Annotated in this window: 88 protein-coding genes, 3 tRNA genes and 1 pseudogene (1 of these 92 cut by a window edge); 33 read left to right on the plus strand and 59 right to left on the minus strand. The window is 71.5% G+C overall.

The window, feature by feature from the left end:
• Window positions 1-681 carry the start of a cystathionine beta-synthase gene (locus Pta02_RS05310; RefSeq protein WP_203873518.1) on the minus strand. The gene continues 690 nt to the left of window position 1, outside the view, so 681 of the gene's 1,371 nt are visible here — the first part of the coding sequence; it begins with the start codon at window positions 679-681; its stop codon lies beyond the left edge, outside the window.
• A 170-nt stretch (window positions 682-851) separates the two neighbouring features.
• On the opposite strand from Pta02_RS05310, the gene Pta02_RS05315 reads away from it, so the two are divergent.
• From Pta02_RS05315 to Pta02_RS05325, 3 genes are all read left to right on the plus strand, one after another.
• The gene (locus tag Pta02_RS05315) at window positions 852-1,826 is read left to right on the plus strand and encodes an SGNH/GDSL hydrolase family protein (protein WP_239129620.1); all 975 of its coding nucleotides are present in this window, start codon (window positions 852-854) and stop codon (window positions 1,824-1,826) included.
• A 52-nt stretch (window positions 1,827-1,878) separates the two neighbouring features.
• Entirely contained in the window at window positions 1,879-3,228 is a 1,350-nt protein-coding gene (locus Pta02_RS05320) for an outer membrane protein assembly factor BamB family protein (RefSeq protein ID WP_203873519.1), read from the plus strand.
• 186 nt (window positions 3,229-3,414) lie between these two features.
• Entirely contained in the window at window positions 3,415-4,635 is a 1,221-nt protein-coding gene (locus Pta02_RS05325) for an acetyl-CoA C-acetyltransferase (protein ID WP_203873520.1), read from the plus strand.
• Between the two features lie 5 nt (window positions 4,636-4,640).
• Here Pta02_RS05325 and Pta02_RS05330 read toward each other — a convergent pair whose 3' ends face one another.
• From Pta02_RS05330 to mfd, 17 genes are all read right to left on the minus strand, one after another.
• Window positions 4,641-5,051 carry a PPOX class F420-dependent oxidoreductase gene (locus Pta02_RS05330; RefSeq protein WP_203873521.1) on the minus strand — a complete coding sequence of 137 codons (411 nt, stop codon included), beginning with the start codon at window positions 5,049-5,051 and terminating at the stop codon, window positions 4,641-4,643.
• 76 nt (window positions 5,052-5,127) lie between these two features.
• On the minus strand, window positions 5,128-5,352 hold the full coding sequence (locus tag Pta02_RS05335) for a DUF4287 domain-containing protein (protein WP_203873612.1): 225 nt from the start codon (window positions 5,350-5,352) through the stop codon (window positions 5,128-5,130).
• A 186-nt stretch (window positions 5,353-5,538) separates the two neighbouring features.
• The gene (locus tag Pta02_RS05340; RefSeq protein ID WP_203873522.1) at window positions 5,539-6,327 is read right to left on the minus strand and encodes a Bax inhibitor-1/YccA family protein; all 789 of its coding nucleotides are present in this window, start codon (window positions 6,325-6,327) and stop codon (window positions 5,539-5,541) included.
• A 179-nt stretch (window positions 6,328-6,506) separates the two neighbouring features.
• Complete coding sequence (locus Pta02_RS05345) at window positions 6,507-6,797, minus strand: glutaredoxin domain-containing protein (protein ID WP_203873523.1); 291 nt, start codon at window positions 6,795-6,797, stop codon at window positions 6,507-6,509.
• Between the two features lie 263 nt (window positions 6,798-7,060).
• Window positions 7,061-7,133: transfer RNA gene (locus tag Pta02_RS05350), tRNA-Leu, on the minus strand.
• 44 nt (window positions 7,134-7,177) lie between these two features.
• A complete protein-coding gene (def, locus tag Pta02_RS05355) occupies window positions 7,178-7,729 on the minus strand; it encodes a peptide deformylase (RefSeq protein ID WP_203873524.1) in 552 nt (183 codons plus the stop codon).
• Entirely contained in the window at window positions 7,729-8,220 is a 492-nt protein-coding gene (locus Pta02_RS05360; protein WP_203873525.1) for a glycine cleavage system transcriptional repressor, read from the minus strand. Before Pta02_RS05360 ends, def begins: the two co-directional genes overlap by 1 nt.
• A 108-nt stretch (window positions 8,221-8,328) precedes the next feature.
• Window positions 8,329-9,645 carry an NAD(P)/FAD-dependent oxidoreductase gene (locus Pta02_RS05365; RefSeq protein ID WP_203873526.1) on the minus strand — a complete coding sequence of 439 codons (1,317 nt, stop codon included), beginning with the start codon at window positions 9,643-9,645 and terminating at the stop codon, window positions 8,329-8,331.
• 172 nt (window positions 9,646-9,817) lie between these two features.
• On the minus strand, window positions 9,818-10,615 hold the full coding sequence (locus Pta02_RS05370; RefSeq protein WP_203873527.1) for a uracil-DNA glycosylase: 798 nt from the start codon (window positions 10,613-10,615) through the stop codon (window positions 9,818-9,820).
• Window positions 10,616-10,813: 198 nt separating this feature from the next.
• Window positions 10,814-12,142 (minus strand): hypothetical protein, encoded by a 1,329-nt coding sequence (locus tag Pta02_RS05375; protein WP_203873528.1) that lies wholly within the window; start codon window positions 12,140-12,142, stop codon window positions 10,814-10,816.
• A 205-nt stretch (window positions 12,143-12,347) separates the two neighbouring features.
• A complete protein-coding gene (locus tag Pta02_RS05380; RefSeq protein WP_203873529.1) occupies window positions 12,348-13,307 on the minus strand; it encodes a Ppx/GppA phosphatase family protein in 960 nt (319 codons plus the stop codon).
• On the minus strand, window positions 13,304-13,870 hold the full coding sequence (locus Pta02_RS05385; RefSeq protein ID WP_203873530.1) for a DUF501 domain-containing protein: 567 nt from the start codon (window positions 13,868-13,870) through the stop codon (window positions 13,304-13,306). Before Pta02_RS05385 ends, Pta02_RS05380 begins: the two co-directional genes overlap by 4 nt.
• 53 nt (window positions 13,871-13,923) lie before the next feature.
• Window positions 13,924-14,328, minus strand: coding sequence for an FtsB family cell division protein (locus Pta02_RS05390; protein ID WP_203873531.1), 405 nt, complete (start codon window positions 14,326-14,328; stop codon window positions 13,924-13,926).
• Window positions 14,329-14,422: 94 nt separating this feature from the next.
• A complete protein-coding gene (eno, locus tag Pta02_RS05395; RefSeq protein ID WP_203873532.1) occupies window positions 14,423-15,700 on the minus strand; it encodes a phosphopyruvate hydratase in 1,278 nt (425 codons plus the stop codon).
• A 66-nt stretch (window positions 15,701-15,766) separates the two neighbouring features.
• Window positions 15,767-16,735 carry a nucleoside triphosphate pyrophosphohydrolase gene (locus Pta02_RS05400; protein ID WP_203873533.1) on the minus strand — a complete coding sequence of 323 codons (969 nt, stop codon included), beginning with the start codon at window positions 16,733-16,735 and terminating at the stop codon, window positions 15,767-15,769.
• A 7-nt stretch (window positions 16,736-16,742) separates the two neighbouring features.
• Window positions 16,743-17,375: a SurA N-terminal domain-containing protein gene (locus Pta02_RS05405; protein ID WP_203873534.1), complete on the minus strand. Its 633-nt coding sequence runs from the start codon at window positions 17,373-17,375 to the stop codon at window positions 16,743-16,745.
• Between the two features lie 28 nt (window positions 17,376-17,403).
• A complete protein-coding gene (mfd, locus tag Pta02_RS05410; RefSeq protein WP_203873535.1) occupies window positions 17,404-20,973 on the minus strand; it encodes a transcription-repair coupling factor in 3,570 nt (1,189 codons plus the stop codon).
• 153 nt (window positions 20,974-21,126) lie between these two features.
• On the opposite strand from mfd, the gene Pta02_RS05415 reads away from it, so the two are divergent.
• The 3 genes from Pta02_RS05415 to Pta02_RS05425 all read left to right on the plus strand — a co-directional run bounded on the left by Pta02_RS05415 (window position 21,127) and on the right by Pta02_RS05425 (window position 24,151).
• Window positions 21,127-21,846, plus strand: coding sequence for a class I SAM-dependent methyltransferase (locus Pta02_RS05415; protein WP_203873536.1), 720 nt, complete (start codon window positions 21,127-21,129; stop codon window positions 21,844-21,846).
• Between the two features lie 78 nt (window positions 21,847-21,924).
• Window positions 21,925-23,154 carry an adenylyl-sulfate kinase gene (gene cysC, locus Pta02_RS05420; RefSeq protein WP_203873613.1) on the plus strand — a complete coding sequence of 410 codons (1,230 nt, stop codon included), beginning with the start codon at window positions 21,925-21,927 and terminating at the stop codon, window positions 23,152-23,154.
• Between the two features lie 40 nt (window positions 23,155-23,194).
• Window positions 23,195-24,151 carry a sulfite exporter TauE/SafE family protein gene (locus tag Pta02_RS05425; protein ID WP_203873537.1) on the plus strand — a complete coding sequence of 319 codons (957 nt, stop codon included), beginning with the start codon at window positions 23,195-23,197 and terminating at the stop codon, window positions 24,149-24,151.
• On the opposite strand, the gene Pta02_RS05430 is transcribed toward Pta02_RS05425, so the two are convergent.
• The gene (locus Pta02_RS05430; RefSeq protein WP_239129624.1) at window positions 24,035-25,117 is read right to left on the minus strand and encodes a glycoside hydrolase family 26 protein; all 1,083 of its coding nucleotides are present in this window, start codon (window positions 25,115-25,117) and stop codon (window positions 24,035-24,037) included. The genes Pta02_RS05425 and Pta02_RS05430 overlap by 117 nt on opposite strands.
• A 343-nt stretch (window positions 25,118-25,460) precedes the next feature.
• Here Pta02_RS05430 and Pta02_RS05435 point away from each other — a divergent pair, with 343 nt between their 5' ends.
• From Pta02_RS05435 to Pta02_RS05460, 6 genes are read left to right on the plus strand one after another with little or no spacing between them, the layout of a single operon-like run.
• A complete protein-coding gene (locus Pta02_RS05435; protein WP_203873538.1) occupies window positions 25,461-27,188 on the plus strand; it encodes a Wzz/FepE/Etk N-terminal domain-containing protein in 1,728 nt (575 codons plus the stop codon).
• Entirely contained in the window at window positions 27,185-28,531 is a 1,347-nt protein-coding gene (locus tag Pta02_RS05440; protein WP_239129626.1) for a hypothetical protein, read from the plus strand. The genes Pta02_RS05435 and Pta02_RS05440 overlap by 4 nt, the downstream gene beginning before the upstream one ends.
• Complete coding sequence (locus Pta02_RS41830) at window positions 28,461-29,384, plus strand: hypothetical protein (protein ID WP_203873539.1); 924 nt, start codon at window positions 28,461-28,463, stop codon at window positions 29,382-29,384. The genes Pta02_RS05440 and Pta02_RS41830 overlap by 71 nt, the downstream gene beginning before the upstream one ends.
• Window positions 29,381-30,241, plus strand: coding sequence for a sulfotransferase family protein (locus Pta02_RS05450; RefSeq protein WP_239129695.1), 861 nt, complete (start codon window positions 29,381-29,383; stop codon window positions 30,239-30,241). Before Pta02_RS41830 ends, Pta02_RS05450 begins: the two co-directional genes overlap by 4 nt.
• Window positions 30,242-30,279: 38 nt before the next feature.
• Entirely contained in the window at window positions 30,280-31,665 is a 1,386-nt protein-coding gene (locus tag Pta02_RS05455) for a lipopolysaccharide biosynthesis protein (protein ID WP_239129630.1), read from the plus strand.
• Complete coding sequence (locus tag Pta02_RS05460; RefSeq protein ID WP_203873541.1) at window positions 31,662-32,564, plus strand: sulfotransferase; 903 nt, start codon at window positions 31,662-31,664, stop codon at window positions 32,562-32,564. Before Pta02_RS05455 ends, Pta02_RS05460 begins: the two co-directional genes overlap by 4 nt.
• A gap of 34 nt (window positions 32,565-32,598) precedes the next feature.
• Here Pta02_RS05460 and Pta02_RS05465 read toward each other — a convergent pair whose 3' ends face one another.
• The 12 genes from Pta02_RS05465 to Pta02_RS05520 all read right to left on the minus strand — a co-directional run bounded on the left by Pta02_RS05465 (window position 32,599) and on the right by Pta02_RS05520 (window position 44,664).
• Window positions 32,599-33,558, minus strand: a complete 960-nt coding sequence (locus Pta02_RS05465) for a WecB/TagA/CpsF family glycosyltransferase (RefSeq protein WP_239129632.1) — start codon at window positions 33,556-33,558, stop codon at window positions 32,599-32,601.
• Entirely contained in the window at window positions 33,558-34,499 is a 942-nt protein-coding gene (locus Pta02_RS05470; protein WP_239129636.1) for a glycosyltransferase, read from the minus strand. The genes Pta02_RS05465 and Pta02_RS05470 overlap by 1 nt, the downstream gene beginning before the upstream one ends.
• Complete coding sequence (locus tag Pta02_RS05475) at window positions 34,496-35,491, minus strand: sulfotransferase (protein WP_239129639.1); 996 nt, start codon at window positions 35,489-35,491, stop codon at window positions 34,496-34,498. The genes Pta02_RS05470 and Pta02_RS05475 overlap by 4 nt, the downstream gene beginning before the upstream one ends.
• Before the next feature lie 374 nt (window positions 35,492-35,865).
• Window positions 35,866-37,128: a sulfate adenylyltransferase subunit CysN gene (gene cysN / locus Pta02_RS05480; protein ID WP_203873543.1), complete on the minus strand. Its 1,263-nt coding sequence runs from the start codon at window positions 37,126-37,128 to the stop codon at window positions 35,866-35,868.
• Entirely contained in the window at window positions 37,128-38,042 is a 915-nt protein-coding gene (cysD, locus tag Pta02_RS05485) for a sulfate adenylyltransferase subunit CysD (protein WP_203873544.1), read from the minus strand. The genes cysN and cysD overlap by 1 nt, the downstream gene beginning before the upstream one ends.
• Before the next feature lie 37 nt (window positions 38,043-38,079).
• Complete coding sequence (locus Pta02_RS05490) at window positions 38,080-38,847, minus strand: 3'(2'),5'-bisphosphate nucleotidase CysQ (RefSeq protein WP_203873545.1); 768 nt, start codon at window positions 38,845-38,847, stop codon at window positions 38,080-38,082.
• On the minus strand, window positions 38,847-40,283 hold the full coding sequence (locus Pta02_RS05495; protein WP_203873618.1) for a sugar transferase: 1,437 nt from the start codon (window positions 40,281-40,283) through the stop codon (window positions 38,847-38,849). The genes Pta02_RS05490 and Pta02_RS05495 overlap by 1 nt, the downstream gene beginning before the upstream one ends.
• A gap of 232 nt (window positions 40,284-40,515) precedes the next feature.
• Window positions 40,516-41,121 carry an aminoacyl-tRNA hydrolase gene (gene pth / locus Pta02_RS05500; RefSeq protein WP_203873546.1) on the minus strand — a complete coding sequence of 202 codons (606 nt, stop codon included), beginning with the start codon at window positions 41,119-41,121 and terminating at the stop codon, window positions 40,516-40,518.
• A 93-nt stretch (window positions 41,122-41,214) separates the two neighbouring features.
• On the minus strand, window positions 41,215-41,838 hold the full coding sequence (locus tag Pta02_RS05505; RefSeq protein WP_203873547.1) for a 50S ribosomal protein L25/general stress protein Ctc: 624 nt from the start codon (window positions 41,836-41,838) through the stop codon (window positions 41,215-41,217).
• 160 nt (window positions 41,839-41,998) lie between these two features.
• Window positions 41,999-42,976 carry a ribose-phosphate diphosphokinase gene (locus Pta02_RS05510; RefSeq protein ID WP_203873548.1) on the minus strand — a complete coding sequence of 326 codons (978 nt, stop codon included), beginning with the start codon at window positions 42,974-42,976 and terminating at the stop codon, window positions 41,999-42,001.
• The gene (gene glmU / locus Pta02_RS05515) at window positions 42,973-44,427 is read right to left on the minus strand and encodes a bifunctional UDP-N-acetylglucosamine diphosphorylase/glucosamine-1-phosphate N-acetyltransferase GlmU (protein WP_203873549.1); all 1,455 of its coding nucleotides are present in this window, start codon (window positions 44,425-44,427) and stop codon (window positions 42,973-42,975) included. The genes Pta02_RS05510 and glmU overlap by 4 nt, the downstream gene beginning before the upstream one ends.
• Before the next feature lie 165 nt (window positions 44,428-44,592).
• Window positions 44,593-44,664 (minus strand) — tRNA-Gln (locus Pta02_RS05520).
• Window positions 44,665-45,096: 432 nt separating this feature from the next.
• Here Pta02_RS05520 and Pta02_RS05525 point away from each other — a divergent pair.
• The 4 genes from Pta02_RS05525 to Pta02_RS05540 all read left to right on the plus strand — a co-directional run bounded on the left by Pta02_RS05525 (window position 45,097) and on the right by Pta02_RS05540 (window position 50,215).
• Complete coding sequence (locus Pta02_RS05525; protein ID WP_203873550.1) at window positions 45,097-46,044, plus strand: acyl-CoA desaturase; 948 nt, start codon at window positions 45,097-45,099, stop codon at window positions 46,042-46,044.
• 154 nt (window positions 46,045-46,198) lie between these two features.
• Window positions 46,199-47,218, plus strand: a complete 1,020-nt coding sequence (locus tag Pta02_RS42255; protein WP_239129643.1) for a TetR family transcriptional regulator — start codon at window positions 46,199-46,201, stop codon at window positions 47,216-47,218.
• 62 nt (window positions 47,219-47,280) lie between these two features.
• Complete coding sequence (locus Pta02_RS05535; RefSeq protein WP_203873551.1) at window positions 47,281-49,344, plus strand: RNA degradosome polyphosphate kinase; 2,064 nt, start codon at window positions 47,281-47,283, stop codon at window positions 49,342-49,344.
• Window positions 49,337-50,215: an NUDIX hydrolase gene (locus Pta02_RS05540; protein WP_203873552.1), complete on the plus strand. Its 879-nt coding sequence runs from the start codon at window positions 49,337-49,339 to the stop codon at window positions 50,213-50,215. The genes Pta02_RS05535 and Pta02_RS05540 overlap by 8 nt, the downstream gene beginning before the upstream one ends.
• A gap of 79 nt (window positions 50,216-50,294) precedes the next feature.
• Here Pta02_RS05540 and Pta02_RS05545 read toward each other — a convergent pair whose 3' ends face one another.
• On the minus strand, window positions 50,295-51,767 hold the full coding sequence (locus Pta02_RS05545) for a CYTH and CHAD domain-containing protein (protein ID WP_239129696.1): 1,473 nt from the start codon (window positions 51,765-51,767) through the stop codon (window positions 50,295-50,297).
• A 51-nt stretch (window positions 51,768-51,818) separates the two neighbouring features.
• Window positions 51,819-52,613 (minus strand): trans-aconitate 2-methyltransferase, encoded by a 795-nt coding sequence (locus tag Pta02_RS05550; protein ID WP_239129644.1) that lies wholly within the window; start codon window positions 52,611-52,613, stop codon window positions 51,819-51,821.
• Between the two features lie 57 nt (window positions 52,614-52,670).
• Between Pta02_RS05550 and Pta02_RS05555 the strand changes: the two genes are divergently transcribed.
• Window positions 52,671-53,201 carry a MarR family winged helix-turn-helix transcriptional regulator gene (locus Pta02_RS05555; protein WP_203873554.1) on the plus strand — a complete coding sequence of 177 codons (531 nt, stop codon included), beginning with the start codon at window positions 52,671-52,673 and terminating at the stop codon, window positions 53,199-53,201.
• Window positions 53,202-53,331: 130 nt separating this feature from the next.
• Here the strand turns inward: Pta02_RS05555 and Pta02_RS05560 are convergent, their stop codons facing one another.
• From Pta02_RS05560 to rsmA, 3 genes are all read right to left on the minus strand, one after another.
• Window positions 53,332-55,143, minus strand: a complete 1,812-nt coding sequence (locus Pta02_RS05560; protein ID WP_203873555.1) for an ABC-F family ATP-binding cassette domain-containing protein — start codon at window positions 55,141-55,143, stop codon at window positions 53,332-53,334.
• A 167-nt stretch (window positions 55,144-55,310) separates the two neighbouring features.
• Entirely contained in the window at window positions 55,311-56,213 is a 903-nt protein-coding gene (locus Pta02_RS05565; RefSeq protein ID WP_203873621.1) for a 4-(cytidine 5'-diphospho)-2-C-methyl-D-erythritol kinase, read from the minus strand.
• Window positions 56,214-56,320: 107 nt separating this feature from the next.
• Window positions 56,321-57,166 (minus strand): 16S rRNA (adenine(1518)-N(6)/adenine(1519)-N(6))-dimethyltransferase RsmA, encoded by an 846-nt coding sequence (gene rsmA, locus Pta02_RS05570; protein WP_203873556.1) that lies wholly within the window; start codon window positions 57,164-57,166, stop codon window positions 56,321-56,323.
• A 178-nt stretch (window positions 57,167-57,344) separates the two neighbouring features.
• Between rsmA and Pta02_RS05575 the strand changes: the two genes are divergently transcribed.
• Together Pta02_RS05575 and Pta02_RS05580 are read left to right on the plus strand one after the other, a co-directional pair.
• Window positions 57,345-59,204, plus strand: a complete 1,860-nt coding sequence (locus Pta02_RS05575) for a serine/threonine-protein kinase (protein WP_203873557.1) — start codon at window positions 57,345-57,347, stop codon at window positions 59,202-59,204.
• Window positions 59,201-60,598, plus strand: coding sequence for an FG-GAP repeat protein (locus Pta02_RS05580; RefSeq protein WP_203873558.1), 1,398 nt, complete (start codon window positions 59,201-59,203; stop codon window positions 60,596-60,598). Before Pta02_RS05575 ends, Pta02_RS05580 begins: the two co-directional genes overlap by 4 nt.
• Before the next feature lie 167 nt (window positions 60,599-60,765).
• Here Pta02_RS05580 and Pta02_RS05585 read toward each other — a convergent pair whose 3' ends face one another.
• From Pta02_RS05585 to Pta02_RS05595, 3 genes are all read right to left on the minus strand, one after another.
• Window positions 60,766-61,611: a TatD family hydrolase gene (locus tag Pta02_RS05585; RefSeq protein ID WP_203873622.1), complete on the minus strand. Its 846-nt coding sequence runs from the start codon at window positions 61,609-61,611 to the stop codon at window positions 60,766-60,768.
• A 231-nt stretch (window positions 61,612-61,842) separates the two neighbouring features.
• Window positions 61,843-63,636 carry a methionine--tRNA ligase gene (gene metG, locus Pta02_RS05590; RefSeq protein WP_203873559.1) on the minus strand — a complete coding sequence of 598 codons (1,794 nt, stop codon included), beginning with the start codon at window positions 63,634-63,636 and terminating at the stop codon, window positions 61,843-61,845.
• Between the two features lie 65 nt (window positions 63,637-63,701).
• A complete protein-coding gene (locus Pta02_RS05595) occupies window positions 63,702-65,003 on the minus strand; it encodes a glycosyltransferase (protein ID WP_203873560.1) in 1,302 nt (433 codons plus the stop codon).
• Window positions 65,004-65,105: 102 nt separating this feature from the next.
• Between Pta02_RS05595 and Pta02_RS05600 the strand changes: the two genes are divergently transcribed.
• The gene (locus Pta02_RS05600) at window positions 65,106-66,662 is read left to right on the plus strand and encodes a hypothetical protein (protein ID WP_203873561.1); all 1,557 of its coding nucleotides are present in this window, start codon (window positions 65,106-65,108) and stop codon (window positions 66,660-66,662) included.
• Here the strand turns inward: Pta02_RS05600 and Pta02_RS05605 are convergent.
• Both Pta02_RS05605 and rsmI read right to left on the minus strand, forming a co-directional pair.
• On the minus strand, window positions 66,610-68,172 hold the full coding sequence (locus tag Pta02_RS05605) for a dolichyl-phosphate-mannose--protein mannosyltransferase (protein WP_203873562.1): 1,563 nt from the start codon (window positions 68,170-68,172) through the stop codon (window positions 66,610-66,612). The two genes, Pta02_RS05600 and Pta02_RS05605, sit on opposite strands and share 53 nt — an antisense overlap.
• Window positions 68,173-68,193: 21 nt before the next feature.
• Window positions 68,194-69,042: a 16S rRNA (cytidine(1402)-2'-O)-methyltransferase gene (gene rsmI / locus Pta02_RS05610; RefSeq protein WP_239129645.1), complete on the minus strand. Its 849-nt coding sequence runs from the start codon at window positions 69,040-69,042 to the stop codon at window positions 68,194-68,196.
• 274 nt (window positions 69,043-69,316) lie between these two features.
• Here rsmI and Pta02_RS05615 point away from each other — a divergent pair, with 274 nt between their 5' ends.
• The 3 genes from Pta02_RS05615 to Pta02_RS05625 all read left to right on the plus strand — a co-directional run bounded on the left by Pta02_RS05615 (window position 69,317) and on the right by Pta02_RS05625 (window position 73,706).
• A complete protein-coding gene (locus Pta02_RS05615; protein ID WP_203873623.1) occupies window positions 69,317-70,837 on the plus strand; it encodes a dolichyl-phosphate-mannose--protein mannosyltransferase in 1,521 nt (506 codons plus the stop codon).
• Window positions 70,838-70,947: 110 nt separating this feature from the next.
• Entirely contained in the window at window positions 70,948-72,162 is a 1,215-nt protein-coding gene (locus tag Pta02_RS05620; RefSeq protein ID WP_203873564.1) for a hypothetical protein, read from the plus strand.
• 221 nt (window positions 72,163-72,383) lie between these two features.
• Window positions 72,384-73,706, plus strand: a complete 1,323-nt coding sequence (locus Pta02_RS05625) for an AI-2E family transporter (protein ID WP_203873565.1) — start codon at window positions 72,384-72,386, stop codon at window positions 73,704-73,706.
• Between the two features lie 99 nt (window positions 73,707-73,805).
• On the opposite strand, the gene Pta02_RS05630 is transcribed toward Pta02_RS05625, so the two are convergent.
• Together Pta02_RS05630 and Pta02_RS05635 are read right to left on the minus strand one after the other, a co-directional pair.
• Window positions 73,806-74,228 (minus strand): nitroreductase/quinone reductase family protein, encoded by a 423-nt coding sequence (locus tag Pta02_RS05630; protein WP_203873566.1) that lies wholly within the window; start codon window positions 74,226-74,228, stop codon window positions 73,806-73,808.
• Window positions 74,228-74,881: an NAD(P)-dependent oxidoreductase gene (locus Pta02_RS05635; protein WP_203873567.1), complete on the minus strand. Its 654-nt coding sequence runs from the start codon at window positions 74,879-74,881 to the stop codon at window positions 74,228-74,230. The genes Pta02_RS05630 and Pta02_RS05635 overlap by 1 nt, the downstream gene beginning before the upstream one ends.
• Before the next feature lie 113 nt (window positions 74,882-74,994).
• Between Pta02_RS05635 and Pta02_RS05640 the strand changes: the two genes are divergently transcribed.
• Complete coding sequence (locus Pta02_RS05640) at window positions 74,995-75,354, plus strand: winged helix-turn-helix transcriptional regulator (protein ID WP_239129646.1); 360 nt, start codon at window positions 74,995-74,997, stop codon at window positions 75,352-75,354.
• On the opposite strand, the gene Pta02_RS05645 is transcribed toward Pta02_RS05640, so the two are convergent.
• Window positions 75,347-75,925, minus strand: coding sequence for a dienelactone hydrolase family protein (locus Pta02_RS05645; RefSeq protein ID WP_203873568.1), 579 nt, complete (start codon window positions 75,923-75,925; stop codon window positions 75,347-75,349). The genes Pta02_RS05640 and Pta02_RS05645 overlap by 8 nt on opposite strands.
• A gap of 100 nt (window positions 75,926-76,025) precedes the next feature.
• On the opposite strand from Pta02_RS05645, the gene Pta02_RS41835 reads away from it, so the two are divergent.
• Window positions 76,026-76,154: a hypothetical protein gene (locus tag Pta02_RS41835; RefSeq protein ID WP_275423557.1), complete on the plus strand. Its 129-nt coding sequence runs from the start codon at window positions 76,026-76,028 to the stop codon at window positions 76,152-76,154.
• 38 nt (window positions 76,155-76,192) lie between these two features.
• On the opposite strand, the gene Pta02_RS42445 is transcribed toward Pta02_RS41835, so the two are convergent.
• From Pta02_RS42445 to Pta02_RS05665, 4 genes are all read right to left on the minus strand, one after another.
• Window positions 76,193-76,708: a DoxX family protein gene (locus Pta02_RS42445; protein ID WP_239129655.1), complete on the minus strand. Its 516-nt coding sequence runs from the start codon at window positions 76,706-76,708 to the stop codon at window positions 76,193-76,195.
• A gap of 155 nt (window positions 76,709-76,863) precedes the next feature.
• Complete coding sequence (locus Pta02_RS05655; protein WP_307837449.1) at window positions 76,864-77,484, minus strand: GNAT family N-acetyltransferase; 621 nt, start codon at window positions 77,482-77,484, stop codon at window positions 76,864-76,866.
• A 44-nt stretch (window positions 77,485-77,528) separates the two neighbouring features.
• Window positions 77,529-78,041 (minus strand): pyridoxamine 5'-phosphate oxidase family protein, encoded by a 513-nt coding sequence (locus Pta02_RS05660; protein ID WP_239129656.1) that lies wholly within the window; start codon window positions 78,039-78,041, stop codon window positions 77,529-77,531.
• Between the two features lie 2 nt (window positions 78,042-78,043).
• Window positions 78,044-79,165: a serine hydrolase domain-containing protein gene (locus Pta02_RS05665; RefSeq protein WP_203873571.1), complete on the minus strand. Its 1,122-nt coding sequence runs from the start codon at window positions 79,163-79,165 to the stop codon at window positions 78,044-78,046.
• A gap of 433 nt (window positions 79,166-79,598) precedes the next feature.
• Here Pta02_RS05665 and Pta02_RS05670 point away from each other — a divergent pair, with 433 nt between their 5' ends.
• A complete protein-coding gene (locus tag Pta02_RS05670; RefSeq protein WP_203873572.1) occupies window positions 79,599-80,567 on the plus strand; it encodes an ankyrin repeat domain-containing protein in 969 nt (322 codons plus the stop codon).
• Between the two features lie 96 nt (window positions 80,568-80,663).
• Here the strand turns inward: Pta02_RS05670 and Pta02_RS05675 are convergent, their stop codons facing one another.
• Window positions 80,664-80,951 carry a DUF4287 domain-containing protein gene (locus tag Pta02_RS05675; protein ID WP_203873573.1) on the minus strand — a complete coding sequence of 96 codons (288 nt, stop codon included), beginning with the start codon at window positions 80,949-80,951 and terminating at the stop codon, window positions 80,664-80,666.
• A 237-nt stretch (window positions 80,952-81,188) separates the two neighbouring features.
• Between Pta02_RS05675 and Pta02_RS41050 the strand changes: the two are divergent.
• A pseudogene (locus tag Pta02_RS41050) lies at window positions 81,189-81,362 on the plus strand (helix-turn-helix domain-containing protein); the annotation flags it as partial.
• A 305-nt stretch (window positions 81,363-81,667) separates the two neighbouring features.
• Here the strand turns inward: Pta02_RS41050 and Pta02_RS05685 are convergent.
• The 8 genes from Pta02_RS05685 to galU all read right to left on the minus strand — a co-directional run bounded on the left by Pta02_RS05685 (window position 81,668) and on the right by galU (window position 88,243).
• A complete protein-coding gene (locus Pta02_RS05685; protein ID WP_203873574.1) occupies window positions 81,668-82,921 on the minus strand; it encodes a 5'-nucleotidase C-terminal domain-containing protein in 1,254 nt (417 codons plus the stop codon).
• A gap of 577 nt (window positions 82,922-83,498) precedes the next feature.
• Window positions 83,499-83,575, minus strand: a tRNA-Ala gene (locus tag Pta02_RS05690).
• A 56-nt stretch (window positions 83,576-83,631) separates the two neighbouring features.
• Entirely contained in the window at window positions 83,632-84,276 is a 645-nt protein-coding gene (gene sepX, locus Pta02_RS05695) for a divisome protein SepX/GlpR (protein ID WP_203873575.1), read from the minus strand.
• 124 nt (window positions 84,277-84,400) lie between these two features.
• Window positions 84,401-85,054 carry a GNAT family N-acetyltransferase gene (locus Pta02_RS05700; RefSeq protein WP_203873626.1) on the minus strand — a complete coding sequence of 218 codons (654 nt, stop codon included), beginning with the start codon at window positions 85,052-85,054 and terminating at the stop codon, window positions 84,401-84,403.
• Between the two features lie 37 nt (window positions 85,055-85,091).
• Window positions 85,092-85,565 (minus strand): MogA/MoaB family molybdenum cofactor biosynthesis protein, encoded by a 474-nt coding sequence (locus Pta02_RS05705; RefSeq protein WP_203873576.1) that lies wholly within the window; start codon window positions 85,563-85,565, stop codon window positions 85,092-85,094.
• Between the two features lie 109 nt (window positions 85,566-85,674).
• Window positions 85,675-86,103, minus strand: a complete 429-nt coding sequence (gene moaC, locus Pta02_RS05710; RefSeq protein ID WP_239129697.1) for a cyclic pyranopterin monophosphate synthase MoaC — start codon at window positions 86,101-86,103, stop codon at window positions 85,675-85,677.
• Window positions 86,104-86,141: 38 nt separating this feature from the next.
• Complete coding sequence (gene glp / locus Pta02_RS05715; RefSeq protein WP_203873627.1) at window positions 86,142-87,329, minus strand: molybdotransferase-like divisome protein Glp; 1,188 nt, start codon at window positions 87,327-87,329, stop codon at window positions 86,142-86,144.
• A 14-nt stretch (window positions 87,330-87,343) separates the two neighbouring features.
• Window positions 87,344-88,243 (minus strand): UTP--glucose-1-phosphate uridylyltransferase GalU, encoded by a 900-nt coding sequence (gene galU, locus Pta02_RS05720; RefSeq protein ID WP_203873578.1) that lies wholly within the window; start codon window positions 88,241-88,243, stop codon window positions 87,344-87,346.
• A 25-nt stretch (window positions 88,244-88,268) separates the two neighbouring features.
• On the opposite strand from galU, the gene Pta02_RS05725 reads away from it, so the two are divergent.
• The 3 genes from Pta02_RS05725 (at window position 88,269) to Pta02_RS05735 (ending at window position 90,834) form a co-directional block, all read left to right on the plus strand.
• On the plus strand, window positions 88,269-88,856 hold the full coding sequence (locus Pta02_RS05725; RefSeq protein WP_239129662.1) for a 5-formyltetrahydrofolate cyclo-ligase: 588 nt from the start codon (window positions 88,269-88,271) through the stop codon (window positions 88,854-88,856).
• A gap of 35 nt (window positions 88,857-88,891) precedes the next feature.
• Window positions 88,892-90,400, plus strand: coding sequence for a potassium/proton antiporter (locus tag Pta02_RS05730; RefSeq protein WP_203873580.1), 1,509 nt, complete (start codon window positions 88,892-88,894; stop codon window positions 90,398-90,400).
• 134 nt (window positions 90,401-90,534) lie between these two features.
• A complete protein-coding gene (locus Pta02_RS05735) occupies window positions 90,535-90,834 on the plus strand; it encodes an FmdB family zinc ribbon protein (protein ID WP_203873581.1) in 300 nt (99 codons plus the stop codon).
• A 9-nt stretch (window positions 90,835-90,843) separates the two neighbouring features.
• On the opposite strand, the gene Pta02_RS05740 is transcribed toward Pta02_RS05735, so the two are convergent.
• On the minus strand, window positions 90,844-92,841 hold the full coding sequence (locus tag Pta02_RS05740; protein ID WP_203873582.1) for an MFS transporter: 1,998 nt from the start codon (window positions 92,839-92,841) through the stop codon (window positions 90,844-90,846).
• Window positions 92,842-92,970: 129 nt separating this feature from the next.
• On the opposite strand from Pta02_RS05740, the gene Pta02_RS05745 reads away from it, so the two are divergent.
• From Pta02_RS05745 to mscL, 3 genes are all read left to right on the plus strand, one after another.
• On the plus strand, window positions 92,971-93,780 hold the full coding sequence (locus Pta02_RS05745) for an S-methyl-5'-thioadenosine phosphorylase (RefSeq protein WP_203873583.1): 810 nt from the start codon (window positions 92,971-92,973) through the stop codon (window positions 93,778-93,780).
• Window positions 93,781-94,440: 660 nt separating this feature from the next.
• Entirely contained in the window at window positions 94,441-95,040 is a 600-nt protein-coding gene (locus tag Pta02_RS05750) for an RcpC/CpaB family pilus assembly protein (protein ID WP_239129667.1), read from the plus strand.
• Between the two features lie 83 nt (window positions 95,041-95,123).
• Complete coding sequence (gene mscL / locus Pta02_RS05755) at window positions 95,124-95,549, plus strand: large conductance mechanosensitive channel protein MscL (protein ID WP_203873584.1); 426 nt, start codon at window positions 95,124-95,126, stop codon at window positions 95,547-95,549.
• Window positions 95,550-95,742: 193 nt separating this feature from the next.
• Here mscL and Pta02_RS05760 read toward each other — a convergent pair whose 3' ends face one another.
• Window positions 95,743-96,876, minus strand: coding sequence for a M15 family metallopeptidase (locus Pta02_RS05760; protein WP_239129680.1), 1,134 nt, complete (start codon window positions 96,874-96,876; stop codon window positions 95,743-95,745).
• Between the last annotated feature and the right edge of the window lie 1,104 nt (window positions 96,877-97,980).

Raw genomic sequence — 97,980 nt, forward strand, 5'->3', positions numbered from 1 at the left:
GCCGACGCCCTCCACCAGGTACGGCCGGCCGGTCCCGCCGGAGTAGACCGAGCCCTCCGGATCGGCGCCGATGATCTTCACCCGGCCGCCGGAGACCTCCTTGAGATAGCGTCCGGCGCCGCTGATCGTGCCGCCGGTGCCGACGCCCGCGACGAAGTGGGTGATCCGCCCCTCGGTCTGCTCCCAGATCTCCGGACCGGTGGAGTAATAGTGGCTCTCCGGGTTATTGGGATTGGAATACTGGTCGGGCTTCCAGGCGTTCGGCGTCTCCCTGGCCAGACGGTCGGAGACCGAATAGTAGGAGTTCGGATGGTCGGGGGAGACGGCGGTGGGGCAGACCACGACCTCGGCGCCGTAGGCCCGCAGTACCGCGATCTTGTCCTGGGCGACCTTGTCCGGCACGACGAACAGGCACCTGTACCCGCGCTGCTGGGCCACGATGGCCAGCCCGACGCCGGTGTTGCCGGAGGTCGGCTCCACGATCGTGCCGCCCGGGCGCAGTTCGCCCGACTTCTCCGCCGCGTCGATCATCCGGACCGCGATGCGGTCCTTCACCGAGCCGCCGGGATTGAAGTACTCGACCTTGGCGAGCACCTGGGCGGGGGCCCCCGCCGTCACCTTGTGCAGTCTGACGAGCGGGGTGTTGCCCATCAGATCCACGAGCGAGTCATATACGCGCACGCGACGATCACCTCGAATTACCAAAGCTGGGTCAGCTTGTCGTGTTCAAAGCCACGGTCTCCCGAAGGTCGCCGGGACGCGGCTGGTTCTGTAGAACAAACGCTACCGCCGAGCCGCAGTGACGAAGATGATCCGGTGAATCCCCGACGAACCGAGAAAGGTGACACGACGTGATCTGGACACCCGGGGTGGCCCGGACCGCGAGGCGCATCGCGGCCGCCGCGGCCGTGGGAGGCGGCGGGATAACCATGCTCGGCGTGGCGACCTACGGGCTCCTGTACGCCGAGGGCATGATGGCCCGCCGGACGATCGGGCGCCCGCACGGCATGGAGGGGCCGCCCTCCGACGGTGTCTACGGTGACTTCGAGGGCGAGCCGATCAGGCTGGCCATGCTCGGCGACTCGACCTCCGTGGGGCTGGGCATGGCCGACCCCGCCGACACCCCGGGCGTGCTCATCGCGTGCGGCCTGGCCGCCGTGGCCGAGCGCCCGGTACGGCTCACCGTGACCGGCGTGTCGGGGGCGTCCTCGGCCGAGCTCGGCGACCAGGTGGACAAGGCGCTCAAGGCCCGGCCGGATGTCGCGGTCGTCTTCGTGGGCAGCAACGACATCACCACCCAGACGCCCCCCGCGCAGGCCGTACGGCACCTGCAGAAGGCCGTGCGGCGGTTGCGGGAGGGCGGGACGGAGGTGGTCGTGGGCACCTGCCCGGATCTCGGCTCCGTCCGGCCGATCGCGCAGCCGCTGCGCTGGGTGACCCGCCGCTGGAGCCGGCAGCTGGCCGCCGCGCAGACCGTCGGGGTCATCGAGGCGGGCGGGCGGACGGTGGCGTTCGCGGACCTGCTGGGGCCCGAATTCGAGACGAACCCGGGCGAGATGTTCGGACCCGACCGTTACCACCCATCTCGCCAAGGCTACCTACAGGCCGCTTACGCGGTGCTACCGTCTGTTTGCACCGCGTTGGAGTTGTGGCCCCAGCCGCAGCCCGTGCGCGGTGAATCGATCTACATTGCGGCGGCCAGAGCCGCGGAGGAGCCCGGCGCCGAGGTGTCCGCGACCCGCGTCGCCGGTCGAGCAACGGGGCCCCACGGACGGTGGGTGACGCTGCTCCGCCGGCGGACCGGGGCGCTGCCTCACGACGTCTGAGTTCGATCACACTCCGCGGCGACGCCGTCACGCCTCGCCTCATTGGAGTGCAATGCCTGCGATCCGGCCCCACGCGAAACCGGCCCTGGTGCTCGCCGGAGCCCTGGCCCTGGCCGGCTGCTCCGGCAGCGAAGCGGCCACCCAGGAGTACCCCGCCTGGCACAACACCGACGTGAGCACGGTCAGCCGCACCGTCACCGGGGGCGGCGTCGCCATGGCGACGTCCATGAAGCCCGACGGGACGCTGGAGGCCGTGGCCCTCGACCTCGCCTCCGGCAAGAAGCTGTGGGCCGCCCCCACGACCATGGTCGGCCGCCTGCCCGGGATGGGGGTGCCCGCCCCGGCGATCGTCGAGACCGGCGGCGGCCGGGCCGTCGCGGCCTCCGTCGACCCGTTCGGCAAGGGCCGCTGGCACGGCAGGCTCGTCGTCAGGGACGCCAGGACCGGCGCCCGCAAGTGGACCCGCCCGGTCCACTCCACCTTCGGGCCGCAGCAGTGCGGGGCGTTCGTCTGCATGTCCGAGCACACCGCCCTCTCGGCCGCCCGCGTCGTCGTGCTCGACCCGGCCACCGGCGGGGTCCGGTGGAAGATCCCGGGCGTCGCGGAGGTGCAGTGGTCCGACGCCTCGCGCGTGGTGTTCCTGCGGCTGGCCCGCAACCCCGTCCTGGAGGCCTACGACCTGAAGACCGGTAAGCTCGTCTGGCAGCAGCGGGTCGAGCGCGCCCTCGGCGCCGGGGTGGACATGTCGGGCGGCTGGGCCTTCGGCGCCACCGGCGAGGACCTCATCGGCTACGTCGCGCCGTACACCAACCCCAGGACGAAGAAGGTCTCCGCCTTCGGGATGTTCTCCGTCAAGCTCTCCGACGGCACCGTCAACTGGATGCGCCCCTCGGTGGTGCGCGTCTACCCCAGCGGCAGCCCCGGCTACGCCCCGGTGGTCCGCCCGGTCGACCGGCAGGGCCGCTACGGCGGGTTCGCCCGCCTCGACCCCGGGACCGGCCGCGTCATCGGCCAGATCCCCGCGAGCCAGGTCCCGGCCTCCGGATGGTGGCTGGCCTTCCCCTCCCGGATGGAGGAGATCGGCTTCCTGCGGCACGGCGGCTCCGGGACCACCTTCGACCTGGTCACCGGCCGGGAACTGCCGATCGAGGAGGAGCGGGGCTGGTCCTTCTGCGTCACCGACCCCAAGCCGCTCACGCTCAAGGGGCAGAGTCCCGGCTTCTACTCGGTGGCCTCGCTGTGCGAGTTCGACCTCGCCAAGGGCAGGCGGGTGTCCGGCCACACCACCCCGCCCGGATGGTTCACCGGCAGTCACGGCGGCTGGCGGATCTGGCGTGACGAGAAGGGCGGGCTGCACGGCGTCAACGACGCCACGATCACCTCCCCCGGCATGTACGGCTAGCGGGGCCGCGCTTGTGCCACGGTCCCGCCGTACGGTGGGACCTTTTGGCATTCCGTAACAAAGTTCTGTTTCTTCCACCCCCGGGTCGTGGCTTCGGACCTACCGCGCGGTAATCTCCGCAAAGGAGCGATTAACGAAACCCGCGAGCCGCGGCGCGTCAGCGTCGCCGTGATCACAGGAGACCACATGCCCGAGGCAGTCATCGTCGCGACCGCGCGCTCGCCCATCGGACGCGCCTTCAAGGGGTCGCTCAAGGACATCCGTCCGGACGACCTGACCGTACAGATGATCAAGGCCGCGCTGGCCAAGGTCCCCCAGCTCGACCCCGCCACCGTCGACGACCTGATGCTGGGCTGCGGCCTGCCGGGCGGCGAGCAGGGCTTCAACATGGCGCGCGTGGTGTCCACCCTCCTCGGCCTGGACAGCGTGCCGGGCACCACCGTCACCCGTTACTGCTCGTCCTCGCTGCAGACCACCCGGATGGCCTTCCACGCCATCAAGGCCGGTGAGGGCGACGTCTTCATCTCGGCGGGCGTGGAAGTCGTCTCCCGCTTCGTCAAGGGCAACTCCGACTCCCTGCCCGAGACGCAGAACCCGCTCTTCGACGCCGCGCACGCCCGCTCCAAGCAGGCGGCCGAGGGCGGCCAGGGCGCCTGGCGCGACCCCCGCGAGGACGGCGAGCTGCCCGACGTCTACATCGCGATGGGCCAGACCGCGGAGAACCTCGCCGGGATCAAGGGCGTCTCCCGACAGGAGCAGGACGAGTTCGGCGTCCGCTCCCAGAACCTCGCCGAGAAGGCCATCGCCAACGGCTTCTGGGAGAAGGACATCACCCCGGTGACCCTGCCGGACGGCAGCGTGGTCAGCAAGGACGACGGTCCCCGCGCCGGCACCACCTACGAGGCGGTCTCCCAGCTCAAGCCGGTCTTCCGCCCCGACGGCACGGTCACCGCGGGCAACTGCTGCCCGCTGAACGACGGCGCCGCCGCGGTCATCGTGATGAGCGACACCAAGGCCGCGGAACTGGGCATCACCCCGCTGGCCCGGATCGTCTCCACCGGCGTCACCGGCCTGTCCCCCGAGATCATGGGCCTGGGCCCGGTCGAGGCCAGCAAGCAGGCCCTGGCCCGGGCGGGCATGTCCATCGGCGACGTGGACCTCGTCGAGATCAACGAGGCCTTCGCCGCCCAGGTCATCCCGTCCTACAAGGACCTGGGCATCGACGTCGACCGGCTCAACGTCAACGGCGGCGCCATCGCGGTGGGCCACCCGTTCGGCATGACCGGCGCCCGGATCACCTCCACGCTGATCAACAGCCTCCGCTTCCACGACAAGTCGATCGGCTTGGAGACCATGTGCGTGGGCGGCGGCCAGGGCATGGCCATGGTCCTGGAGCGCCTGGGCTAGCCTCCTCAGCCGTGGACGTCGGGACCGGCCCGGGTGATGTCGAAGCGCACGATCACCCGCCGGTCCCGTTCCATGGCCGCCCGGTAGTCGTCCCAGTCGGGATGCTCGCCGGAGATGTCGCGGTAGTAGCTCACCAGGAGGTCCATCGCCTCCGGAAGCGGGATGATCTCCGCCGTCCCCTCGATCTGGATCCAGCCGCCGAAGAAGGCGTCCGTGGTCACGCAGAGGGCCACCCGGGAGTCCCTGCGCAGGTTGCGGACCTTCGCCGCGGTCTCCCTGGTGCTGATGATCGCCCGTCCCCCGGCGTCGAGACCCACGGTCACCGGGGAGAGTTGGGGCCGCCCGTCGGCGTGCCAGGTCAGCATGACCGCTCGGTGGTTGTCGCGAATGAAGGCGCGCGCCTTGTCGAGATCCATGATCCCATCATCTCCGGACGTACGAAGGCCCGCACCCCCGGATGGCGGCGCGGGCTCTCGGACGGAGAGGGGGTGTCTAGAAGTGGTGGCGGCGCCGCCGTTCGTGCTCGTGCACGATAGCCGCGGCGTAGCCGTGGGTCAGCCCGTGCTCGTCCGCGAGCCAGTTGGCACGCTCGTCGCAGCGGAGGAACGACGGGCCGTTGTCGATGGCTTGAAACCACTCTGGGAGGGCGCGTCCCGTGATGTCCGGGACTCTTGCGATCAGCTTGCTATGCGTCTCCGGTGAGTGGTTCAACGACATGGGCACCTCCACGGATAGGCTCCTTTGCTCGACAGTGCATCACGGACTCGCAGATAGCAAGACCCGACAGTCATGTTCTGGTGACACTTCGTCGATCTTCAGTTGCTTTTCGTTCACCGTCGTCCCGACACGTCCCAAGAAAAAACCCCGCCGGGGCCGACCCGGCGGGGTGCTTTCTTGCGACGATCAGTCGTCGCCCGAGAAGTAGCTCAGCAGGCGCAGGATCTCCAGGTAGATCCAGACCAGCGTCACGGTCAGGCCGAAGGCCATCAGCCAGGAGTACTTCGCCGGCGCGCCGGCCTTCACGCCCCGCTCGACCTCGTCGAAGTCCAGGAGCAGGAAGAAGCAGCCGAGCAGGATCGCGGCGATGCTGACCAGGTAGCCGATCGGGCCGGCCTCACGCAGGCCGAAGCCTCCGGGGATGAAGATGCTCGCGATCCAGTTGACGAGCAGTGCGGCCATCAGGCCGAGCGCCGCCGCGACCACGAACTTGGTGAACTTCGGCGTCACCCGGACGATCCGCAGGGAGTAGACCGTCAGCATCGCGCCGAAGGCCAGAGCGGTGCCGAGCACGGCCTGGATGACGATGCCCGGGTAGAAGTCCTCCATGATGTGGCTGATCACGCCGACGGCGACGCCGTAGGCGACCGAGTAGCCGAGGATGAGCGCCGGGTTCGGGCTCTGCTTGAAGCTGATGACCAGAGCCAGGACCAGGCCGACGAGCATGCCGGCGATCGCCGCGCCCCAGCCGAGGTTCAGCTGCCAGGCCACGGCGGCCGAGACCACCAGCGTGCCCAGGGTCATGAAGCCGCGCACGACCACGTCGTCGATCGTCATGGTCCGCTGCGCGGGCGGTGCGTACGACGGAGCGTCGTACATCCCCTGCAGATGCTCGGGGCTCGGGGTCGGCTGTCCCCAGGACTGCTGTCCCTTGGCCGGGGACATCCGGTTGAATACGGGGTTCTTACTTTCCATCGCTGCCTCCACGCTGCGACCTACGCGATCAGGGTATTAGATCGGTCGCCGTACGGCCGTATCGTGCTCATATCTATATTTTTGTACTCGGGGCTTCCGGACGGCTGCCGCCGTCTCTTCCAACGCACGGCCCGTGCCGTGAGTTCCCGTCTTCCCCGCTGATCTCATCCCGTCCCGCGTCACGGCGCTCCGGGCCCGGAACGGGGCAGCAGATGGGGCGCGTGCTCCTCGACCGCCTCCAGCAACCGGCGCCTCGACGGGTTCACCATCGCCCTTCCGGCCACGGTCACCGTCGGCACCGTCTCGTTCCCGTCCGCGACCGAGCGGACGAACTCCGCCGCCCGGCGGTCCTTCCAGATGTTCACCGAGCTGTAGGGCAGACGTGCCAGACGCAGGTTGACGAACAGCTTCATGCAGTAGGTGCACAGCGGCCGCCAGTAGACCACTATGCCTTCCCGGTCCCCGCTCATGGGATCTCCCTGTTCTCCACCTGCCTGACAGAACGGTAGACCGCCTCGCGGAGTTCCTCCACCACGGCGACCATTTCGCCCGATGCGCAGCGGAGGCCCGGGAAAGGACCGTCACAGTTGGGTAACCACCGTTTTCCCGGACCCGCACCCACCCCGGAGAGCCGGGGGCGTCCGGGAGGCGGATCGGCGCGGCCGGGCCAGAAAAGCCGGTCCGCCTTCATATCACCGCTGGTCAGAGCGGATTTCCGGTGGAGAGACATGAGTGCCCCCGGCGGGACTCGAACCCGCACTACGACCCTTTTAAGGGGTATGCCTCTGCCATTGGGCTACGGGGGCGCCGCAATCATACGTAACGGAACACTCGTGCGTAACTAGTCATGTCACCTGTCGCAGCGTTCCCGAGCCCCTTGGTGGACAGATCGGGTGCCGGTGACGTGGTCCAGGAAGAGTACGCCGTCGAGGTGGTCGAGCTGGTGCTGGATGCAGCGGGCCTCGAAGGCGTCGGCGTGGAGGGTGACGGGGGCGCCGCTGCCGGGATGCTCCCCGCGGACGGTGATCCGGGTCGCACGGGAGACGTCGCCGGTGATGCCGGGGACGGACAGGCAGCCCTCCCTCGCCCGCTCCCAGCGGGAGGCCGAGACCAGGCGGGGGTTGGCCATCACGAACTCCCCCGCGCACGAACGGGTACGGGGGTGCCGGGAGACGTCGACGGACAGCAGCCGCCAGCCCAGGCCGATCTGGGGCGCGGTCAAGCCCATGCAGCGGTGGGACCGGCGCATGGTGGCGAGCAGGTCGGCCGCGGCGGCGACGACGCCCGGGTCGGCGGGGTCGACGGGGAGCGCCCGGGTGGTGAGCACGGGGTGCGGGGCGCCGATCAGCTGGCGGGAGACGCCGCTGGCCAGCACGCCGAGCAGCTGGGCCGTACCGAACATCAGAGCACCTCCGCCTCGGCCGGGCGGAAGGTGATCTCGCAGCCGAGACCGGCGCCCGCGGCGGCCAGGCGGCGCATCACCTCGGCCACGTCCGCCTCCGGGGGCAGCCGCACGTCGGCGATCATGACGTACAGCGAGCCGCACAGGCGGGTGGTCATGCCGGTGATGACGCCGCCGGCGGCGGTCAGCGCCCCGCTGACGGCCGAGACGATGCCGGGCCGGTCGGGGCCGTGCACGGTGAGGACGTAGCCGAGCCCCGGCTGCTCGCACCCGTGGCCGCGACCGGCCTCGGCCGCGGTGACGGTCATGCCGGGGAAGGCCGAGGCGGGCGGGACCCGCCCGGAGACCAGCAGCATCATCGCGACGTGCCCGCCCAGGAGCGTCATCGCCGAGTCCTCGATGTTCGCCCCGTAACGGGTGAACACCGAGGTCACCTCGGCGACCACCCCCGGCCTGGCGGCTCCCAGCACGGTGATCGCGGACAAGCCCATCCCGCGGCCCCCTTCCGGCTCCGGCCGGGGGCTCAAGGGGGCGGGCGCGAGATCAGCCGCCAACCCCGGGGAGACCCCGGCGACTCCCTACCGTCGGGTGCCCGGGACTCAGGACGCGGCCGCGGCGCGGAACTCCGCGCGGGGCTCCTCGATCTCTCCGAGTGAGACGGTCTCCCGCTTGAAGAACAGCGCCAGGGTCCAGTCCGCCATGACGCGGACCTTGCGGTTCACGGTGGGCACCCGCGACAGATGGTAGGTGCGGTGCATGAACCATGCAGGCAATCCGCGAAGCTTGACGCCGTAGACGTTCGCCACGCCCTTGTGCAGGCCCAGTCCGGCAACCGATCCGACGTACTTGTGGCGGTAATCGACCAGTTCCTGCCCGCGGAGGTGACGGGTGATGTTGTCGGCGAGCACCTTGGCCTGGCGGACCGCGTGCTGGGCGTTGGGCGCGCAGTACTGGCCCGGGTTGGTCACGTCGGGCACCCCGGCGACGTCGCCGGCGGCGAAGGCGTCCTTGACGCCGACCACGGTCAGGCGCGTGCTCGTCTTGATCCGGCCGCGCTCGTCCAGCGGGAGGTCACCGGCGTTCACGACCGGGCTGGCCTTCACTCCGGCGGTCCACACGATGGTGGCCGACTGGAACTCCTCGCCGTCGGAGAGCTTGACGTGGCCGCCCACGCAGGACTCCAGGCGGGTGTTCATCTTGACCTCGATGCCGCGCTCGCGCAGCTGCTCGGCGGTCCACCTACCCATCTCCGGGCCGACCTCGGGCAGGATGCGATCGGTGGCCTCCACCAGCACCCAGCGCATGTCCTCGCGCCTGATGTTGCGGTAGTAGCGGACCGCGTCGATCGCCATGTCCTCCAGCTCGGCCAGCGCCTCGATGCCCGCGAAGCCGCCGCCGACCACGACGAACGTCAGCGCCCTGCGGCGCAGCTCCTCGTCGTCGTCGGTCTCGGCCCGGTCGAGCAGGCCGAGCACCCGGTTGCGCAGCGCGATCGCCTCGCCGACCGTCTTGAAGCCGATGGCCGCGTCGGCCAGGCCGGGGATCGGCAGGGTCCGGGAGACCGAGCCGGCGGCCATCACCACGAGGTCGTACTCGATCTCGTGGGGGGTGCCGACGTTCGGCTCGAAGTGCACGGTCTTGGACGCGTGGTTGACCTTGGTGACCTTGCCGTTGAGGATCGTCGCCTTCTTGAGGACCCGCCGCAGCGGGACCACCACGTGGCGCGGCGAGAGGTTGCCCGCCGCGGCTTCGGGAAGGAAGGGCTGGTAGGTCATGTGGGATTCGGGAGTGAGGACGGTGATTCGCACGCTGCCGTCGCGCAGCTCCCTGCGGAGCGTGCGCTGGAGTCGCAGCACCGTGTAGAGGCCGACGTAGCCCCCACCGACGACCACGATGTGCTTGGAGTTGCGGTTCACTTCGGCGCCACCTTAGGTCCGAGACTTTGTGAAAGCTTTCACAAGCATACGTCCCCGCCTCCGGCTCGCGCCAGGCGCCCCCCTGATAAGTACGTCACTTTTTTCCAGAAAAAGCAGAACCTCGTCATATTTCAGAGGAAACTTCGGGAAAAATTCCTTTTTGTGATGGAGTTCACATTTCGCGGATCATGTTTGCCCTGGTGAAGACGTCGTCGAGCATTTCGGCGGTCACCCGGCCGGTGAAGGTGTTCTGCTGGCTGGGGTGGTAGCAGCCGAGAAGATGTGCGGGACTTTCGCCTCTGGTGATCTCGACCTCGGCGCCGTGCCCGAAGGCGGGGCGGGGACGGGGCAGCACGTATCCGGCCTCCCTCAGCGCGGGCCACACGGCCTGCCAGGCGAAGCCGCCCAGCGCCACCACCACCCGCAGGCCGTCGGCCACCATCGCGATCTCCCGGGCCAGCCAGGGGAAGCAGGCCGCCCGCTCCTCGGGCGCCGGCTTGTTGTCGGGCGGCGCGCACCTGACCGCGGCCGCCATCCGCGCGCCGACGAGGCGCTGGCCGTCCCCCGCGTGGACGCCGGTCTCCTGTACGGCGAAGCCGGTCCGGTACAGCGAGGCGAACAGCCAGTCCCCGCTGCGGTCGCCGGTGAAGATCCGCCCCGTGCGGTTGCCGCCGTGCGCGGCCGGGGCCAGCCCCACGATGAGGACCTGCGGCTTGTCGTCTCCCCAGCCGGCGATCGGCCTGCCCCAGTAGGTCTCCTGCGCGAACGCCCGGCGCTTGACCGTGGCGACCTCCTCGCGCCACGCCACCAGGCGGGGACAGGCCCGGCAGACCGACTGCCGGGCGGTGAGCTCGGCGAGCGCGGGGCTCGCGGCGGCGAGCTCGGCCACCTGCGCGGGGTCGTGCGCGACGGGCGTGTCCGGCCGGGCGGGGTCGTCGGGCCAGCCGGACCCGGGAGGAACGAAGGTCATGTCCCCGATCGTGCCACCCCGCCGCCCCGGGACCCGCGCCGCCTCGCACCGATGCGCCGAACGGGGCGGGGCGGGGGCGGGGCGGGGGCGGGGCGGGGGCGGAGAAGCGAGAGGCGGCGCCCGCACGGAGCGGGCACCGCCTGTCACTTCAGATCGGACCGGGGATCAGGTGATCCCGGCCTCGGGCCGGAACGGGGATCAGGCGTTCTCCGCCTTCTTCTCCTCCTCCTTGGGCGCGGGGGCCGGGCAGGAGTAGTCCCAGGTGACCGTCTTGGCGTCCGAACCCGGGTGGACGACGCTCACGGTGAACGCGCCCTTGGACTTGACGAACAGCTCGCTCACCGAGAACGTGCCGCCACCGGGGCCGACGCGCTTGATGACCGTGGTGGGGGCCTCGCCCGCGAGGGCGTAGCGGTACACCAGCTTGGTCTCGCCGGAGACCTTGATGGTGCCGGTCACCTTGGCCGAGGGCTTGCCGACGACGCCGCCGCAGGTGCTGTTGTCCTGCTCGACGTTGAGGGAGACCTCAGCGGTCACGGGGGCCTTGCAGAACACCTTGCCCCAGACGGTGCCGGTGGTCGGCCCGTTGTAGATCTCCAGGGCGCGGGAGGCCTTGCCGGTCTCCGTGGCCTGCCAGGAGTCGGTCACGGTGGTGGAACCCTTGACGTGGACGGTCTCCCAGGAGCCGGCCACGCCGTTGCGGATCCAGCGGTACTTCACGTGGTCACGACCGTGCGAGAGGCTGATCGTGCCGCTGAAGGTGCGGGTGACCGGGCAGCTGCCCACGTAGGTGTCGGGCTCGCCGACCGAGGCGCTCACCTTCGGCGACCAGTCCTTGCACCAGATCTTGAAGCCGACCTTGTCGGACGCGGTGCGGACCGGGTCCACGATCTCCAGGACCGCCCAGCCGCGCAGGCTCCTGTCCGGTCGGATCACGTGGACGACCTTGCGGGAGTCGTACACCTTGACCGCGTCGCGCTCGACGACGTGACCGTTGACGACCCAGCGGTAGTGCACCCAGCGCGGGCTGGAGGCGGTGATGCGGCCGATCAGGGCGGCCTCACACTTGCCCTCGTCCACCCACGCCTGCGCGCCGATCACCGGGCGGACGACGTGCTTGCCGCCGTCGTCGCCACAGGAGACCTTGAAGTAGCCCTTCTTGGAGGTCACCGGGCGCGGCGACAGGACCTGCAGGGCCTGCCAGCCCTTGACGTCACTCTTGAAGGTGCTCGACTCCTTCACCGTGACGCTCTTGACGCCCTTGCCCACGACGAAGGTCTTGACCTTGCTCTTGGACCCGTCCCCGTGCAGCCAGCGGTAGGCGACCGTGGTCTTGGACTTGACGGCCTTCACCTTGATGCTCGCGGAGAAGGTGACCCGTACCGGGCACTCCCCCTTGTGCTTGGCGGGCGAGGCCTTGGGGGTGCCCGCCGAGACGGCGGGCTTGGGGGATCCGCTGGCCGCGGCTGCGGGCGAGGCCAGCAGACCCGTCGCCATGGTCGCCAGCATGGCCGCGCCGGCTCCCATCGCAGCTAATCTGCGTGCTAATCCGGACTTCATGAGGGGGTGTGCTCCGTTTCGTTGGGAAGCGATAAGCGCTCCGGAGACGGTTGCCGCCCCGACAACAGCTGTGCCGGGCCCCACGGCAAAGCCTCACTAAAGCGTCTTTACCTAATCACAAAACGGAAGGATCTCTCAATACTCCCTTGAGGGGGGCTTTGTCCAGATCCAGTTACACCCGGGCCACGGACCACGCGATCCCGTCGAGGATGTCGCGTTCGCTGACGACGACGTCGGCGAAGCCGTACCTGTCGAGGATCCGGTCCAGGATGAGCGCCCCGGCCCCGATGACGTCGACCCGCCCGGGATGCATGACGGGGATCGCCGCCCTTTCCGCCTGGGCCGTCTCCAGCAGACGGCGGGAAACGGCGTGCACCTCGTTTACCGGAATTCGCGAGTGATGAATTTTATGCGGATCATATTCGTCCAGCTCAAGTGCTATTCCGGCGACCGTCGTCACCGATCCCGCGAGCCCGACCAGGGTCAGCGCCCGCTCCACCGGAACCTCCTGCGCGACCCGGTCGAGCGCGTCGTCGATGTCGGCGGTCATCGCCTCGACGGCCCCGGCGGACGGCGGGTCGCCCGCCCCGCGCAGGTGCCGCTCGGTCAGCCGGACGCAGCCGATGTCCACCGAGATCGCCGCGTCCACGTGGGTGGAGCCGACCACGAACTCGGTGGAGCCGCCGCCGATGTCCACCACGAGGTACGGCGGGCGGGTGCCGTCGGGGGTGGGCAGGCCCGTCTCCGGCGACAGGCGCACCAGGCCGCGCGTGGCCCCGGTGAACGACAGCTCGGCCTCCTCGGCGCCGGTGACCACCTCGGGCCCGACGCCGAAGATCTCCCGGACGCCGTCGACGAAGTCCTGGCGGTTGGCGGCGTCCCTGGTGGCGCTGGTGGCCACCACGCGGACCGCGGAGGCCCCGTGCCGGTCGATCAGCTTGGCGTACTCGCGCATCGCGGTGAAGGTGCGCTCCAGGGCCTCGGGGGCCAGCCTGCCGGTCTCGTCCACCCCCTGGCCGAGCCGGACGATCTCCATGCGCCGTTCGACGTCGTGCAGGGAGTCGTGCGAGATGTCCGCCACCAGCAGGCGGACGGAGTTGGTCCCGCAGTCGATCGCGGCGACGCGCTTCACCGGTCGTCCTCCTCTGAGGTGGTCGTGTCGTTCGCTCCGGCCCCGGCTGCGACCCCGGAGGGGTCGTCCACCAGGCAGCACGGGCCGTCGGCCCACCACTCGCCGAGCAGGTCGAGCGCCTCACGGCCGAAGGGGTTGACACCGGGCACCGCGAGCTCGTGCCCGACCAGGGCGTGCAGGCACTTGACCCGCTCCGGCATGCCCCCCGCGCTCTGCATGCCCCGGGGCAGCGGCTCCAGGCCGTCCTCGGCCGCCGCCTTGTCGCGGCGCGCGACGTAGTCCTCGTGCGCGGCCCGATAGGCCGCGGCCAGCTCGGGGTCGGCGTCGAGCCCGGCGCGCATCTCCCGCATCAGTCCCGAGGTCTCCAGGGTGCCGATGGCGGAGTTGGCCTTGGGGCAGGTCAGGTAGAACAGCGTGGGGAACGGCGTGCCGTCGGGCAGCCGCGGCGCGGTCTCCACCACGTCGGGCAGCCCGCACGGGCAGCGGTGCGCCACCGCCCGCAGTCCTCGGGGCGTGCGGCCGAGCTGCAGCTCCACCGCCGCCACGTCGCGGTCATCCACCATCTGCGGCATCCTCCGGCACCTCTTCGCGAAAACGGCGTCCAGGCTATCGGTCGTCAGCCTCCGCCCGCTTTCCTGCCCTTCCCGGTGTCGGCGGCCTCAACCGACTCCCAGAGCGTCTGGTACCAGGGCGGCTTGACGGCGACCGGCTTCTGCGGGGCCGCGTCCTCGCCCTGGGCGGGGGTGTCGTCCATGACGACGTAGCACTTCTGGCCGGGCTCGCAGTAGAACAGCCGCTCCCTGGCCTGCCGCTTGATGTAGGCGGGGTCCTGCAGCTGCCCGCGCCGCTCGTCCAGCTCCTTGATCTTCGCCAGGAGCTCGGCGCGCTGCTCGGTGAGCTCGGTGATGCTGCGGCGCTGCGCGATGTACTCCCTGACGGGGTAGGCCAGGCTCATCGCGATGGCGCACACCACGACCGCCAGCACCGCCGCCCGACCCGTCAACTGCGGCCGTCTGCCCACACACCCTCCCGCTCTCGCGTTCCGCCCTGCGGCGCTCCCGCCGTACGGCCGGCGCCCGCGGGTGAGCGCGGGCGCGGGCCGTACGGTGCGAAAACTACCGCCGGAAGCGCGGGAACGCGGCGCGACCCGCGTAACGGGCGGCGTCGTCGAGCATTTCCTCGATTCGCAGCAGCTGGTTGTACTTGGCCACCCGGTCGGACCTGGCCGGGGCGCCGGTCTTGATCTGACCGCAGTTGGTGGCCACCGCGAGGTCGGCGATGGTGGTGTCCTCGGTCTCGCCGGAGCGGTGGCTCATCATGCAGCGGTAGCCGTTGCGGTGGGCCAGGTCCACGGCGTCGAAGGTCTCGGTCAGGGTGCCGATCTGGTTGACCTTGACCAGCAGCGCGTTGGCCGTGCCCTCGGCGACGCCGCGGGCCAGGCGCTCGGGGTTGGTCACGAACAGGTCGTCGCCGACGAGCTGGACCTTGTCGCCGAGGGCCCGGGTGATGGCGTTCCAGCCCTCCCAGTCCTCCTCGTTCAGCGGGTCCTCGATGGAGACCAGCGGGTAGTTGGCGACCAGGTCCTCGTAGAAGGCGATCAGCTCGGCCGAGGAGTGGCCCTTGCCGTCGATGGTGTAGACGCCGTCCTTGTGGAACTCGGAGGCGGCCACGTCCAGGGCCAGCGCGACGTCCTCGCCCGGCGTGTAGCCGGCCTTCTCGATGGCGACCAGGATCAGGTCCAGCGCGTCGCGGTTGGAGGGCAGGCTGGGCGCGAAGCCGCCCTCGTCGCCCAGGCCGGTGGCGTAGCCCTTCTCCTTCAGCACGGACTTGAGCGCGTGGTAGACCTCGGTGCCCGTCCGCACGGCCTCGCGGAAGCTCTCGGCCCCGATCGGCGCGATCATGAACTCCTGGATGTCCACGTTGGTGTCGGCGTGCGCGCCGCCGTTGAGGATGTTCATCATCGGCACCGGCAGCACGTGCGCGTTCGGCCCGCCGAGGTAACGGAACAGCGGCAGCTCGGCGCTCTGCGCGGCGGCCTTGGCCACCGCCAGGGAGACGCCCAGGATGGCGTTGGCGCCCAGGCGTGCCTTGTTCGGCGTGCCGTCCAGGTCGATCATGACCTGGTCGATGCTGCGCTGCTCGGCGGCGTCGAATCCCAGGATCTCGTCGGCGATCTCGTCGGTCACGCCGAGGACGGCCTTCTCCACGCCCTTGCCGGCGTACCGCTCGTCGCCGTCGCGCAGTTCGACGGCCTCGAACTGGCCCGTGGAGGCCCCGCTCGGCACCGCGGCGCGGCCCTCGCTGCCGTCGTCCAGAAGGATGTCGACCTCGACCGTCGGGTTGCCCCGGGAGTCAAGGATCTCGCGGGCGGTGACGCCCTCGATGGAAGCCACGAAGCGCTCCTAAAGTCGCAGGACAGTTTGCCGCAAAAGCCTATCGAGACCTACTTCTCAGTACGGCTACCGCCCGGGTCCGGCGTTTCCCGGCGCGGCGTCCGGGGCGTGGGCGCGGATCCGGTCGCGGTAGGCGCGGGCGGCGGCGCGCAGCTCGGCCTCGGGGTCGAGCCCCTCGGCGTGCGCCTGCCGTACCAGCTCGAACAGACGGCCGCCCAGGCCCTCGGCCGGGGGCTCGACGGGGACGCCAACCCGCTCGGCGCGGCGCAGCAGCTGGGCGGCCAGGGAGAGCGCGGGCTGGCCCATCGGCACGCCGTCCACGACGGAGCCCGCGTCGCCGCCGTTCTTGGCCGCGCGCTCGGCGGCCTTGATGGTCTCCCAGTTGTCGCTGACCTCTTCGGCGCCGCTGACCGCGACGGCCGCGAACACGTGCGGGTGGCGGCGGACCAGCTTGTCCACGATGCCCCCGGCCACGTCGTCGACGTCGAAGCCGCCCTCGGCGCGGTCCTGGGCGACGCGGGCGTGGAAGACCACCTGCAGCAGCAGGTCGCCCAGCTCCTCGCGCAGCGCGCCGTGGTCGCCCTCCTCGATGCTCTCCAGCACCTCGTAGGCCTCTTCGATGAGGTACGGCGCCAGCGACTCGTGCGTCTGCTCGCCGTCCCACGGGCACGAGGTGCGCAGGCGGTCCATCACCGCCACGAGGTCGAGCAGCCGCGCCCCCGGCAGGTCGTAGGAGCCGGGCACGATCTCGATCACCGGCGGGTCCTCCAGGGACACCGCGGCGTGGCCGATCGCGCGCATCAGCGCCTCGTCGGCCTCCAGCCACACCACCGTCCCGGCCTGGGCCTGGCGGACCAGGGAGGCCGGGTCCGGCTGCACGACCTCGACGTCGACACCGGCCTCGGCCAGGTAGGGCAGGTGCGGGTGGTCCGCCGAGGCGGTGCGCACCGGGCCCTCCGACAGGGCCTGCCAGGCGCGGTGGCTGAGCAGGCCCGGGGCGACCCTGGGCGAGGTGGTGACGACGATCAGCGGCATGCCGGGGTCACTGGGCGCCGGCGGGACCGGACAGGGCGCCGAAGCGATTGTTCTCGATGAAGAAGTCGGAGCCGTCCTGGGCCTGCGGCTGCGGGTTGTTCTCGCCGTAGCGCGGGTTGCGGGTGACCGGGACGGCCTTGGCCTCCTCGCTCAGCTTCTGCGCCGCCGCCTGCTGGGAGGCCTCGTCCTGGCCGGCGCCCAGCTTGGCCATCAGCTTCTGCTCGACCAGGGAGGCGCGCACCAGCCTGTCCAGGTCGGAGGGGGGCACGCCGATGGAGACGGCGAGCTGCTCGCGGGTGCTGCCCTGGCGCTGCTGCAGGACCTGGGCGAGGAACGACTCGACCTCCGCCTGGGTCACCGTGACGCCGTTTCGGGCACCGAGCTGGTCGAACTGGCTGATGACGATCAGGTTCGCCAGGATCGCCTGCGGGATCGACCCCCGGATCTGCAGCTGCTGGCGGGAGACGCCCGCCGTGGTGATGGCCTTCTCGTACTCCTTGACGTCGGCGTTCAGCTCGCTGGTGCTGATCCGCTGGTCACCGACGATGGCGGCGGCACCGGCCTGCGACGGCGAGCAGGCGGTCAGCGCGGCACCGGCGGCCACGACCGCCAGGATGACGCGCACTCGAGTCGACTTCACATGCGATCCCTTCACGACAAACGCCGTATCACTTTACCGGCACGGCTTGGAGGAACATCGCCTCGACCAGGTCGCCGCACCATTTGAGCAGGTCGAGATCGCGCAACGGCTGCCCGCCGAGCGGCTTGGTCTTGGGCACGGGCACCAGCAGTATGTCGGCTGCCTGCTTCAGCAGCGCCTTCGGGTAGAGCCGCTGGAGCCTGACCTGCTGGGAGTCCCTCAGGCTGACCGGGGCGAACCTGATGTTCTGGCCCTGCAGGGTGACGTCGGTGAGCCCGGCCTTCCTCGCCCTGATCCGGAAGCGGGCGACCGCCAGCAGGTTCTCCACCTCCTGGGGCGGCCGGCCGTACCGGTCGGTGAGCTCCTCGCGCACGGCCGCGATGTCGTCGTCGGTGCAGATCGCCGCGATGCGCTTGTAGGCCTCCAGGCGCAGCCGCTCGGAGGTCACGTAGTCGTGCGGGATGTGCGCGTTGATCGGCAGCTCGACCTTGACGTCGGGGCGCTCCTCCTGCTCGGCGCCGCCGGTCAGCTTGGCCTTCTGCTCCTGTACGGCCTCCGCCATCATCCGCACGTACAGGTCGAAGCCGACGCCCGCGATGAAGCCCGACTGCTCGGCGCCCAGGATGTTGCCCGCGCCGCGGATCTCCAGGTCCTTCATCGCGACGTACATGCCCGCGCCCATCTCGGTGTGCTGGGAGATGGTGGCCAGGCGCTCGTGCGCGGTCTCGGTGAGCGGCTTCTCCGGCGGGTACAGGAAGTAGGCGTAGCCCCGCTCGCGGCCCCGGCCGACGCGCCCGCGCAGCTGGTGCAGCTGCGACAGGCCGTAGTTGTCGGCCCGGTCCACGATCAGCGTGTTGGCGTTGGGCACGTCGAGGCCGGACTCGACGATCGTGGTGGAGACCAGCACGTCGAAGTCGCGCTCCCAGAACCCCACCATGATCTTCTCGAGCTGCTGCTCGTTCATCTGCCCGTGGGCGACGGCGACGCGGGCTTCGGGGACCAGCTCGCGGATGCGGGCGGCGACCTTGTTGATGCTCGCCACCCGGTTGTGCACGAAGAAGATCTGGCCGTCGCGCATCAGCTCGCGGCGGACGGCGGCGGCGATCTGCTTCTCGTCGTACGGCCCGACGAAGGTGAGGATCGGGTGGCGCTCCTCCGGCGGGGTCAGGATCGTCGACATCTCGCGGATGCCGGTCAGGCCCATCTCCAGCGTGCGCGGGATCGGCGTGGCGGACATGGCCAGCACGTCGACCTGGGTGCGCAGGTGCTTCATGGCCTCCTTGTGCTCGACGCCGAAGCGCTGCTCCTCGTCGATGATGATCAGGCCGAGGTTCTTGAAGCGGATCTCCGGGGAGAGCAGCCGGTGGGTGCCGATCACCACGTCCACCGCGCCGTCGCGCAGTCCCTCCATCGTCGCCTTGACCTCGGCGTCGGTCTGGAAGCGCGACATGGGCCGCACGTTCAGCGGGAAGCCGGAGAAGCGCTCGGTGAAGGTGGACAGGTGCTGCTGGACCAGCAGCGTGGTCGGCACCAGCACCGCCACCTGCTTGCCGTCCTGCACGGCCTTGAACGCCGCGCGCACCGCGATCTCGGTCTTGCCGTAGCCGACGTCGCCGCAGATCAGCCGGTCCATCGGGACGGGGCGCTCCATGTCGCGCTTGACCTCGTCGATGGCCTCCAGCTGGTCGCCGGTCTCGGCGTAGGGGAAGGCGTCCTCCATCTCGCGCTGCCACGGCGTGTCGGTCCCGAAGGCGTGCCCCGGCGAGGCCATCCGCGCGCTGTAGAGGCGGATGAGCTCCCCGGCGATCTCCTTGACCGCCTTCTTGGCCCGGGTCTTGGCCTTGGCCCAGTCGGCGCCGCCCATCCGGTTGAGGGTGGGCGACTCGCCGCCGACGTAGCGGGTGACCTCGTCGAGCTGGTCGGTCGGCACGTAGAGCCGGTCGCCCTTGGCGTACTCGATCACGAGGTACTCGCGGGTCGCGCCCTGCACGGTCCGCTGCACCATCTCGACGTAGCGGCCCACGCCGTGCTGCTCGTGCACCACGTGGTCGCCGACCTTGAGCTGGAGCGGGTCCACCATGTTGCGGCGGCGGCTGGGCAGCCGCCGCATGTCCTTGGTGGAGGCCTTCTGCCCGACCAGGTCCAGGTGGGTCAGCACGGCCAGGCCCGGGCTCACGAAGCCGTGGTCGACCAGGCCCGTGGTGACGTGCACGACCTTGGGGTCCGGCGCCCGGTCGAGGTCCGCGGTGAGGCGCGCGGGCAGGTCGACGCCCTTGAGCAGCTCGACCATCCGCTCGGCGGGGCCGTGGCCCTCGCTGAGCAGCACGACGACCTTGTCGTCCAGCCAGCCCTTGATGTCGCCCAGCGCCCGCTGGGTGTCGCCCCGGTAGGCCTCCGCCTCCCGGGCGTCCAGGACCAGCGCCCCGCCCGGACGGCCGCCGTCCGGGTCGTCGCCGGCCGGACCGCCGCCGCTCAGGTCGCTCCCGGCGAAGGGGGCGATGGACCACCACGGCTGCCCGAGCTCGCGCGCGTGGTCGCGCACCTCCTCCAGCGAGCGGAACGCCGCCGCCCCCAGGTCGATCGGCGCCTCCCCGCCGGCCGCGGCGTTGATCCAGGAGGCCTCCAGGAACTCCTGGCTGGTGCGCACGAGCTCGTCGGCCCGGCTGCGGATGCGCTCGGGGTCGCAGACGAAGATCGCCGACTGCACCGGCAGGTGGTCGATCAGCAGGTCCATCTCCCCGGCGAGCACCGGGGCGAACGCCTCCATGCCCTCCACCGGCACGCCCTCGGCCAGCTGGTCCAGGATCTCGGCCAGCGCCGGGTGGTCGGCGGCCAGCGCCGCCGCCCTGGCCCTGACCTCCCCGGTCAGCAGCAGCTCGCGGCAGGGCGCGGCGAACAGCCCGTCCTCGGCGACCTCCAGCGAGCGCTGGTCGGCCACCTTGAACCAGCGGATCTCCTCGACCGTGTCGCCCCAGAACTCCAGGCGCAGCGGGTGCTCCTCGGTCGGCGGGAAGACGTCGAGCAGCCCGCCGCGCACCGCCACCTCACCGCGCTTCTCCACCATGTCCACGCGGTGGTAGCCGTTCTCCACGAGCCTGTGGACGACGGCGTCCAGATCGGCGTCGTCGCCCGCGCGCAGCCGGATCGGCGCCAGGTCGCCCAGGCCCCGCACGATCGGCTGGAGCACCGCGCGGATCGGGGTGACGACCACCCGCAGCGGGCCGGCCGCCGCGTCGCCCGCGACCGGGTGGGCCAGGCGGCGCAGTACGGCCAGGCGCTGGCCGACGGTGTCGCTGCGCGGCGACAGGCGCTCGTGCGGCAGGGTCTCCCAGGCGGGGAAGACGGCGACCGCGCTCTCCCCGAGCAGGCTGGACAGCGCCGCCGTCAGGTCCTCGGCCTCGCGTCCGGTGGCGGTCACCGCCAGCACGGTCCGCCCGGCCGGTCCCCCGTCCCTGGCCAGCGCGGCGACGGCGAAGGGCCGCAGCGCCGCGGGCGCGATGAGCGAGACGTCGGAGACGTCTCCCCCGCGCACGTCCGCCAGGACGGAGGCCAGCTTCGGCTCGCCCACGACAAGGTCAAGCAGTCCGGAAAGGCTCATCAGAATTCGCCCACAGCCCCACGACGGCAACACGACAGGCCCCCGGCCGGCACAGGACGGGGGTCACCGGTCCAGGGTACTTCGCCCGCGCCGCCGATCCGCAGGAACCGAGCCACCTGAGAGATTTGTAACGGATCGACTACTGTTGGTGATATGACTGACGTGCAGTCGACTGCGACACGAAGCGACCTGTTCACCCGGCGGATCCGGGAGCACCGGACCGACAGGCCGGGCCGCCGGCTCGACGTCCTGATCGCCGGGTGCGGCCTGCCCGACCCCCTCGACCTCGACCGGGCGCGGGTCCGCGTCGTCGGGATCGACGAGGACATCCCGGCCGTGCGGTCCGCCATGGCCTCCCGCACGGACCTCGACTCGTGGGCGCTGGGCGACCTGCGGACGGTGCCCGTGCCGCCGCGGGCCTTCGACATCGTGTACGTGCCGTTCCTGCTGGAGCGCATCCGGCATCCCGAGCTCGTGCTCGACCGGCTGCTGGCCGGGCTGCGGCCGGGCGGCCTGGCCATGCTGCGGATACGCGACCGGGCCTCGGCGTACGGCATGTGCGTCCGGATGACCCCCTCCCCGCTGCGCCGGCTGCTGTGGCGCAGGCTCGTCCCCGCGGGCACGGTCGGCCCGCTGCCCGCGGTGTACGGCGAGGCCACCTCGCGGGAGGGCGTCCACTCCTTCTGCCTGGCCCGGGGGCTGATCGTCACCGACGAGGTGCTGGAGTCGAGCGGCCCGGCGGCGAGCGGGCCGCTGGGGCGGGTGGCGTGCTCGGCGGTGCAGACCGCCTCCGCCGGCCGCTTCCCGGCCTCCCACGACACGATCGGCATGATCGTCCGCAAGCCGCACAACCATTTCGCGCGGCTGATCTGACGAGGCAGGTTTGATGTGGGACAACTTGAATGGCTACAGTGGTGATATCCGACTAATTCGATCGGAATTGTGGAGCAGATGACGGCGCCCTTCGAGTGGACCCCCGACGCCCGTGAACTCGCCGACCTGGAGCTGCTGCTCTCCGGCGCCTACCGGCCGCTGACCGGCTTCATGAGCGCGGACGACGCGCACGCGGTCGAGGAGCACGGCAGCATGGGCGACGGCACGCCCTGGCCCGCGCCCGTCACGCTCGCGCTTCCCGGCGACCACCCCGCCGCCCCCGGCGACCGGATCACGCTGCGCGATCCCGAGGGCGCCCCGCTGGCCGTCCTGACCGTCACCGAGCGCGCCCACGGCCTGGTCGCGGGCCCGGTCGAGGCGCTGGGCACCCCCGAGCACGGACCGTTCGCCCGGCTCCGGCGCAGCCCCGCGGAGATCCGCGGGGAGCTGGCCGGCCGGGAGACCCTGGCCGTCACCATGCGCGGGCCGCTGGACGACCTGAACGAGATCACGGCCACCGCCGAGGAGCTGGAGGCGACGATCCTGCTGCTCCCGCTGGCGTTCGGCGAGGGCGGGCCCGCCGTGGTCCGCGCCGCGCTGAAGGCCCGCGACAAGCTCGGCGGGGACACCCGTGTGGCGGTGGTCCCCCTCGCCCCCCGCGACGACCACGCCGTCGACCTGGAACTGCGCGAGCGCGTGGCCGAGGCGTACGGCGCGACCGAGCACCTGGCCGGTCCCGAACCCGTCACGCTCCCCGGGCCCCCGCACCGGCGCGGCCTGGTCGTCTTCTTCACCGGCCTGTCCGGCTCCGGCAAGTCGACCGTCGCCAGGGGGCTGCGGGACGCGCTGCTGGAGCGCGGCAGCCGTACGGTCACCTACCTCGACGGCGACGTCGTGCGCCACCTGCTCTCGGCGGGACTGGGCTTCTCCCGGGAGGACCGCGACCTCAACATCCGGCGGATCGGCTTCGTCGCGGCCGAGGCGGCCCGGCACGGCGGGCTGGCGATCTGCGCGCCCATCGCGCCGTTCGCCTCCACCCGCGAGGAGGTCAGGGCGATGGTCGAGGCCGTGGGGGCCGACTTCCTGCTGGTCCACGTGGCCACCCCGCTGGCCGAGTGCGAGCGCCGCGACCGCAAGGGGCTCTACGCCAAGGCCCGCGCCGGGTCGATCCCGGAGTTCACGGGCATCTCCTCCCCCTACGAGGAGCCCGAGGACGCGGACCTGACCGTCGACACCACCGGCGTCTCCGTCGAGCGGGCCGTCGAGACAGTGCTGGACCCACTCATTCAGGGAGGCTGGGTGCGTTGAGGACGAACTCCACCAGCGGACGGGAAGCGGTGAGCGGCTGATGGATCTCGATCTCCCCCTGATCGGCGGGTCGTTCCTCGTCGCGATCATCGTCGGGCTGACCGGCATGGGCGGCGGCGCCCTGATGACGCCGATGATGATGCTGTTCTTCAACGTGCCGCCGCTGGCGGCGGTCTCCAGCGACCTGGTCGCCTCGGCGGTGATGAAGCCGGTGGGCGGGTTCGTCCACATGCGGCGGGGAACGGTCAACCTGCGGCTGGTCGGCTGGCTGTGCGCGGGCTCGGTGCCCGCCGCGTTCTGCGGGGTGCTGCTGATCCGGGCGTTCGGTGAGGGCGAGCAGGTCCAGCAGGCCGTCAAGTACGCCCTGGGCGTGGCCCTGCTGCTGGCCGTCGTGGGCCTGGTCGCCAAGGCCTATCTCGCCGGGCGCGAGGGGCCCGCCTCGGCGGAGGTCGGCGAGATCGCCGTGCGCCCGATCCCGACCGTACTGATCGGTATAGTCGGCGGCGTCGTCGTGGGCATCTCCTCGGTGGGCTCGGGCTCCCTGATGATCGTGGCCCTGCTCATGCTCTATCCCGCGCTGAAGGCCAACCAGCTCGTCGGCACCGACCTGGTCCAGGCGGTCCCGCTGGTCACCTCGGCCGCCCTCGGGCACCTGCTGTTCGGCGACTTCCAGCTCGACGTCACCGCCTCGCTGCTGGTGGGGGCGATCCCCGGCGTCTACATCGGGGCGCGCATCTCCTCGCGGGCGCACGGCGACGTCATCCGCGCGCTGCTGGCGGTGGTGCTGCTGGCCTCGTCCCTCAAGCTGCTGGGCGTGGGCAACGTGGCGCTGCTGTGGATCCTGGCCGGCGCGGTGCTCGCCGGGGCGGTCGTGTTCCGGTCACTCGCGCGGAACCGCCGTAGAGCGCAGGTAGGGGTCGTGGGCGAGGGCGCGGAAGGCGGCCGTGGCACCGGGAGTGGTGTCGAACCGGGTGTCCCCTCGCGGGGCGCGCGGTGAGTCGAAGTAGACCAGCGCCTTGATCTGCGGATAGCGGCGCATCTGCCGGCGGACCGAGGCGAAGAAGGACTCCTTGAACCGGCGCTGGTCGTAGCGCTCGAAGGCGCCCCACTCGGCGAGCATGAGCGGCTTGCCGGGGAAGCGCCACTGCATCCAGCGGTAGAACCCGGGCCACTGGGCGAAGTCGTCGCGGGTCTTGTTGATCAGCTGCTCGAAGGTCTGGACCCGGTCGTCGGCGTAGGGGTCCATGGCGACCCAGTCGACCACGTCGTCACCCGGGTACAGCTGCTCGAACCAGGGCTTGGCGGCCCAGTTGGGCGCCCCCATGTAGGTCATCACGGTGACCGCGTTCCTGACGCCCTTCTCCCGCAGGCGCAGCACCACGTGGCGGTACATCTGCGCGTAGTCCCGGGCGGTCATGCCCGAGGCCGGGTCCTCCCGCACGTCGTTCTCCGGCTCGTGGTGCACGGTCAGGAAGAACCGCTCGGGGAAGGTCCTGCGGATGTGCGCGGCCAGCCGGTCGATCCGCCGGTCCAGCGCCCCCCGGGCGATCTGGGCCCAGGTGTGGTCGAAGGACGGCTTCCAGTTGACCAGCAGGAGCCTGCGGCCGTCGGGGTCGCGGGCGATCGCCCGCTCCTCGCGCGTCGGGAAGAGCTCGGCTCCCCGGTGGTAGAGGTGCATGATGTCGGCCCGGCGCCCCATGCGCGCCTCGGCCCTGCGCAGCCCCGCCCCGGGCCGCCGGCCCGAGAACACCTCCGGCGTCATCCCCCACCAGGCCCCGCAGGAGGGGATGAGCCTGGCGCTGACCTCGCAGCCGGGAGTGGAGGAGTCCAGCCCCAGCAGACCGCTCGCCGGGGTGTGGTGCGTCGCGTCCCGCGCGACGCCCGAGGCCTGGGTGCACGCGCCCAGTCCCAGCATCAGGACGACACAGGAACCGGCGATTCCCGACATCTTCAGCGCTGACATTAAATCGGCATTTGTCCGATACAACAGTGCCTCACACATGATCCACTTGCGCGTTTCCTGACTTTCCGCGAACCACACCCTCCCATCTACCGGACCTGCCGTGCCGCATACTTTGCCGCTCCGTTCCGGAGGGACGGGGTGGCGGGGAGGAAATAACGGATAAACCATCGTTATCTCGCCGTGATTGCCGTGTCTGGCGTGAAGAAATCTTGCGTATTCGATCGGGAAAATGGCAACCCGGCCTATAGTTCCTAGGGTTTCCAGAGCCGTCGCCCCTGCTCCACGGGGCCGGCCCGAGTCGTCCTCACCGCCCGAGGCCCGCCCGAGAGGGACCCGTGTATCCATGAGCCTGTCGCCGGACCCGTCGCCGGACACCGCCGTCCGCCGCTCCGGCGGAGATCTGGCGGATTACGCGGCCCTGCTCCGCCGCCGCTGGCCGATCTTCCTGCTCTGCCTGCTGGCGGGCACCGGCGGGGGCGTCGCCCTGCTGAGCTCCACCCCGCCCTCCTACACCGCCTCCGCCCACGTCCTGGTCACCGCGACCGGCGTCCAGGAGCCGACCAACCAGGTGACCGGCCGGCAGCGCGAGGCGCTCAACCTCGACACCGAGGCGCAGATCGCCCAGTCCGCGGTGGTCGCCAGGAAGGCCGAGAAGGCCCTCAAGGGCGACCTCGACCCCGTCGACGTCAACGTGCCGCCCAACACCTCGGTCCTGGAGATCTCCTACACCGCCGCCGACCCCAACAGCGCCGCGGCGGGGGCCAGCGCCTACGCCCAGGCCTACCTCGCCCACCGCCGGGAGGCCGCCGCCCAGGCGCTGGGCGTCCAGCTGGAGAGCTTCCACGACAAGCTCAAGCAGCTCGACAAGGGCATGACCGAGGTCGTGGCCGAGCTCCCCGGGCTGGCCAGGGGCGGCGCGGAGCGCACCATCGCCCTGCAGCGGCGCAGCGTGCTCAGCCGCCAGATCTACAACCTCACCGTCAAGTACGACGAGCTCAGGACCGTCGCGGTCACCCCCGGCTCGGTGATCAGCGAGGCGGTCGCCCCGGACGCCCCCAGCGCCCCGAGCCCTCCCCTGTACGTCGGAAGCGGCTTCATGCTGGGCCTGCTGTCCGGGGTCGCCCTGGCCTGGCTCCGCGACCGTCTCGACCCCGGGATCCGCACGGTCCCCGACGTCATGCGCCTGACCGGGCTCGACGTCGTCAGCGGCGAGCGGGTGCGCGACCTGTCCGGTACGGCGGGCGCGGTGGTGCTGGTCCCGCTGCCCGGCGCCTCCGCCCGCGAGGTCAGGCGGGCTCTGCGCGAGCTGCGCGGCGGGCGCGTGCCGGTGGTCGGCGCGGTCGTCACCGCCCGCGACAAGCGCCCCGGCAGGCGCCCCCGCGGGGACGGCCACCGGCCCGACCCGGCCCCGGCCGCACCCGGCCGGTCCGCCGACGCCCGGGTGGCCGCGGCGATCGAAAGCGCCGTGGCCTCGAACACCGCGACGCCGGACCCCGTGGCCTCGAACACCGTGACGCCGAGCCTTGTGGCCTCGAACGCCGCGACGCCGAATCCTGTGACGCCGGCCGCCGTGACATCGAATCCCGCGACCCCGAACGCCGTGACCTCCGGCCCTTCGCGCGCCGTCGGCTCCGGTCCGGCCACCGGCCCCTCACCGGCCCCGGGCCGCCGCACATCCCCCAAGCCCGCGCCCCCCGGCCACCCCGTGCTCCCCGACTCCCCGGTCATCGGCCACCCGGCGCTCTCCGGACCCGTACCGGCCGCCGGCCGCAGCACCTCGCCCGATCCCGCATCCGCCGCCGGGCGCTCCACACCCCCCGGCCCCGCGCCGGCCACCGGCCGTCACACGTCCCCGGATCCCGCACCCGCCCGGCGCTCCGCCTCTCCGGAGGCCGGGGCCCCCACCACGGAGATCTCCGTCGACGACGTCCGGGCCGCCATGCGCAGGACCGGGCTGCCCTCCGCCGGGCTGGCCGTACCCTCCGCCCAGAGTGAGCCCGCGGAGGGTTCGCCGGAGACCACCCCGCTGGTGCAGTTCCCGGTGGTCGGCAAGAAGGTCTTCCCGCAGTGAGGCTCCCGAGCCGGGCGGCCTGGCCGATCGCCGCGTTCCTGGTGGGCTACCCCGTGTGGTGGCTGCTGGGCTTCGGCGGGCTGGCGGTGGTCCTCCTGGCTCCGCCGATGGCGGTCATCCTGTGGCGCCGGCGGCCGATCAGGGTGCCGCGCGGCTTCGGGTTGTGGCTGCTGCTGCTGGCCGGATACCTCGTCAGCGCCGGCATGCTCGGCGAGATGCCGCCGGGCACCTACGGCGAGTTCGGCGCGGGCCGGATCATCGGCTACCTCATGCGCCTGTGCCTCTACGTCTCCCTGACGATCATGGTGCTCTACCTCGGCAACCTGAGCGCCGGGGAGCTCCCGCAGCTCGCGCTGGTGCGCATGCTCGGCGTGCTGTTCGTCACGACCGTCGCCGGCGGCCTGCTCGGCGTGTTCGCCCCGCACGTGGAGTTCACCTCCCCGGTGGAGCGGCTGCTGCCCGACTGGATCGGCGGCAACTCCTTCGTCCAGAACCTCATCCACCCCACCGCCGCCCAGATGCAGAAGGTCCTCGGCCACGCCTCCCCGCGCCCCGAGGCCCCCTTCGAGTGGGCCAACGCCTGGGGCAGCAACCTGTCGGTGCTGCTGATCTGGTTCGTGGTCGGCTGGTGGGTGTACGGCGGGCCGCGCAGGCGCCCGGCCGTGGTCCCGATGCTCGCGCTGGCCGCCGTCCCGGCGGTCTACTCGCTCAACCGCGGCCTGTGGATCGGCCTGGGCGTCGCGGCCGCCTACCTGGTGCTCCGCCTGAACGCGCGCAGCCGCGTCATGGTCTGCTCGGCCGTCGCCGCCGGGGCGCTCGCCTTCTTCCTCAGCCCCCTGCAGCCGCTGGTCGCCAAGCGCCTGGACAACCCGCACAGCAACGACATCCGCTCCTTCACCGTGTCGGCCACCGTCGCCGCCGCGGGCACCTCGCCCTTCATCGGCTACGGCAACACGCGCAACGCGACGGGCAACCACAAGACGATCACCACCGGCAAGAGCGACTGGTGCGAAACCTGCGGTCACCCGCCACTGGGCAGCGACGGCCAGCTCTGGCACCTGATGATCACTCAGGGGTTCGTCGGCGCCGGGCTCTACGTCGCGTTCTTCGCCGGCGCGGTCCGCCGCCACTGGAGCGACCGTTCGCCGATCGGCATGGCCGGCGTCCTGGTGATGATCCTCACGCTTCTCTACATGTTCGTCTACGACGGGCTGGTCACACCGCTCAGCCTCTATCTGATCTCATTCGCGCTGCTCTGGAGGAACACGCAGGATGAACGACGCACGAGTCCGTCTGCGCTACCTTCGCCAGACGATCAGTCTGTTGTTCCCCGGTCCGGGTGAGTCCCGCCCCTACAGCCTGCTCCCGCACCCGCTGCTGCCCCGCAGGCTCGCCCCGCGGGCGTGGTGGCACCCCTGCGGGAAGGTCATGGTCCCCTCCGGGCGGGACACCGTCGAGACCTATCTGAGCGAGGCTCTGGGCGTCCCGATCCGCGCGGTGCTGCACGTCCGCCCGGCCCGGCGGGTCAACCGCAAGCCCATCCTGGAGGCGCACGGCCCCGACGGCCTGGTCGCGTTCGCGAAGATCGGCGACACCGCCCGCACCCGCGAGCTCGTCGCCAACGAGGCGCGCACGCTCGACATGCTCGCCGGTGCGCCGCTGAAGACGGTCGTGCCGCCGGTCGTGCTGCACCACGGTTCCTGGCACGGCCTGTCGGTCCTCGCGCTGTCCCCGCTCCCGGTGCCCGACCGGGCCCGGCTCCGCGGCCGGCGCGGCGCGGTCCCGGCGGACCTGCTCACCGAGGCGATCCGCGAGATCAGCGCCGTCTCCGGAGATCGGTTCGCCTGGCACGGCGACCTGTGCCCGTGGAACATCGCGCGCGGTCCCGACGGGCGGCTGCTGGTGTGGGACTGGGAGCGGTTCGCCGTCGGGGTCCCGCTCGGCTTCGACGCCCTGCACCACTTCTTCCAGCGGGCCCTGCGCCGGATGAAGCCCGCCGTCGCGGCCCGGGCGTGCCTGGCGCAGGCGCTGCCGATCCTCGCCCCCTTCGGCCTGTCCGCCGCCGAGGCGCGGCTCACCGCGGTCCACTACCTGATCGTGCTGGCCGAGCGGCACGCCGCCGACGGCCACGAGCCGCTCGGCCCGCCCGCCCAGTGGCTCAGCCCCGTCGTCGACGGCCAGGAGGTCTTAACGTGACGCCCCCCGCACTGAAACGTTCCGCCCATGCCGTGTCGCTGACCGCGGGCCGCCTCACCGCGGGGGGCCGGATGCTGCCCTCCTTCCTGATCGTCGGGGCGCAGCGCTCGGGCACGACCTCGCTCTACCGGGCGCTCGCGCAGCACCCGCTGACGCTCAAGCCCGTCCTGCGCAAGGGCGTGCACTACTTCGACATGGCCTACCACCGCGGCATCTCCTGGTACCGCGCCCACTTCCCGCTGACGGCCTCGGTCTCCCGGCTGTCACGGCGGCACGGCCGGCGGCCGCTGGCCTTCGAGTCGGCGCCCTACTACCTGTTCCACCCGCTGGCCGCCGCCCGGATCGCCGAGGACCTGCCGGGGGTGAAGCTGATCGTGCTGGTACGCGACCCGGTCGAGCGCGCCTTCTCCGCCCACGCCCACGAGCTGGCCCGCGGGTTCGAGACCGAGCCCTCCTTCGCCAGGGCCGTCGAGCTGGAGGAGGAGCGGCTGGCCGGGGCGGTGCGCGAGCTGGCCCGCTCCCCCCGGGCCGCCAGCCATTCCCACCGCCACCACGCCTACCTGGCCAGGGGCCGCTATGCCGAACAGCTCTCCCGGGTGGAGCGGCTGATCGGCCGCGACCGTGTCCTCGTCGTGGACAGCGGGAGGTTCTTCTCCCGCCCCGAGGCCGTCTACGACCGCGTACTGGAGTTCCTCGGCCTGCCGCACATCGGTGACCCGGTGTTCGAGCGCCACAACGCCCGCCCCCGGCCCGCGCCCATGCCCTCCTCCCTCCGCCGGGAGCTGAGCGAGCACTTCGAGCAGTCCGACACCCTGCTGACGCCATGGCTCGGCGCGGTCCCCTCCTGGCGACACTGATCCCGCACCCAAGCCCCGTGCCGGCGCCCTCCCCATCCGTGCGACGCCCGCCCGGCGGGCTGGTCAGGCATGGGCTGGCGGGGCTGGCCGGGGCCGCGGTCTCCGGCGGCGCTCAGTTCCTCACCGTCGTGCTGCTCACCCGGTCCACCGGCCCGGAGACCGCGGGCACGTTCTTCACGGCGACCGCGCTGTGCCTGATGACCGCCGGGATCCTCCGGCTGGACACCGGCAACGCGCTGGTGCACTTCCTCTCCCGCCGGGCCGGTTCCCCGCAGACCGCCGCCTACCTGCGCGCCGCGCTCGTCCCGGTCCTCCTCCTCTCGGTGGTCGTCTCGATCACCATGGCCGTCATCGCGACCGCCGGAGGCCTCGTCCCGGCGGGCGCGTCCGGCGCCGTCCTCGTGACCGCCCTCGCGCTCCCCGTCGTCGTGTGCTCCGACATCCTGATCGCGGCGACCAGAGGGCTCGGCACGATGCGGCTCACGGCGCTCCTGGACGGCGCCCTGCGGCCGCTGGGCCAGCTGGTCCTCCTCGCCCTGGTGCTCTCGGCCGTCCCCGCAGACGTCTCCGCCTCCCCCGGTCCGGCCGCTCTGCTGGCGGCGTGGGCGCTGCCGTACCTGCCGGTTCTGCTGCCGGCCGCGTTCTGGCTGCGCCGCCGCTCCTCCGCCGAGCCTCCATCGGTACGGCGCGGCGCCGCCCGCGAGCTGTGGCGGCACATCTGGCCGAGGTCGGCGGCGGCGGCCGTACAGGCGGTGTTCCAGCGGCTGGACATCGTGATCGTCGCGGCGCTCGCCGGGCCCGCGGAGGCGGCCGTCTACACCGCCGCCACCCGCTTCAAGGTCGTGGGCCAGCTCGCCGGGCAGGGTCTGGCGCAGGCGGCGCAGCCGCGGCTGGTCCGCGCGTTGTCCGGAGGCGACCTGTCCCGGGCCCGCCGGCTCTACCAGACCACCACGGCCTGGCTGGTCCTGCTGACCTGGCCGATCTGGGCGGGCTACGCCGCGCTCGCGCCGTGGCTGCTCGGTCTGTTCGGCCACGGCGGGCGTGGCGGGGACTACACCGCGGGTGTCCCGGTCGCGCTCGTGCTGGCCGCCACCATGATGGTCGCCACCGCCTGCGGCATGGCCGATGTGGCCCTGACCGCCGCCGGGCACACCCGGGCCGGTCTGGTGAACCTGCTCACCGCCGTGGCCGTGACCGTGGCGCTGGACGTGGCGCTGATCCCCTCGCTCGGCACGCTCGGCGCGGCCCTCGGCTGGTCGGGGGGCGTGCTGACCAAGAACCTGCTGCCGCTGTGGCGGCTGCACCGCCGGTACGGCCTGCGCCCCTTCGGCCGCCACACCCTTCCCGCGTGCACGCCCTGGCGGCGGCACGGCGATGACGGCCCCGGCGCGGCCCTCCCCCTCGCGTTCAGGAGGTCTCGATGACGCCCGTACTGGTGACCGGCCTGCCCAGGAGCGGCACGAGCTGGGCCGGGAAGATGCTCGCGGCGAGCGGCGAGCTGGTCTACGTCAACGAGCCGCTCAACCCCTCGCACCGGCCCGGCCGCTCCCCCGGCGTGCTCGACGCCGAGGTCACCCACCGTTTCCAGTACATCAGCGCCGACGACGACGCGACCTGGCTGCGGGCCTTCACCGACACCGTGGCGCTGCGCTATCGCTTCCTGGCCGAGCTGCGCCGCAACCGCGCGCCGTACGATCTGGCCCGGATGGTCCGCTACGGCACCGCGTTCACCTTCGGGCGGCTGACCGGCCGCCGGGCGCTGCTCGACGACCCGTTCGCGCTGCTGTCGGCGGGCTGGTTCGCCGGGCGGCTGGGCTGCCGGGTGATCGTCATGGTCCGCGACCCGGTGGCGTTCGCCGGCAGCTGGCAGCGGCTCGGCTGGACGGTGTACTTCCACGAGCTGCTGGAGCAGCCCCTGCTGGTCCGCGACCATCCCCGGGTGGAGGAGCTGCGCCCCCTGGTGGGCTCCCAGGACCGCCTGGCCAAGGCCGCCGCGCTCTGGCGGGTCACCACCGCCGTCGCCGCCGACCTGGCCGCCCGGCATCCGGAGATCCTGCTGGTCTCCTACGAGGACCTGGCCACCGACCCCCTGACCGGCTTCCGCCGCCTGTACGACTGGGCGGGCCTGACCTGGACGCCCGCCGCCGAGTCCCGTATCTCCCGGGCCTGTACGGCTCCCGCCTCCTGCGGCCGCGGCTTCGCCTGGCACGGCCTGTCCCGCACGGCCTTCCGCCCCACGGACTCCCGCCGCGCCCTGGCCGAGGCGAGCTCCCGCCTGACCCCGGCCGAGGCCCGCCGGGTCCTGGAGCTGGCCCACGCCTGAGTCTGTCCTCCCGGTCCTGCCCGGCAGGACGGGCTCAGGAGAACAACCGCCGGACGAGGCAGACGGTCAGGAGCCTGATCGCGAACGGCAGGTCCCCGGCCAGATAGCGGCGGGCCAGCCGGCCGGGCTCGCTGTAGAGCCGGAACAGCCACTCCAGCCCGGCGCGCCGCATCCACCTCGGGGCCCGGCGCACCGCGCCCGCGGCGAAGGAGATGGCCGAGCCGCAGCCGACGAACCAGGTGCCGGGCATGTCCTCACGCAGCGCCGCGATGAGGCGGTCCTGTTTGGGGAAGCCGAGGCCGACGAAGACCAGGCGGGGAGCGGCGGCCAGCACCGCCTCCTTGACCTCGGCGAAGGCGTCGGGGCAGTCCTCGAATCCGTACGGCGGGGCGTCGACCCCGGCGACGATCAGCGCGGGGTTGCGGGCGATGAGCCGGCCCGCCGCCTGCCGGGCCACGCCCGGGGGCCCGCCCAGCAGATAGATCGGGTGGCGGTAGAAGGCCGCCGCCTCCGACAGGGACCAGATCAGGTCGGCGCCGGTGACCCGGCCGGGGACCGGGGTGCGCAGCAGCCTGGCCGCCCACACCAGCGGCATGCCGTCGGCGACCGCGAGGTCGGCCCCCTCGACGAGCTCGCGCAGGGCGGCGTCGCGGGAGACGGCCCGGCTGATGTCGACGTTCGGGGTGACGATGTGGCCGCCCTCGCCGCGTTTCAGCGCGGCCACGACGTGATCGACGACCTCGCTCTCGGTCATCGGGTCGATCGCGACCCCCGCCACGCGCACCCGGCGGCGCAGCCGCCTGCGGGTGGCCTTGTCCGGCCGCGACCGTGGCCGCTGCCGCGGGACCGGCGGTGAGGGCATCGGCGGTGACGGCGGTGTCAGCGATGCCGCCGGCGCCGCGGTGGAGTCGTGTCCGGTGACCCGCATCTTGCGGACGAGGAGCTGGGAGCGGGCGCCGACGGCGGTGAGGCCGCGGCCGATCTCCGCCCGCATCAGATGCCGTGTCCGTAGTGGTGCAGCCGGGTGAGCACGACGCCCGCCGGCAGCAGACCCACGGCCACGACCAGGGCCAGCGGCGTCCGGGGTTCGGCGAGCCTGGTGGTCAGCGCCCGCCAGGCCCAGCGGCCCGCCTCGCGGCGGTGGCCGAGCGCCGCGTGGTGGAAGGCGAGCTGGCCGTAGATCCGGCCCGCGCCGCGCGGGTCGGCGGCCAGGCCGGGGTGGCGGGCGAGCATCCACTCCAGCCCGGCGATCCGGTCGGCCCAGCGCGTCGCGTAGGCCGAGCCTCCCCAGCCGACGCGGACCAGGGGGCGGTCGACGTGCACGATCGGGTGGCGGCCCGCGGCGCGCAGCGCCAGGTCCCAGTCCTCGTTCTGGCCGCCGGGGGCGCTCTCGTCCACCCACAGCGACCCCCGGCGGAACAGGAACGTCGAGGAGTGGACCATCATCATGCGCGAGCGCACGAGGTGGCCGTGGGTGACCCGGTCGGTGCCCGCCAGGCGGGGGGTGCGGCGGGAGCCGTACTCGACCTCGATGGCGCAGCTGGCGAACTCCGCCGCCGGCTCGGCCTCCAGCTCGGCGATCTGGGCGCTCAGCTTGCCCGGCAGCCACCGGTCGTCGTCGTCGCAGAAGGCCACCAGGTCGGTGTCCAGGGCGGCGATCCCGGTGTTGCGCGCGCCCGGCAGGCCGGGGCTGAGCCGGTTGGCCAGGACGCGGACCCGGCGCGGCGCCGGAGTCTCCTCACGCACCGCCATCGCCAGGCCGGCCAGGAGGTCGGCCACCTGGTCGGCCACCGGGGCCGGGTCCTCGCCGTCGACGACGATGACGATCTCGACCGGGCCGGGATGGTCCTGCGCCATCGCGGAGCGCGTGGCCGTGCGCAGTTGCCCGGGCCGACGGCCTCGCGTGGGGATGACCACACCCACCGACGGACTCACATGAGCCTCCCGCAGTAGTCGTATCTGATCATGAGTGGCCAGGTCAGTGCGGTGACCAGGCGCCGGTGACGTGGCGGCGCGGCGGCGCGCCATCCGTCGTCGCGGGTCAGCTCGATGCGGCCGACCCTGAAACGCATGGGATTGCCCGAGGCGGTGTGCGCCGTCGACAGCTCGGCCTCCCCCTCGCCGAGGAAGTCCAGGCGCGGGTGCACGCCGAGCCCGGCGACCAGGCGCCTGAGCGTCCGGGAGGGATCGGCCAGCAGGTCCTCGTAGCGGACCCGGGTGACCGGGATGCCCCGCCGCGCCAGCAGTTCGAGGCCGAGGTTCTGCACCAGCCAGTGCAACGAGGTGCGGGCGGGCGACCAGTGGGTCATCGGGGCACCGTCCTCGGGGCGGGCGACCCGCCGCTGCCAGGAGTGCGCGACCGCGCGGGGGTCGCGCACGACGTGCACGACGTGCACGTCGGCCCCGGCCGCCGCCAGGCAGAAGGCCAGGGAGGCGTGTTTGCTGGAGTCGACGACGACCTGACAGCCGGCGACCTCGCCGGCCGCGGCGTAGAGGCGGCGGTGGGCGGCGACGTATTCGCCCAGCTCGGTGATCATCTCGCGCTGCCGCGCGCCGGTGCCCGGCTCAGTCGTCACCGGCGGCCACGCCCCGAACCCGGCCCCCTCCCGGTCCAGCAGGCGCGCCAGCGCGGGGATGTGGCGGGTGCGGTCGACCCGGTCCCGGAGAGTGAGCATCCGCCCGGCCCGCTCGGTGGACCATCCGCCGAACGCCCGCTCGCCGACCGCCCGCCAGAACGGGCACGCGCCGAACGGCGCACCGCATCCGCAGGCCTCGTCGGCCAGCACGCCGCGGGTCCAGAGGTGAACCACCTCACCCAGCGCGACGACACCGGGGACCTCGCCCAGAAGGCGCTCCAGCAGGGTGGTTCCGCTGCGGCCCAGCCCTCCCAGGAAGACGACCCGGACAGGAGGGGGACTGGTAGGCACAGGTGCGAATCCTCACCGCGATGGATACGGAACGTGCCGACATTAGCGCGGAGAGTAACCTCAGAGTTAGCGAACAGTCAAACAATCTACCTACGCTCCGTGACCGGATTCACGGCTCGCCGTACGGAGAGTCCGCGCCGGCCATCCCCACCCCGGCGCCGTGACCGCCCCTCACCGGCCGCCCCGCAGAGCCCCGAGCCGGTCGTTCACGCCCCGGTGCGCCGTACAGACGGCCCTCGTCGATCACCCGCTCCCCCGGCGCCCGGCCGCTCCCTCCGGTTCCCCGTGCCCCGGTACGGCGAAGCGCCCGCCCCCGCCGTCCGCGGGCGGGCGGACGGCGGGAACGGGCGCCGGGAGATCCTCGCGGGGGTCGTCTATCGTGCCTCGACGACCATGCCCGCGCCGACGGTGTTGTTGGTGGCCTCGTCGACGAGGATGAAGCCGCCGGTGAGGCGGTTGCGCGCGTAGTCGTCGACGAACAGCGGCTGGGTGACGCGCAGGGAGACGCGGCCGATCTCGTTCAGGCCGAGCGACTGCGCCCCCTCGTCGCGGTGCAGGGTGTTGACGTCCAGCCGGTAGTGCAGGTCGCGCACCATCGCCCGCGCCGTCCTGGTGGTGTGCTTGATGGTCAGCTTGGTGCGCGGGCCGAGCCTGCTCGCGTCGGTCATCCAGCAGACCATCGCCTCCAGCTCCTGGGCGGCGTGCGGCTGGTTGTTCGGGCGGCAGATCATGTCGCCGCGCGAGATGTCGATGTCGTCCTCCAGGCGGAGGGTCACCGACATGGGCGGGAAGGCCTCCTCCACCGGGCCGTCGAAGGTGTCGATCGACGCGATGCGGGTGGTCAGGCCGGAGGGCAGGTGCATGACCTCGTCACCCGGCTTGAGCACGCCGCCGGCGACCTGCCCCGCGTAGCCGCGGTAGTCGTGCAGGGCCGGGTCGGTGGCGCGCTGGGGACGGATGACGTACTGGACCGGGAAGCGCACGTCGACCAGGTTGCGGTCGGAGGCGATGTGCACGTTCTCCAGGTGGTGCAGGAGCGAGGACCCGTTGTACCAGGGCATGTTCTCCGAGCGGGACACCACGTTGTCGCCGTGCAGCGCCGAGATCGGGATGAACGTCAGGTCGGGGGCGTTCAGCTTGGAGGCGAAGGAGGTGAACTCCTCGCGGATCTCCTCGAACCGCTCCTCGGAGTAGTCGACGAGGTCCATCTTGTTGACCGCCAGCACCAGGTGCGGCACCCGCAGCAGCGTGGTCAGGAAGGCGTGGCGCCGCGACTGCTCCAGCACGCCCTTGCGCGCGTCGATCAGGATGATCGCCAGGTCGGCGGTGGAGGCGCCGGTGACCATGTTGCGGGTGTACTGGATGTGGCCGGGGGTGTCGGCGATGATGAACTTGCGCCGAGGGGTGGCGAAGTAGCGGTAGGCCACGTCGATCGTGATGCCCTGCTCACGCTCGGCCCGCAGACCGTCGGTGAGCAGCGACAGGTCGGTGTATTCGGTGCCGCGGTCGCGGGAGGTGCGCTCGACCGCCTCCAGCTGGTCCTCGAAGATCGCCTTGGAGTCGAAGAGCAGCCGTCCGATCAGGGTCGACTTTCCGTCGTCGACGCTTCCCGCCGTGGCAAAGCGAAGAATGTCCATCAGAAGTAGCCTTCCCTCTTGCGGTCTTCCATCGCGGCCTCGGAGGCGCGGTCGTCGGCGCGGGTGGCTCCGCGCTCGGTGATCCGGGTGGCGGCGATCTCTTCGATGATCTCCTCGACCGTCGCGGCGCTCGACTGCACCGCCCCGGTGCAGGTGGCGTCACCCACCGTGCGATAGCGCACGACGGCCTCGAAGACCGGCTCGTCGTCGCCGCGGGTGATCCACGGGTTGTCGGCCAGCAGCATGCCGTCGCGCTCGAACACCTTGCGGGTGTGCGCGTAGTAGATCGACGGGATCTCGATGCCCTCGCGGCGGATGTAGTCCCAGATGTCCAGCTCGGTCCAGTTGGACAGCGGGAACGCCCGGATGTGCTCACCCTTGCGGATCTTGGCGTTGTAGAGGTTCCACAGCTCGGGGCGCTGGTTCTTCGGGTCCCACTGGCCGAAGTCGTCGCGGAAGGAGAACACCCGCTCCTTGGCGCGGGCCTTCTCCTCGTCGCGCCGGGCGCCGCCGAACACGGCGTCGAACTCGTTGTCCTCGATGGCGTCCAGCAGCGTGGTCGTCTGCAGCCGGTTACGGGAGGCCCTGCGCCCGGTCTCCTCCACCACGCGCCCTGTGTCGATGGACTCCTGGACGCTGGCCACGATCAGGCGCGCGCCCAGTTCCTCGGTCCGGCGGTCGCGGAACTCGATGACCTCGGAGAAGTTGTGCCCGGTGTCCACGTGCATCAGCGGGAACGGGATGGGGGCGGGCCAGAACGCCTTCTCCGCGATGCGGAGCATGACGATGGAGTCCTTCCCGCCGGAGAAGAGCAGACAGGGGCGCTCGAACTCCGCCGCCACCTCACGCATGATGTGGATGGCCTCTGCTTCGAGGACATCGAGCTGCGACGTGGTGTAGTCGCGCTGAAGCATCTGACTCTCCTAGCGGGGGATGAGGGTCTTTTTCCCTCTATCGGTGCAGGTCCCGGATGCCGGCGAGCAACGTTGGCGCCAAGCCCGGTAGGGAAACAAGAATATCGGGTAACGACGGGTCGCCCTGGTTGTAGGTCAGCGCAGAGCCGTCGATCCTGCTGGCGTGCGCTCCACTGGCCAGGGCGACGACGACCGGCGCGGCGGAGTCCCATTCGTACTGACCGCCGGCGTGCACGTAGGCCTCGACCTCTCCGGTCAGCACCGCGGAGATCTTCGCCCCCGCCGAGCCGATCGGCACCAGGTCGGCCCCGATCAGGTAGGCGAGCTTCTGCACGAACTCCGGCGGGCGGGTCCGGCTGACCGCGATCCGCGGCCTGGCCTCCTCCCGCAGCGGCGGCAGCGCCGGCGGCGCGCCGGTGCTGAGCGTGCGGCCCTGGGCGGGCAGCGCCACGGCCCCGGCGGTCAGCTCGCCGCGCTCCCACAGCGCCACGTGCACGGCCCAGTCGGCCCGGCCCTCCTCGGCGAACTCCCGGGTGCCGTCCAGCGGGTCGACGATCCAGACCCGGTCGGCCCGCAGCCGGCGGGGATCGAGGCGCTCCTGCTGGGTGGCCTCCTCCGACAGCACGCTGTCACTGGGGCGCAGGCGCGCCAGGGCCTCCATCAGGAACCGGTGGGAGGCGGCGTCGCCCTCCTTGCGCAGCGCGGACGGGTCGCCGAACCCCTCCCGCTCCCGGAGGGCCAGCAACCTCTCACCCGCCTCCGTCGCCAGGTCCCCGGCGAGGGAGTGATCGTCGCGGATCGTCATCAGTATGCTCCAGCCCCTCGCGCGACAGCCGACCAAGTCTTCCACAGGATCTGCAGGTCCAGAGTGAGGGACCAGTTCTCCACGTAACGCAGGTCGAGGCGGACCGATTCCTCCCAGGTCAGGTCGGATCTCCCGCTCACCTGCCACAGACCGGTCATCCCCGGCTTGACCAGCAGCCTGCGCCGGACGTCGTCACCATACCGGGCCACTTCCTCCGGGAGCGGCGGCCGGGGCCCGACCAGCGACATGTGCCCGGCCACCACGTTGATCAGCTGGGGCAGCTCGTCCAGGGAGTAGCGGCGCAGCCAGGAGCCGAGCGGGGTCACCCGGGGGTCGTGCCGGAGCTTGAACAGCATGCCCCCCTCGTCGCCGACGAGGGCGATCTTCCGCTCTTCGGCGTCGACCCCCATGGTCCGGAACTTGTAGATCGTGAACTCGGCGCCGTCACGGCCCACCCGCCGCTGCCGGAACAGCGCGGGCCCCGGGCTGGAGGCGCGAACCGCCAGCGCCAGGCCCGCCAGCAGCGGCAGCAGCGCGACCAGCAGCAGCCCGGCGCCGAGCCGGTCGAAGAGGTTCTTGACCGCCTGGCGCACACCGGCCAGCTCGGGATGGTCGACGTGCAGGAGCGGCAGGCCCGCCACGGGGCGGATCGTGGTCCGCGGCCCGGCGACCTCCATCAGCGCCGGGGCGACCACCAGCTCGGTGCGCGTCTCCTCCAGGCGCCAGGCCAGCCGCCGCAGCGCCACGCCGTCCATCTCCGGGCAGGCCAGCACCGCCACGGTGTCGGCCGCGATCTGGCCGGCCGCCAGCGGCGCGTCGGAGAAGCCGCCCAGGATCGGGACCCCCTCGACGGCGCCCCTGCCGGAGTACGGGGTGCAGACCCCCACCACGTGCATGCCGTGGTAGGGCTCCCGGCGCAGGCGCCCGATCAGCTCGGCGACGGCCGTACGGTGGCCCACCGCGACGACGCGCCGCATGCAGCGGCCGCGCGCCCGCATCCGGTGCAGCGAGCGGCGCAGGCCGTAGCGGGCGGCGAGGGTGAGGACGGTGGCCAGCGGGACGGCCAGCACGACGTAGCCGCGCGCCACGTCGGTCTTGGTCACGTAGGCGCCGATCGCGAGGGCCGCGGTGAGCATGAAGCCGCACTGGAGGATCCGCTGGAACTCCTCGGGCCCCAGGCCGATGAGGCGGGGCTCGTAGGCGCGGTTCAGGGCGATGGCGCAGACCCACACCAGGGGCAGGCAGGCGCTCAGCACGGCGTAGGGGACGACGTAGGGCGTGACCTCCCCGAAGCGGGCGAACAGCGCGACGGCGCCGGCCGCGAAGGCGCAGCCGAGGTCGCACGCGACGGCGCGCGCCCGGTGCCCGCGCACCCACTGCGGCACACGCGGACGGGCTGCCGTCACCGTCCGGGTCGCCACCCGGACGGCGGTCACGTCACGCACCCGCTTCCCTCCATGTAACCGTTCGTCTACGGACAGTCATGGAATGGTATCCACGGGGCGAGAGTCCCGGAAGTTGAAGGCAGAAACGTCCACGGCTGTGAAGGTTGGGAATGATGCCCCACTTCACGGCACGTCGGCCGCGCTTCACGGCCCCGGCCGATCACGGGGGCGGGCCCGGAGAACCGGGGTGCGGCGGAGACCCCGGAGATCCGGGGAAGCGCGGTTACCGGGGCGGGCCGGAGATCTTCAGGTCGCCCGAGTGGAAGGCGTTCTGCGTCGGCTCCAGGCCGACCTTGACCAGTGACTCCACGATGTCGGCGGCGCGGTCGACCAGGAAGGCCAGATCCTTGCGCTCGGCGGTGGCGAAGTCCTTCAGCACGAAGGAGGCCGGGTCCATCCGGCCGGGCGGGCGGCCGATGCCGAAGCGCACCCGCAGATAGTCCCGGGTGCCCAGGGACTTGGTGATCGACTTCAGCCCGTTGTGGCCGTTGTCGCCCCCGCCCGGCTTCGCCCGCAGCGCGCCGTACGGGATGTCCAGCTCGTCGTGGACGACGATCACATGGGCCGGGTCGATCTTGTAGAAGTCGGCGACCGCCTTGACCGGGCCGCCCGAGAGGTTCATGAACGACAGGGGCTTGATCAGCACCGCCGGGGCGCCCGACACGCGGCCCGTCAGCACCTCGGCCCGCGCCTTGTGGACCTTGAAGCGATCGCCGGCCCGCGCGGCCAGCTCGTCCAGCACCATGAACCCGGCGTTGTGCCGGTTCCCGGCGTACTCCGGCCCGGGGTTCCCCAGGCCCACGACCAGCCAGCGGTCCACGGTCGGCATCCCTTCGGTCTCGGGCCGCGCACGCGCGCCCTCACATGCGCCTCAGGGCAGCCCGGCGCCGGGCTGCCCTGAGGAGTGGTGGAGCAGTCGGAACTACTCGGCGGCCTCGGCGTCGGCGGCCGCGTTCTCGGTCTCGGCCTCGGCGGCCTCGCCCCCGGTGGCCTCGGCCTCCTCCTCGACCTCGGCGGTCGGGGCGGCGGAGACGATCAGCACCATCGCCTCGGGGTCGGCGATCAGGGTGGCGCCCTTGGGCAGCTTCAGGTCGCCGGCGGTGACGTGCGCGCCAACCTCCAGGCCCTCGACGCTGACCTCGACGCCCTGGGGGATGTGGGTCGCCTCGGCCTCGACGGAGACCGACACCATCTGCTGGTCGAGGATGCCGTCGGCGACCTCGCCCACGACGGTGACGGGGATGTCCACGGTGACCTTCTCGCCGCGCTTGACGAGCAGCAGGTCGACGTGCTCGAGGAAACCCTTGAGCGGGTCGCGCTGGACGCCCTTGGGCAGGGCGAGCTCGGTCACCGCGCCCTCCAGGCGGATCAGGACGTTCGGCGTGCGCAGGGCGAGCAGCAGCTCGTGGCCCGGCAGAGTCAGGTGCTGCGGAGCCGTACCGTGCCCGTAGAGGACGACGGGCACCTTGTGCTCGCGGCGGATCTTGCGGGCGGCGCCCTTGCCGAAGTCGGTGCGCGACTCGGCCTTGATGACTACCTCAGACACGGCAGATCTCCTAGGGATCTTCGACGGTGGGAGGCGCGCTCCCCCTCACCCGCCCTAGCGGAAGGCGTTACGAGCGCGCGCAACCTCAACAGCCTATCGTGCCCGGCGCGGGGCTTCGCCCGGCGGCGCGGCCGGCGCCACCGGGCGGACGCCCCGAAGGTCAGGAATCGCCCTCGAACATGCTGGTCACCGAGCCGTCGCTGAACACCTCGGTGATCGCCCGGGCGATCAGCGGCGCGATCGACAGCACGGTGAGGCTGTCGAACTTCTTCTCCTCGGGGATGGGCAGCGTGTTGGTGACGATGACCTCGGAGACGCGCGAGTTCTTCAGCCGGTCCACCGCGGGGTCGGAGAAGACGGCGTGGGTGGCGGCCACGACCACGTCGGTGGCGCCCTGCTCGTACAGCGCCTCGGCGGCCTTGCAGATCGTGCCCGCCGTGTCGATCATGTCGTCGATCAGCACGCAGGTGCGGCCTCGCACCTTTCCGACGACCTCGTTCACCTTCACCTGGTTGGCCACGTCGAGGTCGCGGCGCTTGTGGATGAAGGCCAGCGGGGTGCCCAGCGTGTCGGCCCAGCGCTCGGACAGGCGCACGCGGCCGGTGTCGGGGGAGACGACCGTGGTGTTGGCCAGGTCGAGCTTGTCCTTGAGGTAGTTGACCAGCACCGGCATGGCGAACAGGTGGTCCACCGGGCCGTCGAAGAAGCCCTGGATCTGCGAGGTGTGCAGGTCGATCGACATCAGCCGGTCGGCGCCCGCGGTCTTGAACAGGTCGGCCATCAGCCGCGCCGTGATGGGCTCGCGGCCGCGTCCCTTCTTGTCCTGGCGGGCGTAGCCGAAGAAGGGCATGATCACGGTGATCCGCTTGGCGGAGGCGCGCTTGAGCGCGTCCACCATGATCAGCTGCTCCATGATCCACTGGTTGATGGGCTCGGTGTGGCTCTGGATGATGAACGCGTCACTGCCGCGGACCGACTCCTGGTAGCGGGCGTAGATCTCACCGTTGGCGAAGTCGCGCAGAGTGGTCGGGCTCGTCTCGATCCCCAGGTGGGTGGCCACCTCCTCCGCCAGCTCCGGATACGCGCGCCCGGAGAAGAACATCAGCTTCTTCTCGCCGGTCTGCTTGATGCTGTTCATTTGGAGGTGCTCCCCTGCTGCTCTCCGGCCTCGGCGGCCCGCTGCGCCGCCTGCGCCGATCTGGTGCCCGGCCGCTTGCGCACCGTCCACCCTTCAATGTTGCGCTGCCGCGCACGGGCCACACCGATCGCCCCGGGGGGAACGTCGCTGTCGATGACCGAGCCCGCGGCCGTGTAGGCGCCGTCGCCGATGTTCACCGGCGCGACGAGCATGGTGTCGCAGCCCACGAAGGCGTGGTCGCCCACGGTCGTGTGGTGCTTGTCGACGCCGTCGTAGTTGACGAAGATCGAGGAGGCGCCGATGTTCACCCCGGCGCCGAGCGTGGCGTCGCCCACATAGGTGAGGTGGGGCACCTTCGATCCCTCGCCCACCCGGGCGTTCTTCATCTCGACGTAGGTGCCGGCCTTGGCCTTGCGTCCCAGGACGCTGCCGGGGCGCAGGTAGGCGTACGGCCCGACCACGGCCTCGGGGCCGATCTCCGCCTCGACGCACACGGCGTTGCGCACGACCGCGCCCTCGCCGACCACCGTGTCCGTCAGCGTGCAGCCCGGGCCCACCTCCGCGCCCTCGGCGACCGTCGTACGGCCGTGCAGCTGCGTGCCGGGGTGGATCACGGCGTCGCGCTCGAGGGTGACCTCGACGTCCACCCAGGTGCTGTCCGGGTCGATGACCGTGACGCCCGCCCGCATGTGCTCCTCCAGCAGCCGGGAGTTGAGCACCTTGCGTGCGAAGGCGAGCTGGACCCGGTCGTTGACGCCCTCGACCTCGACGTAGTCGGCGGCGACGTGCGCGCCGACCCGGTGACCGTCCTGCCGCAGGATGGACAGGACGTCGGTGAGATACTCCTCACCCTGGGCGTTGGAGGCCGAGACCCGCTTGACCGCGTCGGCCAGCAGCGCCCCGTCGAAGGCGTAGACGCCGGAGTTCATCTCCTTGATCGCCCGCTGCTCCGGGGTGGCGTCCTTCTCCTCCACGATCTCCAGCACGGCCCCGCCGGCGTCGCGGACGATCCGCCCGTATCCGTGGGGGTCGGGGACCTCGGCGGTGAGCACCGTCACGGCGTTGCCGTCCTGCGCGTGGCGCTCCAGCAGCCCGGCGAGCGTGCCCGTGCGCAGCATCGGCGTGTCGCCGTAGGTCACCAGAACGGTGCCGTCGACGGCGCCGGCCGCCTCCAGGACGACCCTGACCGCGTGCCCGGTGCCCTTCTGCTCGGCCTGCACGACGGTCTGCGCGTCGGGACTGGTCTGCGCCAGATGGGCGCCGACCCGTTCCCTCTCGTGACCGATGACAACAATGAGCCGCTCGGGTTCGAGACCTCGAGCGGCGGTGAGCATGTGGTCGACAAGGGTGCGACCGCACAGCTCGTGCAGGATCTTCGGCGTTTTCGACTTCATCCGGGTTCCCTCGCCTGCGGCGAGGACGATGACGGCGGCCGGGCGCGGCACACTCACGGACGAGGCTCCCTCGGCATCGCGGCTGAGACATGACGAAACGGGATGACGTACGGCTACCGCAGGGGCACCGCACCGTCACCCGCTCGACAACGTGAGGATACCTTCCCCCCGGAGAACCCACCCAGTCGGCCAGTCGCCCGCCAAACCGGACACAAGCATCAGCTCCGGCACCAGGACTCGAACCTGGACAACAAGGACCAAAACCTTGGGGGCTGCCAATTACCCAATGCCGGATCACACGGACGGCTCGGCGAGACCATGCTCACAGATCGCGATCGCGGAACACGACCGCAGAGCATCACCGCGGAGCATGACCACAGAGCCGCCTCACCTCTACCTTACCGACAAGCCGGGCGCCCCGCCCCTCCATAGATCAACGTGTCCGCGGCGGACTTCCCCGGCCCGGGCGCCGGTCACACAGTCGGCACAAAGCACTACCCACCGCGATGGATTAGCGATCGCCCGCCCGGGCAGGCGTAGACAAGAGGGTTCTCGCCGCAGGTCAGGAGAATCGTGCCGGAGTCGCGCTCATGTCATAGAAGACGCCGGAATCAGCCATCTCATCCGCTATTGGCGCCTTAGGTATTCCTAACTTACCCTAGCGTAGGTTACGGTTGCGTAGCCAGACAAAAAGGCCCACACCGTCCCGAGTCTCAGAGGTAGCGCATGACGATCATCACGGAACGTCCCTCCCCCGGACCCAAGCCCGACATCGACCCGGAGCCGAAGACCACTCCCGAACTCATCACCTTCGGCGTGGTCGTGGGAGCGCCGCTGGTCGCCCTGGCCGCCGCAGTCCCCCTCGCCTGGGGATGGGGACTGCTGGGCTGGACCGACGTCGCGATCGCCGCCGTCTTCTACGTGGTCTCCGGAATGGGCGTCACCGTCGGTTTCCACCGTTACTTCACCCACGGTTCGTTCAAGGCCAAGCGCCCGCTGAAGCTCGCCCTGGGCATCGCGGGCAGCCTCTCCCTGGAGATGTCGGTTCTGGACTGGGTGGCCACCCACCGCAAGCACCACAAGTTCTCCGACAAGGAGGGCGACCCGCACTCGCCGTGGCGCTTCGGGCCCGGCTTCTGGTCGATGGCCAAGGGCCTGCTCTGGGCGCACATGGGCTGGCTGTTCGAGACCACCCGCGCCAACCGCGAGAAGTACGCCCCCGACCTGGTCAAGGACCCGGACATCATCAAGCTGCACAAGTGGTTCCCGGCTCTGGCGATCTTCTCGATGGCGGCTCCGGCCGTGCTGGGCGGCCTGCTGACCTGGTCGTGGCAGGGCGCGGCGACCGGTTTCTTCTGGGGCACGCTGGTGCGCATCGGCCTGCTCCACCACGTGACCTGGTCGATCAACTCCATCTGCCACGTCTTCGGCGAGGAGACCTTCGAGTCGCGTGACAAGTCGCGCAACGTGTGGTGGCTGGCCATCCCGTCCTTCGGCGAGTCCTGGCACAACCTGCACCACTCCGACCCGACGTGCGCCCGCCACGGCGCGCTGAAGGGGCAGATCGACCTCAGCGCCGGCATGATCCGCTGGTTCGAGAAGTTCGGCTGGGCCCACGACGTACGGTGGCCCACGCCCGAGCGGCTGGCGGCGAAGCGCATCAATAATGCCTGACGAACCGTCTCCGGGGACCGCTCTGGCGGTCCGCGTGACCCCTGCACCCCCCGGCCGGGGCACGACCGCCCCGGCGGTCCCGGCCGGTGCCGTCGCGATCCCCCCGGTGAAAGCCGTTGCCGTTCCGTCGGGGGGAAACGCCATTATTAGACCTGTGAGTGAACCCCGACGACGCATGTCCGGCAAGGAACGCCGCGAGCAGCTGATCCAGATCAGCCGGACCCTGTTCGCGGAGAAAGGGTTCGACGGCACCTCGGTCGAGGAGATCGCGGCCACCGCCAACGTCTCCAAGCCCGTCGTCTACGAGCACTTCGGCGGCAAGGAGGGCGTCTACGCGGTCGTGGTCGACCGGGAGATGCAGAAACTGCTCGGCATGGTGACCGAGGCGCTGTCGGCCTCGCACGCGCTGGTCAAGCTGGAGCGCGCCGCGCTGGCGCTGCTGGCCTACGTGGAGGAGAACAGCGAGGGCTTCCGGATCCTGGTCCGCGACTCCCACGCGGCCTCGGGCACCGGCACCTTCGCGAGCCTGATCAACGACATCGCCAGCCAGGTCGAGGACGTCATGGTCGACGAGTTCGTCATGCGCGGCTACGACCCGAAGCTCGCGCCGATGTACTCCCAGATGCTGGTCGGCATGGTCGCGTTGACCGGCCAGTGGTGGCTGGACGTGCGCAGGCCCGCCCGCGAGGAGGTCGCCGCGCACCTGGTCAACCTGGCCTGGAACGGGCTGACCGGCCTGGACCCGCGCCCCCGGCTGACCGCCGGCTCCCGGGCCGCCGAGGAGCGGCGTCCCCCGCCCGCCCCGCGCCCGACGGAGAAGGAGCTGCGCGAGCGCGAGAAGGCCCGCGAGCGCGAGCTCAAGGAGCAGGAGAAGATCCGCGAGCGCGAGCAGCGCGAGGCCGAGAAGCTCGCCCGCGAACAGGAGAAGGCCCGCCTGCGCGAGCTCAGGGAACAGGAGAAGATCCGCGAGCGCGAGCAGCGCGAGGCCGAGAAGCTCGCCCGCGAACAGGAGAAGGCCCGCCTGCGCGAGCTCAAGGAGCAGGAGAAGATCCGCGAGCGCGAGCAGCGCGAGGCCGAGAAGGCCCGCGTCCAGGAGGCCAGGACGGCAGGTCGGGAGGCCGCACGGCAGGTCAGGTCCCCCGCGGATCACGAAGAAGTTCACTCACTCGAGTAAGCAACAGCACCCGTTGAGACAAAATTAACGTTCCGTTCAACGAAAGCGGGCATTGTGGTCATATGTCCGCCGAACCCGCGCACTCCGCCCCCGAAGGGCCGCCTCTTCCCCAGGAACGCTTCCTCAACCGCGAGGAGAGCTGGCTCCAGTTCAACCAACGCGTCCTGGAGATGGCGGAAGACCCGGCTCTGCCGCTGCTCGAACGGGTCAGGTTCCTGGCGATCTTCGCCAGCAACCTGGACGAGTTCTTCCGGGTCCGGGTGGCGGGGCTGAAACGCCGCATGGCCACCGGCCTGCTGCTGCGCACCAAGAACGGCATGAAGCCGCGCGAGGAGCTGGCCAGGATCGCCGCGATCGCCGACGAGCTGGCGCAGCGGCACGCCGCCTGCTTCCACGAGCGGGTGTGCCCCCAGCTCGCCTCCGAGGGCATCGCGATCGTCCGGTGGGACGACCTGGGCCGCGAGGAGCGCACGGAGATGCGCAAGCTGTTCCGCGAGCGGATCCGGCCGGTGCTGACGCCCCTGGCCGTCGACCCCGCCCACCCCTTCCCCTACATCTCCGGCCTGTCCCTCAACCTGGCCGTGACGGTGCGCAACCCCTCGACCGGTCACACGGTGTTCGCCCGGGTGAAGGTCCCCAGCCGGCTCCCCCGCTTCGTCACCGCCTCCAAGGACCGGTTCGTCCCCTTGGAGGACGTGATCGCGGCCCACCTCGGGCAGCTGTTCAAGGGCATGGAGATCGTCGAGCACCACGTCTTCCGCGTCACCCGCAACGAGGACCTGGACGTCGACGAGGACGTCACCGAGAACCTCATGCAGGCGCTGGAGAAGGAGCTGCTCAAGCGGCGCTTCGGCCCGCCGGTCCGGCTGGAGGTGGAGGACACCATCACCTCCGAGGTGCTCGACCTGCTGGTGGAGGAGCTCGGGGTGGCCGAGCACGAGATCTACCGGCTGCCCGGACCCCTGGACCTGACGGGGCTGCACGCGATCGCCGACCTGGACCGGGGGGAGCTGAGCTTCCGCCCCTTCGTGCCGGCGGAGGTCGTCCACGTCGAGGACGACATCTTCGCCGTGCTGCGGGAGCGCGACGTGCTCCTGCACCACCCCTACGACTCGTTCTCCACGAGCGTTCAGCGCTTCATCGAGCAGGCCGCCGCCGATCCCAGCGTGCTGGCCATCAAGCAGACGCTGTACCGGACCAGCGGCGACTCCCCCATCGTGGACGCCCTGATCGACGCGGCCGAGGCGGGCAAGCAGGTCGTCGTCGTGGTGGAGATCAAGGCGCGTTTCGACGAGCACGCCAACATCAGCTGGGCGCGCAAGCTGGAGCGGGCCGGCTGTCACGTGGTCTACGGCGTGCTCGGGCTCAAGACGCACTGCAAGCTGGCCCTGGTGGTCCGCCAGGAGTCCTCGGGCGAGCTGCGCACCTACTGCCACATCGGCACGGGGAACTACAACCCCAAGACGGCCAGGCTGTACGAGGACCTGGGGCTGCTGACCGCCGACCCGCTGGTCGGCGAGGACGTCACGGACCTGTTCATCCACCTGACCGGCTACTCCAACCACTCGGCCTACCGGCGGCTGCTGGTCGCCCCCCACTCGCTGCGGGGCGGGCTGCTGGCCAGGATCGAGCGGGAGATCTCCCACCAGGAGGCGGGCCGCCCCGCCAGGATCCGCATCAAGACCAACTCCCTGGTGGACCAGCCGGTCATCGACGCGCTCTACCGGGCCTCGCAGGCGGGCGTGCCGGTGGACCTGTGGGTGCGCGGGGTGTGCACGCTGCGGCCGGGCATCCCGGGGCTGTCGGACAACATCAGGGTCAGGAGCGTGCTGGGCCGGTTCCTGGAGCACTCGCGGATCTACGAGTTCGGCCACGGCCGCCGGCCGGAGATCTGGATCGGCAGCGCCGATCTGATGCGCCGCAACCTGGACCGCCGGGTGGAGGCTCTGGTTAAGGTCGTCAGCCAGCAGCAGCGGGTATATCTCAGTGAGCTGCTCGACCGTGCGATGGCGGAGAGCACGACCACATGGTGGCTGAACTCGGACGGGACCTGGACCCGGCACGGCGGTGAGGACCTGCAGAGCCACCTGATCGGCACCCGCCGGTGGAGGACGATCGATGACTGAGCTGGACGTCCATCCCACGGACATGATCCGTGCGGCCGGGGCGGTGGTGTGGCGCGGCGAGGAGAGTTCTCCCGAGCTCGCCCTCGTCCACCGGCCCAAGTACGACGACTGGACCTTCCCCAAGGGCAAGCTGAAGCCGGGCGAGCACGTGATCAGCGGCGCGCTGCGCGAGGTGGCCGAGGAGACCGGGGTCACCGCGGTCCTGGGCCGGTCGCTGCCGCCGATCCACTACATGAAGGGCAGGCGGCTCAAGCGGGTCGACTACTGGGTGGCCCGGGCGGTCGCCGAGGAGTCGCACACCGCGCTCGACGAGGTGGACAAGGTCGTCTGGCTGCCGCTGGAGGAGGCGCGCAGGCGGCTGACCTTCGAGTGGGACGCCGGGCTGATCCGCGCGCTCACCGCGGTCCCGCTGACCACCGTGCCGCTCATCCTGGTCCGGCACGGGGTGGCCGGCTCGCGCCAGGAGTGGGAGGGCGACGACGACCTGCGCCCGCTGGACCATGTCGGCGAGCTGCAGGCCGAGGTGCTGGCGGACACGCTGTACGGCTACCGCCCGGCCGAGCTGGTCAGCTCGCCGAGCAGCCGGTGCGTGCAGACCCTGGAGCCGTACGCCGAGCGGACCGGCCTGGAGATCCGCCGCGATCCCCTGCTGTCGGAGACCGGCTACGACTCGCGGGCCTCGCTCCGGATGGTCTCCAAGGTGCTGACCTCGGACCGGGCGGCGGTGCTGTGCAGCCACGGCAAGGTGCTGCCCGAGCTGATCACCGGGCTCATCGGCCGGCCGGGGGACGTGCACCTGCGCAAGGGCGCGTTCATGGTGCTGCACCGCGCGGACGGCCGGATCGTCGGCGTGGACCGCTACACCACCTGAGAGCGCCACACCGCCCGGACGCCACCCGGACGCCGCCGCCCGGGGACGCGCGGGAGCGCGGCCCCGGCCAGGCGCGGCCTCACAGGAGCTTGGCCACCGACTTCGTCGTCTTCTTCCACACCCTGGGGAAGTCCTCGAAGGCCCGCTCGGCCCCGGCCCGTTCAAGGCCCGTCAGGACGCCGTAGGTGAAGGTGTCCTCCCCGGCGTTCCTGGCCCGCTCGGCCTCGGCGCCCAGCCGCTCCTGAGCCACCACGCCGTCCTGGTGGAGGCCGAGCACCTCCTGTACGGCCTCGGCCCGCTTGGCCAGCTTGGTCATGCCGAGCGCCTCGGCCGTGTAGCGGGCCCGCTTGGCGGCCTTGCGCACCTCGTGCATGGCGGTCTCGCGCTCGCCGGCGTCCTCGACCACCCGGGCGGCGTCGTAGGCCCGGGTGACCCGGCGCCAGCTCTTGGCCGCGACGGCCCCGAGCGTCCCGGCGGGCTTGGCGGCGGCCTTGGTGAGCGGAGGGGCGGCGGCCAGGTCGTCGAGGGCGTCGAGCAGGGCGAAGTAGCGTTCGCCGCCCAGCGCCTCCCGGATCCGCTCGTAGGCCTCCTGCTCCTCGTCGAGCAGGTCGGAGCCCAGCCTGGCCCGGATCGGGCCCCTGATCAGCTCGCCGTCCAGATCGTCGAGGGCGTGGGCGAACCGCTCCCTGATGACCTCCAGGTCGCGCGCGTCGCCGAGGACCGTCCCCAGCCACTTGAGCTCGTCCTGAAGGTTCTCGGTGTTCTCGACGATCGTCCGGAAGGACTTGAGCGCGCTGCGCAGCCGGCGGCAGGCGACGCGCATCTGGTGCACGGCGTCCTCCTCGGCCCGCCGTACCCGGGGGTCCTGGGAGAGCAGGGCGGCGATCTGGGAGGTGAGATAGCCCAGGACGACCTCTCCCGCGCTGCCCTTGCCGGTCCGCGCGATCTTCGGGCGGGGGATCTCCCGGGCGGAGCCCAGGAGGCGGGCCAGCTTGCTGGCCGAGCCGGCGGGGCTCGCCCCGGCCTTGCACAGCCGCTTGCCGACCTTCTCCAGGAACTTCTCGTCGCCTTCGACCAGCTCGGCCTCGACCTCGCGCCAGCGTTCCACGTGCGGCTCGTCGCCGAGCACGGTGCCCTTGACCCGGTCGTCGGCGATCTCCGCCAGCCGCACGCCCGCGCCGTTGCGCAGCTGGGTCACCGAGCGGCGCGTGTCGAGCTCGGCCACCGGCACCAGGGGGGCGCCCCGGGTGTAGGCCAGGACGAGGCCGGCCAGCTCGGGCGGGACGATCCTGATGCTCCGGGTCAGCGGGTGGGTGATCTCCTGCCGGACCCCCTTGGCCTTGGGCAGCTTGAGATGCCAGCCGGGGTCCATGCCGCCCCTGCGCCGGCGCAGGGTGATGCCCCGGGCGGCGAGCCGCAGGTCGGAGGTGTCGAAGTAGATCGCGACGAGCTGATGGGACCGCGGGCCGACGACCTCCTCGCAGCCCGGCAGGCCCTCCATGCCCGGAATCTCGTAGTCCTCAGGGACGTCGAACTTGTCCTCGATCTCCATCGCCACAAGCCCACCCCATTTGACCAGGTGCCCACCGCGTTATCGCAGTATTCAGTGATCCTCCCCTACCCGTCCAGGGCTGGGTTTGTGCGCCACGACGAAGATTCGTCGAAATGGGAAGACCGTGCCGTGCTTCCTGCGCGGATAGGCGTCCCTGAGCAGGAGGGCGTAGTCGCCGAGGAACTCCTCGCGCTCCGGCGGCGGCAGGCGATCGAGCATGGGCCGCAGGGCGGTGCCGCTGACCCAGCCGAGCACGGGGTCGTCCCCCTGAAGGACGTGCGTGTAGACGGTCTCCCAGGCGTCCACCCGGCAGCCGAGCGCGGCCAGCCGCTCCAGGTACTCCACGGGGGTGCCCACCGGCTCGTGCCGGACCAGGTCGCCGAGCCAGTCGAGCCACTTCGTCCGGCACAGGTCGCGCAGCAGCACGTGGCTGGGGGCGTCGAAGTTGCCCGGCACCTGGAAGGCGAGCCACCCGCCCGGGGCGAGCGCCTCGACCCAGCGCGGCAGCAGGTCGCGGTGGTCGGGCACCCACTGCAGGACGGCGTTGCTCACCAGGACGTCCACCGGGCGCTCGGGGCGCCAGGCGCCGACGTCGCCGACGGAGAAGGTCAGCCGGTCCCCCGCCGGCGCTTTCTCGATCATGGCGGGTGAGGAGTCGAAGCCGTGCACCTCGGCCTGCGGCCATCGCCTGGCCAGCTCCGCGGTCAGCTCACCGGTGCCGCATCCCGCGTCGACGACGCGGGAGGGGTTCTCGGCGGCTATTCTGCCGACGAGATCGAAGAACGGGCGCGACCTCTCGTCGGCGTAACGGCCGTAGGTCGCAGGGTCCCACATATCTCTTGACATCAAGATAATTGATATCCGGCGAGATATCTCGATGTCAAGAAAGATAGACTGCGTGTCATGACCCCGCAGCACCCCGAGCGGACCGAGGACGAAGTCGATCGTCTGGTCGCGGCGTGGCGACAGGAACGCCTGGATCTCGACGTCGAGCCGCTCCAGGTGCTCAGCCGCGTCTCCAGGCTCGCCCGCCATCTCGACCGCGCCCGCCGGGCCGCCTTCGCCGAGCACGACCTGGAGAACTGGGAGTTCGACGTGCTCACCGCCCTGCGCCGGGCCGGCTCGCCGTACGAGCTGAGCCCGGGGGCGCTGCTGCGCGCGACCCTGGTGACCTCCGGGACGATGACCAACCGGATCGACCGCCTGGCCGCGGCCGGTCTCGTGCGGCGCCGCCCGGATCCCGAGGACCGGCGCGGCGTGCTGGTCTCGCTGACCGAGGCCGGGCGCAAGAGGGTGGACGGCGCCTTCTCCGACCTGCTGCGCCGCGAGCGCGAACTGCTGGCCGGCCTCGGACAGCATGAACAGCAGACCCTGGCGAGCCTGCTGCGCACGCTACTCATCCCCTTTGACGCGACCGACAACGGAGCGCATTGACCCCCTCTGCCCGCTGACCACGTCCTAAACACATCCGGGAGAGATCGTTTCCGGCCGGGCGCCCCGCCGGAGCGCCGCCTCGGGGGTGCTCCCGGTGCCCGCCGGGCAACCGGGCCGTACGGCGGGCCGGTCACTCGCCGAGACGGTCGGCGACCTCCAGCCACTCGCCCTCGACGGACTCCTTCTCCGCCTGCACGGCCTTGAGGTCGGCGTCCAGCTCGGCCAGGCGGCCGTAGTCGGCGGCGGCCTCGGCCATGGCGTCGTGCAGCTTGGCCTCCCGGCCGCTCAGCTTGTCGAGCTGGCGTTCCAGGCGGGACAGCTCCTTGCGCAGCTCGCGCTCCTCCTTGGCCGACAGGCCCGGCTCCGCCGCGGGGGCGGCCGCGGCGGAGGCGACGGCCGTCCCGGAGGAGGCCGGTCCCGAGGCCGCGCGGGCGGACAGGGCGCCGCCGGCGGCACGCCGCTGGAGGTATTCGTCCACGCCGCCGGGGAGCATCGACAACCTGCCGTCGCCCAGCAGGGCCACGCACCGGTCGGCCACCCGCTCCAGGAAGTAGCGGTCGTGGCTGACCAGGATCAGCGTGCCGGGCCAGCCGTCGAGCAGGTCCTCCAGCTCGTTCAGCGTCTCGATGTCGAGGTCGTTGGTCGGCTCGTCCAGCAGCAGCACGTTCGGGTCGTCCATGAGCAGCCGGAGCAGCTGCAGGCGGCGGCGCTCGCCGCCCGACAGGTCGCCGACGACCTTCCACTGCGCCTCCCCCTTGAAGCCGAGGCGCTCCAGCAGCTGGGAGGCGGTCCACTCCCTCTTGCCGACCTGGATGAACTTGCGGATCTCCTCCACCGTCTCCAGGACCCGGCGCGCGGGGTCGAGCTCGGCCAGCTCCTGCGACAGGTGCGCCAGCCGGACCGTCTTGCCCCGCACGACCTTGCCGGAGTCGGGCTGCACCGTGCCGGCCAGCAGGCGCAGCACCGAGGACTTGCCCGAGCCGTTCACGCCGATCAGGCCGATGCGGTCGCCGGGCCCGAACTGCCAGGTGCAGCCGTCCAGGACCTGCGGGCCCCGGCCGGGACCCCCGGCGTGCAGGGTCACCTCCTCCAGGTCGTAGACCGTACGGCCCAGCCGGGCGGTGGCGAACTTCACCAGCTCGACGCTCTCGCGGGCCGGCGGCTCGTCGGCGATCAGGGCCTGGGCCGCATCGATGCGGAACTTCGGCTTGGAGGTGCGGGCGGGCGGGCCGCGCCGCAGCCAGGCGATCTCCTTGCGCATCAGGTTCTGGCGGCGGGCCTCGGAGGCCGCGGCGATCCGGGCGCGCTCGGCCTTGGCCAGCACGTAGGCGGCGTAACCGCCCTCGTAGCGCTCGACCGCGCCGTCGACGACCTCCCAGGTGCGGGTGGAGACCGCGTCCAGGAACCACCGGTCGTGGGTGACGACCAGCAGCGCGCTCTTGCGCGCCGACAGGTGCCGGGCCAGCCAGTCGATGGCCTCGATGTCGAGGTGGTTGGTCGGCTCGTCGAGGATGATCAGGTCGTGCTCGCCGATGAGCAGCCTGGCCAGCGCCGTACGGCGGCGCTCACCGCCCGACAGGCTCCCGGCCGGGGCCGACAGGTCGACGTCGCCGAGCAGGTTGGCGAGGATCTCGCGGACGCCGGCGTCACCGGCCCACTCGTGCTCGGCCCTGCCCTCCAGGACGATGTCGCCGACCGAGCGCGCCGGGTCCAGGTCGTCGCCCTGGGACAGCACGCCGACGTGCAGGCCCCGGTTGTGCGTGACCCGCCCGGAGTCGGGCCTGAGATTCCCGGCGATCATCGAGATCAGCGTCGTCTTGCCGCCGCCGTTGCGGCCCACCACGCCGATCCGGTCGCCCGCCTCGATGCCGAGGGAGACGTCCTTCAGCAGTGGCTTGGGGCCGTAGGAGTGGGAGACCGACTCAAGGTTGACCAGATTCATCGTCCGACAAGGGTATCCGGTGCCGTACGGCTCCCGCCCCGCGCCGCTGTGCAGCCCGGAACCGCAGCCCGGAACCGCAGCCCGGAACCGCAGCCCGGAACCGCAGCCCGGAACCGGAGCCCGGGAGCGGAGCCCGGAAGCGGAGTGCGCGACGGGCCGGACCGGGCTCACACCACCGTGGGACCCGGGACCGGGCCGTAGGCGGTCAGGACGTCCCGGGCGACCCCCGCCTCCTTCAGCGAGGCGGCCAGCTCGGTGGCGTGCGCCTCGGACTCGGCCAGGAAGGCGCAGGTCGGGCCGGAGCCGGAGACCAGGCCGCCCAGGGCGCCGCAGGCGCGGCCGGCCTGGAGGGTGCGGCCCAGGGACTCGCGCAGCGACAGCGCCGCCGGCTGCAGGTCGTTGCTCAGCTCGGCGCCCAGCGCTCTGGCGTCGCCCGCGCGCAGCGCGGCCAGCAGCGCCTCGCTGGTGCGGGGCAGGGGGACCCCCTGCCCGTCCGCCTCGCGGACGCGGTCGCACTCGCCGTAGACGGTGGCGGTGGACAGGCCGCCGTCGGCGAGGGCGAACACCCAGTGGAACGTTCCGCCGACCTCCACCGGGGTCAGCCGCTCGCCCCGGCCGGTGCCCACGGCGGTGCCGCCCAGCAGCGCGAACGGCACGTCGCTGCCGAGGTCGGCGGCGATCTCCATGAGGTCCTCGGTCGGCAGGCCCAGGCCCCACAGCTCGTTGCAGGCCACCAGGGCCGCCGCGGCGTCGGCGCTGCCGCCGGCCATGCCGCCGGCCACCGGGATCGCCTTGCGGATGGCCAGGCTCACACCGTAGGAGCGGCCCGCGTGCCGGGCCAGCGCGACGGCGGCCCGGATGGCGAGGTTGTCGCCGTCCTCCGGCACCTGGTCGGCGGACTCGCCCTCGACCCGGACGCTCATCCCGGTCTCCGCGACGGCCGTGACCTCGTCGAAGACGGAGACGGCGTGGAAGACGTTCACCAGGTCGTGGTAGCCGTCGTCCCGGAGCGGGCCGACCGCCAGTTGCAGGTTGACCTTGGCCGGAACGCGCACGGTCACGGAGTTCATGCGTCCCCCCACGGCACGCTCGCTAGTCACGGTGTCCGATCGTAACGGGATCGCCCTCGCGCCCACGCCAACCCCACAGCGAATCCCGCCATGTGCGGCGAATCCCGCTATGCGCGGTTCTCTGCGATCCGGGCGAAATCCTGGACCGTGAGCTGCTCGCCCCGCGCCGACGGGTCGACCCCGGCCGCGCGCAGGGCCTGCTCGGCGGCGGCGGCCGTACCGGCCCAGGAGGCCAGGGCGGCGCGCAGCGTCTTGCGGCGCTGGGCGAAGGCGGCGTCCACGACGGCGAAGACCTCCTGCCGGGTGGCCCGGGTGGACGGGGGCTCGCGACGGGTCATCGCGACCAGCCCGGAGTCGACGTTGGGCACCGGCCAGAAGACCGTACGGCCCACCGGACCGGCCCGGCGCACGTCGGCGTACCAGGCCGCCTTGACCGAGGGGACGCCGTAGATCTTCGAGCCCGGTGCGGCGGCCAGCCGGTCGGCGACCTCGGCCTGGACCATGACCAGGATGTTCCGGAGCGAGGGCAGGGTCTCCAGCAGGTGCAGCACCACCGGCACCGAGACGTTGTAGGGCAGGTTGGCCACCAGCGCGGTCGGCTTGTCCTCGGGCAGTTCCTCCGGCCGGACGCGCATGGCGTCGGCGGGCACCACGGTGAGCCGGTCGGCCAGCTCGGGGGCGCGCTCGGCGACCGTCAGCGGGAGCTGGGCGGCGAGGACCGGATCGATCTCCACCGCGACCACCGCCCGGACCTCGGGCAGCAGCGCCAGGGTCAGCGAGCCCAGACCGGGCCCGACCTCGATGACCACGTCGTCGGGGCGGAGCTCGGCCACCCGGACGATCCGGCGGACCGTACCGCCGTCGATCACGAAGTTCTGGCCGAGCTTCTTCGTCGGACGAATGTCGAGCTTATCCGCCAAATTACGTATTTCTACCGGCCCCAGAAGGCTCATGCTTGTTCCTCGTCCACCGGCGCGAAACCCGTCCCCGACCGGTCCCAGAACCCCCGGCCACACTCCTCGACCATCTTCTCCCCCCAAGCCATCCAACAAGTTTCGCGCATCGAACGCCATGTGACGACGCATCATGGACACGGGAGGTTCCGTTATGGATACCGTTACCCCACGGGGGATGACCGGAGAGGAAGGGGAGTTCCCCGGTGGACAGGACGTGAACCAGCCCGGTGTCGGGGGACTGCGCGCCGGCGATCCCGAGCAGATCGGGCCGTATCGCCTGCTGGGCCGCCTCGGTGAGGGCGGCATGGGCACCGTTTACCTCGCCCTGGCGCCGACGGGGCGGCCGGTGGCGGTCAAGGTGGTCAAGGCGGAGTTCGCCGTCGAAGAGGGCTTCGCGGCGCGCTTCCACGCGGAGGTCGACAACGCCCGCCGCGTGGCCTCCTTCTGCACGGCCCAGGTGCTCGACAACGGCAACGACGGCAGCGGCCGTCCCTACATGGTGACCGAGTACATCGCGGGCACCCCCCTGTCCCGCCAGATCTCCCAGCACGGCGCGCTCGAACCCGGGCCGCTGCACGGCGTGGCCCTCGGGGTCGCCGCCGCGCTGGCCGCGATCCACGTGGCCGGGCTGGTCCACCGGGACCTCAAGCCCGCCAACGTGATCCTGTCCATGTCCGGGCCGCGGGTGATCGACTTCGGCATCGCCCGGGCGCTGGACTCCACCTCCGGCTTCACCAAGTCGGGCGAGGTGCTCGGCAGCCCCGGCTGGTGGGCCCCCGAGCAGGTGCGCGGCCAGGAGATCACCCCGGCCGCCGACGTGTTCGCCTGGGGCTGCCTGGTCGCCTACGCCGGCAACGGCCGCCACCCCTACGGCCGGGGCGACATGATCACCATGGCCACCCGGCTGCTCAACAGCCCGCCCGACCTGGGCGCGCTGCCCGCGCCGCTGAACGACCTGGCCCGCCGGGCCACCGCGATGGACCCCTATCAGCGCCCCACCGCCCAGGACCTGCTGATCGCCCTCGTCGGCGGCGGGATCGCGGCCCCGTCGGCGCAGCGGCCCGCCGACCCGCCGACGCTGATCGCCACCGACGTGCTCAACGAGTCGTGGCAGCCCCCGCCCAACGTGGAGCCCGACTCCACCCGGACGCTCGGAACCCTCGGCGCCCTGGGCCCCGACACCGTCCCGCCGCCCCCGTACCCCTGGACGACCGGCCCCACCCCCTCCGGCCCCGAGGGCGCCCAGACCACGCCCACTCCCCCGCCCGGGCTCTCCCCCGCCCCGGCGACCCCCGTGCCCGGCTCCGGCGCCTTCACCGCCCCGGCCGGTCCGGGCGCCCCGCAGGAGCACGACTCCCCGCCCCCGCGGGGGGCCTCCTCCGGTCCGCGGGCCCTGTCCGTCTCCGACACCTCACCGGGCTCGGTGCGCTCGTCCGATCTCCGGGGCCGGGCCCCGGCACCGGAGATCCCCCCCGACATCCTGCCCGGCATCCCCGCCACGATCCCGCCCGGCCCGCCCGCCCGGGAGAGCCGGCGGAACTGGATCATCGCCGGGATCGCCGCGGTGCTCGCGCTGGCGGTGACCGCGGTCGTGCTGCTCAACATCGGCCAAGAGCGCGGGCGCCGGGAGCCCCCGCCGCCCACCCCGACCGGCCTCACCGACGTCGGCCGCCCGGTCGCGCTCGGCTCCCCCATCGAGGACCCGCAGTTGCTGATCCCCCGCTCCCCGGCCTGCGGCCTGGTCTCCTACCAGGGCGCCAGGCCGTCGCAGGGCCAGTTCTGCGTGGTCCGCTGGACCCTGCTCAACACCGGCGGGAAGCTGGTCGCGCTCGGCCGCGACCCTCTCGTCCTGGTCGACGACCGGGGACAGTCCCACACCCCCAAGCCGGTCACCGAGGGCCTGCCCAGCGCCCTGGTCCCCGGCGAGAGAGTGGACGGCGTGCTCGTCTACGACCTGCCCCCGGTCCGCAAACCGGCCAAACTGACCGGCCAGGTGATCGAGGGCGGCGAGAAGATCGAGGTGAGGCTGTCATGAGATCCCTGCTCTCCCTCCTGCTCGCCGCCGCGCTCCCGCTGACCGCCTCGGCCCCGCCCTTCCCCGCTTCCGCGCACGCCTCCGCCCCGTCCTCCGCCGCCTGCACCTCGGCCGAGGGCAGCGACTTCGACGGCGACGGGGTGGACGACAGCGCGGTCGGCGACCCGTTCGCGGACACCGTGCGGGCCGAGAGCTCCGGGGCCGTGCACGTATTGTCGGGCCGCAGCGGCGGCGGCACGGTCGTGACCGCCGCCGAGCCCGCCGCGGGCGACGGCTTCGGCTGGTCGGTGCAGCTGGCCCACCTCGACGACGACCGCTGCGCCGACCTGCTGGTCGGCGCCCCCTACGCCGACGTGCAGGGCCGAGAGGACGCCGGCGCCGTCTACGCGATCTACGGCGGGGGGTCGCAGCGCGAGCCCGTGCGCCTGATCGCCCCCGAGCCCGAGGCCGACGCCCACTTCGGCTGGTCGGTGACCGCGCGCGGACCCCTGGTCGCCATCGGGGCGCCGCACGAGAACGACGGCGGGGTGGCCGACGCCGGCGCCGTCTACCTGGCCGGCGCCGACGCGCTGACCACCCTGCGGCGCGTCTCCCAGAACACCGACGGCGTCACCGGCAACGCCGAGGTCGGCGACATGTTCGGCTGGGCGGTGGAGCTCGGCAAGCTGGGCGGGGACGCCGGCGAGCTCGACCTCGCGATCGGCCTGCCGTACGAGAACGACGACGGCCTGGGCGTGCAGGTCGGCGAGGGCAAGCTCGACTCGGGGGCGATCGGGATCCTGTTCGACGTGGCCGAGAACACCGGCAAGCAGGTCAGCAAGAAGTGGGACCTGCGGGAGATCACCGAGGCCGAGGCCGGTGACCGGTTCGGCTACTCCCTGGCCTACGGCGAGGAGGGCGACACCTCCTACCTCGCGGTGGGCGCGCCCCTCGGCGACGGCGGGCCGGTGAAGAACTCCGGCCTGGTCCAGCTCTTCCAGGCCTCCAGCACCGCGGAGATCACCCCGGCCGCCACCTTCCACCGCGACCGCGAGGGGGTCGCCGGCGACGGCTACGGCTACGCCGTGGCGTTCAGCGAGGGCGGGGGCCTGCGGCTGGCCGTGGGGATCCCCTTCGCCGGGTCCGGCAGGACCGGCGCCGTAAACCTGATCACCGTGGGCGATCCCGACCAGACCCGGCTGGTGACCGGAGAGAGCGCCGGCGAGCGCTTCGGCTGGTCGGTGGCCTCCGCCGGGAACAAGCTGGTCGTCGGCGCCCCCGACCGCGAGGGCTCGGGAGGCGCGGCGCTGCTGGGCCGCAACGACGGCGCCGTCACCCCGGTCGCTCCGGGCGCGGGGCAGTTGCCCGTCCTCGACGGCGGGGCCTCGGTCGACTTCGGGGCGGCCGTCGGCTAGATCCCGCCCTCCCCCTCAAGACCCCCTGTCCTCCGGTGATGCGTCGTCGGCGGAGGGCAGGGTTCCACCTCGGGCGCCCCGCCCCGTCGCGGTTCCCCGGAGCCGGTTCTCCGGAGCCGGTTCTCCGGAGCCGGTCGGGGCGGGGCGCCACCGGGACACCGGGCGGGTCACCAGGCGCCGAAGACGCTCTCCCCGTTGGCGCGGATCGCCGAGGCCAGCTCGTCGGGGTCCATCCCCTTGACCTCGGCCAGGCAGCGCACGATCAGCGGGATGAGATAGGGCGCGTTCGGCTTGCCCCGGTGCGGGACCGGCGGCAGGTACGGCGCGTCGGTCTCGACGAGGATCAGCTCCTTGGGCGCCGTCTCGGCCGCCTCGCGCAGGTAGCCGGCGTTCTTGTAGGTGACCGGGCCGGAGAAGGACATGAAGTAACCGGCCTCGGCGCACCTGGCGGCCATCTCGGCGTCACCGGAGAAGCTGTGGAAGACCACGACGTCCGGGGCCCCCTGGCCGGCGAGTACGCGCAGCACGTCGTCGTGGGCGTCCCGGTCGTGGATCACCAGCGCCTTGCCGGTCCGCTTGGCGATCTCGATGTGCGCCCGGAAGGAGGCGTGCTGGTCGTCCTTGGAGGCCCAGTCGCGGTAGTAGTCGAGGCCCGTCTCGCCCACCGCCCTGACCTGCGGCTCGCCCGCCAGCTCCTCGATCTCGGCCAGGACCTCGGGGATGGCGGCGTGCGCCTCGTTGGGGTGGATCGCCACCCCGGCGTAGACGTCGCGGTGGATGCGGGCGACGTCGGCGTTCCACCGCGAGGAGGCCAGGTCGTAGCCGATCGTGACCAGCCGGGCCACCCCGACGCTCCGGGCCTGCTCGACGATCCGCTCCACGCTGGCCGCGGCGGCCTGGGCCGCCAGCGCGACGGGATCGCCGGAGGAGGCCTGGCGGTCGCCCACCATGATGTCGAGATGGCAGTGGCTGTCGAACACTTCGCCGGTCAACGGCTCCGGCGCGGCTGGCATCGTGGTCACACGGCCCAACCTACCGGCAGCCGGTCGGGCGGCGTCCTGAGAGCCCGTCGCCGCCGCCGGAGAGCGCACCGCCGTACGGCGACCGCCCGGACCCGGAAGATCCGCCCGCCCGGGCCGGGAGGACCCGCACCGCCCGGACCCAGGAGAACCCACCTGTCCGGGCCGGGAGGACCCGCACCGCCCTGACCGCGATGGTCCGGGCGGCCGTACGGCTCCCGCGGGCTACTCGCCCAGGCGGGCGAGCTCCTCGTCGACGATCTTGGGGTCGAGCTTGCGGAACAGCGGGGTCGGCGGGGCCAGCGGGGTGCCGGGCCGGATCGGGGCGGACTCCCAGCGGGCGGCGCCCTCGTCGTAGGAGCCGGTGATGACCGGGTAGGCGCGGCCGGTCTCCTCGGCGCCCTCCTCGACCTCGCGCAGCTCCGGCATGCCGGACCAGACCCCGTTGCCGCCGAGCATCGCGTAGATCTTGTTGGAGGAGTTGGGCAGGAACGGCGTCAGCAGGGTCTTGGCGTCGTCGACCACCTGCAGGGCGACGTGCAGGATGGACTTGACCCGCTCGGGGTCGTCCTTGAGCTTCCAGGGCTCCTGCTCGGCGAGGTATTTGTTCGCCTCGCGCACGACGTCGAAGGCGCCGTTGATCGCGTTCTTGAACCGGGAGCGGTTCAGGTCGGCGCCCACCGGGGCGAAGGCCGCGCGGGAGCGTTCGAGCAGCGCCCGGTCGGCGTCGGTCAGGTCGCCCGCCTCGGGGATCGCGCCGAAGTTCTTGGCGGCCATCGAGATCGAGCGGTTGACCAGGTTGCCCCAGGCCGCCACCAGCTCGCCGTTGTTGCGGTTGAGGAACTCCGACCAGGTGAAGTCGGTGTCCTGGTTCTCGGGGCCGGCGACCGCGATGTAGTAGCGCAGGGCGTCGGCGTCATAGCGCTCCAGGAAGTCGCGCACGTAGATGACGACCTGGCGGGAGGAGGAGAACTTGCGCCCCTCCATGGTCAGGAACTCGCTGGAGACGACCTCGGAGGGCAGGTTCAGCGCGCCCAGCGCGCCGGGCTTGCCGTCGCGCGCGCCCTGGCCGTTGTAGCCGAGCAGCAGGGCGGGCCAGATCTCGGCGTGGAAGACGATGTTGTCCTTGCCCATGAAGTAGTAGCCGCGGGCGTCGGGGTTCTGCCACCACTGCCGCCAGGCGTCCGGGTCGCCGGAGCGCCGGGCCCACTCGATGGAGGCGCTGAGATAGCCGATGACCGCGTCGAACCAGACGTACAGCCGCTTGTTGGCCTGGTCGCTCCAGCCCTCCAGCGGGATCGGCACGCCCCAGTCGAGGTCGCGGGTGATCGCCCGGGGCTGCATGTCGCCGAGCAGGTTGAGGGCGAACTTCAGCACGTTCGGCCGCCACTGGCCCTGCTTGGACTGCAGCCACGAGCCCAGCACCTCGGAGAAGGCCGGCAGGTCGAGCATGAAGTGCTCGGTCTCCACGAAGACCGGCTTCTCGCCGTTGATCCGGCTGACCGGGTTGACCAGCTCGATCGGGTCGAGCTGGTTGCCGCAGTTGTCGCACTGGTCGCCGCGGGCGCCGTCGTAGCCGCAGATCGGGCAGGTGCCCTCGATGTAGCGGTCGGGCAGGGTCCGGCCGGTGGACGGCGAGATCGCGCCCATCGTGGTCTTGGGGAAGATGTAGCCGTTGTCGTAGAGCCCCTTGAAGACCTCCTGGACGACGGCGTAGTGGTTGTCCGTCGTCGTCCGGGTGAACAGGTCGTAGGACAGGCCCAGGGCCGTCAGATCCTCGGCGATCACCCGGTTGTAGCGGTCGGCGACCTCGCGGACGCCCAGGCCCTCCTTGTCGGCCTGCACCTGGATGGGCGTGCCGTGCTCGTCGGTCCCGGAGACCATCAGGACCTTGTTGCCCGCCATCCGCTGGTAACGGCTGAAGACGTCGGACGGCACGCCGAATCCGGAGACGTGCCCGATGTGGCGGGGGCCGTTGGCGTAGGGCCATGCGACCGCGGTCAGGATGTGCTGGGACATGCCCCTAAGCCTAGGGCCTGTCGCCTGTGAATCTTGTGCCTACCCGCGAGACACCCGGACTCCGCTCAGGCGGTGCTGCTCTTGCGGCTGCCGTCGCTCTCCCGGCCGCTCCCGTCCTCCATGGCCGCGACCTCGCTCTCCAGGGCCGCCACCACCTCGTTCTCCAGGTTGACGGCCTCGGCCGCCTCCTCCGCGGCGGAGGCCGCCACGTCGATCGGCGTCTCCCGGGTGCGGCGGATGCCCAGGATGCTGATGAACAGCGCCGCGAAGATGGTCTGGAAGCTCATGACGAGGGCGGTCGCCGAGGGCACGACGAGGCGCAGCGACTCCGAGGGGATCAGCGGGCCGAAGCTGCGCGTCTGCCAGTGCACCAGCGAGGCCACCAGGCCGCCCAGACCGGCCAGGGCCAGCAGGCCGCCGACGACCAGGCCCTTCTCCAAGGAGACGATGTCGACGAGCTTGCGCACCCGCCGGTCCTCGGGCAGGAAGCCCTCCTCGGCGGCGTACACCTTCGTGAACAGGGCGAACAGCACCGCCTGGAAGCCGATCACCACCATGGCGGAGGCGCCGACCAGCGTGTCGACGTCGAAGGCGAGCTTGCCGATGTAGACCGGGCCGAAGGTCAGGGCGGTGCCCGCGACCAGGCCGAGGGTCATCAGGACCAGGCCGGGGATGAAGAACAGCCAGCGGGGGCTGTACAGCAGCAGGAAGCGCAGGTGGCGCCAGCCGTCGCGCCAGGAGCGCAGGTGCGGGGGCCGGCTGCGCCCGTCGGGCGACAGCGTGGTGGGCACCTCGCGCACGTCCAGCCCGGACAGCGTCGAGCGCACCACCATCTCGCTGGCGAACTCCATGCCGCCGGTCTGGAGCCCCAGCTTCAGGATCGAGTCGCGCCGGAAGCCCCGCAGGCCGCAGTGGAAGTCGCCGATGGCGCTGGGGAAGAACAGCCGGCCGATGAAGGACAGCACCGGGTTGCCGAGATAGCGGTGGAGCGGGGGCATCGCGCCCGGCGCGATGCCGCCCTTGAAGCGGTTGCCCATCACCAGGTCGGCGCCGTCGCGCAGCTGCTCCACGAACGGCAGCAGCGCGGTGAAGTCGTAGGAGTCGTCGGCGTCGCCCATGATGACGTACTTGCCGCGGGCGGCGCGGATGCCGCCCATGAGGGCGTTGCCGTACCCCTTGGCGTCGACGTGCACGACCCTGGCCCCGGCGTCGCGGGCGAGCTGCTGCGATCCGTCGGTGCTGCCGTTGTCGGCGATCAGCACCTCTCCGTCGATTCCATGTTCGCGCATGCAGGCCAGGGCCTTGCGCACGCAGGTCTCCACGGTCTCCGCCTCGTTGAGGCAGGGCATGACCACGGTCAGTTCCACGTCTCGAACCCTTCGATCACGGCACGGGGCAATCCCACCATCATGCCCTCTATCACCAGGTGCCCGCGTCGTGACCGCCAAACGACTGGCATTCTGTAATACATGGTGACCGTCGCGGATCGACCACGCCTGGACACGCCCCCCGCCGGCAGGAAAGCCCGGCTGCTGGCGTTCCTGCAGCGTCATCGGGTGTTCGCCGTCGTTCTCGCGGCGGCGTTCCTGCTCCGTGTGATCACCATGCTCGGGTACGGCCCCGCCCTGTGGTTCAACGACTCCTACGAGTACGTCTCGGGGGCGATCCACCCCGAGCGGCCCAGCGCCCTGCGCCCGAACGGCTACTCCTTCTGGCTGCTGATCCTGCGCCCCCTGCACAGCTTCGCCGTCGTCGCCTTCACCCAGCACCTGATGGGGCTGGCCGTCGGCGTGCTGATCTACGCGCTGCTGCGCGGGAAGTTCGGGCTGCCGGGCTGGGCGGCGGCGCTGGCCGCGGCGCCGGCGCTGTTCGACGCCTACCAGATCCAGCTCGAACACATGATCATGTCCGACACCATGTTCACGCTGCTGGTCGTGGGCGTGATCACGCTGGTCCTGTGGCATCGCACGGTGTCGTGGAAGCTGGGCGCGGTGATCGGGCTGCTGCTCGCGCTCACCGCGCTCACCCGGTCGATCGGGTTGCCGATCCTCGCCCTGGTCGTGGTCTACCTGCTGGTCAAGCGCGCCGGATGGAAGCCGATCGCGGCCATGGTGACCGCGTGCGCGATCCCGGTGGCCGGTTACATGGCCTGGTTCTCCTCGGCGCACGGGCCCTTCGCGATGACCAACAGCGACGGCGCGATCCTCTACATGCGCACCTCCCTGTTCGCCGACTGCAACAAGATGAAGGTCGACAAGCGCAAGGAGCTGGAGCTGGCGCTGCTGTGCATCAGCGAGCCGGTGGACCAGCGGCACTTCTCCGGGCAGAAGTACCTGTGGTGGGCCAACAACGGCCAGCGCTTCCACGCCTTCGGGGTGGGATCCACCTTCACCCCCGAGCTGAACCGGACCGCCGGCGACTTCGCCAAGCGGGCCATCCTGTCCCAGCCGGGCGACTATCTGGGGCTGGTGGCCACCGACTTCCTGCGCGCCTTCCACTGGGGCCGGCCGAGGTTCCCCGACGCCAAGACCTACCTGCAGTACGAGAACCCGGCCACCGACAAGATCCTGCCCGCCTGGTCCTCGCCCAAGGGCGGCACCACCGACCGGGACGCCCAGACCTACGACCCGAGCCTGCGGACCGTGGAGATCGACGGCAAGCCCCGGGTGATCGGCACGGCCGTGCACGACCCGTGGGCCTCCTTCATGCAGGGCTACCAGCGGGTCGTGCGGCTGCCCGGCATCGTGCTGGGCGTCCTGCTGCTGATCGGCCTGGCCGGGGTGGTCGCGCGCTGGCGCAAACTGGGCGGGCCGGTCCTGCTCCCGTGGCTGGCCGCCTTCGGCCTCCTGCTGGCCCCGGCGGCGACCGCCGAGTTCGACTACCGCTACGTGCTGCCCGCGGTGCCGCTGGCCTGCCTGGCCGCGGCGATCACGCTGCGCCGCGGGGTCGCCCTCCCGCGCCGGGCGGCCCGGGTCAGATCCACCTCGCCAGCAGCATCCGCCTCGACCACTCCTGGTACGGCATGAGCTCGGCCGACAGCACCGGGTGCAGCCACCAGAAGTTGGCCAGCGCCAGCAGCGCGAACGTGCCCACCAGCGCGGCCCCCAGCGCCCTGCGGTTGGCCGGGACACCCGCCCCGCCGATGACGAGCCCGGCCGCGAACACGATCGCCAGGATCATGAACGGGACCGCCGGCAGCATGTAGAACAGATACATCGTCCGGTCGTCGGCCACGGCGTAGTAGAGCCAGGGCACCCAGCCCGCCGCGTAGGCCAGCAGCACGGCCCCGGCCCGCCAGTCGCGGGTGGCCACGTACCACACGACCGTCGCGACGAGCGCGGCCAGCGCGCCGTACCAGATGACCGGGGTGCCGACCCCGAGCACCTCGCGGGCGCACCGGCCGGCGGCGCAGCCCGGCGCGGAGCCCTCCCAGTGGAAGGCCACCGGGCGCAGCAGCAGCGGCCACTCCCACGGCTCGGACTGGTAGGCGTGGGAGCCGTTCAGGCCCGTGTGGAAGCTGAGAACCTGGAAGTGGTAGGACAGCCAGGACCTGACCGAGTCGAAGACGAAGTAGACCGGGCCCTGCGAGGTGGCCTGCTCCCAGCCCCTCCCCCAGCCCAGCGGGGAGGCGAACCAGCCCGCCCAGGAGGCGATGTAGGTGACCGCGGGGACCAGGCCCATCGCCAGCAGCGCGGTGGGGGCGTCCTTGTCCAGCGCCCCGCGGTACGGGCTGCGCAGGCCGATCGCCCGGCGCGCCCCGGCGTCCCAGACCAGGGACATGACCGCGAAGGCGGCCAGGAAGAAGATCCCCGACCACTTGACCGCGCAGGCGGCGCCCAGGCACGCCCCCGCGGCGATCCGCCAGGGCCGCATGCCCAGCCACGGGCCCCGCTCGCTCAGCGGCGAGGAGTCGTACCAGTCCACCAGCGCGGCCCGCATGCGGTCACGGTCGGCCACCAGGCAGGCGAACCCGGCCAGGACCCAGAACATCAGGAAGATGTCCAGCAGCGCGGTGCGCGAGAGCACGAAGTGCAGCCCGTCCACCGCCAGCAGCGTCCCCGCCAGGCAGCCCAGCAGGGTGGAGCGGGTCATCCGGCGGGCCACCCGGGCCAGGATGAGGATCGACAGGGTTCCGGCCACCAGCGAGGCGAAGCGCCAGCCGAAGGGGGTCATCCCGAACAGCTGCTCGCCGGCGGCGATCATCCACTTGCCCAGCGGCGGGTGGGCGACGTACAGCGGGCAGGGGTCGGCCGTCGGCGGCGAGCAGGCCTCCCAGATGCGGGTGTCGCCGGCGATGAGCATCCGGTCGGCGACCGGGTTCTCGACGTCGCCGAAGGCCTTGCGCTCGACGCCGAAGGTGAGCAGCGCGTAGGCGTCCTTGGCGTAGTACGTCTCGTCGAACATGACCGCGTGCGGGCGGCCGAGACCGGGCAGACGCAGGATCGCGCCGAATCCGGCGACCAGCAGCGGGCCGAGCCAGCCCCACAGCGCGTTTCCCGGCATGGCGGGCAGAAGCCGCTCCCGCATCGATCCCATTCAGGAAATTATGGTGACGGATCAGGCTCGATGGACAGCGTCATAAAGATCGCGTTTGGGAATTCCCGCGGCCTTGGCCACGTCCACGATCGCCTGCTTGCGCGGCACGCCCGCCTCCGTGCGCCGCTCCACCTCGGCGACCAGGTCCTCGATGACCGGCTCCGTCTCCTGCTCCACGTGCCCGGCGACCACGACGGTGATCTCGCCCTTGACCCCCTCGGCGGCCCAGTCGGCCAGCTCCCGCAGGCCGCCGCGCCGTACCTCCTCGTAGGTCTTGGTGAGCTCCCTGCACACCACCGCGGGCCGGTCGTCGCCGAAGGCCTCGGCCATCGCCGACAGGGCCGTCGCCAGGCGGTGCGGCGCCTCGAAGAAGACCATCGTGCGCTCCTCGGCGGCCAGGGCGGCCAGCCTGCGCGCCCGCTCGCCGGGCTTGCGCGGCGGGAAGCCCTCGAAGCAGAACCGGTCGCTGGGCAGGCCGGAGACCGCCAGGGCGGTGGTGACCGCGGACGGGCCGGGCAGCGAGGTGACCCTCACCCCGGCCTCGACGGCCAGGCTGGTCAGGCGGTAGCCGGGGTCGGAGACGCCGGGCATGCCCGCGTCGGTGATGACCAGGACGGTGTAGCCGGCCAGGAGCACCTCCAGCAGCTCGGCGGCCCGGCCGGTCTCGTTGGCGTCGTAGTAGGAGACGATCCGCCCGCCGATCTCGGCGCCCAGCTCGGAGGCCAGGCGGCGCAGGCGGCGGGTGTCCTCGGCGGCCACCACGTCGGCCTTCTCCAGCGCCTCGCGCAGCCGCGGCGAGGCGTCGCCCGCCTGCCCGATCGGGGCCCCCGCCAGTATCAGCCTGCCGCCGCCGTCACCGCTGTCCTTCACGCTTCCATCCTCTCTCATCCCGGCCGCCCGCCGTTCCGCGTCCCCCCGGGGGAAGAGGTCTCCCGGCGTCCCCGTGTGTCCTCCCGATGCCCCCGTGGAAGCGGCGCCCCAATTAGGTACCTACGCGGTGTTTCCCGGGTGGCGTGCCCCGGTGGGCCCGTACGATGTCCGGGTGGCCGTGACCGATTTCCCTGACCAGGCGTTCGACCAGCCGGAGCCGCAGCCCGCCGAGCGCGGGCCCGAGGACTCCGTGCACGACCGGCTGGTGCCGCCCATGCCGGGCGGCATCCTGTGGGGCTGGATCGGCCCGTTGCTGGTCACCGCGTTCGGCGCGTTCCTGCGCTTCGTCAACCTCGGCCGCCCCGACGCGGTCATGTTCGACGAGACGTACTACGCCAAGGACGCTTTCGCGCTGCTGAAGTTCTGGGCCGAGCACAACGCCGTCAAGGACGCCGACAAGCTCCTGATGCAGGGCAACCTGAACATCTGGCAGCAGTGCGCGCCCGCCGAGATCGACAAGTGCGCCTCGTACGTCGTCCACCCGCCGCTGGGCAAGTGGATGATCGCCGCCGGCGAGCAGCTGTTCGGGATGACCCCCTTCGGCTGGCGCTTCGCGGCGGCGGTGATCGGCACCCTGTCGATCCTCATCCTGGCCCGGGTGGCCCGCCGGATGACCCGCTCCACCCTGCTGGGCTGCCTGGCCGGCCTGCTGCTGGCCCTGGACGGGCTGCACCTGGTGCTCTCGCGCACCGGCCTGCTGGACATCTTCCTGATGTTCTTCGTGCTCGCCGGGTTCGCCTGCCTGGTGGTCGACCGCGACCGGGCGCGCGCCCGCCTGGCCGACTGGTACGTCTCCTCGCCGCTGAGCGGCCAGGGCCCGTGGCTGGGCATGCGGCCCTGGCGGATCGCCGCCGGGATCATGCTCGGCGCCGCCTGCGCGGTCAAGTGGTCGGGCGTCTTCTTCCTGATCGCCTTCGCGATCATGTCGCTGATCTGGGACGCCGGGGCCCGCCGCGCCGTCGGCCTGCGCAACCCCTACGGCGGCGCCCTGAACAAGGACGCCCCCACCGCGCTGCTGGCGATGGGCCTGATCCCCGCGGTCACCTACATCGCCTCCTGGACGGGCTGGTTCGCCTCGGCCGGCGGCTGGGGCCGCAACTGGGAGCAGGCCACCTCGCAGGGGCCGTTCTTCTTCGTCTTCGACTCGGTCCGCTCCTGGCTGGCCTACCACTTCCAGGTCCTCAGCTTCCACACCGACCTGGCCACCCCGCACGCCTACCAGTCCAGGCCGTGGGAGTGGCCGCTGCTGCTGCGCCCGGTGGCCTTCCACTACGAGTCGGTCAAGCCCGGCTGCGGCGACGCCAACGGCTGCTCCGAGGCGGTCCTCGGGGTCGGCACCCCGGTCATCTGGTACGGCGCGCTGGCCGCGCTCATCGCGATGATCGCCTGGTACGTGGCCACCCGCGACTGGCGGGCCGGGGCCGTGCTGCTGGCCTACGCCGTGGGCTGGCTGCCCTGGTTCTACTGGTCGATCGCCGACAACCGGACGATGTTCCTGTTCTACGCGCTGCCGATGCTCCCGTTCATGATCCTGGCCATCGTGCTCGCGGCCGGGCTCATCATCGGCCCGGCGGGCGCCCCGCCGCGCAGGCGCATGATCGGCGCGGGGATCACCGGCGCGTTCACGCTGCTCGCGCTGGCCAACTTCTGGTGGCTGTACCCGGTGCTCACCGCGGAGGCCATCCCCTACGGCGACTGGTACGCGCGGATGCTTCTCAAGAAGGGCTGGATCTGACCGTTCGCATACGAGCCGCTTAGAGCTGATTTCGTAGGGTAGGCGACGTGCGCGATCCACTACGTCACGTTCATCGTCAGGGCAGGCCGTCATACGGCAGACTTCGGAGCATGCCTGCACCGGACGTGGCTGCGCTGCTCACCGAGATGGAGCGGTCCGAACCCGACTACGCCGAACACGCCCGGAGCGCGATCGAGTGGCTCACCGGTGGTGAGCCACTGGAGACGATCACCGAGCTCAACGTGTGCGAGTTCCTCTGGTACACCCTGCCCACCAAGGTGAGCGGCGACCGCACCGCGATCGCCAGGGCGCTGGGCCGCCTGCTGCTGCGGGGCGGCCTGGAGCGCTACGCGGCGCTCTGCGTCTCCCCGGTGACCGCGCGGATCCTGCGCACCTACGCCCGCTCCGGCGAGGACGCCGGGGTGGCCGCCTACCAGGCGGCCCTGGACGAGACCGGGGTGCTCCCGCCCGACGTGCCCGAGCTGGACTGGAGCTCCATCATGGGCCCGGAGGAGCTGGGCGCCCACGGCGCCTGCTCGGCCGCGCTGGAGCTGGCCATCGTCTCCGGTGAGCTCGACCCCGGCCGCGCCGCCGACCGCGAGCGGCTGACCCGGCACTGGCTGACCACGCCCCGCGCCGAGCTCGGCGGGGACAACTGGCTCCACCGGGTCCAGGGCGAGCGGCTGAACCGCTGGGTGCTCGGCCGCGGCACGGCCTGGCGCGAGCTGGCCCAGCCCTTCGAGGTGCGCCTGCACGCGCCCATCCCGCCCCCGCCGGGACCGCACCTGGAGATCCTGCGGCGGCTGCTGCGCCTGGGCCGCCTGCCCGGCGGGATCCGGCTGACTCCGCAGGGCGGCCTCGACCACCCCGCGCTCGCCGAGAGCCGGTGGGACGAGGCCGATCTGGAGACCGTCCTGGAGGCCGCGCAGGAGATGGGGGCGCTGCGGCGCACCGGCGACGAGCTGATGATCACCACCACCGGGCGGAGCCTGCTGGACGACCCCACCCTGCTGTGGGGGGCCGCCGCGGCCACGCTGCTGGCGCCGCCCTCCCGCGAGCACGACTTCGGGGTGTCGGCCAGGGAGGTGGCGCTGATGCTCATGGCCGACGGCCGTCCCGCCGACCGCGAGAGCGTGATCGAAGTGATCGGCTGCGAGGAGTGGCGGCACCCGGACGTGGCGGCCTCCCTGAACGAGCTGACCCGCCGCCTGGACGCGTTCGGCCTGCGCGTGGAGGGGACGCTCACCCCCGCCGGCCGCTCCGCATCCCTGGCGGCCCTGCGCGCCCACGCCCTGCGCCCGCGCCGCTACGTCAGCATGAGCTGACCTCCCGCCGGAGTACGGCACCACGCCGGCGCGGGGCCGCCCCCGCGGGCCCGGCGGGTGCCGTACGGCCCGAGGCGCGGACCGCTTCCGCGTGGGCGGGGGCCGTACCGCCCGGGGCGCGGACGGCTTCCGTGGACTCGGCGGGTGCCGTACGGCGGGGCGGGGGCGTCTCCGGCCTGCTCGGCCCGACTACTCCTCCCCGTCGGGGGCAGGGGCATGGTGTGCCCGAACCAACCGCTCCCGACGGCGTCTCCGCCTCAGGACCGTCACCGGCCGGGCCGGTTCCCGAGCCGGTCCTCACCTCGGCCGGTCCCCTCCACACGCCCGGCACCGACTCCGCCTCGCCGGCCGCGGACTCCGCGCGCCCCTCCGGCACCGAGCCCGTCCCCTCGGCCACGATCCCCCGGCATCTCTCCGGCGCCGAACCCCTGCTGACCTCCGCGGGCCCGCTGCGCGACCCCGACGAGCCCGCCGTCGACATCACCGTCGCCGACACGCCCTTCGGCAGACCCGGCCGGTCGATGCGCGGGAACCCGTTCGTCTTCGGCTTCACCGCGGCCTTGGGCGTGCTGACCGCCTGGTGGCTGGTGCAGGCCGTCGTGAGCGCGGGCTCGGTGATCATCCTCATCGTGGTCTCGCTGTTCCTGGCCGTCGGCCTGAACCCGGCCGTCGAGGCCCTCCAGCGGCGCAACCTGTCGCGGCTGCTGGCGATCACCGTGGTCTTCCTCGGCGTCATCTCGGTCTTCGTCGCCTTCGGCCTGGCGGTCGTGCCGCCGCTGACCACGCAGTCCACCGAGTTCGTGGGCAACGTCCCGCAGTACGTCCAGGAACTTCAGAACAGCCCGATCATCCGCAACCTCGACCAGCGCTTCCAGCTCCTGGAGAAACTCCAGCAGTACGTCGTCAGCGGCGACTTCGGCACCCAGATGTTCGGCGGCGTCCTGGGCCTGGGCACGGTCCTGCTCGGCGCGGTCTTCAACTCCCTGACCGTCCTGGTCCTGACGCTCTACTTCCTCGGCTCGATCAACTCGATCAAGGAGATGGGCTACCGGCTGGTGCCCCGGTCCCGCCGTACCCGCACCCGCCTGCTCGGCGACGAGATCATCCAGCGCATCGGCGGCTACGTCGCGGGAAACCTGATCGTCTCGCTGATCGCCGGAGTGACGACCTTCCTGTTCCTGAGCATCATGCAGGTGCCGTACGCCATGGCCCTGGCGATGATCGTGGCGCTGACCGACCTCATCCCCCTGGTCGGCGCCTTCATCGGCGCGGGCGTGGCCTCGATCGTCGGTTTCTTCGTCTCCCCCACGGTGGGCATCGTCTGCATCGTCTTCTTCACCCTCTACCAGCAGGTCGAGAACTACGTGATCGTCCCGAAGGTGATGAAGAGCTCGGTGGACGTCGCCCCGCTGGCCACGATCGTGGCCGCGCTCCTGGGCGGCGCGCTGCTCGGCGTGGTCGGCGCGCTGCTCGCCATCCCGATAGCCGCGGCGGTCCAGCTCATCCTGCGCGAGGTGGTCGTGCCCCGCCAGGAACGCCTATGATCCGGCGCCTCCGATTCGGCTGCGGGACCGCCGGGATGGAAGGACGGTCGATCACCGCCCGAGGGAAGCGGGGGCGGAAGGAGCCCGGCGGACGTCCGATCACCCCGTCCGTTCGATGACCACCACCGGAATGTCCCGGTCGGTCATCTCCCGGTACTCCCGGTAGACCGGCATGGTCTCGACCATGAGCCGCCACAGCCGGGGCTTGTCCTCGGAGGCGGCCGTCCGCGCGTGCGCGGCGAACGTCTCCGTTCCGACCTGCACGACGACCCGGGGATCGCAGGCCAGGTTGAGATACCAGGCGGGGTGCTCGTCCGCGCCCCTGTTGGAGGCGGTGACGACATAGCGGTCGCCGTCCCGCGCGTAGACGAGCACCGTACGGCGCAGCCTGCCCGACCTCCGGCCGCGGGTCGTCAGCAGCAGGTCTGGCACGCCGGGCCTGGCCTCGCCTCCCGTCTCGACGTAGTGGCGGATGTGCCGGGCCACCCACGGGTCCGGGCTGTCGAACACCTCCTCGGCCATCAGCCCTCCTCGACGCCGAGGTGGAGGCGGTGGTGCCGGGGGGCGTCGATCTCGTCCAGCAGAGCGATCGCGAAGTCGGCGTAGGAGATGCGGCTGTCCGCCCTCGCGGCGGCCGTCCGGTACCCGCCGGTACGGCCGCCGCCGTGGTCGAAGTCACCGGCCGGGCTGAGCACCACCCAGTCGAGGCCGCCGCCCGCCGAGCGCAGCACGTCCGTCCCGGCCGCGTGCCCCAGGTAGAAGGCGCGGTACTCCTGCGGGTATCCGGGCGTGTCCATCAAAAGCTCGCCGGTCTCGGTCTCCAGCACCGACGCCAGGCCGACCGCCACGAGGCGGCCCGCCCCGGCCCGCGCCAGTCCGCCGAGCAGCGCACGCGCGGCGCCGGTGAAGAAGGCCCCGGGCTCGGCGCCCAGGTCGGCGGCGGCGTTGATCACGGCGTCGTGCCCCTCGGCGAGCCGGGCGACGCTCCCGGCGTCGGTGACGTCACCGGCGACGACCCGCACCCCGCCCGTCACCGGCCCGCCGTACTCCGCCAGGTCACCGTGCCTCGCCGGGTCCCGGACCACCGCCGTGACCCGGTGGCCCCGCCTGACCGCCTCCGCCACGGCGGCCCGGCCCGCCCTGCCGCCCGCGCCGAAAACCACGATCCCGCTCATCCGCTCACCTCACGTCCCCGGGGCCGGGCCCGTTCGCCGGCCGGTGCCGGGACGATACGGGGACGGGTGGTTACCGGCGGGATACCGGCCGGGAGACCGGTTACGGTGGAGCCGTGAGACCACCGCTTGATCCGGACATGTTCGACCCGGTCTGCCCGTCCGACCTGTCACCGATCCGCGTCGGCGACAAGTGGGCAGGCATGATCATCCGCTGTCTCGAACAGGGCCCGCGGCGCTTCTCCGAGCTCCGGGCCCCCCTGCGCGGCATCACCGCGAAGGTGCTCACGCAGTCGCTGCGCGGGCTCGAACGCAACGGCCTGGTCGTCCGCACGGTCCACGCCGGTCCGCCGCGCCGGGTGGAGTACGGGCTGACCCCGCTCGGCCGCAGCCTCCTGGAACCGATGGCCGCGCTCTGCGCCTGGACCGAGGAACACTGGGACGAGCTCCTCGACGCGCGGGAGACGGCTATTTGACGCGGTCGAGGAAGCCGAGCACGCGCTCCGTCAGCAGCGCGGCCGCGCCCTCGTCGTAGGCGGGCAGGCTGCCGTCGGCGAACAGGTGCCCGTCGCCGGGATAGAGGAACAGCTCGGCGTCCGCGGTCGTCCGGACCAGCTCCCGGGCGGCGTCGAGGTCGCCCTCCTCGACGAAGAACTCGTCGGCGTCCATCCCGTGGACCTGGACCGGGACCCCCTCGGGCCACGCGCCGCCGAACTCGGAGACCGGGACGCACGAGTGGAACAGCAGCGCGCCCACGGCTCCGGCCCGCGTCTGGGCCAGCATCTGCGCGGGCAGGACGCCGAGCGAGAACCCGGCGTAGACGAGCTCGCCGGGCAGCCCTCCGGCGGCGGCCCGGCCGCGCTCGATGATCACATCGAACCCGGTCGCCTGAGCGTGGGCGACGCCCTCCTGAAGGTCGTCGTACACCCGCCCCTCGTACAGGTCGGGGAGGTGGACCGTGTGACCGGCCCGCCTGAGCGTCTCGGCGAACTCGCGTACGCCGGACGTCAGCCCCTGCGCGTGGTGGAACAGCAGCACCTCGGCCATGTCGCCCCTTTCACCGGCGGCACCCCGCGGCTCCGCCGGGGCGATTCTGCTCCGGGCCACCGACATTTCCGCCTCAGGGCCTCACCGGAGGTTCTCCAGGATGAGCGCGTTGGCCAGGCCGCCCGCCTCGCACATGGTCTGCCGCTCCTGCGAGCGCCCGGTCGCCTCCGACGACGTGAGGATCCGTTCCGCGATCCCGGAGTGGGACGTGACCGGCGCCAGGCCGTGACCCGGAAGCCGGGCACGATCTGGTGCGCCGTTCCATCGTCAAAGGGCGGGAGAGGCGCTGCCCGCGGAGACCGTACGGCCTGAGCGTCCTCCCAGGACGTCCGCCGCCCAGAGCGCGACGGCGATGTAGAGAACCTGCTCGGGGATGCGCTGCCACAGCGGTGTCGCAGCCTCCCCGGCCAGGGTCGCTCCGGCCAGCGCGGCGTGGACGTTGGCCGGGAGCATGAGCACGAACAGCAGCGCCAGGCAGATCCCGGCCGGTCGGCGGGTGGCCGGGATCACCAGGCCCACCGCTCCGGCCAGTTCCAGCACGCCGGTCAGATAGACCACCGAAGCCGGGAACGGGACGAACGGCGGAACCATGGCCACCAGGTCGGCGTGGTTCGGCATGAAGGTCACGCCCGACGGGACGAAGTGGGCACCGGCCGTCATCACGAGCATGACGGCCAGACCGTGCGCGGCGCTCGCCCGCCAGGTGGCGAAGCGGGCCGTGCCGAGCACCGCGCCCGACAGGCGGAAGCACAGCGTGGCCGCAATGAGAACGATCACTGTCATGGGACTCACCCTCCTTTGGATAGCAACACTATCCAAAGTTGGCTACCAGCGCTATCCAATTGATGGCCGCAGACGGAGCGGGATTCCCTGCGGCTCTCAGACCGGCCGTACGCCGATCCCGTCACGGCTCACCGTGGCCCCGCGTATCCGTTCTCCTACTCCCCCGTCCCCTCGCCGGGCCGTACCGCCGTCGGCGTGCCGTACCGCTCACGCCAGCCGGTCGCCGACAGCCGGTACAGCACGTGCCTGCGCAGCCGGTGACCGGCCGGCAGGACCGGGTGATCGAAGTCACCGGCCGGATCGTGGATCATGCCGAGACGTCGCATGACGGCGCTGGAACGCAGGTTGACCGTGGCGGTGAAGGACACCACCTCGTCCAGTCCCAGGCGGCCGAAGGCGAAGCCGAGCGCGGCGCGGGCCGCCTCGGTGGCGTAGCCCTGGCCCCAGGAGCGGCGGCTCAGCCGCCAGGCGATCTCTGTGGCGGGCATGAACGGGGCCTCGAACGTCGGCCGGTGCAGGCCGGTGAAGCCGATGAACTCGCCGGTCGCGATGACCTCCAGCGCCCAGCGGCCCCATCCCTGCCGGCTGATGGCCTCGTTGCTCGCGGTGGCGAACGCGTCGCTCTCCTCACGGCCGAGCACTGCCGGGAAGTGCTCCATGACCTGCGGATCGGCGTTGAGGGCGGCGAACGGCCCCAGATCCGAGGAGAGCCAGGGACGCAGCAGAAGCCGCGGGGTGCGCAGCGTGCCCGCGGCGGGATTCGTCTCAGTCGTCACCGTCGTGAATCCTACGGTCTCAGCGCAAAGCCCCGTCCGGGCTCTCACTCCCCGGCGGGCACGTAGGAGGTCTGGCTGAACTCCCCCTTCGTGAAGGCGAGGATCTTGGCCGGCTCGACGGCGAAGACGAGCACGGAGCCTCCCCCGTCGTGGGTGAACCCGGTGTCGGTCACCCGGTATCGCCATTGACCGTCCCACTTGGCCGCCCACGCGGCGGCGAGCCGTTCGAGGGTGTCCCGGCCGGTGACGCGCCGCGCCTCGCCCTCGACCATCACATCCAGTCCCCGGTCCCACTCGTTGCAGCCGGTGGTCAGGACCACGTGGGGGTTGCCGGTGAGGTTCACGGCCTTCCGCTCGTCCGGGCCGGTGCTGAAATGGAGCGCCTCGTCGAGCCACACGGCCACGAGAGGCGTGACATGGGGCCGTCCGCCGGGGCGGACGGTCGTGATCCAGAACAGCTGCGCCTCCTCCAGCGCCCGGCGGGTGACCGCCCATGGCGTGGCCCGGGCTCCGGGGTCGCTGAACCGCTCGTCGAGGCGGGCTACGAGAGTGTCCATCATCACTCCGATCGAGGTCGGGCGGGGAACGCGTCGGTCAGGATGCGGTCGATCTCCGAGACGGCCGTCATGTCGAAGTCGAAGCGGTTGCGCATCACCGCCACCGCCACGCCGGAGTCGATGTCGGCGTAGGCCGCCGAGCCGTTCATCCCGATCATGCCGAAGGTCGACCCGGGACGGGCCTGTACACCGCCGGGACGGTAGGTGCTGAAACCGAAGGCCCACGTGCTCGGCACGTCCATGACCTCGTCCATGCCCCGCACGTGCACGGCGGCCATGTCGGCCCGCCGCGCGGACGAGACGAGATCGACGCCGTCGACGTGGCCGAGCAGCGCGGCGTAGATCCGGGCCGCTCCACGGGCGGTCATCGTGCCGAACGAGAGGGACTCCACGGTCAGGACGTCGGGCCGGTTGGCCGTACCGGCGTCATGGCGGATGCCGGGGGGATCCGCGCGGTCGGCCCGCGACCCCGGTTCGGGGACCTGCGGCGTCCCGACCGGCGGCTCGTGGCGCGCGACCCGGCCGAGCAGAGCCTCGGGGACCGCGAAGTGCACCTCGTCCTCGATGCCGAGCGGGCGGGTGACGAGCTCCCGCAGCCACCACGGCACGGTACGGCCCGTTGCCCGCCGTACGATCTCGCCGAGCAGGAAGCCGAACGTCTGCGCGTGGTAGCCGTAACGGGTCCCCGGCTCCCACCAGGGCTCGGCCGCGGCGAGCAGGGCGCACATGCGGTCCCAGTCGCGCAGGTCGTCGAACGTGACGTCGTAGGGCGGAGCGGGCACACCCGCGGTGTGCAGCAGCACGTGGCGGAGCGTCACCCCGTCCTTGCCGTGGGCGCCGAACTCCGGCCAGACCTCGACCGCCCGCATGTCGTAGCCGAGCTCGCCGCGTTCCACGAGCACATGGGCCACCGCCGAGGCCAGCCCCTTGGCGGTGGAGGCGGCGAAGAACAACGTGTCCGGAGCCACGGCGATCCCCCGCCGGGAGTCGGCCGGCCCCCCGGCGACATCCGCCACCACCCGGCCCCGCTCCACCACCGCGACCTGAACCCCGACCTCGCCCCCGGCCGCCACCAGCCCGTCGACCGCCGCCTGTATCCGCTCGCCCACCTCATCAGCGCTCATGCCGTATATGCCGATCCTTCAGTCTTCCCCGACCCGCCACTCCGCACGTCCCCCTACCCACCCACCGGCCTCTACGCTCACCGGCTCTCTGGGCTCACAACGTGTCCACCGCTCCACCTGAATTCCCGCTCGGCTGGATCACGATCTCGGGGGTACGGCCGGCACGCCTCCCGTCCGGCGGTCAAGGCGCGAGGAACCAGAGCCCAAGGTCACGGAGCCAGCCGACCGTCGCGAGGTCCACTGCCGTGGTGGGTGAAGTCATCCGTGACGACCGACATCCACTGACTCCGTCTAACCCCTTGCCAGACGGTACGACCATGACCGCGGAGGGCGCCGCCCCCTCGCGGTAACGACTGCGGCACCGGCCCGGATCTGTCGGCCATGTACGCCATGATCGGCGTTCACATGTCCCGTACGCCCCTCAAGGAGTGCCATGGTCGTCAACGATGGATCCGGGTGGTCCGGCATCGGCTGGAACGACTGGACGGACCTCAGTCTGATCCGCGCCCGGCTCGACGCGGGCGCCGACCCCAACGCGGGCGTGCACTTCCACATACGGCCGCTGCACGCGGCGGCCGAGCGCGGTTCACCCGAGGTGGTCGCAGAACTGGCCCGGCGTGTCGATGACGTCGACGCGGAGCACGAAGGCCGTACCGCCCTATGGGAAGCCGTCTTCAGCAACCGCCCCGACAACGCCCGCGCACTGGTCACCGCCGGAGCGGACCCATGGCGACCGATGATGGACGGCTGGTCCCCCGGACGGCTCAGCCTGGCCTCCCCCACGCCCGATCTATTCACTCTTCCCGACGGCCAGGCCGGCCTGTCCGCCGCCGAGACCACCGCCGTGGCCGAGACCAGGCGTCTGATCACCGCGGTGGAGCATTTGGACGACGACGGCTTCAGCCTCGCCTGCGTGGCCGGCATCACCGCAGCCGAAGCCGCACGGCGGCTGGAGGCCGTACCGATCGACGACGCCGACGTCGAGGAGATCATGGATGACCCCTTCTCGGACCTCGATGACAGCCTGGCCGTCATCGGTATCACGGACGTGCCCGGCGGGTGCGTCGTCTTCCAGCCGTACGGATACATCGCATCCACTCCCGGCGTCATGAGGCGCTTGTCGGTCGGCACCGTCTGCCACGGGATGTTCGCCAATCCCAAGAGCGGCAACCAGGGGATCGTCGCCCGCGACGGTGACATCGAGGACTCGGACACCCATCCCGGCGGCGGGGACGTGGTCGGCGACGAGTCTGCCGAGGAGATCCTCACCACCTACCTCTGCCAGGACCAGGCTGTGGCCTACTGCTACGCCGGCGCGGGCTTACGGTCCACCGACGCTCGATCGATCACCGGCCGACCTGACATGTGGCTCAGGTTGCCCGAGCGGGACTGGTGGAGCTGACCGACGACATAGGCGAGAAGGCCCGGCTCCATGATGTGGAACCGGGCCCTCCGTCCTGGCTGTCGCAACCTCCGGTCACGGCCGCCTGAAGCCGCGTCAGGGCCGGTTCTGCTTTCCGTCCAGCCAGAGCGTGTCGGACTCGTCACGGTGGGAGCCGGAGCCGCCGACGTGCTTGGCGTCTATCTTCGGCCCTCGCTTGATCACATGTATCAGCGCCATCGCGTGTCCACGCCCGAGGCCGTAGTCCTGCTTCAGCCAGTCAATGATCACGCCCGCTTTCGTGGACGGGGCGTCGAAACCGCGTTCCTTCGCCAGCGCGATGAACTCACGCGGCGTGAGGCCGGTCTTGTCCTCGATGTTGTCCAAGTACGCCTGGAACGACATGTGTCTCTCCGTTCGCCGCGGGCCGCCGGTCCGCGGTGTCCCACTCATACGGTTCCGCATGAGTGGGCCCACCGGCCGGTCCCGTTCCGGTCGCTCATCACCACCGCCGATCCACGTGGCCGACGCGTGATGTCTCCCATTACATTTCCGGGAGTAAACGATCCCGTGTGACAGTGACCCGGATCAACCGGTGATCAGCGAAGGGACGTTTAGCCGGGCTCGGCGACGGGGGCCACGATGCTGGAACGGCAGGAGATCCAGGTGCTCCTGGTGCCCGCCGGCGAATTGCACTCCACACGCACCGCCGAAGGCCTGAAACTCACTCCGGTACGCATCAGCCAGACGGTCGAGAAGGTGGAGCGGCTGATCAGTGCGCCGCTGTTCGAGCGGACCAGCCGTCAGGTCCGTCTGACCCCGCTCGGCAAGCAGCTGGCCGACGACCTGAGACCGCACGTCGACGGCGTCCAGGACGCGCTCCAGCGGGCGATCGACGCCGGGCGGGGCGGTCAGCGGCGTCCTACGGGCCGGCTTCCCCGGTGCGCGAGTTCGTCCGAGCGGCGAAGACGACAGTTCCATCCGGTTGACGGCGTCATCTCACTTCCGGTGGTGGGCACTGGCATGCCGCCGGTCACCCGGCAATGCAGAAGGCCGCTCCGGATCTCTCGGGAGCGGCCTCTGGCCTGGGTGGAGGTGAGGGGACTCGACCGCTGCGGTACCTATCGAACAGTGACGCGCTCGCCCTTGGGCGCGCGAATCGGTGAGTGGTTGGCGATGTACGACGCCAGCGCCCCCGTGTCATCCGGTCCGCTGCGGGACACACTCTTGACCCCGTCCCAGCGCGGGAATCCCTGCCAGCCGCCCGCCAGGATGTAGTTGGCCGCAACCTTGATCACCTGGGTGTCGGACACCGGTGCACCGTTCAGCTTGAGGTCGGTGACCACCCCGCCGGCCAGCGTGTAGCTGAGCGAGGCGGAGGGAGTCAGGACCCCGGCCTTCGAATCGTTGGGCACCAGGATTTTCTTCAGCTGCGCACCGGTCACCTCCCACACATCGATGGCAAGTCCCGCGGACTGGATGCCCCACACGTCCGAGGATGTGACCGGCCCTGCCTCCAGGCCCTCGTGCATCCCGTACTTACTGACAAGGGCGGTCTGTGCGCCCGAGACGGACTGGACCGCTTCCAGCATGGCGTCGGCGACCAGCTCGGCGACCGGGCCGCCACTGCTGGTGAGCGCGATGTCCTCGGCGGCGACGCCGATGTTCGTACCGCTGATCGGCGGGCGGCACTCGAAGTAGTAGATGATGTTGGAAGTGAGGCCGTTCGGCTGATTGACCTCGATCTGCACCGAGTTCTCTTCTGTCTCCCAGCCCCATTCGAACGTCTCCAGCACGGTGGAGAAGACGGCCCCGTGGTCGGCCGGCACATCGACGGTCTTCCACGCCTGGGTGCCGGCGAAGCGGTACTGGACGGTCTGCGCTCCCGCGGGGAGCCCCTCGAAGTAGCCGTGGACCTTGAAGGTCAGCGGGCACTTCGACGCGGTGGTCCGCTCGAAGGCGATGCGGGCCTTCTGCACCGGATTCTGAGCAGGGTTGTCCTCTGCCGGCTTGGGAGAAGCCGGCTTGTCGTCTGCCTGCTTGGGGGACGGCGTGGTCCGGTTGTCTCGCGCGCCGATTTCCACAACGGAGCCGCCCACGGTGTCCCAGGCGTCGCCCGTGCTCTTTCCGCCTTCGGCGCAGGTGACGGCGAACGAGGCCTTCCCAGAGGTCTTCCGCACCGGGCTGAACAGGCGGACCGCACCCCAGCCACGAGTGTCATCGGTGACCTTGACCGATGTGGACAGTGCGATGGTCTTGAGGCCCTTGCCGCCGACCCTGTAGGTCTTGACCTTGCTCTGGTCTCCGTCACTGAAGATCCATGTGTACTTCAGCGTCGCCGGTGCTTTGATCTTCACCGTGGTGGACAGCGTCACGGTCCTCGGGCACTCACCGGTGTGTGTCTTGGGCAAAGCGGAGGCCTTACCGAAAACCACCGGTCTCGGAGCCGCCTGTGCCCCCGGGGCGAGGGCGCCGACCGCCAGGGCGATAACGGCCGCCAACCCTCCGATTCGGCGTCCAACGATGGTTGATAAACGCACAGAACTCCTCTCTCATAATCTTAGGTGACGAATCATGACAGGCCCTGATCAACGACCAGTAACGCTCCGCTGACCAGGCACCCATAGGGCGACAACGGACACATAGGCGCGCCGAAGGTTCCGTACGCGAGCTCCGGTGATCAGGGGCTCCGAAATATCGGAGGCCACGGTTTCGGAAGCCCGGCTCCCGCACCGAGCACCCCGAGCCCGGCGATCAGCGGCACCGCGCCGACGACCGTCCCCGGCCTCCTCAGCACCCCCGCGAGCTGTGCGGCGTCATCGAGGAGTGGGACACCCGCCCAGGCGGCGGCAGCGTCTCCGCTGATGACACGATCCCGGCCATCGACAGCCTTCACCCCAGCTGAACAGCGAAAAGGCCCGGCTCCATGATGTGGAACCGGGCCTTCCGTCCTGGTGGAGATGAGGGGATTCGAACCCCTGGCCCCTTCGATGCGAACGAAGTGCGCTACCGGACTGCGCTACATCCCCAAGACGTGGACTAGGTTAGCAAACTTCTCGGGGCGTTCGCGCCACCGGCCCGCCGATCAGTCTCCGACGGCGCGGGGCGGGTTCTCGGCGTACTGGTCGAAGATCTCGTCGCGGACCGTGGAGAGGTCGATGATTTCGGCCACGGGGCGGCGGGCTTCGCGTTCGGCGGCGAGGCGGCGGGCGCGCCTGGCACGTTCCGCACGGGCTTGGGCGGCTCTGCGGCGTTCGGCGTCCATCCGGACTGAGGCGCGCAGAATGGACAGGTAGCCGCACAGGAGGACCGCCGAGGGCGCCACGCCCCACCAGGGGATCACCCGGACGGCCGCCGTCACGGCCGAGGCCAGGACCAGCAGCGTGCACCAGAACGTCAGCCGCCTGCGCTTGGCCACCTGGCGCGCACGGCGGCGCTGGGCGGCGCGGCGGCGCTCCATGCGCAGCGACGCGGCCGTGGGCATGGGGCCGGTCTCAGACAGGGGCTCTTCCTCCGCCCGCGCACCCGCGCCCGCCTCCAGCCCCGCCTCCGTGGGCATGGGGCCGGTCTCCGGGCCCGCCACGGGGTCGTAGCCCTCGACGGGGCGGTCGTACGGCTCGGCGCTGTCGTGGGCGTCGACGAAAGTGGTACGGTCTCGGCGCAACCACATGGGCACGAGCACGCACAACCACATCACGACGATGGCCAGATACAGGACGACGCTGCTCACGGCCACCTCCGGGCAGCACGAAGGCGCACGTGGTCGACCGGCGCCCTCGATGTGCTCACGTCACGCACCGTAAGACGGCGTGTCACTATTTGACGAGCATCCGATGCGGTGTGTCGCGAGATCTTCAAACCTCTTCGTGAGAGGCGCCACCGCTGGACGCGGCCTCGCGGGAGCGCCGCCACCGCACGAGCAGCCCTCTGGGCGCGTCCTCGACCGTGAGGGCGTAACAGATGTGGTCGCGCCACGCGCCATCGATATGCAGATGTCGACGTCGGATGCCTTCTTCCCGGAAGCCGAGCTTCTCAACCACCCGGCGGCTGGCGTGGTTCTCCGGTCTGATGTTGGCCTCGACCCGGTGCAGGCCCGTGGTGAAGAAGCAGTGGTCGACGGCCATGGCCACGGCGGTCGGGGTGATCCCCCGGCCGGCCAGCGCGCCGTCCACCCAGTAACCGATCTGCGCGGACCTGGCCGAGCCCCAGACGATGGCGCCCACGGTGAGCTGACCGGCGAAGGCGCCCTCGTGGGTCATCACCCAGGGCAGCGCGAGCCCCTGCCTGGCCTCGCGGCGCAGGGAGGCCGCCATCGCGACGTAGGGACCCAGGCCGGTGCGGAACAGAGGGGTCTCGGGGTTGCTGGGCTCCCACGGACGCAGCCAGTTGGCGTTGCGCAGCCGCGTCTCCCGCCAGACGCGGACGTCCCGCAGACGCAGCGGCCGGAGTCCTACCGGGCCTTCCGTCAGGGTCACCGGCCAGCCACGAAGTCGATCCACGTTTCCCATCATCCCCCGAAGACGCACCCGTGTGCCACGGGGTGCGTCACCCTCGGTGGTCTCCACCGCGGATCTGGTCCACGGCGTGCCCGAGAACGGGCGAGAGTACGGCCATGCCGTCGCGGACCCCGCCGGAGGAACCGGGGAGATTGACGATCAGCGTGCCGCCGGCCTGGCCGGCCAGGCCCCGGGACAGGATCGAGGTCGGCACCTTGTCACGGTTGGCTTGGCGGACGGCCTCGGCGATGCCGGGGATCTCCCGGTCGATCACCCGGCGGGTCATCTCCGGGGTCAGGTCGGCGGGGGTGAGGCCGGTGCCGCCGGTGGTGACGATCACGTCGTAACCCTCGGCCACCCCCGACCTGAGCGCCTGCTCGACGGGCTCCCCGTCGGGCACCACGCGCGGGCCGTCCACGTCGCATCCGGCCTCGGTGAGCAGCTCGGCCAGCAGCTTTCCTGACTTGTCCTCGTATATCCCGGCGGAGGCCCGATTGGACGCCGTGATCACCAGAGCTCGCATGCGACCGATCCTCCCAGTCCCTCCGAGCCGGAGGGACATCCCGCCGGCTCCGGACGCCCTTCCTGCCCGCGCATCCCTTGCAGCCCGGCCACCCCTACGGTCCCGGACCCTACGACCGCGTCCAGACCCCGGTCTTGCCGCCGGTCTTCTCCTCCACCCGGACATCCGTGATCACGGCGGCCGGGTCCACCGCCTTCACCATGTCGATCAGCGCGAGCGCCGCCACGGTGACCGAGGTCAGCGCCTCCATCTCGACACCGGTACGGTCGGCGGTCTTCACCCTGGCGGTGATCTCGACGCCGTCGTCGGCCACGGAGAGCTCGACCCTCACCCCGTGCAGCGCGATCGGGTGGCACAGCGGGATCAGGTCGGGTGTGCGCTTGGCGCCCATGATCCCGGCGATCCGCGCGGTGCCGATCGCGTCGCCCTTGGGGACCTCGCCCGACCGCAGCAGGGACACCGCCTCGGCCGACAGCAGCACCTTCCCGGTGGCGGTGGCCGTACGGACGGAGACGTCCTTGGCGGAGACGTCGACCATGCGCGCCGCGCCGGTCTCGTCGATGTGCGTGAACCCGCTCACAGGGGGATGACCTCCACGGTGGTGCCTTCGGGCAGTTCGGTGACGTCCTCGGGGACGATGATCAGGGCGTCGGCCCCGGCCAGGGCGGCGAGCTGGTGGGAACCCTGGCGCAGCACCGGGGTGACGGTCCCCTTCTCGCCGAGCACGCCGCGCAGGTAGGAGCGCCTGCCCTCCGGCGAGCGCACGGGCGCGGTGGTCACGGCCCGCATCGTCGCCGGGGGTCCCGCGGGCAGCCCCTGCATCTTGCGCAGCGCCGGGCGCACGAACAGCACGAAGGACACGAAGGACGACACGGGGTTGCCCGGCAGCGTGAAGATCGGCACCTGGTCCTCGCCCACGACGCCGAACCCCTGCGGCATGCCCGGCTGCATGGCGACGCGCTCGAAGCGGACCGTGCCCAGCCGGGCGAGGGCCTCCTTGACCGGCTCGTACGCGCCCATCGACACGCCGCCGCTGGTGATCACCAGGTCGGCCCGCAGGAGCTGGGCGTCGAGCTGGTCGATGAACCGCGCGGCGTCGTCCTCGACGATCCCGGCCCGGTAGCCCTCGCCGCCCGCCTCCCGGACCGCGGCGATCAGGGTGTAGCTGTTGGACTCCCAGATCTGCCCCGGGGCCAGCGGGGTGCCGGGCTCGGTCAGCTCGGCCCCGGTGGAGATCACCACGACCCGGGGGCGGGGCCGTACCAGCACGCGACGCCGGCCGACGCCCGCCAGGATGCCGAGCTGGGCGGGGCCGATCCGGGTGCCCGCGGGCAGCACCACCTCGCCCGCGCCCACGTCCTCGCCCGCCGTGCGCACCGCGTTGCCCTTCGGGGCGGGGCGGCCGATCGCGACCCGCGCGGTGCCGCCGTCGGTCCACTCGACCGGGACCACCGCGTCGGCCCCCGCCGGCATCGGCGCACCGGTCATGATCCGTACGGCCATGCCGGACCCGAGCGCGTGCATGCGCCCGTCACCGGCCGGGACGTCGTCGATGACCGGCAGGGTCACCGGGGCGCCGGCGACGTCGTCGGCGCGTACGGCGTAGCCGTCCATCGCCGAGTTGTCGAACGGCGGCAGCGGGACCGGAGAGGTCACGTCCTCGGCCAGCGTCGTGCCGTGCGCCTGATCCAGGTCCACCTCCAGCGGGGCGAGCGCCCGCACGGTGAGCAGGATGTCGGCGAGGTGGTCGTCGACCGACCGCATCGGGCTCACCTCGTTCATCGCGAGGCCAGGAATTCCTTCAGCCAGGGCAGGAACTCCGGCGCCAGGTCCGGGCGGTCCGCGGCGAACTGCACGACCGTGCGCAGGTAGTCGAGCTTGTTGCCGGTGTCGTAGCGGCGGCCGCGGAACAGCACGCCGTGGACCGGCCCGCCGCCGGAGACGTCGCGGCCGGCCAGGGTGCGCAGGGCGTCGGTGAGCTGGATCTCGCCGCCCCGGCCCGGCGGGGTGTTCTCCAGGACCTCGAAGACGGCCGGGTCGATCACGTAGCGGCCGATGATCGCCCAGTTGGACGGCGCCTCGTCGGCCGGGGGCTTCTCCACCAGGTCGGTCACCCGGACCACGTCGTCCTCGGCGGTGGGCTCGATGGCGGCGCAGCCGTACAGGGAGGCCTGCTCCCTGGGCACCTCCATGAGCGCGATGACGCTGCCGCCGTGCGTCGAGCGAACCTCGATCATCCGCTTGAGCAGCTCGTCGCGGGGGTCGATCAGGTCGTCGCCGAGCAGACAGGCGAACGGGCTGTCGCCCACGTGCTGCTTGGCGCACAGGACCGCGTGGCCCAGACCGCGCGGCTCCCCCTGCCGTACATAGTGGAGGATCGCCAGGTCGGCGGGCTCGCGCACCTGGGACAGGCGCTCGTCGTCGCCCTTGGCCTCCAGCACGTCCTCGAGCTCGATCGCCCGGTCGAAGTGGTCCTCGATGGATCGCTTGTTCTTGCCTGTCACCATGAGCACGTCGAGCAGTCCGGCGGAGACGGCCTCCTCGACGACATACTGGATCGCGGGCTTGTCGACGATCGGCAGCATCTCCTTGGGGGTCGCTTTGGTCGCCGGAAGGAAGCGGGTGCCCAGACCCGCCGCCGGAACGACGGCTTTCGTCACGGGATCGAAGTCGGCCATGACCGAAACCATAACGGAGGGACCTGTGGACAAGGTGAAGCTGCGCTCCACGATCGCCGCCGCGCGCGCCGCGATCCCGGAGGAGGACAGGCACGCGGCTTCCGTCGAGATCAGGGAGTCGCTGCTGGACCGGCCGTGGGTGCAGATGGCCGGGCTGGTCGCCTGCTACTGGTCGGCCGGGACCGAGCCCGCCACGCACGGGCTGGTGTTCGCGCTGTGGAAGCACGGCGCGACGGTGATCCTCCCCGTCCTGCGGCCGGACGACGACCTCGACTGGGCGGTGTACGACGGGCCCGACACGCTGGCCCCCGGCCGCTTCGGGATCATGGAGCCGGTGGACACCCGGCGCGGCGTCGACGCGATCAGGACCGCGGCCCTGGTGATCGTCCCGGCGCTCGCGGTGGGCCGGTCCACGGGGGTACGGCTCGGCCGCGGCGGCGGCTCCTATGACCGGACCCTGGCGAGGGTGGGGCCCAACGTGCCGACGGTCGCGCTCCTGCACGAGGGCGAACTGCTCGACGACATCCCCGCCGAGCCCCATGACCGGCCTGTCCGCTACGCTGCGTTACCCAGCGGCATCGTCCAGGTGGGGACGAGACGTCCTGCCGAATAGGACACAATGGTTCCCAAAGTGAGAGAGGGGGCCAGATGGACTGGAACATCTGGCTGCTTCTCGGCGCGGTCATCGTCATCGCCGCCATCGTCGCTGTGCGTGTCGCCCACTGGAGCGGGCTCCCCAGCCTGCTCATCTTCCTCGGCTTCGGTCTGCTCATGGGCGAGTCCGGGTTCGGCTTCGAGTTCGAGAACGCCGAACTCGCCCAGCAGCTGGGCCTGATCGCCCTGGCGATCATCCTGGCCGAGGGAGGCCTGACCACGACGTGGAGCCACGTCAAGGACTCCATCCCGATCGCTCTGGTGCTGGCCACCGCGGGCGTCGGGGTGAGCATCGCCGCCGTCGCCGTGCCGGTGCACTATCTGCTGGACGTGGAGTGGCGCACCGCGTTCCTGCTCGGCGCGATCCTGGCCTCCACCGACGCGGCGGCGGTGTTCTCCGTACTGCGCCGCCTGCCCCTGCCCCGGCGCCTGTCGGGCACGCTGGAGGCCGAGTCGGGCTTCAACGACGCCCCGGTCGTCATCGCCGTGATGCTGCTGAGCACCAGCGCCTCGCCCAGCGTCTTCAGCGCTCTCGGTCAGGTCGTCTTCGAGCTGACGGTGGGCGCGGCCGTGGGTCTCGCCGTCGGCCCGCTGGGCGTGTACGCGCTGCGCAGGGTCGCGCTGCCGGCCTCGGGCCTGTACCCCATCGCGGTCATCGCGCTCGCCTTCGTCGCCTACGCCGGGGCCGTGCAGCTGCACGGCAGCGGTTTCCTGGCGGTCTATCTCGCCGCGCTGGTCATGGGCAACGGCCAGATGCCGCACCGCGCCGCCAGCCGGGGCTTCGCCGAGGGCGTCGCCTGGCTGGCCCAGATCGGCCTGTTCGTCATGCTCGGCCTGCTGGCCAGCCCGTCGGAGATGCCCTCGGCGATCGTCCCCGGCCTGGTGGCGGGTCTGATCCTCGTCGCGGTCGCCCGGCCGCTGTCCATCATGGTCTCCGCCCTCCTGCTGCGCCTGGGCAGGATCGACCGGCTGAGCTGGCGGGAGCAGACCTTCCTGTCGTGGGCCGGGCTGCGCGGCGCGGTGCCGATCGTGCTCGCCACCATCCCCTGGGCCGCCACGTCGATCGACGACGAGCTCGCCAGGTTCGTGTTCAACGAGGTCTTCGTCATCGTGGTCGTCTACACCCTGCTCCAGGGGCCCACGCTGCCGTGGGTGGCGAGGGTCCTCGGGGTCTCGGCCCTCGACGAGGCGCGCGACCTGGAGGTGGAGTCGGCGCCGCTGGAGGAGCTCAAGGCCGACCTGCTGCAGGTCAAGGTGCCGCCGGGGTCCAAGCTCCACGGCGTGGAGGTCTTCGAGCTCCGGCTGCCCTCCGACGCCCAGGTCACGCTCATCGTCCGGGACGGCAGGACGTTCGTCCCATCGGACACCACCCGCATCAGGACCGACGACCAGCTCCTCGTGGTGGCCACCGCCGCCTGCCGGGAGCTCACCGAGCGGCGGATGCGCGCGATCAGCCGCAGGGGCAAGCTCGCGGGGTGGTTCGGCGAACGAGGCACGGTCTGAGCCGACGGTCCGAGCAGGCTGAGCCGTCTACCGGAATGCGACGGCTCCGACTCGCGTTTATCCTTGTCGACGCCTTACCATTAGCAGTCGCGCCAGCCGAGTGCCAATCGGCGCGGACCGAAGAGGAGGAGAGCGTGCCCACCTACCAGTACGCCTGCACCGCCTGTGACAACCAGTTCGAAATCGTTCAGAAGTTCACGGACGACGCGCTCACCGTGTGCCCGAGCTGCCAGGGCGAGCTGCGCAAGGTGTTCTCCGCGGTCGGCATCGTCTTCAAGGGTTCCGGCTTCTACCGGACCGACAGCCGGTCGAGCTCGTCGAGCACGGTGAGCTCCACCTCGTCCTCCTCCTCGTCCTCTTCGTCGCCGTCCTCGACGTCGACGGAGTCCAAGCCCGCCTCGGCCCCCGCCGCCGCGCCCGCCGCCTCCTCCTGAGCCCGGGGGTCAGCGGTCCGCGGGACGGTCGGCCGTCGCGCCGAGCAGTTCCCCGGGGAGCCGGTTCAGCAGCTCGCGCAGGGCGGGATGCTCCTCGGGCCTCCAGTCCTCGACCAGCCGGGCCAGGCTGTCCCTGGCCTCGGCGACCAGGCGGTCGGCCGCCCGCTCGCCCTCCGGGGTGAGTTCCAGGGTGCTCCGGTCGTCCACGATCCGGATCAGGCCGCCCTCCTCCAGGCGCCTGGCGTACGGCAGACCCTCCTCGATCGTCACGCCCGCGCGTTCGGCCAGCTCCGCCCCACTCTGACGGCCGCGCGTGCCCAGCCGCGTGAGCAGCCACACCGATCCGGCCGACAGCTCGGGCAGGCCGGCCACGGCGCCGAGCCTGCGGTAGTAGTCGCGGCGCATCTCGACGTCGGCCAGCCGCCACAGCCCCATCTCCACCTCGTCGAGCGACGACCGCTCGGTGGGCACGGCGCCGTACCCCTCGCCGAGGTCGGGAGCCTTGGTGGTCTCGTGCAGCGGCACCTCGGGCAGCAGCCACGAGATCGCGAAGGCCACCAGCGCCACCGGCGCCCCGAACAGGAACACCCGGGCGATCGCGTCGGAGTAGGCCTCCAGGAACGCCGCGGCGGTCCCCGGCGGCAACTTCTGGATGGCCGTCGGGTCCGCCTGGACGGCCTCGGTGAAGCCCTGCGGGAGCCGTACGGCCTGCGCCAGCCGCGTCAGGTCCTCGGTGAGCCGTGAGGTGAAGATCGATCCGGCGATGGCCACGCCGAACGATCCGCCGATGGAGCGGAAGAACGTCGCCCCCGAGGTGGCCACCCCCAGGTCCTCGAAGCCCACGGCGTTCTGCACCACGATCACCAGTACCTGCATGACCATGCCCAGCCCGACGCCCAGGACGAGCAGATAGGCGCTCAGTTCGAGGGTGGAGATGTCGGCGTGGATCCTCGAGAGCAGATAGAGCCCGAGCGCCGCCACCGCGCTGCCCGCTATCGGGAAGACCCTGTACTTGCCGGTCCTGGCGATGATGTTCCCGCTGATGATCGAGGTGGTGAGCATGCCCGCCATCATCGGCAGCAGGTGCAGGCCCGAGAGCGTGGGCGAGACCCCCTGCACCACCTGCAGGAACAGCGGCATGTACGTGAGCGAGCCGAACATCGCCACACCCACGATGAACCCCATCAGCGACGCCACGTTGAAGACCCGCAACTTGAACAGGCGCAGCGGGAGCACGGGCTCCGCGGCCCGCCTCTCCGCCAGCCACCACAGCACCAGCAGCACCGCCGCGCCGACCCCGAGCCCGATGATGACGGGGTCACCCCAGGGGTAGGTCCCCCCGCCCCAGGTCGTCATCAGCACCAGGCAGGCCGCGGCGCCGCCGAGGAAGACGATGCCCAGATAGTCGATGGACTGCCTGCCGGGCCTGGTGGTGACCGGCAGCACCGAGGCCACGACGATCAGCGCGAGCACGCCGATCGGCAGGTTGACGTAGAAGACCCAGTGCCAGGACAGCTGGTCGACGAACAACCCGCCCAGCAGCGGTCCGGCGATGCTGGAGACGGCGAACACGGCGCCGAAGAGCCCCTGGTACTTCCCGCGCTCCCTGGCGGGCACCACGTCCGCGACGATCGCCTGGGCCAGCACCATGAGCCCGCCGCCGCCCAGTCCCTGCAGCGCGCGGAACCCGATGAGCTGGCCCATGTTCTGCGACAGCCCGCACAGCGCCGAGCCGACCAGGAAGATGACGATCGCACTCTCGAACAGCCGCTTGCGGCCGTACTGGTCACCGAGCTTGCCCCACAGAGGCGTGGAGACCGTCGAGGCGAGCATGTAGGCGGTGACCACCCAGGAGAGGTGGCTCAGCCCGCCGAGGTCACCCACGATCGTCGGCAGAGCGGTGGAGACGATCGTCTGGTCCAGTGCCGCGAGGAGCATGGTGAGCATGAGTGCGGCGATGATCAGCCCCAGGCTCTTGGTCTGCCGCTGCGATTCCCGAGTGTCCATCCTGCCCCCTGATTGACGCACGGCGCTTCATACCCAAAGCGACTGAACAGTCACTTAACGAATACAGTTATCCACAGCTTCGGGCTCCGGTCTCTTCCCGGCCTCTGCGCGGGCGCTAGTGTCTGCGCCATGGTCACTCGCGCGGACGTCGGGGTCATCGGCGGCTCAGGTTTCTACTCTCTGCTCGACGACGCCACGGAGGTGGAGGTCTCAACGCCGTACGGCCCGCCCAGCGACGTCGTCACCGTCGGCCGGATCGGCTCCCGCTCGGTGGCCTTCATCCCCCGCCACGGCCGCGACCACCGCTTCCCGCCCCACCGCATCCCCTACCGCGCCAACCTGTGGGCCCTGCGCTCCCTCGGCGTCCGCCAGGTCCTCGCCCCCAGCGCCGTCGGCTCGCTCCGCCCCGAGCTGGGCCCCGGCACCCTGGTCGTCCCCGACCAGATCGTCGACCGCACCTCCGGCCGCGTGCAGACCTACTACGACGCCGGCGGCGTCGTCCACGTCGCCTTCGCCGACCCCTACTGCCCCACCGGCCGCCAGACGGCCGTCGAGATGAGCCGCTCCGCCGGCTGGGATGTGGCCGACGGCGGCACCCTGGTGGTCATCGAGGGCCCCCGCTTCTCCACCCGCGCCGAGTCCCGCTGGTTCACCGCCAACGGCTGGACCATCGTCGGCATGACCGGCTTCCCGGAGTCCGTCCTGGCCCGCGAGCTGGCCATGTGCTACACGTCGCTGTCCCTGGTCACCGACCACGACGCCGGGATCGAGACCGGCGAGGGGGTCACCCACGAGGAGGTCCTGTCCTTCTTCGCCGCCAACGTCACCCGGATGCGCTCACTGGTCACCGACCTCATCACCGCCCTCCCCCACGACCGCACCTGCCTGTGCCCCCGAGCCCTCGACGGCCTGAAGCTCCCCTTCGAACTGCCCCAGTGACCGCCGGCCGGAGGCCGACGGCGGTTGCCGGAGCCCTCCCCGTTCACCATCTGATCTTCCGCCGCTCTTAACCGCTTCTCCCAACCGATCATCACCCGCTCACCTCGTCACACCCATGCGGGACCCCGCCACCAAGCCGGCCTCCGGTCCCGGGCGGGTCCGCCTGCTGTTCACTGCGCCTGCCATCGAGTTCCATCTCCACCCTGCACTCCCTCAGGGACGCCCGCTTCGGGGGTCGGCCTCCGGTTCTGGGCAAGTCCGCCTGCTGTTCGCCGCGTCCGCCATCGAGTCACCCCACCCTGCACTCCGTCAGGGACGCCCGTTTCCGGATCGGCCTCCGACTCCAGAGGCGGGCCTGTCGTCCCCCCATCCGTTCGTTGTTCGTCCCATCCGTCTCCGGGCTCCGCGCCGCCCGGCTTTCCATCCATGGAGTCAGCCATGCGCGTTCCCGGCCGTCCGACGAGCCAGAGTTCCCCAGATCGCGGTCTCTTCGGCCATGGACCCTCGGCCCTGGGCCACGGGCCTTTCGCCGGAGGGTTTCCGGGCCACGGGTTCTCGACGGCGGACCGTGGGCCCTCGGGGCACGGTTCACCGTCGGAAGGCCACGCGCTTCGAGGGGGTCACGGCTCCTCGGGTCGCGGGCTTCCGGTGGGCCGCCTGTTGTCCCGCGGTCTCCTCGGCCGTCGCCGCCGGATCCTCGCCGCCGTCCTGGCCGCCCTCGCCATGGCGTGTGCCGCGATCGGTCTGCGGCCGGACACCTCGTCCGTGACCGTCCTCACGGCGGCCCGGGACCTGCCCGGCGGCGTTCTGACCGCCGCGGACGCCGTACCCGTCGCCCTGAGACCGGGCACCGCCCCCGACGGCGTCTTGAGGCCGGGAACACCGGTCGCCGGCAGGATGCTGGCCGGACCCATGCGCCGGGGGGAGCCTTTCACCGACGTCCGGCTGCTCGGCCCCGACCTGCTGGCCGCCCACCGCCCGGGCACGGTCGCCACCCCCGTCCGGGTCTCCGATCCCGACAGCGCCCGCCTCCTGTCACCCGGGGACGCCGTGAACGTCCTCGCCTCCCCCGCCGACTGGGACGGTTCCGAGCCCGCCAGGAGCATCGCCGAGGGTGTCACGGTCCTCGCCCTGCCCGCGGACGAGTCCGGCCGCGGCGCGCTCATCGTGCTGGCCGCCACCCCTGAGCAGGCGGCCGAGCTGGCCTCCGCCCAGTCCGGTGGCCGCCTGTCGATCACTATGGCCGCTCTGCGACGGTAATTCCGTCACGTGGGGGTAATGGGACACCCACCAACGGAAAGGCGCATGCCCGCCGTCAATGTTCTGGGCTAGGAGTAGTGACCATGCTGAGCGGATTCAAGAAGTTCCTGCTGCGGGGCAACGTGCTCGAACTGGCCGTGGCGGTGGTGGTCGGCACGGCCTTCACCGCCATCGTGAACTCCTTCGTCAAAGACCTCCTCAACCCGCTCATCTCGGCGATCATCGGCAAGCCCGACTTCAGCCACCTGAAGCTGAACCTCGGCTCCGGAGTGATCCAGTACGGAGCCTTCCTCAACGCCGTGATCTCGTTCCTCCTCATCGCCTCGGTCGTCTATTTCGTCGTCATCGTCCCCTACGAGAAGCTGACCGCCCGCTTCTCCACCCCCGAGGAGACCTCTCTGCGAGAGTGCCCGGAGTGCCTGTCGGAGATCCCCAAGGCCGCCGTCCGCTGCTCCCACTGCACCGCGCAGATCGCCCCCATGACGGGGCAGAGCAGCCCGTCCTCCTAGGGTGTGCTTTCTGGATCTCCTCGCCTACTGCGGTCGCCCGGACGGCGCCTCGCCGCGTTGTCGCCCTCGCCCCTGCGGGAAACGCTTCGCAAACTCCGCGTTCCCGCCGGGGACCCCGGGCAAGTCGCCGGCCGTAGGCTCCGCTACGGCCTCCTCACGGCCGGATACCGGCACCGGAGGCTGAGCGAGGTTCCTAGAGCAGCGACCCGATCTTCGGGTCGTACTCCCAGTGCCAGGGCTCGAAGGGGCTGACGTAGGCCCACTGCGGGTGGATCCAGCCGAACTTCTTGCCGTTCGCCTCAAGCCAGTTGAACTCCGGCGACCGGAAGTTCTGCACCCCACCGCACAGGTCCACGGCCAGCCCCAGCCCGTGGTTGCTCCGGCCGGGTACGGCCGCCAGCCCCGGGCGCCGGTAGTACACCGACTGCTGCTCGGCCAGGCTCCGATAGCTGTCCGTCACGCACATGGGCTTGCCGAACCGCTTGCGGTAGGCCTCGTTCAGGCTGATGAACGCGAGCGCCGCGTCGGCCCGCAGTTCCTCCCCCCGCTGCTGGAGGGGGCACAGATAGAGCTTCGGGATCAGGCCGTTGGGGAAGTCCTGGAGCGAGGCCGCCCTGGTCGGATTGCAGCCTCCCGCCGCCTGGCCGGACTTGTCGACCTTGACGCCCAGCTTCACCAGCGCCTGGGTCAGCGACTTGACGATCTTGTCTGAGCGCGTCTTGAGCGTCTGGATCTCGGCGCCCATCTGGGCCTCGGCCAGCAGACCGTCCGCCCGCAGTTCCTGCGCCTCGGCGGCGAGCCGCTCCCGCTCGGCCTGCAGGCGGCTGCTCTCCTCCAGGATCCGGTCCCGCTGGGCCACGAGCTGGGTCGTGTCGGCCATGGCCCGCAACGTGGAACTGTCGGAGGACCCGGACAGCAGGCTCGCCAGGTCACCGCCGACCGGCTGCTGGTAGATCAGGGTGATGAGGTCCGACAGCGGCTGCCGTACCTGGGCGAAAGCCCTCTCCGCGGCCTGCAGCTCCCGCAGCTTGGCGGTGAGCTCCTTCTGCGTGGCCTGGATCTTGGCCCGCCGCTGCTCCAGCGCCTTGGTCGCCGCCTCGAGATCCTTCGCCGCCTTCTCCGCCTCCCGGCGGAGTTCGGTGAGGTTCACCGGGTCACGAGTGAGAACGGTCTCGGTCTTCACCGGCTGACCCGCGAGAACGGTCTTCGGCTCCACGGGCTGACGGGTGGGAGCCGTCCCCATCCCCACCGGCTGATAGGTGAGAACGCTCTCGGCCCCCACCGGCGCCCGCTCCGCGGCGGCGGTTCCCGGCAAGAGGGACGTCATCGTCGCGACGACGGCGATCAGACCCGCTGATCGACGAGGTGGCACGTTCGACCCCTCCGTTTGCGAACTCGTGACCTGGGTCAGCCACGCACGCTACTACAGCTCACCGAGTGCACGAGCCAGCCTCCCACAGCCGCTATGCGCCGAACGCCCGTTTCAGGATTTTCCCGGTAAAGCTCTTACGGTCCCCTACGGCGCCTCAGACTCCGCCCCGGGCCTCCTCCAGGCAGACCTCCCAGAGCCAGGTGCCCCGCCATTCCGGCGAGCATCCGACGCTGACGTCCACCTCCACCCCGCCCGACACGTTGTTCACCTGTCCCTTACCGCCGGAGCCCGAACCGGAGCCGGAACCGACGCCCTGCCCGTTCGCTCCGACGCCGGGCCGCTGCCCGCTCACAGGACCCTGTCCGCTCCCGGTCCCCTGCCCGTTCCCGGGCTGGCCGCTCGCGCCCCCGGCCTGTCCGTTTCCGGGACCCACCTGCCCGTTTCCAGGCCGGACTCCTCCGGAACCCGCCTGCCCGTTCCCTCCGGTCCCGGCCCCTGCCTGCCCGGATCCCACGCCCCCGGGCCGGTTTCTCCCGTCCCCGGGTCGCCCGCCTGCCCGTATCCCGGGCTCCGCACGCCCGTCCCGCCCGCTCCCGCGCCCGTCGTTCCCGGCACGCCGATTCCCCCCGGATCCCGTACGGGCCTCCCCCGGCACCACCGACGGCCCACCATCGGACGAGCCCGCCCACACCCACGGCCGCTTCCGGTCGCCCTCCCGCCGCTCCCGGGTACCCCACGGACCGACGGATGCCCCCCACACCACATGGGGGGCATCCGCCCCCCAACCCGCCGTGGCAGAAGGCATCCATCCGCCGTACCCCCGGTCAGGAGAGGGAGTACGGCCGGCCACGGAAACCACCGGTGGAGGCACCCGCCTCGGCTCCGTCACCACGACACTGGCGGGCACGAGCGTGACGGGCATCATGGCGATCGTCCCGTCCCAGGACTGCGCGCTCGCACCATGTCCGCAACCCGCCGCCCCATAGCGGGAGCCTCCGCCCACCGTCCTGTCGCGCGGGTCCACGCCCGCCGTCCCATGTGGCGGAGCCACATCCGCCA

The sequence above is a fragment of the Paraplanobispora takensis genome, from assembly GCF_016863195.1.
GTDB lineage: Bacteria > Actinomycetota > Actinomycetes > Streptosporangiales > Streptosporangiaceae > Planobispora > Planobispora takensis.

What these genes read in the sequence shown, in the direction of transcription:
- Pta02_RS05620 (WP_203873564.1), top strand. Translation starts at nt 70,948, where the DNA reads ATGCCTGCACCGGACGTGGCTGCGCTGCTCACCGAGATGGAGCGGTCC.
- Pta02_RS05435 (WP_203873538.1), top strand. Translation starts at nt 25,461, where the DNA reads ATGAGCCTGTCGCCGGACCCGTCGCCGGACACCGCCGTCCGCCGCTCC.
- Pta02_RS05560 (WP_203873555.1), bottom strand. Translation starts at nt 55,143, where the DNA reads ATGAATCTGGTCAACCTTGAGTCGGTCTCCCACTCCTACGGCCCCAAG.
- Pta02_RS05730 (WP_203873580.1), top strand. Translation starts at nt 88,892, where the DNA reads ATGGACTGGAACATCTGGCTGCTTCTCGGCGCGGTCATCGTCATCGCC.
- cysC (WP_203873613.1), top strand. Translation starts at nt 21,925, where the DNA reads ATGACGGCGCCCTTCGAGTGGACCCCCGACGCCCGTGAACTCGCCGAC.
- Pta02_RS05545 (WP_239129696.1), bottom strand. Translation starts at nt 51,767, where the DNA reads ATGGAGATCGAGGACAAGTTCGACGTCCCTGAGGACTACGAGATTCCG.
- cysD (WP_203873544.1), bottom strand. Translation starts at nt 38,042, where the DNA reads ATGCTTCAGCGCGACTACACCACGTCGCAGCTCGATGTCCTCGAAGCA.
- Pta02_RS05370 (WP_203873527.1), bottom strand. Translation starts at nt 10,615, where the DNA reads ATGACCTTCGTTCCTCCCGGGTCCGGCTGGCCCGACGACCCCGCCCGG.
- Pta02_RS05580 (WP_203873558.1), top strand. Translation starts at nt 59,201, where the DNA reads ATGAGATCCCTGCTCTCCCTCCTGCTCGCCGCCGCGCTCCCGCTGACC.
- Pta02_RS05635 (WP_203873567.1), bottom strand. Translation starts at nt 74,881, where the DNA reads ATGAGCGGGATCGTGGTTTTCGGCGCGGGCGGCAGGGCGGGCCGGGCC.
- Pta02_RS05325 (WP_203873520.1), top strand. Translation starts at nt 3,415, where the DNA reads ATGCCCGAGGCAGTCATCGTCGCGACCGCGCGCTCGCCCATCGGACGC.
- Pta02_RS05605 (WP_203873562.1), bottom strand. Translation starts at nt 68,172, where the DNA reads ATGGGATCGATGCGGGAGCGGCTTCTGCCCGCCATGCCGGGAAACGCG.
- Pta02_RS05550 (WP_239129644.1), bottom strand. Translation starts at nt 52,613, where the DNA reads ATGTCAAGAGATATGTGGGACCCTGCGACCTACGGCCGTTACGCCGAC.
- Pta02_RS05385 (WP_203873530.1), bottom strand. Translation starts at nt 13,870, where the DNA reads ATGGTGGATGACCGCGACGTGGCGGCGGTGGAGCTGCAGCTCGGCCGC.
- Pta02_RS05465 (WP_239129632.1), bottom strand. Translation starts at nt 33,558, where the DNA reads ATGCGGGCGGAGATCGGCCGCGGCCTCACCGCCGTCGGCGCCCGCTCC.
- Pta02_RS05430 (WP_239129624.1), bottom strand. Translation starts at nt 25,117, where the DNA reads ATGTCAGCGCTGAAGATGTCGGGAATCGCCGGTTCCTGTGTCGTCCTG.
- Pta02_RS05565 (WP_203873621.1), bottom strand. Translation starts at nt 56,213, where the DNA reads ATGAACTCCGTGACCGTGCGCGTTCCGGCCAAGGTCAACCTGCAACTG.
- mfd (WP_203873535.1), bottom strand. Translation starts at nt 20,973, where the DNA reads ATGAGCCTTTCCGGACTGCTTGACCTTGTCGTGGGCGAGCCGAAGCTG.
- Pta02_RS05630 (WP_203873566.1), bottom strand. Translation starts at nt 74,228, where the DNA reads ATGGCCGAGGAGGTGTTCGACAGCCCGGACCCGTGGGTGGCCCGGCAC.
- Pta02_RS05415 (WP_203873536.1), top strand. Translation starts at nt 21,127, where the DNA reads ATGACTGACGTGCAGTCGACTGCGACACGAAGCGACCTGTTCACCCGG.
- moaC (WP_239129697.1), bottom strand. Translation starts at nt 86,103, where the DNA reads ATGGTCGACGTCTCCGCCAAGGACGTCTCCGTCCGTACGGCCACCGCC.
- rsmA (WP_203873556.1), bottom strand. Translation starts at nt 57,166, where the DNA reads ATGAGCCTTCTGGGGCCGGTAGAAATACGTAATTTGGCGGATAAGCTC.
- Pta02_RS05670 (WP_203873572.1), top strand. Translation starts at nt 79,599, where the DNA reads ATGGTCGTCAACGATGGATCCGGGTGGTCCGGCATCGGCTGGAACGAC.
- Pta02_RS05700 (WP_203873626.1), bottom strand. Translation starts at nt 85,054, where the DNA reads ATGGGAAACGTGGATCGACTTCGTGGCTGGCCGGTGACCCTGACGGAA.
- Pta02_RS05760 (WP_239129680.1), bottom strand. Translation starts at nt 96,876, where the DNA reads ATGACGTCCCTCTTGCCGGGAACCGCCGCCGCGGAGCGGGCGCCGGTG.
- Pta02_RS05535 (WP_203873551.1), top strand. Translation starts at nt 47,281, where the DNA reads ATGTCCGCCGAACCCGCGCACTCCGCCCCCGAAGGGCCGCCTCTTCCC.
- Pta02_RS05575 (WP_203873557.1), top strand. Translation starts at nt 57,345, where the DNA reads ATGACCGGAGAGGAAGGGGAGTTCCCCGGTGGACAGGACGTGAACCAG.
- Pta02_RS05510 (WP_203873548.1), bottom strand. Translation starts at nt 42,976, where the DNA reads ATGAACAGCATCAAGCAGACCGGCGAGAAGAAGCTGATGTTCTTCTCC.
- Pta02_RS05375 (WP_203873528.1), bottom strand. Translation starts at nt 12,142, where the DNA reads ATGGGAGCCGGCGCGGCCATGCTGGCGACCATGGCGACGGGTCTGCTG.
- Pta02_RS05660 (WP_239129656.1), bottom strand. Translation starts at nt 78,041, where the DNA reads ATGGACACTCTCGTAGCCCGCCTCGACGAGCGGTTCAGCGACCCCGGA.
- cysN (WP_203873543.1), bottom strand. Translation starts at nt 37,128, where the DNA reads ATGGACATTCTTCGCTTTGCCACGGCGGGAAGCGTCGACGACGGAAAG.
- def (WP_203873524.1), bottom strand. Translation starts at nt 7,729, where the DNA reads ATGTTCGGTACGGCCCAGCTGCTCGGCGTGCTGGCCAGCGGCGTCTCC.
- pth (WP_203873546.1), bottom strand. Translation starts at nt 41,121, where the DNA reads ATGCCGACCGTGGACCGCTGGCTGGTCGTGGGCCTGGGGAACCCCGGG.
- Pta02_RS05360 (WP_203873525.1), bottom strand. Translation starts at nt 8,220, where the DNA reads ATGGGCTTGTCCGCGATCACCGTGCTGGGAGCCGCCAGGCCGGGGGTG.
- Pta02_RS05345 (WP_203873523.1), bottom strand. Translation starts at nt 6,797, where the DNA reads ATGAGCGGGGACCGGGAAGGCATAGTGGTCTACTGGCGGCCGCTGTGC.
- glp (WP_203873627.1), bottom strand. Translation starts at nt 87,329, where the DNA reads ATGCGGTCGGTCGACGACCACCTCGCCGACATCCTGCTCACCGTGCGG.
- Pta02_RS05585 (WP_203873622.1), bottom strand. Translation starts at nt 61,611, where the DNA reads ATGCCAGCCGCGCCGGAGCCGTTGACCGGCGAAGTGTTCGACAGCCAC.
- Pta02_RS41835 (WP_275423557.1), top strand. Translation starts at nt 76,026, where the DNA reads ATGAGCGCGTTGGCCAGGCCGCCCGCCTCGCACATGGTCTGCCGCTCC.
- Pta02_RS05600 (WP_203873561.1), top strand. Translation starts at nt 65,106, where the DNA reads ATGGTGACCGTCGCGGATCGACCACGCCTGGACACGCCCCCCGCCGGC.
- Pta02_RS05665 (WP_203873571.1), bottom strand. Translation starts at nt 79,165, where the DNA reads ATGAGCGCTGATGAGGTGGGCGAGCGGATACAGGCGGCGGTCGACGGG.
- Pta02_RS05745 (WP_203873583.1), top strand. Translation starts at nt 92,971, where the DNA reads ATGGTCACTCGCGCGGACGTCGGGGTCATCGGCGGCTCAGGTTTCTAC.
- Pta02_RS05490 (WP_203873545.1), bottom strand. Translation starts at nt 38,847, where the DNA reads ATGACGATCCGCGACGATCACTCCCTCGCCGGGGACCTGGCGACGGAG.
- Pta02_RS05525 (WP_203873550.1), top strand. Translation starts at nt 45,097, where the DNA reads ATGACGATCATCACGGAACGTCCCTCCCCCGGACCCAAGCCCGACATC.
- Pta02_RS05340 (WP_203873522.1), bottom strand. Translation starts at nt 6,327, where the DNA reads ATGGAAAGTAAGAACCCCGTATTCAACCGGATGTCCCCGGCCAAGGGA.
- Pta02_RS05555 (WP_203873554.1), top strand. Translation starts at nt 52,671, where the DNA reads ATGACCCCGCAGCACCCCGAGCGGACCGAGGACGAAGTCGATCGTCTG.
- Pta02_RS05320 (WP_203873519.1), top strand. Translation starts at nt 1,879, where the DNA reads ATGCCTGCGATCCGGCCCCACGCGAAACCGGCCCTGGTGCTCGCCGGA.
- Pta02_RS42445 (WP_239129655.1), bottom strand. Translation starts at nt 76,708, where the DNA reads ATGACAGTGATCGTTCTCATTGCGGCCACGCTGTGCTTCCGCCTGTCG.
- Pta02_RS05705 (WP_203873576.1), bottom strand. Translation starts at nt 85,565, where the DNA reads ATGCGAGCTCTGGTGATCACGGCGTCCAATCGGGCCTCCGCCGGGATA.
- Pta02_RS05335 (WP_203873612.1), bottom strand. Translation starts at nt 5,352, where the DNA reads ATGTCGTTGAACCACTCACCGGAGACGCATAGCAAGCTGATCGCAAGA.
- galU (WP_203873578.1), bottom strand. Translation starts at nt 88,243, where the DNA reads ATGGCCGACTTCGATCCCGTGACGAAAGCCGTCGTTCCGGCGGCGGGT.
- Pta02_RS05400 (WP_203873533.1), bottom strand. Translation starts at nt 16,735, where the DNA reads ATGCCGCTGATCGTCGTCACCACCTCGCCCAGGGTCGCCCCGGGCCTG.
- Pta02_RS05615 (WP_203873623.1), top strand. Translation starts at nt 69,317, where the DNA reads ATGCCGGGCGGCATCCTGTGGGGCTGGATCGGCCCGTTGCTGGTCACC.
- Pta02_RS05540 (WP_203873552.1), top strand. Translation starts at nt 49,337, where the DNA reads ATGACTGAGCTGGACGTCCATCCCACGGACATGATCCGTGCGGCCGGG.
- Pta02_RS05645 (WP_203873568.1), bottom strand. Translation starts at nt 75,925, where the DNA reads ATGGCCGAGGTGCTGCTGTTCCACCACGCGCAGGGGCTGACGTCCGGC.
- Pta02_RS05330 (WP_203873521.1), bottom strand. Translation starts at nt 5,051, where the DNA reads ATGGATCTCGACAAGGCGCGCGCCTTCATTCGCGACAACCACCGAGCG.
- Pta02_RS41830 (WP_203873539.1), top strand. Translation starts at nt 28,461, where the DNA reads ATGAACGACGCACGAGTCCGTCTGCGCTACCTTCGCCAGACGATCAGT.
- Pta02_RS05675 (WP_203873573.1), bottom strand. Translation starts at nt 80,951, where the DNA reads ATGTCGTTCCAGGCGTACTTGGACAACATCGAGGACAAGACCGGCCTC.
- Pta02_RS05425 (WP_203873537.1), top strand. Translation starts at nt 23,195, where the DNA reads ATGGATCTCGATCTCCCCCTGATCGGCGGGTCGTTCCTCGTCGCGATC.
- Pta02_RS05740 (WP_203873582.1), bottom strand. Translation starts at nt 92,841, where the DNA reads ATGGACACTCGGGAATCGCAGCGGCAGACCAAGAGCCTGGGGCTGATC.
- metG (WP_203873559.1), bottom strand. Translation starts at nt 63,636, where the DNA reads ATGTCCCAGCACATCCTGACCGCGGTCGCATGGCCCTACGCCAACGGC.
- mscL (WP_203873584.1), top strand. Translation starts at nt 95,124, where the DNA reads ATGCTGAGCGGATTCAAGAAGTTCCTGCTGCGGGGCAACGTGCTCGAA.
- Pta02_RS05460 (WP_203873541.1), top strand. Translation starts at nt 31,662, where the DNA reads ATGACGCCCGTACTGGTGACCGGCCTGCCCAGGAGCGGCACGAGCTGG.